Raw genomic sequence first — 104238 nt, forward strand, 5'->3', positions numbered from 1 at the left:
GGCTGCGCGAATGCGTGCAACGTGCACCAGCATGCGCATGCGAGCGCGTGGGGCAGCGCATTGCCGACGTCGGACGCGAAGGGCTTCTGGGGCGCGTTCGGCTGTTCGTGCTGGGCGGTCTGACATGTCGACGACAACCGGTCGGTACAGCCCCGGGTGGATCCGGGTTCTGCTTGCGCAGCCGTGGGTCGGTCCACTGGTACGACTTGCACTCGTCTCCGCGTTTCTGATCGGCGGGATCAACAAGGCGATGCATTTCGACGAAGCGGTGGCCGAGCAGGCGCATTTCGGCCTGCAGCCGGCCGCGCTGTGGGCTGCGCTGGCGGTTGTGGTCGAGATCGCCGGTTCGCTCTGCGTGGTGTTTCGCCGCTTCACGTGGCTCGGCGCCGGCAGCCTCGGCATGCTGACGCTCGTCGCGATGGTCGTGGCGAACGACTTCTGGAACCGCTCGGGCGCGGCGCATTTCATGGCGCTCAACAGCTTCTTCGAGCACCTTGGGCTGATTGCCGCGCTGGTCCTCGTCACGATGCTCGGCGACGCCCGGCGTGCGGAAGGGGACGGTCGCGCCTGAACGCCAGCGCGGCATGGCACATCACGAAGGTCGTTCGATCATGGCGCCCGTTCGCGGCGCCATGACTTTCACTGAAGATCGCGCTCGGTTTCGTCGTCGCCTGCCCCTGCGACCGGGCGGCGACGGCCCTGCTATTTCACCGGCGTGAGGACGGGGGCACCCGTGTTCTTGATCAGGAATACGACGAATTTTGCCGGCTTCGAGTTGCTGGCGTTTCGTCCGACCGTGTGCACGTCTTCCGGGCCTTCGTGGAACGTGTCGCCGGCGTGGAGCGTGACCGTCTTGCCGCCGTTCAGGCCCATCACGATGCTGCCGTCGAGCACATAGACGAATGCGTGTGCGTCGTGGCGATGGACGGGGTCGACGCTGCCGGGCGGATAATCCACGACGATCATCTCGACTTCCTTGCCCGGATACTCGGGCAACGGTTCCGTCGTCAGCTGCGTGACCTTGGCTTGCGGTGCGGCGACGACCGGCTGAACGGGCATCAGCAGCGACAACGCAAGCGGTGCAAGTGCGAGCACGATGCGTTTCATGTCGTTACTCCAGGTTGGCCTTGTCGAGCCCGAACATCTTGTCGAACGAGCCGGGCACGATGCGGAACGCGACGTTCAGCCGGTTCCAGCAGTTGATCGCACCCACGAGGACGGTGAGATCCGACAGTTCCTTCTCCGAATAATGGGCGCGCACGCGCTCGTAGAGATCGTCCGGCACGCCATGCGACGAGAGATGCGTCAGCGCCTCGGTCCATTCGAGCGCGGCGCGCTCGCGCGGCGAAAACAGCGGCGACTCGCGCCAGATCGCGACGTGATGCACGCGCAGTTCGCGCTCGCCGTGGATCTTCGCCATCTTGATGTGCATGTCGACGCAGAACGCGCAGCCGTTGAGCTGCGACGCGCGAATCTCGACGAGCTCGCGGACCGGAACCTCGATCGTCGTCTTCTGAAGCAGCCCGTCGAGTTCGACGAGTTTCCTGGTCAGTTCCGGCGATTGCTGAAAATAATTGATACGTTGGGTCATGATCCGTTCTCCTGATTGGTTGAGGCGGCACGAGTGGCCGTGCGCATGACGATGCATCGCACGACCTGCCTGACAACCATCGTAATTGCGGGTCCCACAGGCCGGTAGAACCGGGAACGTGCGCACTCTGTTGCCGCTTCGGCACCAATCACGCCGACAGGGTGACGACACTGCAGATTCCCTGCCGCACCATCTTCGAATAGGGGCACAGGCGCTCCGTGTCGCGAACGAGTTGCTCCGCGACCTGCCGGTCCACGCCCGGCATGCGGATGGTGATGTTGGCCGTCAGTGCATAGCCGCCGTCGACCGGATCGCGACCGAACGCCACTTCGACAGCGACGGTCGTTTCCCGGATGTCGATCCGATCGCGTTGCGCGAGCAGGCTCAGCGCGCCGTGAAAGCACGCGGCGTAGCTGGCCGCGAACAGTTGCTCGGGATTGGTCCCGTTGCCGGGGCCGCCGAACGCATCGGGCAGGCGCAGGTCGACGGTGAGACTTCCGTCGTCGGAACGCGCGACGCCGGATGCGCGGCCATGTCCCGTCTCGCCGCCGGACACGGTGACGATCGTCGTATAGAGAGGCTGAAAATCGCGGCCTCGATACCGATCGAGGAGGGAAAGCGGAGGGGCCTGCAGCTTCTTGTCGTCCATGATGCATGCTTGAATTCGGCGCGGCTTCGATTCCCGGCCGTTCATGTGTCGAAGTGTGTTGCCACGACGAAAGACGCTTTCATGCTAGAGGAGCGCCAATGACGGCGGTATGGCCGTCCCGGGCGATTCAATGTTGCCCTCCGGACACCAATCGGGACCGGGACACGACGCCGGACGGTTGCGATTCCGCACCGCGCGTCAGCGACCCAGGCACGCGCGCAGCGTTTGGGCGTGACGTTGCGCTTCGTCCGCGTCGGCGATGTTCGCGAACCCGATGATGAGGCCGCGCGGCGTTTGCTGCGTGTGGCTGTTCGTGTACCAGATCGACAGCGGCAGGACCGCGAGCCCGGCTTCGCGGGCGCGCGCGGCGACGGCGACGTCGTCGACCGGCCCGTCGGGCCCCGCCGCGAACTGCACCGCGAACTGGATGCCGCCAGGCGGCAGGTCGACGATCAGCCGCTCGCCGAACGTCTGCCGTAATGCGTGCACGATCAGCGTGCGGCGCTCGCCGTACAGCGTGCGCATGCGCTTCAGGTGCCGGGCGAAGTGGCCCTGTTCGATGAAATCGGCCAAGGCCGCCTGCAGGAGGGGCGGCGAGCCGGCGTTCATGCTGCAGGCCACGCGCTCGACGCGCTCCACCGCACGCTCCGGCACGACCGCGTATGCGAGCCGCAAGCCGGGATACATCGCCTTGCTGAAGGTACTGCAATAGATCACGTGATCGCGCCGGTCGAGACTCTTCAGCGCCTGCAGCGGCCGGCCGAGATAGCGGAACTCGCTGTCGTAGTCGTCCTCGATGATCCACCCGGACGTCTTTTCGGCCCAGTCCAGCAGAGCGATGCGGCGGGACAGCGTCAGCGTATGCCCGAGCGGGCTCTGATGCGACGGCGTCACGACCGCGAAGCGCGCGTGCGCGTCCAGCTGCAGGCCGCGTTCGACGTCGATTCCCTCGGCATCCACCGGCACCGGGACGAGTTGCACGCCCGTCTCGGACAGGAAACTGCGTGCGAGCAGATAGCCGGGGTCCTCGAACCAGACGCGGTCGTTCGGGCGCGCCAGGCTGCGCAGCACGAGTTCCAGCGTGGCGCGGTAGCCGCTGGTGATGAACACCTGTTCGGGCACGCAGGTGACGCCGCGTGACAGCCCCAGATAGGTGGCGATGTGTTCGCGCAGCGGCCGGTAACCGGCCGGATTCGGGTAGCCCAGCAGCGCGCGATCGCCGCTGCGCGCGCGCAGCGACACGAGGCGGTGCCAGACCTTGCGCGGAAAGGCGTCGAGGGCAGGGACCCCGGGCTGCAACGGGCGCGGCTCGCCGCTCAGCGCGACGGCGATCGGTTGCGCGCGCCGTGGAAGCGGGTTGTCGCGCGACGTGCCCGGCGCCTGAAGCACGCCGGCGTTGTTCACGTGCGCTGCCGAGTCGTCGTCACGCGCGGGCGTCGCCCGCGGCAGCGATTTCGGCAGAGACGGCGAGACGAACGTGCCTGCCGCGCCGCGCATTTGCAGATATCCCTCGTCGACCAGGATCGTGTAGGCCTGTTCGACGGTGCCGCGCGCCGTGTTCAATTGCGTCGCCAGACCGCGCAGCGCCGGCACGCGATCGCCCGGACGCAAGTGGCCCGCGGCGATCGCGGTTCTGAACCGCTCGCAGATCTGCAGATAGATCGGCAACTGATGCTGCCGGTCGATTTCGATGGTCAGCGTGGAGGGTTGCGTAGACATGACGGCCTCGTGGGTGACGGAACAGGCACGGCATGGACCAGTCCGATCGACGATTCTTGGCACTGCTGGATAGGACATGATTCTTCCACAATTGCTCCACGCGAGGCGACGGTCATCACCGCCTTTGCAGGATCCGGCACGCGTCATGTCCCTCTCGCATTCACATGAAATCCATTCGTCAGGAGATTTTGCGATGAAGATCGTTGTCATCGGCGGTTCGGGCCTGATCGGCTCGCGTGTCGTCACGCTGCTCGAGCAAGCAGGTCATCAGGCGCTCGCCGCGTCGCCGCGCACCGGCGTCAATACCGTCACGGGCGAGGGCCTGACCGACGCATTGACGGACGCGGACGTCGTCGTGGACGTGGCGAACGCACCATCATGGGAACCGCAGGCGGTCCTGGACTTCTTCCGCACGTCGGCACGCAATCTCGGCAAGGCCGAAGTGGCCGCGGGCGTGCGCCATCACGTCGCGCTGTCGATCGTCGGCTGCGACCGGATGCCGGATAACGGCTATTTCGCGGCCAAGGTGGCGCAGGAGCAGGCGATCGAGGCGGCGGGCGTGCCGTACACGATCGTGCGCGCGACGCAATTCATGGAATTCATCGGCGGCATCGCGGATTTCGCCACGGTAGACGGCACCGTGCGCATCGGCGACGGACTGTTTCAGCCGATCGCAGCGGAAGACGTGTCGGCACTCGTCGCGCAGGCCGCGCTCGCCGGGCCGCAGAACGGCACGATCGAGATCGCGGGCCCGGATCGCGCGCCGTTCGCGGAGATCGTCGCGCGCTACCTGAAGTCGGTCGGCGACACGCGCGCGGTGGTGACGGATCGCGACGCCCGCTACTACGGCGGCCGCGTCGAGGAAACCTCGCTGGTGCCGCTCGGGGCCGCGCGGCTCGGCCGCATCGGTCTCGACCAGTGGCTGGCGAGACGCTGATTCACGTTCGCACGCATGCGATACGCCGGCGCATGCCGGCGACGAGTCGATCCGTTTGAGCAGCACGTCTGGGGGCAGCGGAAATGAATCATTCGGAACCATCGGAACACGGCGCGCGGCGCGACCTGGCCAGTCGCGCCGATGCATTGTCGGCGAGCTTCGGTGCGAGCTACGCAGGCATCCTTGCATTCGTTGCCGTGGCGAACGAGGGGAGTTTCACCAAGGCCGCGGAACTGCTCGGCGTCGGGCGGCCGGCCGTGAGCCGGAACGTCCAGAAGCTGGAGGCGCAGCTGAGCACGCGGCTGTTCCAGCGGACCACGCGCACGACCGAGCTGACCTGCGAGGGCCGGCGCTTCTTCGAGAACTGCCATCAGGGCGTGGCGCAGATCGTCGAAGCCATGAACGACATGCTGGAATTGCGGCAGGGGCCGCCGCGCGGCCTCATCCGCATCAGCTCGGCAGTGGGATTCGGCAGGAAAATCGTGGCGCCGCTGCTGGAAAAGTTCGCGCACGCCTATCCGGACATCGTCATCGATCTGCTGCTCGACGATCGGCCCGTCGATCTGGTGTCCGAACGGATCGACGTGTCGTTCCGAAACGGACGCATCGAGGACTCCAGCATCATCGCCCGGCAATTGATTCCGATGCAGATGGCGCTGTGCGCGGCGCCGTCGTATGTGGCGAGGCACGGTCTTCCGCAGAGCGTCGAGGACCTCGGCCGGCACGAGTGCATCAATTTCCGGTTTGCGAGCGGACGCCTGTTCGAATGGGAATTCAACGTGGACGGCCGCGTGCAGAAGTACCTGCCGACGTCGCGCCTCACGTTCAACGACGCGGATCTGGTGGTGCGTTCAGTGTTGAACGGATCGGGCATCGCACAGATGGCGGCCTATCAGATCCGCGACCATCTCGCGTCGAACCAACTCGTCGTCGCACTCGCGAAGCATGCGCCGGAGGATCGCGGCCACTACATCTGCTATCTGAGCCGGCAACACCTTCCGACGCGCATCCGGGTCTTCGTCGACTTCATGACCGAGCAGATTCGCGCGCTCGATCTGAACTGCATGACGCGGTTCAATCCGGAGGTGCCGGTGTTGGCGTCGGCGGATTTGGCTGCTTGACGAATCCGGGAACGAAGACACCGGAGGCCCGCGGCCGGGGCCGGGGATCCTCGCGGTGCGAGAGGTGCTGCCGGCTACTGCCCGTGTCAGTGCGATTCGGCCAGGCGCGGATCGATATACGCGTCGACGTCCTGCGACTGTTTGTACACGGCATTTCGCACGTTGAACGCATTCGCGTTGCGGGTCGATCCGTAGATCGAGTCGAGCCCGTCGCCCTTGCGGAACGCTTGCTTCGCGGCCGCCGCGTCGAGCAGGTGGGTGCCTTTCAGCAACGGGAGATATTGCGTGGGCGTGAGGCCCACACGCGCCGACATGATCTTCACCGCATCGGCCTGCGTCTTCGGATCGTTGATGTACGCGACGCAGCGATACCAGACCTTGACCACCTTCGCCCAGTCGGCCCGACGCGCGGCGAGGCTCGCCGGCGCGACCGTGATCGCATCGTAGATCAGCCCCGGCGCATCCGCCGACGTGAAGATCGCCCGTGCGCCGGGCGCGCGTTTCAACGCCTCGCCCGCGTTCGGCTGCCATGCGGCCACCGCAGCGATGTCGTTCGACGAACCGAGCACCTGCGGCAGTTCGTTCGTCTTCGCATTCACGAGCGTGACGTCGCCGTCCTTGAGCCCGTGCTTCTGCAGCGCGGTTTCCAGCAGCAGGTGATCGACCAGGCCGAGCTCGACGCCGACCTTCTTGCCTTTCAGGCCTTCGACGGTGCGCAGCGGCGGCTTCGCGACGATCATGTCGTTGCCGGCTGAATAGTCGGTCAGCAGGATCATGACGTTCTTCGCGCCGGCCGCGCCGGTGACGAGCGCATCGCCGTTGGTCGCCGCGACCGCGTCGAGCTTGCCGGCGGAAAACGCGTCGAGCGATGCCGAATAATCGAACCATTCGAAGTCGACGTCGACGCCGGCTTCCTTGAACCAGCCCTTGTCGAGCGCGACCTGGAACGCGACCCAGCCCGGCCAGTCGCTGTAGCCGATTTTCAGGGGCGCCGCCGCGTGCACGGCGGGCGCCGCCAGCAGCGCGGCGGCCGTGACGGCGGCGCTCAACGCATGACGGATGGAACGGAAGGAACGGCGGGACGGCAGGCGGCGGAACGCCAGGGCGGGACGGGTCATCGTAGTTCTCCAGGAGACCGGGATCGGGATCGATTCGGACCGCGCCTGTGCGCGGTCCGGCCGCGTGGCCGGTTCCTGCGGATGCGGAACGAGAAGCGGCCACGGAGAGGCGCGACGGCCGTTGCCATCGCCAATCTCCCGGGCTTTTGTCCCGCCGTGTAGCACGCGTGCATCCGGTCTCGCGATCGGACGCACCCGCGCCGGGCTGCTCTCGGACCAGACGTTCGATGAACCGGAACCCTAGCACCCCTAAGATGCGACGCCGCCGCACCTCTCGGCGTCATACCGAGCGAGAAGCGTGCCAATCACGCGCGGCAACGCGATTCAACGGCGGCGGACGGTGCGCTGAAGTTCGATGAAGCGGGCGGAGAACAGCGCGCTCAATGCGCGCCGGAGCAGGTCGAGCTTGTTCATGACGAGTGGGGTATCGAGTGACGATGCATCCATTCAGCAATGCCCATGCCATCGCGGATCGCGCGGTGCACGCGCGCGCGACGCGCACTGCGCCGGTGCGCGATCGCGTGCGCATGGTGCGTCGCACGCCCGCCGCGAGGGCAAGCGGTCGCCGCCGATTCGTGCATGCCGTGCGTCATCGAGCCGTCGCGCCATGTCGTGCGGTCTGTGCGGTCATTGCACGGCGGCTGGCACGCAACTCGCTTTATCGATGCCCGAGAGGTGCGAAGCAATTTGCATCATCTTCAGGATCGCTAGGGTTCCGGTCGTGCGGCGTTCGCGCCGCGCGATGACTGGTCCGAGAGCAATCCGGTCTTGCCTTCGCCTCGATTCGAGGAAACGGCGAGGCTCCACGGAGGGATAAAAGCCCGGGAGGTCGCGATGTCGTTCGGTCGCCCTCTCACGCCTTTTGTCCAACCGACCACGGAGCCGCCATGTCGCCGAGCCCCCAAGCCGTCCCCGTCCTTGTTCCACCGCCGCACGTCGCGTGGGAAACGCTGATCCCCGCAGGAACCCACTGGTCCGGCATCCTTCGCCGCGGCCTCGCGCTGCGCATCGTCGATGTCGACGGCGGCGCGAACCTGTCCGCCGTCTTTCATCGCCAGGAAGATCCGCTCGAACGCTACAACATGGCCGACACGCTGAAGGCGCAGCACACCGCGCACCTCACGCGCGGCCATGCGCTGTATACGGACATGGGGCGCGTGATCGCGTCGATCACGGCCGACACGCTCGGCTGGCACGACCCGCTCGGCGGCGTCGGCGATGCGCGGTTGTTCGCGCACAAGTACGGCACGACCTCGTACCAGGCCGATCGCAACGCGATGATCCGCAACGGCCGCGACAGCCTCGTGCTCGAGCTTGCGAAATACGGCCTGTCGGCGCGCGATCTCGCCGCGAACGTCAACTTCTTCAGCCGGCTCGACACGCGCGACGACGGCACGCTCGATTTCGTCGCCGGCCATTCGCCGGCCGGCAGCGCGCTCGACCTGCGCTTCGAGATGAACACGCTCGCGGCGTTCTCGACCGCGCCGCATCCGCTCGATCCGCGTGCGGACTATGCGCCGAAGCCCGTAAAGCTGATCGCGTACCGCGCGTATCCGGCGGACGGCGCCGCGCCCGAGGACGACCCGTGCCGCCGCGCGTGCGCGGAGAACGTGCGCGGCTTCGCCAACACCGACCGCCTGTTCGCGTAAGGAGCCCGTCATGCCGATCATCGAAAGCCGTCTCGACCCGCGCGACGCGATTCACGACACCACGCTGAAAGCGGGCGAACCGTGGCTGCACGACCTGAAACGCGGACAGGTCTTCCGCATCCTCGACCTGGAAGGCAACCAGGCGGTCGACACGTTGTTCTACCGGTCCGACGACACCGAGGAGCGCTACAGCGCGCAGGACACGATCCGCGCGCAGCGCAACCTGTACCTGAGCGCGGGCAGCGTGCTGCTGTCCAGCCGGGGCAACCCGATGGTGACGATCGTCGCTGACACCTGCGGCCGCCACGACACGCTCGGCGGCGCATGCGCGGCCGAAAGCAACACCGTGCGCTATGCGCTCGACAAGCGTTACATGCACAACTGCCGCGACAGCTTCCTCAACGCGATCGCGCACTGCACGTGCGGCGCGGGCACGCGGCTCGGCAAGCGCGACCTCGTCGGCAACGTCAACTTCTTCATGAACGTACCCGTCACGCCGCTTGGCGGGCTCACGTTCGAGGACGGCATTTCCGCGCCCGGCAAGTACGTCGAGATGCGCGCGGAGATGGACGTCACCGTGCTGATCTCGAACTGCCCGCAACTCAACAACCCGTGCAACGGCTACAACCCGACGCCCGTGCGCCTCACGATCTGGGAGGCTGAATGAACTACGCCCACGCTCACGATCGTTCGCGGGAGGCAACATGAGATTCGCCAAGGTCCTCGTCGCGAACCGCGGCGAAATCGCGTGCCGCGTGATCCGCACGCTCAAGCGGCTCGGCATCGCGTCGGTTGCGATTTATTCGGACGCCGATCGAGACGCGCGTCACGTGGCGCTCGCCGATGAAGCGGTGCGTGTCGGGCCCGCGCCGGCGGCCGACAGCTACCTGAACGTCGCGGCGATCCTCGCCGCCGCGCGCGCGACCGGCGCGCAGGCCGTGCATCCCGGCTACGGTTTCCTGTCCGAGCATGCCGGCTTCGCCGATGCATGCGAGGCGGCGGGCCTGCGCTTCATCGGGCCGCGCGGCGATCACATGCGCGCGTTCGGCCTGAAGCACACCGCACGCGCGCTCGCCGCCGCGCACGGTGTCGCGCTGCTGCCGGGCACGGGACTGCTCGACGGCGTGGCGACGGCGCTCGCCGAAGCCGACGCAATCGGGTATCCCGTGATGCTGAAAAGCACCGCCGGCGGCGGCGGGATCGGCATGTCGCTCTGCCGCGATGCCGCGCAGCTCGAGGCGGCCTTCGAATCCGTCGTGCGGCTCGGCAACGCGAACTTCGCGCATGCGGGCGTCTATCTCGAGAAGTTCGTCGAACACGCGCGGCACATCGAAGTGCAGATCTTCGGCGACGGCCGGGGCGGCGCGATCGCGCTCGGCGAACGCGATTGCTCCGTGCAGCGCCGCAACCAGAAAGTGATCGAGGAAACGCCCGCGCCCGACCTGACCGGCGCCGAGCGCGACGCGCTGCACGCGAGCGCTGTGCGGCTCGCCCGCGCGGTCGGCTACGCGTCGGCCGGCACCGTCGAATTCGTGTTCGACGCGAACGCGCGGCAGTTCTATTTCCTCGAGGTGAATACGCGGCTGCAGGTCGAACATTGCGTGACCGAAGCGGTGACGGGCGTCGATCTCGTGGAGTGGATGATCCTGCAGGCCGAAGGCGATCTGCCGCCGCTCGACTCGCTGGCCGTCGCGCCGCGCGGCGCGAGCATCCAGGTGCGGCTCTATGCGGAGGATCCGCACAAGCAGTTCCAGCCGAGCGCGGGGCTGCTCACGCACGTCGCGTTTCCGGACGACGTGCGCGTCGACGGCTGGATCGAAGCGGGCACCGAAATCAGCGCGCATTACGATCCGCTGCTCGCGAAGCTGATCGTGCGCGGCGATACGCGGCGCGACGCGCTGGCCGCATTGCAGGCCGCGCTCGCGCGTACCGAGCTGTACGGAATCGAGACCAACCTCGACTACCTGCGCGCCGTCGTCGGCTCGGACACGTTCGCGCGCGGCGCGCCGACGACGGCATTCCTGTCGCGCTTCGCGTTCGCGCCGCACACGATGGACGTGCTCGACGGCGGCGTGCAGACCACCGTGCAGCAGGCCCCCGGGCGCGTCGGCTACTGGAGCGTCGGCGTGCCGCCGTCCGGGCCGATGGACGATCGCGCATTCGACCTCGCGAACGCGCTGCTCGGCAACGCGCGCGACGCGGCGGGGCTCGAATTCACGATGGTCGGCGCGACGCTGCGCTTCAACACGGCGACGCTGTTCGTGCTCGGCGGCGCGCCGCTCGCGGCTACGCTCGACGGCGAGCCCGCGCCGTTCTGGCAAGTGCTGCGCGCGCGGCCCGGCGCGGTGCTGAAGCTCGGCGGCGTGACCGGCGCGGGCGTGCGCGCCTGCCTCGCGGTGAAGGGCGGGCTGCAGGTGCCCGACTATCTCGGCAGCAAGGCGACCTTCACGCTCGGCCAGTTCGGCGGCCACGCGGGGCGCGCGCTGCGCAAGGGCGACGTGCTGCATCTGCACGCGGACGCGGGGCGCGGCGACGCGGGCGCGGCGCTGGCCACGGCCGACGTTCCCGCGCTGACGCATGCGTGGACGCTCGGCGTGCTCGACGGGCCGCACGGCGCGCCGGATTTCTTCACGCCCGACGACATCGCGATGCTCTACGGCACGCAGTGGACGGTCCATTACAACTCCAGCCGCACCGGCGTGCGACTGATCGGCCCGAAGCCGCAATGGGCACGCGTGGACGGCGGCGAGGCCGGCCTGCATCCGTCGAACATCCACGACAACGCGTATGCGATCGGTGCGGTCGATTTCACCGGCGACATGCCGGTGATTCTTGGCCCGGACGGGCCGAGCCTCGGCGGCTTCGTGTGCCCGGTGACGGTCGTGCGCGACGAGTTGTGGAAGCTCGGGCAGTTGCGCCCGGGCGACACCGTGCAATTCGTTCGCGCCCGCGTGTCGCCCGCGCCCGCGGTCGCCGCGATCGCGCCTGTGGCACCCGCGGGCGCGCCGGACGATTGCGTGCTGCATCGCGACCCGTCGGCCGGCGGCGGCATCGGCGTGGTGTACCGACGCTCGGGCGATCGCAACGTGCTGGTCGAATACGGGCCGCTCGTGCTCGACCTCAACCTGCGTTTTCGCGTGCACGCGCTGATGTGCTGGCTCGACGCGCACCGCCTGCCCGGCATGCTCGACCTGACGCCGGGAATTCGCTCGCTGCAGGTGCAGTTCGACGCGCGGACGCTGCCGCTCGCCACGCTGCTCGCGCATCTGCAGGCCGCCGAGCGCGAACTGCCGGACGTGGCCGACATGCGCGTGCCGAACCGCATCGTGCATCTGCCGCTGTCGTGGGACGACCCGTCGACGCGCGTCGCGATCGAGCGCTACATGCAGTCGGTGCGGCCCGATGCGCCGTGGTGCCCGAGCAATATCGAGTTCATCCGGCGCATCAACGGCCTGGCGAGCATCGACGACGTCAGGCGCATCGTGTTCGACGCGCGCTATCTGGTGATGGGGCTCGGCGACGTCTACCTCGGTGCGCCGGTCGCGACACCGATCGATCCTCGGCATCGGCTGGTGACCACGAAATACAACCCCGCGCGCACCTGGACGCCGGAGAACGCGGTCGGCATCGGCGGCGCGTATCTGTGCGTGTACGGGATGGAAGGGCCGGGCGGCTACCAGTTCGTCGGCCGGACCGTGCAGATGTGGAACCGCCACCGCACCACGCGCGAATTCGAGGCCGGCAAGCCCTGGCTGCTGCGCTTCTTCGACGAGATCCGCTTTTACGAAGTCAGCGAGGCGGAGTTGACCGCGCTGCGCGCGGATTTCGTCGCGGGCCGCGCGTCGCTGAGGATCGAGGAATCCGTGTTCGATCTGGGCGCATACAACCGCTTCCTGCGCGACGAGGCGGATTCGATCGCGACGTTCAAGGCCGCGCAGCAAACCGCGTTCGAAGCCGAGCGTGAGCGATGGCGGGCGGCCGGGCATGCGGAATACGTCGGCGACGCGGAGCAGGGCGACGCGCAGGCGGCGCGGGCGGCGGGCGTGCTCGACGACACGCAGCGGGCGATCACCGCGGACGTGTCGGGCAGCGTGTGGAAGGTGCTGGTCGAGGCCGGCGAGCGCGTGACCGAAGGGCAGGTCGTCGCGATCGTCGAGTCGATGAAGATGGAGGTGGCGATGACGGCAACGGAAGACGGCACGATCGAGACGATCGATTGCGCGCCGGGCGCGGCGGTGGTGGCCGGGCAGCGGCTGATGGTGATGAAGGCGGGCGCCGCCGAGGAGGTCGCATGAGCACGACGGAACGTTCCATCCTGCCCGCGCTACGGTCGATTGCCGCGCTGCGCGCGCGCTACGCGGCGGGCGACCTGACGCCGCATGCGCTCGTCGACGCGATCGCCGCGCATTTCGACGCAGGCGATCCGCATCATGCGTGGATCCGTCCGCTGACGCACGCGGAGATGACGCGGTATGCCGACGCGCTCGCCGGGCGCGACGTCGCGTCGTTGCCGCTTTACGGCGTGCCGTTCGCGATCAAGGACAACATCGACCTCGCCGGCATACCGACGACGGCGGCCTGCCCGGCTTATGCATACACGCCGGCGCGCAACGCGCCCGTCGTCGAGCGGTTGATCGCGGCCGGTGCGATTCCGATCGGCAAGACCAATCTCGACCAGTTCGCGACCGGGCTGTCGGGGCAGCGCTCGCCTTACGGCGCGTGCCGCAACGCGCTCGATCCGCGCTATGCGTCGGGCGGATCGAGTTCCGGGTCGGCGGTGGCGGTCGCGCTCGGCGTCGCGACGTTCTCGCTCGGCACCGACACGGCCGGTTCCGGGCGCGTGCCGGCCGCGTTCCATGGCCTCGTCGGGCTCAAGCCGACTCGCGGCGTGGTGAGCACGCTCGGCGTCGTGCCGGCCTGCCGGTCGCTCGATTGCGTGTCGGTGTTCGCGCATTCGCCGGCCGATGCGCGGGCGGTGTTCGACACCGCGCATGGCGTGATCGAAGGCGATCCTTACGGGCGCGCATGGCAGCCGCCGGCGGGCGCGGGCGGACCGCGCGCGCATCCGGCGCGGCCGCTCGCGCAGGTGCGCTTCGGCGCGCCGCGTGCCGATCAGCTCGAATTCTTCGGCGACGAATCGTACCGTGCCGCATGGGGCGCGGCGCTCGAACGCCTGCGCGCGACCGGCGCGGCAGTCGTCGAGATCGATTTCAGCCCGTTCCTGGCGGCCGCGCGGTTGCTGTACGAAGGCCCGTGGGTTGCCGAGCGGCTGGCCGCGATCGGCGCATTCGCCGCGCGGGAACCCGATGCGCTGCATCCGGTGATTCGCGAAATCGTCGGCGGCGCGTCGCGCTTCAGCGCGGCCGACGCGTTCGCGGCATTCGACCGGCTCGCGACGCTGCGCGTCGAGGCGGCGCGCGCGTGGGGCGGGCTCGACGCGATCGTGATGCCGACCTCGGCGACGACCGCGACCGTCGGCGCGCTCGAAGCCGATCCGATCGGCGTCAACTCGCGCTTCGGCTACTACACGAATTTCGTCAACCTGCTCGACCTGTCGGCGATCGCCGTGCCGGCCGGCACGTGCGAAAGCGGACGTCACGCGGGGTTGCCGTTCGGGATCACGTTCGTCGGTCGTGCGCACGACGATGCGCGGCTGCTCGATCTCGCCCAGGCGTGGGTCGACGGCGCGGTCGCTGCCGATGATGGCGGGCCGCTCGCACTGGCGGCCTCCGCGCCCGATGTGTCGTCCGCTGTCGTGCGCGTGGCCGTCGTCGGCGCGCATCTGCGCGGCGAGCCGTTGAACGGGCAGCTCACGCAGCGGGGCGCGCGGTTCGTCGCCGCGACGACGACGGCCGCCGCCTATCGCCTCTACGCGCTGTCCGCGGCGGCCTGCGGCGGCGTCGCCAAGCCGGGCCTCGTGCGCGTGCCGGACGGTGGCGCGCCGATCGCGGTCGAGATCTGGGAGATGCCCGTCGACGCGTACGGCAGCTTCGTCGCCGGGATTGCGGCGCCGCTCGGCATCGGCACGCTGACGCTCGCGGACGGCTCGCAGGTGCAGGGCTTCCTGTGCGAAAGCGCGGCGCTCGACGATGCGCAGGACATCACGCGCTTCGGCGGCTGGCGGGCTTACCGCGCCCAGGCCGCCAGCGGCGCATTGCAATGAACGTCCGGTCGCGCGTTGCTCCGGCATGCGCGCGACCGGCACCTGAAACGATACGGAGATTCCCATGTCAACGACCCGCAACACGACCGGTTGGCTCGCCGTGCGCCGCGAGCTGACGGCGCGCGGCAAATGGACGCTCGGCCTGGCGTCCTTCCTGCTGCCGTTCGCCGTCTGGTGCCTGATCAGCTATGTGCCGTTCGTCTGGCATCCGCAAATGCGCATCACGAATCCGGGAAGCGTCGACTATTTCCAGACCGGCATGCAGATCGACCGCGACGTGTTCGACGACGAGCTCGCGCATGCGCGTGCGACGCACGCGGCCGTGCCCGAGGGCGTGCGCGCGAACCCGGTGTACCTGCCTGCGCCGCACCAGGTGCTGCGCGCGTTCTACACGGCGTTCACGACGCCGCCCGCGTCGCGCGATGGCGTGTGGCTGCACGAAAGCCTGTGGCACAGCATCCGGATCATCTTCTGGGGCTTCGTGATCTCGTCCGCGATCGGCGTGCCGCTCGGCATCGTCTGCGGCACCTTCAGCGCGCTCGCGCGGCTGCAGGAGCCATTCCTGGAGTTCTTCCGCTACCTGCCGGCGCCGGCGTTCGGCGCGCTGATGGTTGCGATCCTCGGCATTTACGACGCGCCGAAGGTCGCGATCATCGTGATCGGCACGCTGTTCCAGCAGGTGCTGATCATCGCGAACACGACGCGCAAGCTCGAATACGGGCTGTTCGAAGCGGCGATGACGCTCGGCACGAAGAAGCTTCAGCTGCTCACGCACGTCGTGATTCCGGGTGTGCTGCCGGACCTGTATCGCGACCAGCGGATCCTGCTCGGCTGGGCGTGGACCTACCTGATCGTCGCCGAACTCGTCGGCACGAGCTCGGGCATCACCTGGTACATCAGCCAGCAGGCGCGCTACCAGCACTTCGACAACGTCTATGCGGCAATCCTGATGATCGGGATCATCGGCCTCGGCACCGACATCGCGCTCGGACTGCTCGGCCGCAAGCTGTTTCCGTGGGATCGCACGCTGAAGGCGTGACGCCCGTTGACGCGCATCCATCGACCGATTTCCGTAGAGGGCATCATGCAGAATCCGCAAGCCGTTCCCGATTACCTGATTCAATCCGACGCGGTGCGCGAGCGCTTCGCGCGGCTCAAGGCCCGCGACGTGATTCTCGACGTGCGGCATGTCGGCAAGCGTTTCGCGACGCCGCAGGGCGAGTGCGTCGCGCTCGACGACATCAGTTTCCGTACCCATCGGCGCGAGTTCGTGTGCGTGATCGGCCCGTCCGGCTGCGGCAAGTCGACGCTGATTCGCATCCTGGCGGGGCTCGAGACGCAGACGAGCGGCGAGGTGCTGCTGGACGGCAAGCCCGTGCAGGGGCCCGGCGCCGATCGCGGGATGGTGTTTCAGGGCTATACGCTGTTTCCGTGGCTCACCGTGAAGAAGAACGTGATGTTCGGCCTCCGAATGAACGGCAGCAGCGGCAGCGAAGCCGAGCGCGAGGCGCTGCAATGGCTCGATCTGGTCGGGCTGACGCGTTTCGCCGACGTGTATCCGCATCAGTTGTCGGGCGGCATGAAGCAGCGCGTGGCGATCGCCCGCGCGCTCGCGAACCGTCCGCGCATCCTGCTGATGGACGAGCCGTTCGGCGCGCTCGACGCGCAGACGCGTGCGCGGATGCAGACACACCTGCTCGACATCTGGCGCAATATCGACGTGACGATCCTGTTCATCACGCACGATCTCGACGAGGCGATCTTCCTCGCGGACCGGATTCTCGTGCTGAAGGCGAACCCGGGCGGCGTGCAGGAACTGATCGAGGTGCCGGTGGCGCGGCCGCGGGATTATTCGCAGGTCAATATGCCCGAATTCGTCGCGACGAAGGCCCGGCTCGAAGCGCTGATCCATCCGAAGGAGGAGGCGGCGGACGACGAAGGCGTGAAGCCGCACATGATCCGGATGACGGACGTTTCGGACAATGTCGAGTAGCGGGAGAGCCGGGCATGCATATGTGCCCGTGATGACGTACGGATCGAGATCGAGTGCGAACTTATCTAGTCAGCGGTCTCGGTTCGGATTTTCCATTAATCGAGCCGAGTGGCGTGCGGGGTGAAATAATGCCGTTAAAAGTGCGTTTAAATAATGTCGGAATTCTGGGCTGGTTGCGTGAGTCTTTTTGTTTCGATTTTGTGTGAGGTATAAGGGTTAATTCACATAATCACGCATCGAGGCCATGGATTCGTGTCGGAGGCGGTGGCATTAATAAAAAATGCTAATAAAACGGTCGAACATTTCACGTTCCCGCGCATCCTTGAGGGGCGTGCTCCTGGTGCGTTGATTTATCCTTGATGAGAATGATGCGAAATACAGGATCAATCATTGGTATTGTTTTGATGAGCCAGGAATTTTATAAAAAATAATCGAGAACTGTCAGCGTTTACAGGTTCATTGGATTAACTGCGCGGTGTAAATTTAAATCGCGGGACAACTTGAGGTTTCAAGGTTTCATGACGAATCGTCACTCGATCGGTGATTGAAGGTCGTCTGAAACAGTCCGCGCACCGGCCGCCCCATTTACCTGAACGGGAGTTCCTATGTCACGCGTTACCGATGTGCTCGTCTCGATCGATACCGAAACGATTCTCCAAAAATATCCGAATCCCAGCCGGGATCCGAAAAACCCGACGCTGATCGACTGGAAGCACGTGTACATGGTCACGAACCAGGACAACGTCGTCTCCGGGCAGGCGGGCGGCGAACTCGACCTGAGGGCCCAGGTCGGCGACCTGATCCGTTGGCGCGAAACGAGCCTGTCCCTGGGCTTCGAGAAGCAGGTGGTCTTCTACGGCTTCATCGCCAACCAGGGCAAGGACCTGATTTCGACGCCGACGCCGCGCAAGGCCACCGCGTCGGTCCCGATTCCGAATCCGAGCTCGCCGTCGACGCCGACCTGCCAGAAGGTGGACAACTACTACTGGTCGTCGGAAACGCTGTCGGAAGGCCGCGTCACCTATCACTTCTACTTCCAGATCATCGACCGCAACTGCCAGTCGCTGGGTTGCTATCAGTGGGATCCGTTCATCTCGATCCACAACTGATCTCGGCAGGCGGGCGGCCGCGTGGCGGTCGCCCGCGTCATATTCCCGTTCCGGAGGACGTGCCATGTCTGGTCTTCGTTGCGATGTGCTTGCGATCGTCGATGCCGTCACGCTGCTGTCGACCTATCCCGATGCGAGCCGGAACGCCGATGCGCCGACGGTGATCGACGGCCGGCACATCTACGTGGTGAGCCCCGGCGACACCGGGACGCTCGGCCGCAACGACAGCCGGCTCTTTGCCGGCCTGTCGCCGGGCGACCAACTCCGCCTGCGCGAAACGGCGCTGGCGCTGCGTGCCGAAGCGAGCGTGCTGTTCATCCGGTTCGCATTGAAGGACGCGGGCATCGTCGCGCCGATCGAACCGGAGGTGCGCGACGCCGCGACGCCGGTGCCGTCCGACGACGACCTGCTCCATCCGCAGTGCCGGCCGATGCCGGATCACTACTGGCGCAGCGACGTGCTGGCCGCGGGCGCCACCACGTGCACGGCCGATTTCGCCGTGCTGGATCGCGATGGTGCCGTGTCCGGTTATTTCCGCTGGGAGACGTCGATCGAGATCGACGACGGCGGGGCGGATTCGTAGCAGTCCGATTTAAGGCCGTCGCCGGGTCGCGACGGCAACGTCAACCTGGCGCCCGATACCGGCGTTCCGGCGATTTTCCGCGCGAATGCCGCGTTCAAGCAGGATTCCGAACCGTTTGGCGCGCGGGCCGCACGCGTTTCAGGGACGGCCCGCCCGGGTCAGTTTCGCTCCTGTTCCAGCCAGCGTCGTTGCGATGCGTAAAGATGCATGCGCACGGCCGCCTGGGCCATCAGCACCTCGCCGTTTTCCAGCGCGTGAAGAATGGACTCGTGTTCGTCGAACGCCTTTGCCCATGTCTGCCTGTTTTCGGTGCGCGCGCTGACGCGCGACGAGATCGGACTGTGGCGTCCGTCGAACAGCTCGCCCACCAGCCTGACCAGCACCGAATTGCCGGTCATCGCTGCGATCGCGACGTGGAATTCGCGATCGTGCGCGAGCGGGGAACGGCCTTCCGCGATGGCGGACCGCATCGCCTCGACCGCGCGGCGCACGGGCGCCAGCCGTTCGGGCGTCGCGTGTGCGCATGCGAGTTCGACGACGCTGCCTTCCAGCGCGGCGCGGGCGCTCATCAGTTCGATCGGATTTTCGCCCAGCGGTGTCGCCGCGGCATTCGACGCCTTCGCGGGAGGGCACACGAACACGCCGGAGCCCATCCGAACTTCGACGATGCCCTCGATCTCCAGCGCAATGAGCGCCTCGCGAACCGACGGGCGTGATACGCCCAACTGCTGAGCCAGATCCCGCTCGGGCGGCAGGCGTTCTCCGTCGGCGAACCGCCCCTCTTCGATGAGCGAACGAATCTGGTCGGCGATGCGCTGATACAGGCGGCGCGTATCCACCTGTTTGAACTGGTCCAGCAATGCTCCCCCCTTGCCGCGTCGCGCGGTTGTCCGATCCGAAGCGATCAGTCTACTGCACTTTGAATGGCCTGACCAATTGGCGCGGCGTCAAGGGCCTCGTTCGACGTCGCAACGAGCCGGATGGGCAAATTGGCCTTACCAAACCTCCGGCCGCTCGGCGTGCCCGTCGATTTCGCTTGCCTTCCAACGGCAGCAAGGAAAAATGGAAATATCCGAACCATGCGACATGCACTTGCCACCGAGCCTTTTTAGGGATTTTCCTGAATATTCTGTCAATTGGCTTGACCAATTAAGGCCAGACCAATAGCCTGTGTCTGGTCAGGCCAATTCGGTGGGGGCACGCGCCGCACCGTCCTGTTTCATCCATTACCGAGATACCGATGAGAACCGTCATTTGTGAAGAACCCGGTCGTCTGGTCGTTGCCGAGCGCCCGGTGCCGGCCGCAGGCCCCGACGATGTCCTGATCCGCGTGAAGCGGGTTGGTGTATGCGGCACCGACATGCATATCTTCACCGGCAACCAGCCGTACCTCGCCTATCCGAGGGTGATGGGGCACGAGCTGGCCGGCGTCGTCGAGACCGCACCGGCGGGCGCGCGCGTCAAGGCCGGCGACCAGGTCTACGTGATGCCGTATCTGTCGTGCGGGACGTGCGTCGCGTGCCGCGCGGGCAAGACCAATTGCTGCACCCGGATCGAGGTGCTGGGCGTGCACGCCGACGGCGGCATGGTCGAATACCTCGCCGTGCCGCAGGCCTTCGTGTTCGCGGCCGACGGCGTCACGCTCGACCAGGCCGCGATGATCGAATTCCTCGCGATCGGCGCGCACGCGGTCGCGCGTGCCGAGGTCCGATCCGGGCAACGCGTGCTGGTCGTCGGGGCGGGCCCGATCGGCATGGCCGCGCTGATCTTCGCCACGCTGCGCGGCGCGCGGGTCTGCGTGCTCGACGGCCGCGCGGACCGGCTGGCGGTCTGCGCGACGGCGCTGGGCGCGCACGCCACCGTGCCGCTCGACACGAGCGGAGCCGACGCCGAGCGCCTCGCGGCGCTGACCGACGGCGAATTCTTCGATGTCGTGTTCGACGCCACCGGCAATCTCGCGGCGATGGAGCGCGGCCTGGACTTCGTCGCGCACGGCGGCAAGTACGTGCTGATCTCGCTCGTGAAGGGCCGCATTTCGTTCTCCGATCCGGAATTCCACAAGCGCGAGACGACGCTGCTCGCGAGCCGCAACGCGACGCCGGCCGATTTCGAAACGGTGCTCGACGCGATGCGTGCGGGGCGGGTGCCGACCGACGCGCTGAAGACGCACGCGCTGACGCTCGCGGACCTGCCCGACCGGTTCGCGGAACTCCTCGAACCGGACGCCGGCGTGATCAAGGCGCTCGTCGAATGCTGAACGCGGAGCGCGAACCGATGGGCAATCCGGTCCTGCAGTTCGGCACCAGCCGCTTTCTCCAGGCGCACGTCGACCTGTTCGTGTCGGAAGCGCTGGCCGCCGGCCGCGCGCTCGGCGCGATTACCGTGGTGCAGACGACGTCGAGCGCGGAAAGCCGTGCGCGCATCGATGCGTTGCGCGCGAGCGGGCGCTACCCGGTGCGGATTCGCGGCCGGCGGCACGGCGAGACGATCGATCGCGAGGTCGAGTGCACGGCGATCACGGAAGCGTTGCATGCGGCGAACGACTGGGCGAGGTTGCGCGAGCACGTCGCAGGCGAGGTCCGGGTCATCGTGTCCAACACCGGCGACAGCGGCTATGCGCTGTTCGACGACGGGGCCGAGCTTCTGGCCGGCCACCGCGCGCCGCGCGGTTTCGCGGCGAAGCTCGCGGTGCTGCTGCACGAGCGCTTCCGCGCGGGCGGGGCGCCCGTCACGCTGCTGCCGTGCGAACTCGTCGCGCGCAATGGCGACACGCTGCGCGATCTCGTCATCGCCGTCGCGCGGGGCTGGCGCGCGGACGCGGCGTTCGTCGATTACCTGATCGGCGGCTGCGTGTGGGTCAACTCGCTCGTCGACCGGATCGTGTCGGAGCCGATTCACCCGGTCGGCGCGATCGCCGAACCGTATGCGTTGTGGGCGGTGCGGCGCACGGCGGGGATGACGCTGCCGTGCGAGCACCCGGACATCGTCGTGACCGACGATCTCGAACGTTACGAGCGCCTGAAGCTGCTGCTGCTCAATCTCGGGCACACGGTGCTCGCGGAGCAATGGCGCACGCGCGGCGGCGCGCCTGACATGACGGTGGGCGCAGCGATGGACGATCCCGCGTACCGCACGCCGCTCGAGGCGGTGTGGAGCGACGAGGTGATGCCGGTGTTCGATGCGCTCGGCGAGCGCGACGCGGCGCTGGCCTACCTCGATGAGGTGCGCGATCGTTTCCTGAACCCGTTCCTCGCGCACCGGCTGGCCGATATCGCGGGCAATCACGACGTGAAGAAGACACGGCGCCTGCGCCCGGTGGTCGACCTGGCGCGCGCGCTGAAGCTATCGGTCGCGCAGCCGTACCTGATCGCGGCGCTCGGGTAGGCGGGCGTGCGGCCCGGCGTCCAGCGAAGTGAAATCGAATGAAATGGAATGGAGACACGCAACGATGACGACACGCATTATCGATGAGCAGGTACGTGACATTCGCTTTCCGACGTCCAGGAGCATGGACGGCTCGGATGCAATGAACGGCAACTCCGACTATTCGGCGACCTACGTGACGCTCGTCACCGATGCCGACGACGGCCTTCGCGGGCACGGGCTGACGTTTACGATCGGCCGCGGCAACGAGCTGTGCGTCGAGGCGGCGCACGCGCTCGCGAAGCTGTTCGTGATCGGCCGGTCGCTCGACGAGATCACGGCCGATTTCGGCGCGTACTGGCACGAAATGGTCGCGGGCGACTGCCAGTTGCGCTGGGTCGGCCCGGAGAAGGGCGTGGTGCATCTCGCAACGGCGGCGCTGATCAACGCGATCTGGGATCTCTGGGCGAAAACGGCGCGCAAGCCGGTCTGGAAATTCCTGGTCGACATGCCGCCCGAGCAACTCGTGAACTGCATCGACTTCACGTACATCGACGACGTGCTGACGCGCGACGAGGCCGTCGCGATGCTGCGCCGGGCCGCACCGGGCAAGGCCCAGCGCGAGCGGGAGATGCGCGAGCACGGCTTCCCCGGATACACGACCGCGGCCGGCTGGCTGGGTTATTCCGAGGAGAAGATGCGCGCGCTCGCACGCGCCGCGGTGGCGGACGGATGGACCCACCTGAAGCAGAAGGTCGGCGCGGATCTCGAACAGGACGTGCGGCGTGCACGCATCCTGCGCGAAGAACTCGGCTGGGAGCGCAAGCTGATGATGGACGCGAACCAGAACTGGGGCGTCGACGAGGCGGTCGCGAACATGCGGGTGCTCGCGCGGTTCGATCCGTGGTGGATCGAGGAGCCCACCAGCCCGGACGACATTCTCGGTCATGCGGCGATCCGGCAGCGGATCGGGCCGATCGGTGTCGCGACCGGCGAGCATGCGCACAACCGCGTGATGTTCAAGCAGTTCTTCCAGGCCGGCGCGCTCGATTTCTGCCAACTCGATCCCGCGCGGCTCGGCGGGCTCAACGAAGTGCTCGCCGTCGTGCTGATGGCCGCGAAGTTCGGCGTGCCTGTGTGCCCGCACGGCGGCGGTGTCGGCCTGTGCCAGTACTCGCAGAACATCGTGATGTTCGACTACATCGCGGTGTCGGGCTCGCTGGAGCGGCGCGTGCTCGAATACGTCGACCATCTTCACGAGCATTTCGAGGCGCCGATCGTGATTCGCCGCGGGCGCTACATGCCACAGGAGGCGCCAGGTTACGGCGTCACGATGAAGCCGGCGTCGCTCGATGCATTCGCGTACCCGGACGGGCCCGAATGGCGAGCGTAATCGAACAGGCATCACGACAAGAACCAAACCGGAGACAACGATGAATCACGATCCGCAGCAATCGCAGCACCTTGCCACGGCGGTCAGGAAGGCCGCCATCCGGCTCCTGCCGTTCCTCACGCTGATGTACGCGCTGGCCTTCATCGATCGCGCGAACGTCGGCTTCGCGAAGCTCGCCTATCAGGCCGACACGGGCCTGAGCGATGCGGCATTCGCATTCGGCGCCGGCATTTTCTTCGTCGGTTATGCATTGTTCGAAGTGCCGAGCAACCTGATCATGAATCGCATCGGTGCGCGCGTGTGGATGAGCCGGATCATGGTGACGTGGGGGCTCGTCTCGGCGTCGATGATGTTCGCGCATACGCCGACGCAGTTCTATGCGATCCGCTTCCTGCTCGGCGCGGCGGAGGCCGGGTTCTTTCCCGGCATCATCCTGTACCTGACCTACTGGTTTCCCGCGAAGGGGCGCGCCCGCGCGCTCGGATTGTTCTATTTCGGCGTGCCCATCGCGATGCTGATCGGCAATCCGCTGTCGGGCTTCCTGCTGCAGATGCATGACATGTTCGGCCTGCGGAACTGGCAATGGATGTATCTGGTCGAGGGGCTGATGGCGACCGTGGTCGGCGTGATCGCGTTCTTCTACCTGACGAGCCGGCCGAAAGACGCGCGCTGGCTGACCGACGACGAGAAGCGCGCATTGTGCAACACGCTCGATGCGGAAGAGCGCGCGAAATCGCGGCACCTGTCCGCGACGGTGTTCGGCGTGCTGAAGGACCGTCGCGTGCTGACCTTCATTGCCGCGTACTTCTGCATCCAGATCGGTAATGCGCCGCTCGCGTTCTACCTGCCGTCGAAATTCGCCGCGACGATGGGCACCCAGATCGATGGAAAGATCGGATTGCTGCTGATGATTCCGTGGCTGTGCACGATTGCGGCGATGATCATCGCGACGCGCTTCGCGGACCGCCATGACAACCATTTGCAGGTCGCGACCGGCATGCTGACGGTCGGGATTCTCGCGTTCGCATCGATATCCGTGATCAACACGCCGGTGCTGGCGCTGCTCGCGTTCTGCATCGCGATCCCGGGGCTGGTCGCGTGCCAGCCGGTGTTCTGGTGCCTGCCGACGCGTTATCTCGGCGGGACGGGTGCCGCGAGCGGCATTGCGTTCATCGTGTCGATCGGCAATCTCGGCGGTTTCGTGTCGCCGCAGATCAAGGCGTTCGCGGATGCGGCGTCGCACGATTCGCGCACCGGCTTCGTGGTGGTGGCCGCGTTGTGTTTCGTCAGCGTGCTGCTGCTGCGCTCGCTGCGCGGCATGGGGCACGCGGGCGCGGAAAGCGCGCCGGGCGGCGCGCGGGCCGGCTCGCATCGATGAAGCGTTCGCCGGCGCGCCGCAAGGCGGCCTGCCGGCGCCGAACCACCCATCTTGAATCCAGGATCACTGTCATGTCCTTTCCCGTCACCGGGCCGGTCGCGATCCGGCTGCATCCGAACGACGACGTCGTGATCGCGACGCGCCAGCTCGTGTCCGGCGACCTGATCGCGTGCGAGGCGCTCGCCGTGTCCGGCCTGATTCCGCCAGGCCACAAGATCGCCACGCGCGACATCGCGAAGGGCGAGCCGGTCAGGCGCTACAACCAGATCATCGGCGTCGCGCGCGAGACGATCGCGCGCGGTCAGCATGTGCACGTGCACAACCTCGGCATGGCCGAGTTCGCGCGCGAGCACGCGTTCGGCGCCGCCGCGAGTCCGACGCGTCTCGACGACACGCCGGCGACCTTCATGGGCATCTGCCGCGACGACGGACGGATCGCGACGCGCAATTACATCGGCATACTGACGAGCGTCAATTGCTCCGCCACGGTGGCGCGTGCGATCGCCGATCATTTCAGACGAGAGGTGAACCCGCATGCGCTGGCCGACTATCCGGACATCGACGGCGTGATCGCGCTCACGCACGGTCTCGGCTGCGGGATCGATTCGCGGGGAGACGGAATCGCGATCCTGCGGCGCACGCTGGCGGGCTACGCCGCGCATCCGAATTTCCACTCGGTGCTGTTCATCGGCCTCGGTTGCGAGACCAACCAGATCGGCGACGTGCTGCGCGAAGGCGGGCATGCGGATGCCGCACGCCTGCGCCACTTCACGATCCAGGAGAGCGGCGGCACGCGCAGGACGATCGAGCGCGGCATCGCGATGGTCACGGACATGCTCGCGGACGCGAACCGCGCGGTGCGGATCGCGATGCCGGCGGCGCATCTCGTGGTGGGGCTGCAGTGCGGTGGCTCGGACGGCTACTCGGGCATCTCGGCGAATCCCGCGCTGGGGGCGGCCGTCGACCGCCTGGTACGGCAGGGCGGCACGGCGATCCTTTCCGAGACGCCCGAAATCTACGGCGCCGAGCATCTGCTCACCCGGCGTGCCGTCAGTCGCGACGTCGGCGAAAAGCTGCTCGCGCGCATCGCGTGGTGGGAGGACTATTGCGCACGCCACGGCGCTGCGCTGGACAACAATCCGTCGGCCGGCAACAAGGCGGGCGGGCTCACGACGATTCTCGAGAAATCGCTCGGCGCGATCGCGAAAGCCGGGACCACGAATCTCGTCGACGTATACGAATACGCGCAGCGTATCGATGCGCGCGGCCTCGTTTTCATGGATTCGCCCGGCTACGATCCGATGTCGGCGACGGGGCAGGTCGCGTCGGGCGCGAACCTGATCTGCTTCACGACGGGGCGGGGTTCGGCGTACGGCTGTGCGCCGGCGCCGTCGTTGAAACTTGCGACGAATACCGCGCTGTGGATGCGTCAGGAAGACGACATCGACATCAATTGCGGCGGCGTGATCGACGGCACGTCGAGTGTCGACCAGCTTGGCGCCACGATCTTCCAGCACATGCTCGACTGCGCGTCCGGCAATCGCTCGAAAAGCGAATTGCACGGCTACGGCCAGAACGAATTCGTGCCCTGGCAGGTTGGGGTGATCACCTAGCCGCGTGTTTGCCCGCTGCAGCCGGGGTTCCCTCTGCCTGTGCCGTGAGATCGAATTCAGGATTTGTCTAGTCATCCTGCCGATTGGATCGTCCGGTATGCACCAACTGCGTGCCTGAATTCCCCGCAACGAGGCACGTCGGAGCCCCTAAATTAGGGGATTTCCCGCGTTTTCACGGTTTTTTTTGATCGCTGCTTGTCTCGCTGTTTTTCTTCTTGCATGCTTGTATAGACAAATTCCTGAGGCGGCTTGCTGCACCGAAGGGATGACGCACTTCAACGCAAGGAGAACTCTCGTGAACGGCAAGCGCATCAAGTGGGCAATCAGGACGATCGGCGTCATCGCGGCAGCAGCGGCAACGCTCGCCGCACCGGTGCAGGCAAAGGAATGGAAGACGGTAACGGTCGCGCTCGAAGGCGGCTACGCACCGTGGAACCTCACGCTGCCGGGCGGCAAGCTGGGCGGTTTCGAACCGGAGCTGCTCGCCAACGTGTGCGAACGGATCAAGGTGCAGTGCAACATGGTCGCGCAGGACTGGGACGGGATGATTCCCGGCTTGCAGGCCGGCAAGTTCGACATCCTGATGGATGCGATTTCGATCACGCCGGAGCGCGAAAAGATCCTGCTGTTCTCGCGTCCGTATGCGGCGACGCCCGCGACGTTCGCCGTCACCGATACCAAGATCCTGCCGAAGGCCGCGCCGGGCGCGCCGATGGTCAAGCTGACGGGTGACGCGAACGCCGACAAGCCCACCGTCGACGCGCTGCGCAAGCAGCTGAAGGGCAAGACGATCGGTATCCAGTCGGGCACCGTCTATACGAAGTTCATCAACGACAGCTTCAAGGACATCGCGTCGATTCGCGTGTACAAGACCTCGCCCGAGCGCGATCTCGACCTCGTCGCCGGGCGCATCGATGCGTCGTTCGACGACGTCACGTATTACGCGGCGAACAACACGAAGAAGGACAACGCGTCGATCGTGCTCGCGGGGCCGAAGCTCGGCGGGCCGATCTGGGGGCCGGGCGAAGGCCTCGCGTTCCGCAAGCAGGATGCCGATCTGAAGACGAAGTTCGACACGGCGATCGGCGCGGCGCTCGCGGACGGCACGGTGAAGAAGCTGGCCGACAAGTGGTTCAAGACCGACGTCACGCCGTAAGCGTGCATTCGGCGGCCGCCGCGTAAGCGATTCGTACGACGCGCGGCGGCACGCATCCCGCAGATTCACTCAACGCTTGCCGGGAGGCACGCATGGCGATTCTTGAAATGCTCGGCTTCGGAACCGAAGGATGGGGCGGTGTGCTGCTGCTCGCGGCGCTGATGACGGTCGCGCTGACGCTCGCCGCGCTCGCGGTGGGCGCCGTGATCGGCGCGGCGATCGCGGCGGCGAAGCTGTCGCGCCACCGCAGCGCCCGCCTGCTCGGCGACCTGTACACGACGGTGTTTCGCGGCGTGCCGGAACTGCTCGTCATCTATCTGTTCTACTTCGGCGGCTCGACGCTCGTCACGGCCGTCGGCCAGTGGTTCGGCGCGGAAGGCTTCATCGGCGTGCCGCCGTTCGTGATCGGCGCGCTCGCGGTCGGGATGATCTCGGGCGCCTATCAGGCCGAGGTGTATCGCGCGGCGGTGCTGGCGGTGTCGAAGGGCGAGCTCGAGGCGGCGCGCGCGATCGGCATGCCGGGCAGCATGGTGCTGCGCCGCATCCTGATTCCGCAGGTGCTGCGCTTCGCGCTGCCCGGCATCGGCAACGTGTGGCAACTGAGCCTCAAGGATTCGGCGCTGATCTCCGTCACCGGCCTCGCCGAGCTGCTGCGCACGAGCCAGATCGCCGCCAATTCGACTCACCAGTACTTCGTGTTCTTCGTTGCGGGCGGGGCGCTGTATCTGCTGATGACGGGCCTGTCGAACCGCGTGTTCAACCGGGCGGAAGCGATCGTCGGCCGGTCGTTCCGCCGCAATTTCGCGCGCAACTGACGGAGAACGTGCATGTCCATCGATTTCGACTTTCTCTTCGATACGCTGCGCCAGCTGCTCGCGGCCGTGCCGACCACGCTCGGCCTGTTCTTCGCGTCGCTCGTGCTCGGCGGCCTGCTGTCGCTCGTGATCGTCACGATGCGCGTGTCGCCGCACTGGCTGCCGAACCGCTTCGCGCGCGGCTACATCCTCGTGTTTCGCGGCTCGCCGCTGCTGATCCAGATGTTCCTCGTGTATTACGGGCTCGGCCAGTTCGGCGTGATCCGCGAAAGCTTCATGTGGCCGCTGCTGCGCGAGCCGTACGTGTGCGCGGTGCTGTCGCTCGCGCTGTGTACGGCAGGCTACACGGCCGAAATCCTGCGTGGCGGATTGATGGCCGTGCCGGTCGGGCAGATCGAGGCCGGTTATTCGATCGGGCTGTCGGGCTTCGCGCTGCTGCGGCGCGTGATTGGCCCGATCGCGCTGCGTCAGTGCCTGCCCGCGTACTCGACCGAAGCCGTGCTGCTCGTCAAGTCGACCGCGCTGGCCAGCCTCGTCACGGTGTGGGAAGTGACGGGCGTCGCGCAGCAGATCATTCAGCAGACCTATCGGACGACCGAGGTCTTCGTCTGCGCCGCCGTCATCTATCTGGCCCTGAACTTCATCGTCGTGCGCCTGCTCGGCGCGCTCGAATGGCGGCTCTCCGGGCACCTGCGCGCGCCCAAGCCGTCCGGCGCGTCGGTCGCGGCGACGCGCAATCCCCGGCGCGTCGCATCCTGAGCGTCCCCATCCTTTCCAGGAGAATCCGATGAACACCGCTGCTCCCGTTGCGCTGTCGGTCAAGAACATCCACAAGTCGTTCGGCGATCATCATGTGCTGAAAGGCATTTCGCTCGACGCGCACGAGGGTGACGTCATCTCGATCCTCGGCGCGAGCGGGTCGGGCAAGAGCACGTTCCTGCGCTGCCTGAACCTGCTCGAGACGCCTGACGACGGCTCCGTCGCGCTCGCCGGGGAAACGCTCGCGATGAAGCGCGCGCGCGACGGTAAGCTGCATCCGAGCGACCGGCGTCAGGTCGATCGGATCCGCTCCCAGCTCGGCATGGTCTTCCAGAACTTCAACCTGTGGTCGCACATGACGGTGCTCGACAACCTCGTCGAGGGGCCGCTGCGCGTGCAGAAGCGCAGCCGCGCGGAAGCGGTCGAGGAAGCCGAGGCGCTGCTGGCGCGCGTCGGTCTCGCCGACAAGCGCGGCTACTATCCGGCGCACCTGTCGGGCGGTCAGCAGCAGCGCGTCGCGATCGCTCGCGCGCTCGCGATGCATCCGAAGGTGATGCTGTTCGACGAACCGACGTCCGCGCTCGATCCGGAGCTGGTCGGCGAAGTGCTGCGCGTGATGCGTTCGCTCGCGGAGGAGGGGCGCACCATGCTGGTCGTCACCCATGAAATGGGCTTCGCACGGCACGTATCGAATCGCGTGATGTTCCTGCATCAGGGCGAAGTCGACTCCGACGGCGCGCCCGACGACCTGTTCGGCGGTCAGTGCTCCGAACGCTTCCGGCAGTTCGTGTCGAGCCACCACGACCGCACATCGAACTGAGGCTGCCATGACCGTATTCCGTGCGGCACGGCCGCTCGACTGGCGACAGGTCGCGGCAGTGGCGGCAGGCGAACCGCTTGCGCTGACCGACGACGCACGCGCGCGTGTCGTCGCCGCGCGCGAACTCGTCGACGAGATCGTCGCGCGCGGGATTCGCGCATACGGCGTCAACACCGGCGTGGGCGCGCTGTGCGACGTGATCGTGTCGCCGGCGCAGCAGAGCACGCTGTCGCGCAACATCCTGATGAGCCATGCGGTCGGCGTCGGCATGCCGCTCGGCGCGGCCGAAACGCGCGCGATCATCGCGGCCGCGATCAACAACTTCGCGCACGGGCATTCGGGCGTGCATGCCGATGTCGTCGAACAGCTCGTCGCGCTGCTCGAGCACGATTGCCTGCCGGAGGTGCCGGCGCACGGCTCGGTCGGTTATCTGACCCACATGGCGCACGTCGCGCTCGTCTGCATCGGGCACGGCCATGCACGCCATCGCGGCGAGCGCATTCGTGGCGACGAGGCGCTGCGGCGCGTCGGCCGCAAACCACTCGTGCTCGGCGCGAAGGAGGGGCTGAGCCTGGTCAACGGCACGCCGTGCGTGACGGGGCTCGCCGCGCTCGCGCTCGCCCGTGCGGAGCGGCTGTTCGACTGGGCAGATTGGATCGCGGCGACGAGTTTCGAGAATCTCGGCGGACAGCTCGCGGCGTTCGATCCGGCCTCGCTCGCGCTGCGGATTTCGCCCGGCATCGGGCACGTCGGCGCGCGCTTGCGGACGATGCTGGCCGACAGCCCGATGCTTGCGGCGGCGAGCGGCCGGCATACGCAGGATCCGCTCAGCCTGCGCACGATTCCGCACGTGCATGGCGCGGCCCGCGACGTGTTCGCGGTAACGGCGGACGTCGTCGATCGCGAGCTCGCGTCCGTCACCGACAATCCGATCGTTGCCGGTACGCGCGACGCGCCGGCCGTTCATTCGCAGGCGCATGCCGTCGGCGCGGGCATCGCACTGGCGATGGACAGCCTCGCGGCCGCGATGGCGCAAGTGGCGGCGATCGCCGAGCGGCGGCTGGACCGTCTCGTCAATCCGCTCGTGAGCGGGCTGCCGGCGTTTCTCGCGGCGCCGGGCGGCACGTGTTCGGGGTTCATGATCGCGCAGTACACGGCGGTCGCGCTGGTCGCGCAGAACCAGCGACTCGCGGCGCCCGCGAGCCTCGACGGCGGCATTACGTCCGGGCTGCAGGAAGACCACCTGTGCCATGCGACGCCGGCCGCGCTGAAGGCGCTCGACATCATCGAGAATGCGACGCGCGTGCTCGCGATCGAGCTGCTTGCCGCCGCGCAGGCATACGACCTGCAGGCCAACGGAGCGGCGCCCGCCCCGTCGACCGATGCGCTCTGGCGATACGTGCGCGAACGCGTGCCGGCCTACCACGACGACCGACCGCTGGCGGACGACATCGCGATCGCGGCCGGTATCGTCGCGGGCGAACCGCCGTCGCTGCGGTAGCGTCGGGCGGCGACTGGCGGATCATCCATCATTCATTCGGTCGAGGGCGCATGAACGAAACGGAACGACAATCTTCCGCACGACCGGCGAGGGCATTGGGCGATGCCGTGCCGGCGCGCGCCTTGCCGGCCTATCAACAGATCAAGCGCTACGTCGTCGAGCGGATCGCGAAGGGCGACTGGAAACCCGGCGGCGCGATCCCGACCGAGGCCGAACTCGTCAAGGAATTCGGCGTGGCCCGGATGACGGTGTCGCGCGCGCTGCGGGAACTGACGGCCGAACGCGTGCTGACCCGCATCCAGGGTGCCGGCACGTTCGTCGAGCGCCGGCATTACGAATCGACGGTGCTCGAAATCCGCAACATCGCGGACGAGATTGCCGAACGCGGTCATCGGCACAGCGCGCGCGTGCTGCTGATCGAGCGCAGCGTCGACCCGGACGCGATCGAGGCGCTCGGGCTGCGGTCCGGGCCCGTGTTTCATTCACGCATCGTGCATTTCGAGGAAGACGAGCCGATTCAGTTCGAGGATCGCTACGTCAATCCGGCCTTGTTTCCCGCCTATCTGGAGCAGGATTTCACGCTCGAGACGCCGAATCACTACATGGTGCGACTGGCGCCGATCCAGCACGCGGAGTTCCGGATCTATGCGGAGAAACCCAATGCGCAGGTGCGCCGGCATCTCGTGATGGAAATCGGCGAGCCGTGTCTTGTGCTGAGGCGCCGCACGTGGGTCGGCGAGCACGTCGCCACGTCGGTCAGGCTGTGGCATCCGGCGTCGCGGTTTCATCTGGCGGGGAAGATGTAGGGGCTGTCCCGCACGTGTCCGCAAGGCGGGCATGAGACCGGCGCGACCGGCTCCCGAATGCTGCAACGCATAGGCGATCGGTTCCTCGGTGAACCTGCGCTTCTTCACGGCATGACCTCTTGGCCTCGACGACAACGTCATGCCGGGTTTTTCCACCGCAGTTTACGCAAAATCCGCGCATCCTCTTGGTCTGATGCGGCCGGTCACATGATCGTCGGGATCGATCGGTCGTGTGACGATATCGAGGTATGGCTTGGTCGGCCACGCGCCTCATCTCATCCCCCGCCAATTGCAACGCACCGACCGTAAGTCGGCTTCCTCTTTTGGGCATACGCATGCCCACTGAACCATTATCGAGAGCGTTGGCGCGCCTCGCCGTATACGGATTTAAGAATTTCCGCGACCGCGTCGCTAGATGGCGGGAGGGCGTCGGAGCCGGCATGCCATCGCGCACGTGCTCCGCGACGCCGCGGCATCGATGCGAACGCAGTCGACCCGTTGTCTGATCGCAGTCCGCGCGGCTGCCGCCAGGTGCCGACCTTATTGAATTGCCCGAGGGGGGAGATCGTGAGTCGCAAAACCGTTGCGGGACGCATGGCGCGCGTTCCGTCGCTGACATCGAAATTGCTGGCGGCGCCAGCCTTGCATGGTCCGCCGCCGTTCGTGAGTGTCGTCTGTCCGACTTGGCAGCGCCGCGCGTTTCTACCGTTTCTCGTCTATATGTTCCAGTATCAGGATTATCCGGCGGAACGCCGCGAACTGGTGATCCTCGACGATTCGCCATGCAGCAGCGCGGACCTGATCGAGCAGTTGGCCGCGGCTGATCCGGCAGGCGCGCGTGTCCGCTATTACCACAGCGCGGAGCGCATGACGATCGGTCGAAAACGGAACCGGCTGAATCAGCTCGCACAAGGCGACTATATCGTCTGCATGGATGACGACGATTACTATCCGCCGGACAAGATCTCGCACACCATTCGTGCGATGCGCGGCGCGCAGGCGACATTTTCCGGCTGCGACCGGATTTACATCTGGTATAGCCATATCGATCGCATCTACCAGACCTTCGCGTTCGGCCCGCAGCATGCGCTGAACGGTTCGTTCGCGTATCACCGAAACTATCTCAGGTATCACCGATACGATGACGCGGCGGCGCTTGCCGAAGAACGGAGCTTTCTTGGCGGCTTCACGGAGCCGGTTCTGCAGATCGATCCGAAACGCGCGCTGTTGTGCATTTCCCACAGTGAGAACACGTTCGACAAGGACTTCATCCTCGCAAGCTGCACGCGTTCCACGCTGACAATCGAAGATTTCGTCACGGACCCGCGCCTGCTCGCGCACTACCGCCGTCTCAGCCATGCACCGGTCAACGCGCGCGTTGATTGGCGCCGCTTCGAGCGCGTCGTGATTCACGCCGGCGACGATGCCCGCCGGCGCGCGGCGTTCCGGTCGACGCTGCTCGAGCTGGGCGTCGATGCCGCGCAACTGGTCGAGCACCGCGCGGCGACGCCGGACGGCCGCGATACGGCAGGACACCTTGCGATCGCGAAGCGCGCGCGCGAACAAGGCTGGCGCAACTATCTGCTGCTCGACGACCGGATCGAATTCGTCCGTCAGGAGAAGGCGGTGGCCAACGCGAACCGCTTCCTGAGCGCACTGGCCAGTATCGACTGGGAGGTCGCGCTGCTCGGCGCGGACGTCGCGAGCGGCGTGCCGCTTCACGCGCTGCCGGGCGCGCAGAAGATCCATCTCGCGAAAGAAGCGGTCGCGTACGCGGTCAACCGACCGTATTACGACGTGTTCGCGACGCATCTCGAACACATGCTCACCGAGCCGGGCGACGACGGCGCATCCGGCGCGCGCATCGACCACGCATGGCTGCCCCTGATGGCGAATGCGCGATGGCTCGGGCTGTATCCGAGTTTCGCGTATCTGTCACAACGCGATGGCGGCCCTGATCTGACCGCCGGATTCTTCCGGAAAATGACGGACGCGTACCACGGCGGCGCGCCGGACCGACCCGTTCCGACGAGTCAACGAACCCACACACCATGAACGAGATCGCCAGCTACATTCCTCAATTCCTCGTGCGCGGGCACGCCCGCATCGATGCCTGCCAGTGCGCGTACTGTCGAGACGCGACGCCTTGTGTCGCGCGCGCGTGGACCAACCATGTCCGTCACAGCGCGGTGCTGCAATGCGACAGCGTCGCGCACGAAGCGCTGTTTGCGCGCGATGCGTTCGAGCTGCATGAACGCATGTCCGAGGCAGGGAAAGCCGATGCGCTCAGCGTCTGGCGGAGCAGCGTCAACCAGGCGTGCATTTACCTCCTCATCGCGCCCGGGCTGACGATCCGGGAGCGCATGCATGCGATCGGCGTGCTGCTGAGCCGCCTCGCCCGACCCGACGTGAACGACGACGACGTGGCGCTGCCGATCGACGTGGCCGGGGAACTGATCGACTTCGCTGCGCAAGACGTGCTGCACGCGCAGTTCCGCCGGTTGCGGGTCCCGGACCTGTACCGGCGGTCGTATCTGCGCCGTCTCGTCAAGGCGTCGATACATCTCGATGTCGGCGCACATGCGGAGCGCACGCTCAATCTGAAGCGTGCCGAGCTGCAGGTACTGTCGGACGGATTTCTGTCCGATGCGTTGCGCGGCCTCGAGCAGTCAAGCGCGGTCGATGCGTTTTTCGAGAAGCACGATCACGTGTGGCCGAACTATTTCCTCTACCGGTGCTACGACGAAGTCTTTCCGGCAGTCGAGCGCAGCGCGTATCCGCAGGCGTTCCTCGATGTGTGTCTCGACTACTTCTGCCTGCGGAACTACTGCGCGTTGCTGGCTGCCAGCGACATCGCGCTCGACGAGCGCGTCGTGTCTCGCCTGTTCGCCGCCTGGCATCGCGGCGGCAAGGCGAGCCTCGCGCGGGACGATCACGCGGACCCGTTGGTGGTGGGCTTCTCGTTGATTGGCGGCGAAGACGATTAAGGCAACAGGCCGCATCCCGCTTCCGGATGAAAATATCGATTCGCACTGTTTAAGGTTTGCCGTGGAACCGACGCCTATAGATGGCGAGGGCGTCGCAAGGCGCCCCGATCCCTGAAAGTCACTTGATAAAGGAATCCGAATGATCAGTCTGCACACCAACCTCGCATCGATGCGCATCCAGGGCGCGCTCGGCAACACGCAACAGAGCCTCACGACGTCGATGACGCGTCTTGGCACGGGTTACCGCATCAACTCCGCGGCTGACGACGCCGCCGGGCTGCAGATCGCGACTCGCCTGCTGTCGCAAAGCCGCGGCATGACGGTTGCGTCCCAGAACACCGAAAACGCAAAGTCGATGCTGCAAACCGCCGAAGGCGCTTTCGGCGAGATCGAGAGCATCCTGCACCGGATGAAGGACCTCACGACGCAGGCAGCGGATTCCGGTTACGCGCAAGCGGATCGGGACGCCCTGCAAAAGGAGTTCGACGCGCTGGGCACCGAGCTCGTGAACATCATGAGCAACACGTCGTACGGCGGCGAAAAGCTGATGGCGACGTCGGGCGCGTCCGGCGCCGCCGCCGGCAAGCTGACGGAAGTGAACAATTTCCAGATCGGCAACACGTCCGGCGAGGTGATGAAGTTCGACGTGTCGAATGCGCTCAAGGCAGTCGATACGGCGCTCAAGGCCGCGTCGCAGGTGTACAAGGGCACGGGCGGCGCCAGCGGTGCCAGCGGCGCAAGCGGTGCATCGAGCGCCGCCACCGACATCTCGACCGTCAAGGGCGCCAACGCGCTGCTCGATCAGTTGACGACCGCGCTCGATGCAGTCGGCAACATTCGCGGCGAGATCGGTGCGGGCCAGAACCGCTTGACCCACATCGGGGCCAACCTGTCGAACATGACCAACAACACGCAGGACGCGGAAGGCCGTATCCGTGACGTGGACTACGCGGCCGAGACCGCGAACATGACCAAGCTGAACATCCTGCAGCAAGCCGGCGGCTCGATGCTGAAGCAGTCGGCGCAGATGAGCCAGCTGGTTCTGTCGCTCCTGCAGTAACCCGAGGAGCGTCGCGTCGCCTTCCGGCGGCGCGGCGGCCGGCGTCGGGTCGTGTCATGACGCCGGCCGCCCCGCCTTGTATCGCGGCGCATTCTCCTGAAAGACGGGAAACACTCTATGCAATTGGCAATTGGGATACTCCTGGTCCTGGGCGGCGTGTTCGGCGGCTTCGTGCTGCATGGCGGCGCGCTGAGCAGCATCTGGCAGCCGACCGAAATCCTGATCATCGTCGGCGCGGCCGCCGGCGCGCTCGTCATGGGCAATCCACGCAGCGTGCTGTTCGAAATGATCGTCCAGATCAGGCACGTGATCGCCCGAAAGGGCAATGGCATCGAGTTCCAGCGCGAACTGCTGCTGATGCTTTACGAACTGCTCGAAACCGTTCGGGACGGTGGGCTCAAGGCGCTCGACCAGCACGTCGAGGAGCCCAGGGAAAGCGACATGTTTCGCAAATATCCGATGATTCTCGCGCAGCCGCACCTGATTGCATTCGTCGTCGACAACTTTCGTCTGATGGCGATGGGGCGCATCACGCAGCACGAGCTCGAAGGCATGCTGGATCAGGAGTTGCAGGCGATCGAGGACGAACTGATGCAGCCGTCGCGGTCGTTGTCGAAGGTCGCGGAGGCGATGCCCGGATTCGGCATTCTCGCCGCCGTGCTCGGGATCGTGACGACGATGGCGAACATCAGCGGCGACGTGTCCGCGATCGGCATACAGGTTGCCGCGGCGATGGTCGGCACATTCTTCGGCATCCTGATGTGCTATGGCGTTCTTGAACCGCTTTCGAGCGCGATGGGACACCGCGTGAAAAGCGCCATGTCGGCATTCGAATGCGTGAAGGTCGTGCTCTGCGCGCAAGTGGCCGCCAAACCGACGCTGCTTGCGGTCGATGCGGGCCGCAAGGTGATTCAGCTCGACGTGAAGCCGAGCTTCGCGCGGCTCGAGACATGGATTGCCGAGACCGGGCGATAGCGGAGCGCACAGCATGAGCAATCACAAGGATGCCGGCCACGGCACGACGATCATCAAGCGCGCGCACCGGCGCCACGAAGCGCATTCGGGGGGCGCATGGAAGGTGGCGTTCGCGGATTTCACCCTCGCGCTGATGGCGCTCTTCATGGTGTTGTGGGTGATGAACGTGACGCCGGAGGAGGAGCGCAAGCGGGTGGCGGTTGCGATCGGCGGCAAGCCCTTGTTCGAAGGCGGGGTCGGCATTTTCGAGCAGGAGGCGCGCAGGCCGATCGTCGCGCCGATGGTGGACATTCGACCGACGCGTCCGGCGCCGCGGTCGAAATCGTCCGGGCAGGGACGCACGATCGATTCGCTGGAAGCGCGCCGGGCGCTCGCGATGCGCATCCTGCATGAAGCGCGGAAGCAGGGGATGGAGACGGATGTCGGCGTGACGATCAACGACCAGGGCGTGCGCATCTCGATTCACGACTCGGACAACAACGGCATGTTCGAGCGTCGCAGCGACAAGCTGAGCGCGTCGTTCGTCAAGCTGTTGGCGGCGTTGGTGCCGGTGCTCGATTCTGTCACGAACAAGATGGTGATCGTCGGCCATACCGATGCGACGCGGTTCGCGGGCGCGTCCGCGTTCAGCAACAACTGGAGCCTGTCGAGCCGGCGCGCGTTGCGGGCGCGGCAACTGCTGCTCGATGGCGGCATCGACGACGCGCGGCTGTTCCAGGTGCTGGGGATGGGCGACAGCATTCCGGCCGTGCAGGACAACCCCGAGCACGGCCGGAACCGGCGCGTCGAGCTGTTTCTCTTGACGATGCGGGCGGAGGATGCGTGGCGGCGCCAGTTCCGTGGCGAAGGCGTCGGCGTGGAGCAAATCAAGGATGGCACCGCGGAGCCGGACGGCACGGCGCCGCGCGCCGCAACGGATTGACGGGTCGGACGCGGCCTTCGGCCGGCCGCGTCGATGAACGACGTCCTGCGCCCTTCTGACATTCGGCGAACGATGCGTAATGGGAACGTATTTCCATACGTATTGCGAAATGAATAAAAATATTCCACGCTCGTTCGAATTTCCGGCGCATTTTGGAATCGATTTCCCTGGAAGCCGAATTACCATGAATGGCCATGGAATACGTTTCCATTCGCAAAGTGTCGGCACCCTCCGCACGCTTGACGGGCATCGATCGAGCGTGACGACCACCACGACGCTGCGAATCATGGGGGCAGCCGTCAACCCGGTTGCGCATGTCGTCGGTGCGGGCACGGTCTCGGTGACCGCCGCTCGAGATCGTCGGGGCCGCGCGATGCCACCGAGCATCGCACGGACGTCGAACGCCACGGAGCCCATGGCGACGCCGCAGTGATTCCCGCAATCGAGTTCGATCGGACCCAAATCCCGTCACTTCCCGGACGAAAATGGAATCATGATCACTCGACGTACGTTACTCAAGACGATCTCGCTCGCGGGATGGACGCTTGTGGTGCCGCCGGTGCATGCCGCACCGATGCTGCCGGCCTCTCGCCCGAACCTGCACGATCCCGACTACGATCCCGTCACCATGTTCAAGACGGTATTGACCACCGGGCTCGGACAAATTCCCGAAGTCGGCTGGCTCGTGTCGGGCCTCGTCAGCCTGCTGTGGCCTTCGGACAAGCCCGACATCTGGGCGCAGATACGCGAGCGCGTCGAGCGCATGATCGACGAGAAAATCGACGACACCGTGTACAGCCTGCTGAAAGCGAAACTCGACGGGCTCGGCGACGTGTTGAAGCAATACTTGTCAGCGGTCAAACTGGGAGACAACGAAGCGATACGCATGCAATTCATCGCGACGAATACCGAGTTTGTCGGCGCCGCCCCTCAGTTCCAGAACGAAAAATTCGCATGGGTGCTTGCGCCGCTGTGCGCGATGTTCACGAATCTGCACATGACGCTGCTGCGCGACGCGGTACTCAACGGCAAGGGATGGGGCTGGCGCAGCGATTACTACGCGGGCATCGTCAAACAGGCGGGCGATACGGCGAGCCGATATGGAAAATATCTCGACAAGGTGATGGCCGACGGGAAGGCGCGGCTCGACACGCATGCGCCAAGCTCCCCGGGGATGCACAACACGGACATCTACGCCTACTACCGGCCTTTCTATACGAAGCGGACACTGCTGATCGACGATTTCCGGACGCTGCTCACCTGTCTCGACCCGACGCAGCATGCCGGCAAGGTGACCGACATACCGTTCAAGGACGTCTACAGTGCGGCCTACGGCACGGCCGACGACTGGGACGTGTCTTGCGCGCAGATGTCGGGCATTGGCGTCGATGTTCCGTATAGCCGGCCTCTGTCGTCGATCGCGAGCATTCATGTCGAATATTTCAACGCAACGCCGCGCGTGGTCGACGTCAGCTATCCGACCGGAAAAGGCCCCGAGATGTGGCGTGGCGAAGGCCGAACCGACCGCTACGGGATCATTGCGGACGACCTGGACGGCGTGGAAAAGCAAACCTTCAGGTTTCCGCCGCCTGCCGACGGCAAGCGATACAACATCGTGGCGGCTCATCTCAGGAGTGGCGATACGCCGCTGGAGCTGGGTCTGGAGTTCGACGACGGCAGCATGCAGACCTTGTGGAACCGGACGGATCTCGGTGGCACGCGATACATCGTGTCGGTGCCGGGCCGCATGCTGACAACCTTGAACATGTGGACCCGAAGCGGGTTCTACGACAGCGATCTGGGATGCATCATTTTCGGCTTCAGTGTCGATACCCGCTACACGCCTCCTGCCGTCAGGGAACTGATGTACGTCAGTGCGGTGGCGCAGCCGAATACCGGGCCCGACTGCCTGCCCCGATCCATTTCGACGCAATTGCAGTCGCGTCGGGACGCGTTCTGGCGAGACGTGACGGCGCACGTACCCGGAAGGGGACGATCGTAGCCGCCCGGGCGCGATTCCGGCGGACCGACGCAGCGCGTTCGGCGCTGCCGTTCATTCGAGCGTGCCGATGACTTCGATCTGCCGTTGTTCCGGAATCTCGTTGTAGGACAACACGTGCAAACCGGGCGCGAACACGCGTGCATAGCGCGCGAGCAGCGGGCGCAGCAGCGGCGGGCCGATCAGGATCGGCGCATGACCGAGCGACCGCATTCGCTCTCGTGCGCCCGGCATTGCACGTTGCAGATTCGTCAGCAGTTCGGGCGCAATCGCGAAATGATCAAGCGCCACCTTGCCGCTTTGCTGTGCCTGAGCGAGCGCCGCGAGCAACGCGCTTTCGATGTCGACCGCGAGACCGAACGCCGGCACGTCGCGACGGTGTCCCACGATGCCCGCGACGATTTCGCGGCGCAGCGCGCACCGCACCTCGGCGGCAAGCAGGATCGAGTCGCCGGCGGTTTCCGCGTGTTCCAGCAAGGTCGTCGCGATCGTGACGACATCCCGAAGCGACACCCGCTCGGCGAGCAGCACGTGGATCACCTGGCGGATGCGGTCGTGCGGCATCGCTTTCTCCAGCGCCTCGAGCAGGCGCGGCGCGATTCGACCGAGGCGCTGCAGCAGCGCGCCCACGTCATCGTGCGTGAACAGGGCACTCAGGTTGTCGCGCAACAGCTTGTCGACGTGTGTCGCGATGACCGACGTGCAGTCGACGACCTGATACCCGAGACCGAGCGCGTGCGCCTTGTCGTCGGGCTTGATCCACGTGACCGGCATGCCGTATGCCGGGTCGCTCGACGGGACGCCGTCCAGCGACCCATAGGTCGTCTGAGATGGAATCGCCATCAGGCAATCCGGATGCAGTTCCGCGCGTTCGATTTCGACGCCGTGGAACAGCACCGCATAGTGGCTGTGCGGCAGCGACAGGTCGTCGCGCACCGCCACGGGCGGAATCAGGAACCCCATCGATTCGGTCAGCGCGCGCCGCATCCCGTCGATGCGCCTGCGCAGCGGCGCGCCGTGCGATGGATCGATCATCTCGACGAGGCGATAGCCGACCCGCACGCCGAGCGGTTCGACGAAGCTGATGCCGTCCCAATCCGGCTCGTGCGCGGCGGATTCCCTGAGCGCGGCTTCGAGCGCATCCATCCGGGCGTCGTCGCGTTGCGCCCGCGGACGTCGTGCGGCGCGCCAGGCGACATACGCGAGCACCAGCGCGAACGTGCTGAACGGCAGCCATGGCATCCCCGGGATGAGGGCGAGAACCAGCATCACGGCCGCCGCGCTGTACAGCACGTTCGGCGACGCCAGCATCTGGCGGCCGACCTGCTCCTCGAAGTCGCCGGAATCGCTGACGCGCGTGACGATCACCGCGGCGGCCGCGGACAGCAGCAGGGAAGGGATCTGGGCGACGAGGCCGTCGCCGATCGTCAACAGCCCGTACTGCGTGAACGCCGCGCCGAAATCGAGGCCGTGCGCCAGCACGCCGATCGCGATCCCGCCGATCATGTTGATCAGCAGGATGAGGATGCCGGCGATGGCGTCGCCGCGCACGAATTTCGACGCGCCGTCCATGGCGCCGTAGAAATCGGCCGCGGCCGCGACGTCGCGCCGGCGCGCCTGGGCCTGATCCTGGTTGATTAGACCGGCATTCAGATCCGCGTCGATCGCCATCTGCTTGCCGGGCAATGCGTCGAGCGTGAATCGGGCCGACACTTCCGAAATGCGTTCCGCGCCCTTCGTAACGACGACAAAGTTGATGATCATCAGGATCACGAAGACAACCAGTCCGACCACGAAGTTGCCGCCGATCACGACCTTGCCGAACGCTTCGATCACCTGGCCGGCCGCATGGGTGCCGTCGTGGCCTTTGAGCAGCACGACGCGCGTCGACGCGACGTTGAGTGTGAGCCGCATGAGCGTCGTCGCGAGAATGATCGTCGGGAACACCGAGAATTCCAGCGGGCGCTGCACGGACACGCTCACGAGGATCACGACGATCGCGAGCACGATGTTGAACGTAAACAGCAGGTCGAGCACGACGGGCGGCAGCGGCAGGATGACCATCGAGAGCACCGCAAGCAGCACTAACGGCGTCGCGTATTGATACTGCCGCAAGTCGTGGAACAGGTTCTTCAGCGGGTTCATGATGATTGCGCGTCGTCGAGAAAATCGGGAATCGGAACGTCCGACGGCCGGACCGGGCGAACGTGTCCACGCCCTTGCCGGAACGCCTTCAGGCGCAGCACGTAGGTCAGCACTTGCGCGACGGCTTGATAGAGCGCGGCGGGAATCTGCTGGTTGACCTGGCTGGTCTGATAGATCGCGCGCGCGAGCGGCGGAAGATGCAGCACCTCGATGCCGTGCTCGCCGGCGATGCGGCGGATCGCGAGCGCCATCTCGTCGACGCCCTTCGCGACGACGAACGGCGCGGCGGCGCGCTGCTCGTCGTATTTCAACGCAACGGCATAGTGCGTCGGATTGACGATCACCACATCGGCGTCGGGCACCGCACGGGCGAGCGCGCGTTGGGCGGCCTGGCGCTGCAGCCGACGGATACGCGATCGCAGTTCGGGGCGTCCTTCGTTGTTGTTGTGCTCTTCCTTGATTTCCTGCCGGGTCATCCGCTGGCCCCGCAGGAACATGAAACGCTGGAATGGCGCGTCGATCAGCGCGAAAACCAGCATCACGAGCGCGAGCGCGAACGCGCCGTCGGTCGTGAGGGCAAGACCGCGCGCAAGTGCGTCGGGCAACGGCAGCCGCCGCAACCGCAGGAATTCGCCGATCGTCGAATGACTGATGAAGGTCAGCACGCCGATGATGGCGAACGCCTTCAGGACCGACAGCGCGAACGCGCCATGATGCCGTGCCGTCACGAGCCGGCCGAGATTCGTCGCCGGATCGAGCCGGCTGAATTTCGGCTTCAGATTGGCGACGGCAAACAGCCAGCCGCCCGGATACAGCGCGCCGACCGCGACGCACAGCGGCACGATGAGGAACGGCGCGACCATCTTTGCGAACATCAGCAGCGACGCCGGCATCGCGATCGACCATCGGTTGGCGAGCGTGTCGTCGCCCGTCATGTCGGCGAACGCGAGCGAGAACAGGCCGCGAAAGGCGTCGAGCCACCATGGCGCGAGCATCGTCATCGCTTTCAAGGCGAGCAGCACGCCGATCGCGGTCGTCAGATCGCGGGAGCGCGCGACTTGCCCGTTCTTGCGCGCGCGGCGCAGCTTCTGAGGGGTCGCCCTCTCGGTCTTGTTTCCCGAATCCTGGCTAGCCACGGCCGGCTCCCAGATGCCGCTCGAGCACGTCCAGCACGTGTGCGGTCATATTCAGGTAGTCGCCGGGCAGGCCCGTCACCACGCCGCCGAGCATCAGCATCCCGAACAGCGTCGTGAGCGCGAAACCGACGGAAAACAGGTTGATGCTCGGTGTCGCACGCGACAGGTAGCTCTTGCCGATCTGCAGCACGATCGTCGCGAATACCAGCGGCGCGGCGAGCAAGGTGGTCGTCGACAGCACCCAGCCGACCTGAAAGACGATCGGCCGAAGCGACACCATATCGATCGACTGCCCGACCGGCCAGACCCGGAAGCTCGCATACAGCACCTGCACGACGATCAGATGCGCGTCGATCGAAAAGAACAGCAGGATGCTGGCGACGAGCATCAGACCGGACACGACATCCGACGTCGCGCCGTTCAGCGGATCGTTCATTACCGCCATCGCGAGCCCCATTTGCGTCGAGACCAGATAGCCCAGCAGCAGAAAGACCGCATGAACGAAATGAAACGCCGCCCCGAACAAGAGACCGATCAGGATCTGCTCGGCACACAGGAGCGCGCCTTGCGCGGAGAACACGCGCACGCCCGCGTCGCCGGCCACGGGCAGCGCAATGGTCGCGAGCAACAGCGCGATCATCGTGCGCATCCGCATCGGCACGGCGTTGTCGCCGGCGAAGGGCGCCGTGCTCAATGCGGCGAGAATTCGGCAAAACGGCCACCAGATTCGCGCCAGCCCATCCGGTGCGGCGGCAAGGAGCGTATCCATACGCCTATCCGACCCATTGCGCCGCGCGCGCGAAGGTCGCGACGGCGTAGTCCATGAGCGTCTGAACCAGCCAGTGCCCGGCGACGATCAACATGCCGAGCGTGACGAGCAGGCGGGGCAGGAAGCTGAGCGTCTGTTCGTTGATCTGCGTCGCGGCCTGGAAGAGCGCGATGACGAGCCCGACGAGCAGGCTCGGGACGATGATCACCGCGGCCATCACGGTGACGAGGCGAATCGCGTTGCCGACGAGTTCGACGGCGAGATCGGAAGTCAGCATCAATAGGCCCGGATACTGGTGGTCAGCGTGTTGACGGTCAGCGTCCAGCCGTCCACGAGCACGAACAGCAGCAGCTTCAACGGCAGCGAGATGACGAGCGGCGACAGCATCATCATCCCCATCGCCATCAGCGTCGAGGCGACGACGAGGTCGATGATCAGGAACGGCAGGAACAACATCGCGCCGATCTGGAAACCGGTCTTGAGTTCGCTCAACATGAACGCGGCGGCCTTGACGACGAACGCGTGATCGTCCGGCCGCGCAATGTCGCGCTCGCCGGACAGCCGCGAAATCTGCGCGAGACTCGCTTTGCTGGTCTGCGCGAGCATGAAGCGGGAAAGCGGCTGTTCGGCGCGCGCGATGGCTTCGCGAAACGTGATTTCGTCGCGGTCGAAGGGTTCGATCGCGACGCGCCACACGTCGATGCCGACCGGACGCATCACGAGCAGCGTCAGTAACAGCGCGACGCTCGTGATGACCCGCGCGGGCAATCCTTGCTGCAGGCCGAGCGCTTGCCGCATCAGCGCGAGCACGATCGCAAAGCGCAGGAAGCTCGTCATTACGATGGCGAGCGCGGGCAGCAAGCCCAGCAGCGTCATGAACAGCAGGATCTGCGTCTTGACGCTGTAATCGCTGCTCAGGCCGAGTTCCGCGGCGGGCAGGGTCAACGTATCGGCGGCGGCCGGCGCGGCGCCGACGGCCGCGAGCATCGGCACGAGCGCGAACGTTGCAGCCGCGCGCAGGGTTGGAGGCAGCGTCGACGTCATGGCGTGAAATCGCCGAGCTGCTCGAGATCGACGATACGCAGACCGTAGTTCTCTCCGCTGACGACGACTTCCGCGTGGCCGACGGTCGTGCCGTTGACCTTCACGACGAGCGGATCGCCCGCCAGCCTGTCGAGTTCGAGCACCGAGCCGGCGTCGATGTTCATCAGCTCGGCGAGCGACACGGTCGCGGCGCCGACTTCGAGCGTGAGTTGTACCGGGATCTTCGTCAGCAGCCGACGCGAATCGCGCCGCGGCGTCGCGGCGGCCTCGTGCGCATCGTCGGGGAGGTCCGGCTGAAGATCGTCCAGAAGCGCATCCAGATCATCGTGTTTTTGCGAATCCATCGACTACTCCATAGCGTCAAAATCGTTGAGACAGAGCTTTCCGTCGTGTTCGGAAATCGTTGCCGAGAAAAGCCGCGCGCCGGCCACCAGCACGCGCGCCGGCGAATGGAGGCGCACCGGCAACAGGCAGCCCGCGCGTAGCCGCAGCACGTCGCCGAACGGCACTTCGACGTCGATCAGTTGAGCGGTCAGCTTCAGTTGCAGGCGCGTCGCGAGCGGCGCGTCTTGGCATCCGGCGGGCGTGGTGCGGCGCATCGCCGTGGCGAGATGGTCGAACAGCCGGCGCTGCCACGCGTCGTCGAGCGCCAGGGCGATCTGGCCGAGCGCGCGTCGAGCCGCATCCGCGACGTCGCACATCACGAACAGACGGGGGCGGGAGGCGTCCGGCGGCGCGGATTCGTCCGGCGCTCGTGCGGATGGAATCGAGCGGGCGCACGCAAGCGCGAGGTCGCGTGCGAATCGCTGCGCCAATCGTCGCTCGGTGGACGTCTCCGGAGCGGGAGGCGAATCCGGTGCGGGCAGGTCGTCGAGCGGCGTCGCCGGCAACGGTGCTGCGTCGTGCGTGTCGGCGGGGTCCGTCGGGTTTTCCGCCACGGACGGCGCGACGGCGACGGGCATGACTGCCGGCCCGTACCGCTGCTCCAGCAACGCCAGCAGCACGGCGCGATCGACATGGATGCCGATCTCGCCTTCGTCGAGCCGTTCGTATCGCCACGGCAACGTCGAGAGGGCGCCCGCGTCGGAACGGAACGAGACGCGACGAATCGTCAGCGCGACGCCTTGCCGACGTTCCGCGTGCGCGTCGAACACGCCTTCGATGCTATGCGCGAGCGTGTCGCCGAACGCGTCGAGCCGGTGCGTGGGACGCCCGAGCATGCGCGGATCAAGGGTTCGGTGAGGGCCGAGCTGGGCCGTCGTTCTATTTGAACAATGTGTCATCGGTTCTCGATCGGATTCAAGTCGTTTTCGGATTGCCTTGTTTTCGCTCGATGAATCTCGTGCGATATCGCAGTGAATGGTCGAAATGTCGTCGCATGAATGCAAGCGGTCTGAATTCGGCGGCGCAATGAATCGGTGTCACGCGGCAGGCTGCTCGTTGAAGCGCCATGGCGCAAATGCCGATCGCGCCGAATTCCGTTTCGTTGAATACAGTGTGCATCGACCAGCGCGATCGATCCGAATGAATAAAAACGTCCGCCGCCGAGAAATTGTGAGTGGTGCTGACCGGCCCTGAATAGCGTCGTCAAGCGCGGTCAGCTCTGCCTGCGGGCGGATGCGATGAATTCCGCGCGCAACATCGTCGGACTCTGGAAATTGACCCTGAATCAGGGCGCAATTCAAGCGCGGTTTCACGGGTGTTCGAGTCGGATGAGGCCCCGTGGAAATCGCATGATCAGACGCATTGCGGTGCGCCTGATGATTATTCAGCCGGATTCTCGGTATATCAGTGGCGCCCCAATCTCGCATCGACAAGAATGAATTACCGAGCTGCCAACCGACATGTGCGGCATCCGGTTTCGATATGTCGAATTGACGCGTGACGTGTTCGTGCCGAATCGGACGCCGTTCAAAACGAGTTTGATCCTCAATCAATGAATGAGCCAGGAACCATGGAAACGATTCAGCAGGCGCGGTCCGGGTTGCACCGCGAAATGACATTGCTCGGCAGTCCGACGGGTTTGCCGGCCGCCGCGCCGGGGCGCGAGCAACACGACGACATCAACTTCTCGCGCGTGATGCGCGGCGTGCTGAACGCCGTCGATCGGAAGCAGGTGGACGCGGCCGACCGGGCGGCGGCCGTCGACAGCGGTCAAAGCGACGATCTGATCGGCGCGATGCTGGCGAGCCAGGAGGCGTCGCTTTCATTCTCGATGCTCACGCAGGTGCGCAACAAGCTGACGACGGCGCTCGACGATCTGCTGAAGATGCAGATCTGAGCGAGACCACGACCACGATCATTCCCAAAGGGCCCGCTTGTGTTTGCAAGACTGAAAACCGCCGTTACCGGCTGGCTGCCGTCCGACCTGTCGTCGCGGTTACCGTCGTCGACCACGTTGACGCGGCTGCTGCCGCTCGTCGTGTTCGCGATTGCGTTGACGGCGCTCGCCACGCTCTACATGCGCTACGACCAGGCGAACTACAAACCGCTGTTCGGCGCGCGGGAGCCCGTGCAGTTCGACGACGTGGTGTCCGTGCTCGACGCCGATGGCATCGGTTATCGCATTCATCCCGACACGGGGCAGGTGCTGGTGTCGAACGGCGATCTGGCGCGTGCCCGGATGATTCTCGCGGCGCGCGGGGTGACGGCGAAACCGGCGCCGGGACTCGACCAGGTGGACCGTGACGACCCGCTCGGCACCAGTCAATTCGTGCAGGACGTACGGTTTCGCCGCGGCCTGGAAGCGGAACTCGCGCAAAGCATCGCGACGCTCGACCCGGTGGAGCGTGCGCGCGTCCATCTGTCGATTGCGAAGTCGTCGTCGTTCGTGATGATGGATGGCGAGAAAAGTGCGGCGTCGGTCGTGCTGACACTCAAGCCGGGGCGTCGGTTGTCGAAGGAGCAGATTGCCGCCGTCATCAATCTGGTGGCCGGCAGCGTGCCCAATCTCGCGCCGGCGCAGGTGGCCATCGTCGATCAGCACGGGGCGTTCCTGTCGGCGCGCGTCGATCTGGACGGCGACCTGTTCGGCGACGATGCGGCGGCCCGCATCCGGGACGAGGTCGCACGGAACGTGCACAGCCTGCTCGCCCCTTCGCTCGGCAGCGGCAGCTTCCGCGTGAGCGTGACGGCCGTCGTGAACAACGACCGCGTCGAGGAGACACGCGAGCAATACGGCGCCGAGCCGAAGGTGCTGAACGAGGCGACGCGTGACGAACAGAATCGCGATCGCGTCGCGCTCGGCGTGCCGGGCTCGCTGAGCAATCGTCCGGTGGACGTTCCCGCGGCGTCTAGCGCGGCGGCGGACGGCGGCACACGGCGCAACGCGACGACCCGCCAGTTCGCGTACGACCGCAGCATTCGGCAGATCAAGCGCGGGCGTGGTCAGCTCGAGAAACTGAGCGTGGCCGTCGTGCTGGACAACGCGGCGTCGCCCACGAAGGGGAAGCCGTGGTCGGCGGATCAGCTCGGGCGGATCGACGGAATTCTTCGCGGCGGCCTGGGCATCGATGCCGCGCGAGGCGACCAGTTGATCGTTTCGTCGCTCGACTTTGCAAAGGCGCCCCCGGAGCAGCCGTGGTGGCTGCGGGCCGACACGCTCGAACAGGGCGGATGGTATCTGACCTACGGATTGGCTGCGCTGTTCGGCTATCTGGTGATCGCGCGTCCGCTGCTGCGCATGATGCAGCAATGGGTTCAGCACACGTACGGCGGCCCCGCCGGCGCCACCCCAACGCCATCGCCGCCGCACGACGAGCATGCGGCGGCGCCCGGGCAAGGCAGTGAAGGGGCAGGGCCGGGCCGGGGCATGCCGCTCCTCGGCGATATCGAATTGCCGCCCGCCGGCTCGGGCCTCGAAGTGCTGATCGACTACCTGCACACGCTGTCCGAGAAGGAGCCGGAGCGGGTTGCCGAAGTCGTCAAACAATGGATCAGGAACGATGGACACGCCAGTCACTGACGCCCGCGTGCGGGGCTCGATCGAGCAGGCCTCGATCATTTTGCTGAGCGTCGGCGAGGCGCGCGCGGCCGACGTGCTGCGCTGCCTGTCGCGCGACGAGCTGCTCAAGATCACGCAGACCATGTCCGGCATGGGCGGCCTCAAGGTCGACACCGTGAAGGCGGCGCTGCAGCTCTTTTTCGACGAATACCGCGAGCAGAGCGGCATTCACGGCGCGTCGCGCATGTATCTGCAGCGCGCGCTCGATCTCGCGCTCGGACACGACATCGCGAACACGGTGCTGGACAGCGTCTACGGCGACCGTATCCGCCCGAAGATGGCGCGGCTGCAGTGGGTGTCGCCGCGCTGGCTCGCCGACCGCATCATGAACGAGCACGTCCGGATGCAGGCGGTATTCGTCGCGTTCCTGCCGTCGGACCAGGCGACGAAAGTGATCGAGGCGCTGCCGCCCGAGACGCGTGACGTCGTGCTGTTCAACATCGCGAAGCTCGATGAGGTCGAGCACGCGTTGATCGCGGAGCTCGAGGAACTGATCGAGCACTGCCTGACCGATCTGGATCGGCGCGGCGCCGTCGTCGAGGGCATCCGTCAGGCCGCCGAGATCATCAATCGCCTGTCGGGCGACCGTCTGCGGATGATCGAGCTGATGCGCGCGCACGACCCGGGTGTCGCAACCGAGATCGAGACCAGCATGTACAGCTTCGACATGCTGGCGCGCCAGAACGATGCGGCGCTCGGTCGAATCATCGAGATCGCGCCGGTCGAGGAATGGGCGGTCGCGCTCAAGGGCGCCGAACCGGGCGTGCTGGCCGCATTGCAACGCGTGATGCCGAGGCGTCAGGTGCAGGTCTTCGATGACGCGATTCGCCGCACCGGGCCGCTGCCCGGGACGCGCGTCGAGCAGGCACGCCGCGACATCATGGCGCGCGTGAGGGCGCTGGCCGACGACAAGGAAATCGAGTTGCGGCTCGTTGATGAGGACGTCGTCGAGTGAAGACCTATCAGCGTTACCGATTTCCGCCGCTCCGATCGCCCGGGACAACGCCGCCGCCGGCCGGCGCGCTCGCGTCCGCGGCAGAGCCGTTGGATCCGCCATTCGACGCGCGCATCGAAGCGGGCTACCGGCAGGGCGTGGCGGACGGCTATCGCGCGGGTTTCGAGCGCGGTGAGGCCGACGGCTTGCGGCAGGGACGCGCGACGGGCGCGCAGGAGGCGAGCGACGCGCTGCGGAGCGAGCATGCGGGCACCGCCGAGGTGCTCGACGCGATGCGGGAGGCGTTCGGCCGGATGCACTCGGAGTATCTCGCCGCGCGCCGCACCGAGCTGGTCGACCTCGTGGCGCGGGTCGCGCGGCAGGTGATCCGCTGCGAACTGACGCTGCAACCCGGCCAGATGGCGGCGCTGATCGACGAAACCCTGGCGTTGATGCCGGCCGCGTCCGGCATACCGGAAGTGCGCCTGCATCCGGACGAATGCGCGCGCCTGTTCGAACTGTTTCCCGAGCGCGCGCAGCAATGGCGGCTGGTCCCGGATGCGCGGCTCGAGGCCGGCGAATGCCGCGTCCTGCTGGGCGGCAATGAAGCCGATGCCGGATGCCGGCACCGGTTCGAGTCGTGCATGGAGCGCGTTGGCGAACAGTTGTTCGCGGCGCCGAACGGCGAAGTGCCGATGGACGCCGTCGCGCCGATGCCGGCATCCGGGGAGGGACGCTCGTGATCTTGTCTGCACTGCGTAATGTCGCGCTCGAACAGGTGCCCGTCGCCCGGCTGACCGGCCGGCTCACCGGCGTGACGGGGCTGCTGCTGAAGGCGTCGGGCTGTCCGCTCGAAACGGGGCGGCGCTGTGTGATCGAGGCAAGCGACGGCGGCTGGATCGACGCGCAGGTGGTCGGATTCAATCGCGACGAGTTGTTGCTGATGCCGTTCAAGAAACCGGTCGGGCTCGTGGCCGGCGCACAGGTGTTCGCCTGTGATCGCCAGGCGGAGCTGCGCATCGGTCGCGCGTGGCTCGGCCGCATCGTCAACGGGCTCGGCGAGCCGATCGACGGGCGCGGCCCGCTGACGGGCAGCGTATTGCTCAAGCCGGGGCAGTCGGTCAATCCGCTGCGCAAGCGTCCGGTGCGCGACGTGCTGGACGTCGGCGTGCGGGCGATCAACGGGATGCTGACGCTCGGGCGCGGCCAGCGCGTCGGGCTGATGGCGGGCAGCGGCGTCGGCAAGAGCATGTTGCTCGGCATGATCACGCGCGCGACTGCCGCCGACGTCGTCGTGGTCGGGCTGATCGGCGAGCGGGGCCGCGAGGTGCGCGAATTCGTCGAGCACGCGCTCGGCGAAGCGGGGCTTGCGAAGGCGGTGCTGGTCGTCGCGCCGGCGGACGAATCGCCGCTGATGCGCGTCAAGGCCGCGGACCTGTGTCACGCGATCGCCGCGCATTACCGGGATACCGGCGCGGACGTGCTGTTGCTCGTCGATTCGTTGACGCGCTATGCGATGGCGCAGCGCGAGATCGCGTTGTCGGTCGGCGAGCCGCCGGCAACGCGCGGGTATCCGGCATCCGTGTTCGGCATGTTGCCCCATCTCGTCGAGACCGCCGGCAACGGCGAGGGCGACGGCAGCATGAGCGCGATCTACACGGTGCTCGCGGAGGGCGACGACCAGAACGACCCGATCGTCGATACCGCGCGCGCGATTCTCGACGGGCACATCGTGCTGACTCGCGAGCTTGCCGAGCGGGGCCATTACCCGGCGATCGACGTCACCCGCTCGGTGAGCCGATGCATGACGCAGGTGGCGGACGGCGCGCACGTCGCGTGTGCGCGCAAGGTCAAGGAAATGATCGGCCGGCATGAACAGGTGAGGGACCTGATTCCGCTGGGAGGCTACGTCAAGGGGGCGGACCCGGCGACGGACGAAGCGGTGGCGAAGGCTGCCCGAATCGACGCGTTCCTTCGGCAGGACCTCGACGAGATCGCGCGCTGCGACGCGACGCTCGCGCTGCTTCAGGCGCTGACCGAATGAACGACGGACGCACGATCGCGAGTCTCGCGGGCCTGGTGCGCGCGCGCGAAGCCGAAATCGACCGGATCGCCGCGGATCTCGCGCGGCAGGAGGCGATACGCCGGCGTCACCAGAGCAGCCTCGGCGCGCTGCGCGCGCTGCTCGACGGCGCGGCCCGGCCATCGGGCACGGCATCGGCGGCGATGGCCGGGAACGACTGGCGATATCGGCAGGCGTTGCGCGACACGATTGCCAGGCAGCGCGAGACGTTGCGCCTGCATGAGGAGGACATGCGGTTGAGCCGTCAGTTGCTGGCCGCGCAAATGGCCCGGTGCGAGATCTGGCGGCGCGAGCTTGCGCGGCGACGGTGCGCGCTGGCCACCGTCCGGCAGCGTGCGGAGCAACGCACGCAGGATGCGCTGGCCGTGCAGGTGTGGTGGTGGGCGTCGGCATGACGGCAGGCGCGGCGAGCGCAGGGCAGTGGATGCCAATTGGATGAATGGAGAGAAACCTATGCTGAAAGTGACGAATCCGAAGGCGACGGCGGAACAGTTCGCGCAGATTTACATGGCGCGTTCGAAGGATCTGCTGACGATGCAGGTGGCGCGAACGAGCGACGACAAGAAGGCGCAGTTGTCGCTGAGAAACACGCTGACGATGTTCCAGAAGGCGCTGGGCGACGCGGTCGCGGGCGGCAGCCTGATGCGGCGCGCGGCGACGCTGTCGAATCCGCAACTCGCAACGGTGACGCTGGCGCCGGACGCGAAGCCGGGTGAGTACCAGTTTCATGTCGAACGGCTCGCCACCGCGAACCAGCAGGCGATCGACCTGCCGCCCGCGATCGACGCACGCGATGCCGGTCGACTGACGATCAAGGTCGGCGACGACGTCGAAGTCGTCGTCGATATCGCGAGCGCGGACAAGGATGCGGACGGCAAGGTGTCTCCGCAAGAACTTGCACGCGCCATCAATACGGACCGGAGCACGAATGGCGCGGTGCGCGCGGCAATCGTCGGCGACAAGCTTGTCTTGACTGCGGCCCGGACGGGCGCACGGAGCCGGATCACGTTCGCCACCGACACCCTGACCGATCCGGCGCTGGCCGTCGCTTTCGAGGGGGCGCGAGAAACCGTGAAGGCGCAGGACGCGCGAATCATCCTCGGCGACAGGCAGAGCGGCCTCGCGATCGAGCAGGCATCGAACACGCTCGATTCGATCGACGGCGTGAGCATCGCGTTTAACCAGGCCGGAGCGTCCGGCTCGGTGTCGGTTGCCGTCGACAACGCCGGCACCGTGGATGGCGTGAAAGCGTTCGCCGATGCGTACAACGCACTGATGCGCTCGATCGCCGATCTGACGCGTGCCGGCGACGCGGCGCGGGGCGACCCGGGCGGGCCGTTCTCGGCCGATGCGGGCGTGCGCGCGCTGGTCGGTCAGATCAAGGCAGCGCTGCGCCAGCGCGTCGAGGGTCTCAATCTTTACGACCTCGGAATCGATACGGATCGCTACGGCATGCTGAACGTCAACGCGTCGTCGCTCGACGCGACACTGAAGACGAACGCCGCCGCACTCGACGAATTCTTCGGCGACGCGACGCGCGGACTGGCCGGCAATCTGACCCGGGTGCTCGATCGATGGCTGGACGCCGCGAGCGGTCAGCTGAAGCGGCGCGATGAATCGATCGACGCGAGCGAGAAAACGATCGTCGCAAGGCAGGCGGACTGGGATCGCCGCCATGCGAGCGTGCTCGAGCGCTACACGAAGGAGTTCACCCAGCTCCAGATCATGCAGCAAAAAATGGAAAGCACGCTCGAGCAGCTGAAGGCCCTGTTCTCGACGAACAAGGATTGACAGCGGGTCGTACCGCTGTAGTCGGCTGGAGGATCAAGCATCTTGGAATACATCGGATATCGCAGCTACCACGCTGCCAACCTGGAATCGCGGATCGCGAACGGATCGCCGATTCAGCTCGTGCTGCTGCTGACCGACGGGCTGCTCGACGAAATGGCGCGCGCGCGGGCGCACATTCTTGCGCGTCGCATCGAGGCGAAAGGCGCGAGCATCGGCAAGTGCATCGAGCTGGTGGACGGCCTGTCGAGCGCACTCGATGTGTCGTCGGGCAGTGAAGTCGCGACGAATCTTGTCGCGCTGTACGACTACTGCGTTCAACGTCTGAACGAGGCGAGCATCGCACTCGACGTCGCCCCGCTCGACGAAGCCGTGCGACTGATCTCGGTGCTCCGGGAGGGATGGCAAGGTGCGGAAGATGCAGCCGGTTGACCATGCGTCGGCCGTGCGTGTGCGTCTGCGCGTCGCGCTGCGCACGCATGCCCGTCTGCTGAGGGCCATCGTGCACGAACACCGCTGGGCCGATCTGCCGGCGCTCGACGCGGACGTCAGCGCACTGGCGAGGCATTGCGCGGGCGATGGCGCGCGAGATCCGGAGCTGGACACGACGTTGCGGGATCTCGCACGGGCATACGCGGTGGCGATTCGCGGTCTCGCCGACGCGCGCGCGGTGACAGGCCACGCGCTGGCCGGGCTGAGCGAGTTCGAGGAACGGGGGACGGCCTACGCGGCGACGAACGGGAGCGACAGATGAACGGAACCATTTCCACGACACCTCACTTGCGCGATCGCGCGGCGGGGAACGCGATCGGCGACCGGGCTATACCGGAGACAGTCATGCCGGATAGTCGGGGCGAAACGAACGAGACCGTCGCGCCTGCCGGCGACGCGGCACTACTTCCGGTGACGTCGCCGATTAATTTCCACACCGAATCATTCCGGAATGTGATGTCGACACTCGACACGCTTGACCTGCCGGCGGCGCCCTTGTCGGCGGACTGTCGAACGGATGGCGCGTCAGCCGACGGCGACGTTCCGGTCGTGCCTGGGTCGGACGTGAAGCCCGGTCCGGGATTCATCCCACGGGAACTGAGCGGGCAGCACGCGTTCCGCGAAAACCAGGTCATCGAATCCGTTCCGATCCGGCGGCCTGTTTCGCAGCGAAGCGGGGGCGATCGATTTGCCGCTGGCGCCGACCGCGAATCGAGTGCGGAGAATCGGTCCGTTCCATCCGCCATGCAGCCGCGCAGCGAGCGTGCGCGGCCGCTGGCGGTACCAGCAGCCGTCGCGATGGTCGTCGACAAACCGCCGATCGGCGCCAGCGGCGCCGTGCCGGATGGGCGCGTGCCGCACGCTGGCATCGCATGGCCGGCGGCGGCCGACGGATCGGGCGCCGGCGTGCGCGTTGCCGCAGGCCAGGCGGGCACCTTGCCATGGGGGCCGCAACTCCTGAAGGCGCTGGGCGAGCAGATCGATGTGAACGTGCAGCGCGGCGTCGGGCACGCGGTCATTCGTCTCGAGCCGCAATCGATGGGCACGTTGCAGATTGCGATTCGTCACGAGGACGGCGCGCTGCAGATCCGGATGGTCGCGTCGCACGAGGACGTCGTACGCCAATTGCAGGCGGTCGGCGATGCGCTTCGACAGGATCTCGCCGCGCGACAGCACGGCGATGTGACCGTCGTGGTGCGGCAAGGGCAAGGGTTCGGCCATCGCGAGCGCGGCGCGCGGGACGGTGACGCCGGGGCATCGCAGGGACGCAAGCGGCCCGGCGCAGCGCTCTCGGCGGTGGACGCCGCGCACGGCGACGCACGGTTTCATCTCGACGGACGAGCAACACGCTAACGACACGGAAGGGAGCGGATTTCGATGAACAGGAAAATGCTGATCTGGGGCGGCGGGGGCACGGTGCTGCTGACCGCGCTGGCCGCCGGTGGCATCTGGTCTTACCAGAACCAGGCGGCGAACACGCCTCACGCGGCGGCGCCCCCCGCAGCGGCCGACACGCACAAGTACATCAGCGTCGACCGGATCGTCGTGATGCTTCGCATGCCTCCGGACGCCGGCTTCGTGCCACCTTACGTCGAGGAAACCCATTATGCGGTGCTCGATCTCGTGCTGAAGACGACGCCCGCCCAGGAAGCGATGGCGCGTGCGCATATCCCGCTGCTGCGCAGTATCGCCGTGCGGGTGGCGGCGCGCTACACGCTGGAAGACGTCCGCCGGAAGAACCTGTCGGAGATCTCCGCGTCGCTCAATCGCGCGTTCATCAGTTCGTACAAGGGGCGGCACGTCGAGATGCCGTTTGAAAAGGCGATGATCAGCCGGCTTCTGGTGGAGTGATCGTCATGACGACCTGTATCGGCAACATCGACGCGCGAACGCGCCACGCGGACGCGAATCCGGCAGTCGAGCTGGCGTGGCTGCTCGAGTACGCGCCGATCGTCAAGCGTGCGGCACGTCAGTTGAGCTGGCAGGCCTGCGGTGCGATCGCGATCGAGGACATGGAGCAGATCGGACTGATGGGATTGCTCGAGGCGCTGCGCCGGTACGGGGCGCCCGACGCGGCGTTTGGCGGCTATGCGTTGAAGCGGGTGCGCGGCGCGATTCTCGACGAGCTGCGTCGCCACGACTGGCGGCCGCGCATGGTGCGGCAGGACGCGCACCGCGTGCGCGATTGCGAGCGCGACCTGCGTCGATCACTCGGACGCGAACCGACCGAGACCGAGGTGAGTGGCGCACTCGGCATCAGTGCGGCCGAGTATCGGCAGCGGGTGATGGCGGGCAACGCGGAGGCGATGGCGAGCCTCGACAGCCTGCTCGACGGAGAGGCGCTTGCCTTCGTAGAGAGTCCGGAGCGGCGAGTCGTGCAGCGCCGCAGCCTCGAACAGGCGCTCATGCGGTTGCGCGATCGCGAGCAGCGCGTGATTCAGCTCTACTACGAATTCGATCTGAGCTTGCGCGAGATCGCCGCGGTGCTCGGGCTGACGGAAGCCCGCGTCTGCCAGATCAACAAGGCGGCGCTCGGGAAGATGCGAGACGCGATCGGTGACGCATGAGCAGACCATCTTCGCTTGATTCGGGCATTTATCTATTCACAGGGCAAACATGAGACTGTCGACTATGAAACCGCGCGCGCCGCAGGAACCGGGCAGCACGGCGCCCCACGTTGCACCGGTCGGCCGGGCCGGCGCCGCCGCGAATGCGCCGGCGGCCCGCACGGACTTCTCGATCGAGGCGGTCCGGTCCGCACAGGCGGCGCTGCGCAGCCTGCCGGATTTCGACGAGGCGCGCGTCGACGCGCTGCGCATCGCGCTCGCGGAAGGTCGCATTCCATTCGACGCGGGCAGGCTGGCCGCGCTGATTCAGCGTTTTCACGGAGGGCGGGAATGACGCGCAACGAAGCGTTCGCGAAGATCCTCGACGGGATCCGCGTCGATGTGGCCCGCTACGCCGAAATGAAGGGGCTGCTCGACCTGCAGTTCGCCGCCGCATTGCGTCGCGACGGCGCATCGCTGATGGCGACGGGCAACGCGATTCTCGCGCTCGCCGATGCGCTTCGCGCAAGTCACGAGATGCGCAGGCGGTGCATGCACGTGCTCGTCAGCCCGTTGGAGCCGGAATCGATGACGCAGGCATGGGCGGCGTTGCCGGGCCGGGTGCGCGAGCGGCTGACGCGTGTGGTGGCGCAGTTCGAATCGCAAATTCAGGAATGCAGAAACCTGAATCAGCGCAATGCGGCGCTGTTGATGTCGCAGTTTGAAATCGCGCAGCGCGCACTGTACGGCGAGGTCGATACCTATGTGGGTCGGTGACGCGTCGAATTGGCTGCCGACCGGCGCGATACGGGCCGAAAGCGATGCGCCGTATTCTCGCGCGTCCGGATTGGCCGTCGGCGCGTTTCGCGCGGCGTTCGCACAACTGCGGCGCGAGATCGAGACGATCGTTTCCGAGGGTTTTCCTCGCATCGGGGACGACGCATGGCGCGGGGCGCCGCCGCTGCGGCATCCGGGCAGCGAGGCGGCTCGACCGGCGGCGGACGTGGCGCCGGCCCGTCCGGCCACCAGCCCGCGTGCGTTTCTCGACGACATCTTGCCGTTCGCTCGCGAGGCGGCGGCCGCGCTGGGTGTGTCGGTGGATCTGGTCGCCGGGCACGCGGCGCTCGAATCGGGCTGGGGGCGGCATCCGGTGACGATGCGCGACGGGGCGGACAGCCACAACCTGTTCGGCCTGAAGGCGGGTGCGGGATGGGCAGGCAGCGTTGTCGACGTGCCGACGACCGAATTCGTCGACGGCACGCCACTGAAAACGGTGGAGCGGTTTCGCGCATATCCGGATTATCGCGCGGCGTTCGCGGACTATGTCGCGATGCTCAAGGGGAATCCGCGGTTTCGCGACGTCGTCGGCGCGGGACGCGATGCGGCCGTGTTTGCGGCGGCGCTGGCGCGGGGCGGCTATGCGACCGATCCCGCTTATGCGTCGAAGCTGCGCCGGGTGGTCGCCGACGTGGCGGCGTTGCGCGCCGGCCGCGACGGCGGGCTCACCGGGACACGTCGGACGTCGGCAGATCGATCGGCTGCGCGCTTGCCTCGCCGGTAACGCGAGCCTGAATCTCGCGTGCGGCGCTGCCGTTGCCGACGCGCAGGCGCACGATGTCGCCCTGTGCGCCAGGCTGCATCGCCACGCCGGTATTGACGACCTGAGCCGATCCGATGCGCGCGACGATGCGCACGGTCTGGCCACGCCGGATCAGCGCCGGCGCCTGCAGGGCGCGATGCGACAGGGGCTGCCCTTGGCGCAGGGCGCGGCGGTTGAGCTTGCCGATCGCATCGTCGGCGCGCGTCACCGTGTCGGTGAGCGACGACAACGTCCGCACGGCCGAATCGAGATCGTCGCGCGTGAGCGGTTGACCCGCGGCGATGTTCCGCGACGCGACGGGGATCGTTGCGGTGATGCTTGCCCGAGCGATGAATTTCGCGGTTTGGCCGGTGCTCGGGCAGTGCGCGGTGAGTACGATGCGGCTCAGCCGGACCGGCTCGCCGACCGAGATGTCGAACGGCGTTGCGCAGCTGGGCGCAGGGCGGCGCGGCGGCGGTATGACGACCGCGATGGCTGCGTCATCCAGCCCCGCACGTTGCGCGCGCGCGGTCAGTTCCGCGAGCGCCGCGTCGTGTGCCCGGGCTTGCAGCGCGGGCGAAGGCGGGGCGGCGTGCGTGCAGGACATCGGCAGCAGGAGAAGGGCAATCGGGAAACGAATCGTGCGCATGATGTGAAATGGAATACGTTCTAGCCGCGACATAAAGACGAGACGGGCCCGGTTTGGAATCGATGAGCGAAGTGTAAATGAAGGAGAACGAAATGGCATTTGATCTGGCGAACGGGCTCGGGCCGCATCCGGTCGCGTTGAGATTGCGGGCGGCGCGCACGGAGATCATCGCGTCGAATCTGGCGAACCTCGATACGCCTGGTTATCAGTCGCGCGACCTGAACTTTCGGCAAAGCATCGCCGACGCGGCCGGCAACGCGTATCCGGGCGTGCCGCTCGCAGGCGCCGCGACGCTCGGCTATCGCGTGCCGTTCCAGGCGTCGCAGGACGGCAACACGGTCGAGCTCGGCGTCGAGCAGGCGGCATTCGCACAGAACGACATGGATTTTCAGACGAGCATCGCGTTTCTCAACCTGCGGATTCGCGGTCTGCATGTCGCGATCACCGGCAACACGTAATGAAACGCGGTGTTTTGCATCTTTCCGAGGAGGTGTCATGAGTTTCAGGGAAATCGCGCAGATCGCCGGCTCCGCCATGTCGGCGCAGACCGTGCGTCTCAACACGATTGCCAGCAATCTGGCCAACGCCGATGCGGCGTCCGCCACCGAGGCCGATGCGTATCGCGCGCGCAGGCCCGTCTTCGCATCGGTGTTTCGCATCGGTGAGGATGGCGAATCGACGGGCGCGCGCGTGCAGGTGCTCGACGTCGTGACGAGCACGGAGCCGCTGCGCAAGGTTCATCAGCCGGGTCATCCGCTCGCCGATGCGCAAGGCAACGTGCTGTATCCGAACGTCAACGCGGTGGAGGAAATGACCGACATGCTGTCCGCGTCGCGCGCGTATTCGACCAACGTCGAGGTGCTCGCGCGCGTGAACGGCATGCAGCGCGAGCTGCTCAGGCTCGGCCAGTAACGAACCCTTATCGCTATGAGGACAACATGTCGAACCCAATCCAGCCTTCATCGGCAAGCATGCCGTTCAACGCCGATGCGACGCGCGCGCCATCGGGGACGGTGACCAGCGGGACGTCGACGGACATCTTCGCGAAGATGCTGAGCGCGCAGATCCAGAACCAGGACCCGCTCGACCCGATGGATTCCGCGCAGTTCGTGTCGCAGATCATGCAGGCGCAACAGACGGCATCGCTCAATACGGTCGTGAATCTGGTGGAGAACAGCATGGGATTGATCGGGAAATTGATCACCGTGGCGCTTGGAACGCACGTCGGCTCGCAGGTGATGGCACAAGCCGATTCGGTCGATGTGAGCGACCACGTGGTCAACGGGCGCATCGCGCTCGATCGCGACGCCTCGGATGTGACCGTCGTGCTCACCGGCGCATCCGGCGGAGTCAAGCACATCGCGCTCGGTGCGCGCCCCAAGGGCGACGCGCTGTTCCGCATCGACCCGACCCAGCTCGGCCTGGCTGCCGGCCGTTATCGGATTCGCGTCGAGACCGGCGACGGCACGCCGCCGCCGGCCAATATCGAAGGCACGCTCGAGAACGTGCGTCTCGGCGCCGACGGCAAGGTGATCCTGCACGTGGCCGGCGTCGGCGACGTCGACACCGCGGCGATCGTCAGTTTTCAGGGCCGCTGACCCACTCACCCATCACGCAAGGAATACACATGAGTTTCAACATCGCCTTATCGGGCATCAATGCCATCAACAATCAGCTGACGACGATCAGCCATAACATCGCCAACACCGGCACCTACGGTTTCAAGTCCGGCCGCGCGAACTTCGCGACGATGATCTCGGGCACGCAGGCGAACGGCGCGTACATCGGCTCCGTCACCCAGAGCATCGGCGTGGGCGGTGGCGTGTTCGCGACCGGGCGCGGGCTCGACGCCGCGATCGACGGTAACGGCTTCTTCGTCACGAAGGACGACGACGGATCGACACTCTTTACGCGCGTCGGCATCTTCCAGCGTGACGCGGACGGTTATCTCGTCGATGCGTTCGGCCGCCGTGCGCAAGGTTATGCGGCAGGCGGCACGTATGGCGACCTGCAGATTCCGGTCGGCGTGGCGCCCGCGAAGGCAAGCGATCGCCTCGACTACGCCGGTAACCTGTCGGCGGACTGGGAGGCGCCTGCGCAAGCGGTGTTCGACAAGGATGACGACACATCCTTCAATCACACGGTGTCGTCGGCCGTCTACGACTCGCTCGGACGGCAGCACATCGTTACGCAGTACTTCGTGAAGGCGCCATCGCCGTCGACGGACGTCACGGTGCATTACGCGATGAACGGCGAACGCATCGACGGTTCGGCGACGCTGAGCTTCGATACGCACGGCCGGCTGACGTCGCCGACGGCGCCGACACCGCTGAACCTCGGCACGCCGGAGGGCGCGGCGCCACTGACCCTTGCCATCCATTACGCGGGCGCGACGCAGGTCGCGGGTGAAGCGTCGACGATGGTCAATCGCGACAACGGCCACGCGGCCGGCGTGCCGGGCGAGCCGACGCTCGACTCGCGCGGCAACGTCGTCGTCCAGTACAGCAACGGCCAGAAGCGCACGCTGGGCACGATCGCGCTTGCAACCTTCCCGAGCCCGGACGGACTGGAGGCGGCAGGCGACACCGCGTGGCGAGCGTCCTCCGCGTCGGGCAACGCGTTGCTCGGCACCGCCGGCGCCGGTGCGCTCGGCAAGCTGGTGACCAGTTCGCTCGAACTGTCGAACGCGGACGTGACGAAGGAGCTGGTCGACATGATGACCGCGCAGCGCAACTATCAGGCGAATTCGAAAGTGCTGTCGACGGAGAATCAGATGATGCAGGCGTTGATGCAGGCGCTTTGATCATGGACGCATTGATCTATACGGCAATGAGCGGTGCCGACCGCGCGTGGCATGGGCTCGAGGTGCATGCCAACAACCTGGCCAACGCGCAGACCGACGGGTTCCGCGCGGAACTGGAGATGGCGCAATCGCGCGCGGTGCGCGGCTACGGCTACGACTCCCGCCATCTGGCGAAGCCCGAGTCCGGCGCCGTGAGCGGTCGCGCGGGCGTGCTGGCGGAAACCGGCCGGGAGCTGGACGCGGCGATTCAGGGGGACGGCTACTTCACCGTCGCCGACGCGAACGGCGTGCGCTACACCCGTGCCGGCAATTTCGAAATCGATGCGGACGGGGCGCTTACCGTCAACGGCCGCGCGGTGATCGGCGAGGGCGGCCCGATCGTGCTGCCGGAGTTCACGAGCCTGCGGATCGGCGAGGACGGCACGATTTCCGTGACCGCGTCCGGCGACGCCGATGTGCAGGCCGTCGATCGCCTTGCGCTCGTCGATGCACCGGCAGCCGACCTGGTCAAGGACCCGGCGGGGCTGCTCGTCGCGCGCGACGGTCAGCCGCTGCCGCCGGCCGAGGACGTGCGCGTGATGGGCGGGCATCTGGAGCGGAGCAACGTGTCGCCGGTCGCCGAGATGATCGCGACGATGTCGTTGAACCGCGCGTTCGAGGTGCAGATGCGGATGTTCGGCGCCGCGGGCGAGATGGCGGACGCCGGCAACCGGTTGATCCGGGGTTGATCGCGACGTCGACGCATAACCGATTGGAGAGAACGATGAATCAGGCAATGTGGATCAGCAAGACCGGGCTGCAGGCGCAGGATGCGAAGCTGCAGGCGATCGCCAACAATCTCGCGAACGTGAACACGATGGGGTTCAAGCGCGACCGCGTGATGTTCGAGGATCTGTTTTACCGGATCGAGCGCCAGCCCGGCGCGCAGCTCGACCAGGACAACGCGTCGCCGTCGGGCATCCAGATGGGCAGCGGCACGCGGCTCGTCGGCACGCAGAAGATCTTCACCGACGGCAGCGTGCAGACGACCGGGCAGTCGCTGGACGTCGCGGTGACGGGAAAGGGTTTCATCCAGGTGCTGCAGGCCAACGGCGAGACGGGCTATACGCGCTCGGGACAACTGAGCGTGAACGCGGAAGGGCAGCTGGTTAACGCGCAGGGCCTGCCGCTGCAGCCGGAGATCAGCATTCCCGACAATGCGATGAACATCGTGATCGGCGAGAACGGCGTGGTCGCCGTGACGGTGCCGGGTTCGGCGACGCCGAATGAAGCGGGGCAGATCATGCTCGCGAACTTCGTCAACCCGGCCGGCCTGCTCGCGCTCGGCGACAACCTGTACATGGAGACCGTCGCGAGCGGCCCGCCGAACGAGGGCGAGCCCGGCACCGACGTGTTCGGCAAGATCAAGCAGGGGGCACTCGAAGGAGCGAACGTGCAGGTCGTCGAGGAAATGGTCGACATGATCGCCGCGCAGCGGACGTACGAGATGAACACGAAAGTGCTGAGCGCGGCCGACAACATGTTGCAGCAACTGTCGCAGGCCGCGCGATGAAGCAACGCCTGCTCCTTTTGCCACCGGTCGCGCTGCTCGGTGCGTGCGCGCTGCTCGACCCGCCGCGTCCGGACTTTGCCGAGGACGATCTGCCGCCGGCCACATGGGCGCTTACCGCCCCGCGCGCCGGAGGCGTGTTCAATGCGGCGACCGCCTGGTCGCTGGCCGCCGACGGCCGGGCCTACCGGCCCGGCGATACGCTCACGGTCACGCTCGACGAGACCACGCAGGCCAGCAAGCGCGCCGATACGCGCTTCGGCAAGAGCAACGACGTGTCAGTGGAGCCGGGCAGGCTGTTCGGCAGTCCGATCGATCTCGATACATCGATCGGCGCGAACCGCAAGTTCGACGGCAGCGGCAGCAGCTCGCAGCAAAACTCGCTGCGCGGCGAAATTACCGTGATCGTCACCGACGTGCTCGCGGGCGGCCTGCTTCAGGTGCGCGGCGAAAAGGTGCTGTCGCTGAATCAGGGCGAGGAGGTGATGCGTCTGACCGGCTATGTCCGGCAGGCCGACATCGACACGAACAACCGCGTGTCGTCGCGTCGAATCGCGAATGCGCGCATCCAGTATGTCGGCAAGGGCGCGCTGTCCGAATCGAATTCGGCCGGCTGGTTGACGCGGTTCCTCAACAGTCCATGGATGCCGTTCTGATGGGAAAGCCTATGCGAACACTTCGGTCGACCATCCTGGCCGGCCCGCGCATGCTCGCGACGACGGTGGCGGCGACGGTTGCGCTGCTCGGCGCGCCGTCCTCGTGCGGCGCGGCGACGCTCGGTGCGCTGGTCAACATCGAGGGCGTTCGCGACAACCAGCTCGTCGGCTACGGCCTCGTCGTCGGCCTGAACGGCACCGGCGACGGCCAGCAGATCCGTTACACCGGCCAGTCCGTCGCGAACGTCCTCAAGCAATTCGGCGTGACGTTGCCGGAAGGCATCCGCCTGCGCTCGCGCAATGTCGCGGCCGTCATGGTCAGCGCCAGTTTTCCGCCGGGCTACAGGCCGGGCCAGAAGATTGACGTGACCGTGTCGTCGATGGGCGACGCCAAGAGCCTGCGGGGCGGGACGCTGCTGCTGACGCCGTTGCGCGCGGCAGACGGCGCAGTCTATGCGCTCGCGCAAGGCAATCTTGTCGTGCCGGGTGTGAGCGCGGAGGGCCGCGGCGGGTCGAGCGTGACGATCAATTCCACCGCGGCGGCGCGCATTCCGCGCGGCGCGACCATCGAGCAGGAAATCCGGACCGGCCTCGACGCGAAGCCGGTGGTCACGCTCAGCCTGAAACGCCCCAATTTCCAGACCGCCGCCAACATCGTCGCCGCGATCAATCGCGTTGTCGGCCATGACGTCGCGACGAGCCGCGACGGCACGAGTGTCGACGTCGGCGCGCCGGTCGATCCGACCGCGCGCGTCGCGTTCGTCGCGAAACTGAGCGCGATCAGCGTCACGCCGCAGAAGGCGCCGCCCCGCGTCGTCTTCAATTCGCGCACCGGCACGGTGGTGATCAGCCAGGGCATGACGGTGTCGCCTGCGGCGGTGTCGCACGGTGCGCTGAAGGTGACGATCTCCGAAGGCGCGCTCGTCAGCCAGCCGAATCCGTTCGGCGGCGGCGAGACCGCCGTCGTGCCGCTGTCGCAAGTCGATGTGCAGCGAGGCGGCAACCGAATGTTTCGCTGGCCAGCGGGCACGAGCCTGCAGGCGATCGTGGACACGATCAATGCAACGGGCGCGGGGCCGGACGACCTGATGGCGATCCTGCAGGCGCTCGATGAGGCCGGGGCGTTGAACGGCGAAATGGTCGTCATCTGAGGAGGGGGCGCGCATGTCGAATCCATCCATGGCCATGTCGTTCCGCGTGGCGCCGCCGGGCTGGCCGGCCGGCACGCCGGCAATGCCGCCCCCGCGTGCCGACGGCGGCCACGATGCCAGGACGCTCGACGCGGCCGAGCAGTTCGAGGCGCTCTTCGTCGCGCAGATCCTGCGGGAGATGCGCAACGCCATTCGCGAGATCAACCCGGCGGGCAGTATTTTCCGCAACCGCGCCGGCAGCGACATGACGGACCTGGCGGACGGACAGGTCGCCCGGTTGCTCGCGTCGCGTCATGCGTTCGGCATCGCGGATTTCATCTTGCGGCAACTGCCCCCGGACGCCGGTACGGCCGCCTCGGCGCAGGCGTGATGCCGGTTGGCCGCGCGGATTTAAGTCGATGCGCGTGCCGGTCGCCGGATACGGCAGGGGGCCGCTTGCGCGGCTGTTTCCGCTCGCCGCCCGTCGTGGGCCGGGCGAGCATCGATCGATGAGGGAGGTAGACGATGAATATGATCGACATCGGCATGTCGGGCATCCTGGCCGCGAACCGGTCGCTCCATGCGACCAGCAGCAATGTCGCCAACATTGCGACACCCGGCTATTCGCGGCGCGGCGTGCTTCTGTCGGGCAACGCGCACGGTGGCGTCGACGCGTCGGCCGCGATGCGCATCAACGAGGGCTACCGGACACAGCAGATGTGGCAAGCGGCGAATGCGTCCGGGCGTGCACGGGCCGCCCAATCGCATCTTGACCAACTTGAAGGAGTGGTGGGCGGCAACCCGGCAAGCGGCGATATCCAGCACCGCGATCTCGGGCTGGGCGCGTTCTTCGGGGCACTGCGCGGCGCGACCGGCGAACCGGGCGATCCGGTGCTGCGCAACGCCGTGCTCGACACCGCAAGCGGAATGACGCGGCAGTTCAACGGCATGCGCGCAGCGTTCGAGGACCAGCTGCGCAGCATCGAACGGCAGCGCGACGTGACGGTCGACCAGGTCAACGGGCTTGCCACGCAGATCGCCGACTTGAACGGGCGAATCGCGGTTGGCCTCGCGAGCGGCGGCGACGTCGCGGCGCTGATGGACCGACGCGACGTTGCGGTCGACCAGATGGCGGGGCTCGCCGGCGTGCGCGTCGTGCAGCAGCGGGACGGCACGGTCGACGTGTCGATGGCGTTCGGCCAACCGCTCGTGGTCGGCAAGCAGGCGGGTCGAATCGACATCCGGCGGGACGAACACGGTCGACAGGCACTGGTGATGTCGTTCGGACAACAGAAGATGCCGCTGCGGTCGACACACGTCGGCGGGGCGCTGCGCGGACTCGCCGAGGTCGAGAACGACGTGCTGCGTCCGCAGCTCGATGCGCTCCGGACGCTCGCGGTCGAGACCGCGAAGCGAGTCAATGCGCAGTTGGCGCAGGGTTACGACATGCACGGCAATCCCGGCAAACCGCTGCTGGCTTTCGACGAAGCGAGCGGTCGACTCGGCGTCGTGCCCGACATGCAGCCCGAGGCGTTGGCCTTTTCGGCCGACCCGGATCATCCCGGCGACAATCGCAACCTGCTCGCGCTGAGCGACCTGGGTTCCACGCGGATCGAGATGCCGGGCCATGGCACGGTGTCGATCGAGAATGCGTTTGCATCGATCATGGGCAAGGTCGGCTCGGCCAGCCAGCAAAACAAGCTGGTGGCCGAAACCGCGCAGGCGGTGCGTACGCAGGCGGAAAACGACTGGCTGTCGCTGAGCGGTGTCGACAACGACGAGGAAGCGATGAATCTCGTCCGTTTCAAGGATATGTACAACGCGAACTTGAAGGTGATCGCAGTCGCCAATGCGCTGTTCGAAACCACGCTGAATGCCATCTGACCCACGGAGCGCCGACATGCGAGTGACCAGCCAATTCCACCACGACGTCATGAAGCAGGTGACGCAGCGCACCAACGCGCAGCTTTCCGATACATTGATTCGGATGACGACAGAACAGCGCATCCTGCGAGCCTCCGACGATCCGATCGGCGCCGTGCGCCTTGCGTTGCTGGCCGAATCCGGCGATCGACTCGCCCGGTATCGCACCAATATCACGACGTTCGAGTTCCGCCTCAAGCGCGGCGAGCAGGCGCTCTCCGAGATCGTCGCGCAGTTTGGCGAAGCGCAGCAGAAGTTGCTGATGGCGCTGGACGGCGCGCGTGCGCCGGGCGATCTCGCGGCAATCGCGGGTGTGCTCGAATCGGTGCGGGACATGCTGTTGCATTCATCCAATACGCGCGACGGCGCCGGCCACTATCTGTTTTCGGGGACGGCGATCACGACAGCGCCCATCGCTTTCGATCCGGTCGCGCCGGCCGGCAGCCGCTATGCATATGGCGGCAATGCCGGGAAGCAGGCGGCGATCGTCGGCGACGGCGTCACCGAGGTGCTGAACGACGATCTCGCGGAGATGGCCGACGCACTCAACGCGCTCGATCGCGCGATCGAGCGGATGCGGGCGCCGGGCGCCAATGCGAACGATTCGACGCTGCGCGACGCACTTGTGCAGGCGATCGACGTGATCGACAGGACGTCGGTGTCGGTCGAATCGAAGATCGGCCGGCTCGGTAACGCGCAGAACATGCTCACGCTGCTTGACGATCTGCATGCGTCGTCCCAGGTCGTCACCACGGAGGCGGCCCAGGATGCAGGCAAGATCGACCGCATCGAGGTCTACGACGCGTACATGAGCTATCGCACCGCGCTGGAGGCGACGCAGAAGGTTTATGCGCAGGTATCGCAGCTGTCGCTCTTCAACGTGCTCTGACGGCGAAGCGGCTCAATGGAAATCAATATTCGCTCCTCGGCGGACAGCGCACTCACCGGAACCGGCGCCGTGCGGCGCGACACACCGCGCGCGGCGGTTTCCGGCAGAATCCGGTCGCGCGACGCGACGTCACATGACATGACGAGTGACGCGCGCGTCACGATACGCGTCGCGGCCGAGCGGCGCGACCGGATCACGACGCATCGGCAGATCAACGAGCAGGCTTCCGGGATGCAACAGGTGCTCGATTACCTGGCCGGCTTCAGCAGTCATTTGAATGCGCTGAAGCAGGCAATCGGCTCCAGTCTCGTCGGCGGCGGTAGTGAGGACGCCGCCCGCACGCAGTTGGCGCGCACGGTGAGCGCCTGGCATCGCCGGGCCGACGCGACCGGCGGCCGATTGAGCGATGCGCTGGACATCGGAGGCGAAGGGAAGGCGAGGCGCGCATTCATGGTGGAAGGACTGAACGCGCAAGATGCGCGTCGGGCTGCCGGAGAAGTCATCACGTTTCACCTTGCCGGCACCGGTGCGAGTCCTGCGACGGCTTATCTCGCGCCGGACCTTTCGGCGCGTCAAATGGTGTACCTGCTCAAGGTTGCCCTTGTGACGCTGCGTGTCGCCTGTGACGAGGATCCGCATGGCCGGATCCGCTTTTCGGTCGAGGAGTCGCGCTGGCCGAGCGTCATGAGTGGACTTCGTGTGAAAGGCGGTGGCGTCCGGTTTCCGGATGGCGAACCGCTGCGCCCGACGCTGACCGATGTGCCTGAACGGATCGACCCGGCCGGGTGGCGAGTGGACGATCCGCTGACGCTGCGTGCGACGTTGCGCGCGGTGGTGCAGACACAGGAACGGGTCGAGCAGGCAGCGACGCGCGCGGAGCAGATGCTGCGTGCTGCGCGACGGACGCTGGAGCTGATTCCCGCGGTGGCCGATGCAGATTGGGCGCGGGCAGTATCCGGGCAGATGGCGACACGGATAGGTTCGGTGCGCGACTACGAGGATGCGATGGCGCTCGCGCCGGCGACCGCGGGCGTCGAACGTACGCGCGTGCACACATTGCTGGCATTGCGTTGACGGCGACGCATCCGTCGATGCGCGTGCGTCAGATGGAGGGGGAGAAGTCGGTCGGAAGCGAACGAACCAGGCGCAGGATGTGAATCATGGCGCGAAGCCGGACGGATGATGGAGGGGGCCGCGAGCGCAACGTGGGGCCGAGAGGTGAGCGGACTTGCGCGCGCGTTTGAGGAGTGTTGCGGGCGCTACGATCATCGCGTCGGCATGCCACGGTGTGATGCACGCGATTCACGGCAGATCCTGCGCGAGATACGTCTTGCAGCGTCCCTGGACCGTGTGGATCGTGCCGGGACAGACGGTGAGCCACTTGTTGCCGCCGCGCGTGATCTGATAAAGGCGCTCGCCGGGCTGCAACTTGACGCCGATCGAAGACAGGAGCGCGAGACTTGCGGCCTTTGCGGGCGCCGGGTGCTGCGCTTCCTGCTTCAATGCGCTGAGCAACCCCGAGAAATGCTTGTTGAGAAGGGTTATCTTCCAGGTGTTGCAGCCGATCCAGACAACGGCACCAATGAGCAGCGCGCGCTCGATTAGCCGGGCAGCACGTTGGCGTTTGGGTACATGTCGAGGCGGGACGGTGTGGTGAGCGGGGTCGTCGAACGACGAGGTTACATCGGCGCACTTCTCGTCGTTGTCATGGGGCTTGGCGGTCTGCGGTGGCTCGGTCGCCGGCACCGCATCGTCGAGTGGCTGCGCGGTGCCGATGAACCGCAGACCGTGACGTGGCAGCGTTTTGATCAGCGTGCCGCTGATGCCATGTTCCTCGAGCCGGGCGCGCACCGCGCGGACGAGTTGATGGTAACTGCTGTCCGTCACGACCAACCCCTTGTCGCCCCACAATTGCTGCATCACCGCTGCCTTGGTGGCGAGCCCCTTGAGCACCATCACCAGTAAGTCGGCTTCATTCGCAGTCAACTCGGTCGTGCGGTCAGCGAGCGTCAGAGTCATGTGATGGCAATTGAAGATAACGCGGTCTTCTATCAGATATTTATCCATCGATGTTCCGGCTACATGTGGTCGCGACAACGTTAGCGTCTGAATTCACAGCGACGGGCGATGAGTCGACCCGTCGTCCGACCGGAACGAAGACCTTTGTGAGATGCTTCCGGTGGCCGAGCTTGCTGCTCGTTGCGTGTGGACCGGGACGGTGTGATGTCAGGCGCGGTGTGCGGGTTCGATGCGAACAATATTGCGATAGATCGCCGCCAATGACTATGAGAAATGTCTGAAAAAATAACGACAAATTGCTTAGTCGATGGATGAGGTGACCGTGACTCGCAAAATCTCTCGGCGTGGCGTCCTATAGCGCTGTAAATCGTGGACGGCAAAAAAGCGTCCGGATCGAGGACATTATGTGGCTGGTGAGGAGCGACCCGCTTCTGCTTTCCGGTGTCGGCACGGGATGGCGCAATTTCTGTTTTACGGGGCCGGATTGGAACGCGTCGGGGCATTGGGCCACGGCAGAAGCGCGATCTGAAGTTAAACGGCCAGTGCCTGCCCGCGTACTCGACCGAAGCCGTGCTGCTCGTCAAGTCCACTGCGCTGGCCAGCCTCGTCACGGCGTGGGAAGTGACGGGTGTCGCGCAGCAGATCATTCAGCAAACCTATCGGACGACCGAGGTCTTCGTCTGCGCCGCCGTCATCTATCTGGCCCTGAACTTCATCGTCGTGCGCGTGCTCGGCGCGCTCGAATGGCGGCTCTCCGGACACCTGCGCGCGCCCAAGCCGTCCGGCGCGTCCGTCGCGGCGACGCGCAATCCCCGGCGCGTCGCATCCTGAGCGTCCCCATCCTCGGCGCGAGCTGGTCGGGCAAGAGCACGTTCCTGCGCTGCCTGAACCTGCTCGAGACGCCTGATGACGGCTCCGTCGCGCTCGCCGGGGAAACGCTCGCGATGAAGCGCGCGCGCGACGGCAAGCTGCATCCGAGCGACTATCGCTGATGCGCGAGATGCGAGCGATCGCGTTCGTCACCGACCTGATCCCGCAAGGCACGATCGACCGCGGCGAGATGAAGGAAATGCCGATCCATTCGATTCGCGCCGACGACGCAATGTGCGCGTTGTGCGTATCGAACAAGTACAACGCGGATTGGGCGTTTCCCAGCGAACTGCACGATCACGGGCGCCTCGAAGCCGCTGCATGGCTCGCGCATCACTACGGAAACATCGGGCAGCGGTCGAGCACCGACATCCGCCGGGAATTTCTGTAACCGCATCGCGGTAATGTCGGCATGGGGCGATCATGTGCAGACGCCCTCGGTCAACGAGCGAACGTGAGCCAGATGCAGGAGCGGTTCGCTGCGTTGTGGCCGTGCAGCGGCGGGACAGATGGCGAAGGTGTCTTTTTCAAGAAGCATTTCGTTGCCGGATCAAATAAAACCGATAATGAGGTGAGTCGAGAAATTTCCCCGCCTGAATTATGTGAATTAACGGAAATGGGGAATCGGTGCGTCTGACCGGCAACTCCTTGCATTCAATCCAGATGGTCCTCATTGCAAAGCAGTCTGACTAGTCGACGAAGTTCCGGGCGCTCGGCTTTCATTCTTGGCACAAATGCGCAATATGGATGGCCGAGTTGAATCGAATGCGTCGAGAGCGCGATGAGCCGCCCGGTTTCCAGATCAGCCTGAGCCAGCAGCTTCTGAGCCAGGGCAATTCCGAGCCCCGACCGCGCCATCGTGATGGCGAGGCTTGAGAGGCCAACCCGTCTGCCATTCGACGGATCGAGATGGCGCTCATTGTCGATTCGCGCGAACCAGTCGTTCCAGGTCGGGTGTGATGCGTAATTTGGCCCCCAGTTCGTATGGATGAACAGGCTTTCGTGGATGTCGTTCAGGCTGAAGTTGCCATTTCCATGTCGATGCCAGAACTCGGGTGCGCAGACCGGGATGACTTCATCATGAACCAGCGGAATCGTCTGGATCGACGGGTAGTGATAATCGCCGTAACTTACCCGTATATCAACGTTCTGGCGTAACAGATCGACGGGGTCTTCCTCTACTCGAATATCAATTGCAATTTGCGGATAAATTTCGAACAGTTGCGTCAATTTCGGTACGAGCCAGGTTTCTGTCAGTGAAGACGGCACGCTAACGACCAGATGCGCCTGCAACTCGCCTTCCAGAATGCGCTCGGTCATTGTCGCGATGTCCCTGAGCGCCCGAGACGTTTGTGGGAAGATCGCCCGTCCCGCATCAGTGAGCGAAATGCGATTGCCATTCCGCACAAACAGTTGCTTGCCGAGGTATGCCTCGAGATTGCGAACCTGCTGGCTGACGGCGGCTGATGAGACGCCGAGATCGGCGGCGGCCAGCGCAAAGCTGCCGGTTCTGGCGGCAACTTCAAAGGCCTTGACGGCATTAAGTGGCGGCAACTCACGCATCACACATTCTCCAAAAGTTTTTCTTTTGAAAGACCAACATTTTCTACTGTTGAAGTCAATTTTTTGTTTCGATAGCTTACGCCTTGTTGAGAAAATTTGCGCAATCTCAACACTTGGTGCCCGCACAGCCGAACCTGCATGGGTGGCGCAATGACGGGCAGATCGAATGATCCGATGAATCGGACAGCAGGAGACAAGCGATGCAAGCACGGAAGCGGCCGGCGAAATTCCTGGCATTGGTGTCGGCGATGGCCTTCAGCCTTGTTCCACACCTTTCTCACGCGAAGGACTGGAAGGAGGTCACGATTGCGCTCGAGGGTGCGTATGAACCGTGGAATGTCACCCGTCCGGACGGGACGCTCGACGGATTCGAGCCCGAACTCGCCGCCAACCTGTGCGCGCGGGCCCAGATCAAGTGCAAGCTGATCGCCCAGGACTGGGACGGCATGATGGCGGCACTCAAGGTGGGCAAATTCGATGTGATCATGGACGGGCTCGCCATCACCGAAGAGCGAAAAAAGGAAATCGCATTCTCCGTACCTTATGCCAATACGCCGGCAACCTTTGCCGTAGCGAAGAACGGCCCCCTTCGCAATCTGCCCGGCACCGGAACGGAGATCGAACTGCCGGGTAACTCGGCTTCGGACAAGCAGCTTCTCGAGCCGTTGCGCCGAGCACTGAAAGGCAAGGTGATCGGCATTCAAACCGGTACGTCCTTCACCTCCTTCATTTACGGCAATTTCGGCGATGTCGCCACGATTCGTGAATACAAGACTGCGGCCGAGCACGATCTGGATTTGAATAGCGGCCGGATCGACGTGGCATTCGACGATGCCACGTACTTCTCGTCTGCTTTCTCCAAGTCCGAGAACAAGAATCTCCAGTTCGCCGGGCCGCGAATGAAGGGGCGAGCGTTCGGGCCTGGTGAGGCACTCGGGTTTCGACCGTCGGACGGCGATCTGAAGAACAAATTCGATGGCGCAATCAAGGCGGCACTCGCAGACGGAACGGTCAAGCGGCTAAGCGAGAAATGGTTCAAGATGAATGTCGCGCCATGACCGGCTCCCCTGCATCATCTGCATGACTAAATGGTACCGGGAAAGGCGGATCGGTTCGACTCGCCTCGCCCCGGAGACCGTCCGAAACCCGCATTGACCGGGAGGAGACGTTGATGTTGTCGGTATTCGAGTTATTGGGCTGGGGGTCCGGCGGATGGGGCGGGACGCTTCTCCGGGCGACGGCGACCACCGTCGAAGTGACTTTCGCCGCACTTGCCGTCGGCGCGGTGGTGGGGGCGGCCGTGGCGTGGTCGAGGCTTTCTCGCTACCCGTTGGCGCGCGCCTTCGGAGACGCGTACACGACGGTGTTCCGCGGCGTCCCCGAGTTGCTCATCATCTACCTGATCTATTTCGGCGGCTCGTCGATCGCGACGCAAATCGGCAAGTACCTGGGCGCGGATGGTTTTTTCGGACTACCGCCTTTTCTGTCCGGGGCGCTGGCAGTCGGTGTCATTTCCGGTTCGTATCAGGCCGAAGTCTATCGCGGCGCGTATCTGGCCGTTTCACGCGGAGAGATCGAGGCCGCGATGTCGATGGGCATGTCGCGCAGCAAGCTGCTGTTCCGGATCGTCGTCCCCCAGGTATTCCGCTTTTCATTGCCGGGATTGGGCAACGTATGGCAGATGACGTTGAAGGACTCGGCGCTGATCTCGATCACGGGTCTCGTCGAATTGATGCGTGCCAGCCAGATCGGCGCCGGATCGACGCACCAGTACTTCTTGTTCTTCATCGCCGGGGGAGCCCTGTACCTTGTCCTGACGGCGCTTTCCGGAAAGATATTCAATCGTCTCGAAGACCGCATGGGAAGAAGTTCCCGGCGAATCGCATAAGGGCCCTGCCATGGATTTCGATTTCTTGCTGGACACCCTGTCGCGGTTGCTCGCCGCGCTGCCCGTCACGCTCGCGCTGTTTCTGCTGGCGATCGCCTTCGGCGGAGTGATTGCATTGGGTTTGACGTGGATGCGATTCTCCGGCGTCAAGTATCTGGAGAAATTCTCGAGCGGGTATGTCTTGGTGTTTCGGGGCACGCCGTTGCTGATCCAACTGTTCCTGCTTTACTACGGAATGGGCCAGTTCGACTTCGTTCGCGACAGCGTCTTCTGGCCGATCATCCGCGAGCCGTTCGGATGCGCCGTGCTGTCGCTGGGATTGTGTACGGCCGGTTACACGACCGAAATTTTCCGTGGCGGGGTGTTGGCGGTGCCCGCGAATCAGCTCGAAGCCGCGCGTGCGATGGGCATGTCGGGCTGGCTGTTGTTTCGCAGGGTGATCGCACCTGTAGCCTTGCGCCACGCGCTGCCGGCCTATTCGACGGAGATCGTTCTGATGGTGAAGGGGACTGCGCTTGCGAGCCTCGTGACGGTCATGGAGATGACCGGTGTCGCTCAACGCATCATTGCGCATACGTACCGCACGACTGAAGTCTTTCTGTGCGCGGCCGCCATCTACCTGCTGCTCAATTTCCTGATCGTTCGCGCGATCGCGCTACTCGAATACTCGTTGACGCCATATCGTCGACCCATGTCGTCGCCCATTGCCAACTGAAAGGCCGATGCTATGAAACTCAATGATCTCGCCGAAGAACTGAAGGTCGTTCCCGCTGTTGCAGTCTCCAATCTTCATAAGCGATATGGAGACAACCATGTATTGAGAGGCGTATCGCTCGCGGCTCGCGAGGGCGACGTCATTTCGATTCTGGGATCAAGCGGATCCGGCAAGAGTACGCTGCTGCGTTGCATCAACCTGCTCGAGACGCCGGATGACGGCGATGTGCTCGTCGCCGGAGAGAAACTCGATTTGCGCGTGAACGGCCGCGGCCGTCGTGAGCCGGCGAATCGCCGTCAGGTGGATCGCATCCGCTCGCAATTGGGGATGGTATTCCAGAGTTTCAACCTGTTCTCTCACATGACGATCCTGGAGAACCTCATCGAGGGGCCCGTGCATGTCCAGAAGCGCAAGCGTGCCGACTGCATCGACGAGGCGATGGTGCTGCTTGAAAAGGTCGGAATTGCAGACAAGTTCAGGCACTATCCCGCCCACCTGTCGGGCGGGCAGCAACAGCGTGCTGCGATCGCGCGGGCACTGGCAATGAAGCCCCGAGTCATGCTGTTCGACGAACCGACCTCGGCTCTGGATCCGGAGCGGGTCGGCGAGGTGCTCAAGGTGATGCGGCAGCTGGCTGAGGAAGGATGCACGATGCTGATCGTGACACACGAAATGAATTTCGCCCGGAGCGTGTCGAGCCGGGTCGTGTTCATGCATCAGGGTGTCGTGGAAAGCGAAGGCGCGCCGGACGAATTGTTCCGTCATAAAAAATCAGAGCGCTTCTGCCGATTCATTTCAAGCCACGAATCGGTGTAGCGACGTCGAAGCGAAGCAGGTCGACATTCATCCCGTGCTTATCAAATTTAATATGCATAACATAACAATTGACGATACGCCGATGACCTGGAGGGCGGTTGCCGAGATCGCCAATGGCGCACGGCTGGCGCTCGGGCGGGAAACGTGGGACAGAATACGCGGCGCGCGCGAGATCGTTGACCGGATCGTCGAGCGTCAGGAGCGCGCCTACGGCATCACGACGGGCCTGGGTGCCTTGTGCGACACGGTGCTGTCGCCGGGAAAGCTCACCGAATTATCGACGAATGCGCTGAAAAGCCACGCGTGCGGTGTCGGCGCACCGCTGTCCGCCGATGGCGTGCGCGCGATTCTTGCGGCGCAGATCCAGAACTTCGCTCACGGCCGCTCCGGCGTTTCACCTGACGTCGTTGAACGATTGCTGGACTTTCTCAATCTCGACATCACGCCCGTTGTGCCATCTGAAGGATCGGTCGGCTACCTCACCCATATGGCCCATGCCGCGCTGCCGATGATCGGCCTGGGGGAAGCCTGGGTGGACAATCAAAGATTGTCCGGCATCGCTGCACTGAAGCGCCGGGTCCTGCGGCCGCTATCGCTTGCCGCGAAAGACGGTCTTTCGTTGATCAACGGGACGCCGTGCTCCACTGGCATGCTGTCCGTGGCGTTGCAGAGGACCGAGCGCCTGATGAAATGGGCCGATATCGTCGCGGCGATGAGCTTCGAGGCGTTGCGCGGGCAACTGGACGCCTTTTCCCCGGAAGCGCTCGCGGCGAAGCCGCATCCTGGTGCGCAGAGAGTCGGAAGGAATTTGCGTCGTTTGCTGGAGAACAGCACCAACCTGCTGGCGAGTCGAGGCATACGAACGCAGGATGCGCTCAGCATCCGGTCGATTCCGCAAATACATGGCGCCAGCCGCGACCAGTTTTCGCACGTCGAGAAACAGGTCGATCTCGAGCTCGCATCGGCGACGGACAATCCGCAAGTCTTCGGCAACAGCGACGAATACCGCGTCATTTCGCAGGCCAACCCGCATGGTCAGAACATGGCCATGGCGGCCGATATCCTGGCGATTGCACTGGCTGAACTGGCGGGCGTGTCCGAGCGGCGCGTCGACCGGCTCGTCAACCCGATGACGAGCGGCCTGCCGCCGTTCCTGCTGCGGGAAAGCGGCGTGAATTCCGGTCTGATGATCGTCCAGTACGTTGCTGCGTCACTGGTCGCCGAGAACAAGACCCTCGCCAGTCCGAGAGTGGTCGACAACTATGTGACGTCGGGCTTGCAGGAGGATCACCTGAGCTTGTCCACGCCAGCTGCTCTCAGGGTGTCGAAGGTGCTCGACAACGCCGAAACCGTTCTTGCGATCGAATACCTCGTTGCCGCCCAGGCGCTGTCTTTCATCAAGTTCGCCGACATCGGCTCGGGTTGTCGCAGCGCGCTCCAGATCCTGCGCGAGGAAATACCGCCCTATACCGAGGATCGGGTCGTGGCGCCCGATATCGCGAAAGCGCTTGCGCTGCTGCGCGAACCGGCAACGCTTGCCCGTATCGAGCGGGAGATCGCCTATTGCTTATAGCGCGCGCGTCGATTCATTGCCCGCACCGTGATGGTCCTCCATAGGCAAGCGGACTGGGTTGATGCGAACGGGGAGATCCGGCCGACAAGCGGATGCAACTGGTTCAGGAGACGGCTCTGCCGTTCCATGCATTGCCGCAGAAAACGACGACAGGGCGTCGGTGTCGAAGAGATGACCTGCGGGACGCCCGACAAGTTTTTCTGAATGAGGAAGAAGAAATTGTCCCGTTGATGGGTTGTTTTTTTGTAAATACCATCTCTTCAATGCGATTCGTTATGCGAAGTATATGCGCGAATTCAAATACGGATCGGATGACATGTGTGGTACGTCTCTTGTGCGGTTCCCGACCGTCCGCAGAAGCGACAGATTTTTCGTTGGGCGCCATATATCTATTGAAAACATCCCATTGGTAAATCATGAAAGACATTCTTGATCTGGATCGGTATCCGCTGGACCGTGAGGGTAGCAGCGAATGGAATGCGCTTGTCGAGAAGGCAGCCGCAGACCTTGGGCGCGACGGCATGTTCAATCTGGAGGATTTCGTCCGGCCCGAGGTTGTGTCCCGGGCGGTCGCCGAGATCTCGCCGGTCATGGACGAGCACTCGCATACGCACAAGCGGGTGCACAACATCTATTTCCTGCCCGAAATCCCGGAGCTGGCGCCTGGCCATCCGGCGCTGCGCAAGGTCGAGACGGTCAATCACACGGTATGTGCCGACCAGATTCCGGACAGCGTCATTGCGAGCATTTACGCGTACGAGCCGTTGGTGAGATTTCTTGCCGCGACGATGCGAAAAGAAAAGCTGTACCTGATGGACGATCCGCTCGCGAAAATCAACGTGATGGCATACCGCGAAGGCGAAGCCCTGAACTGGCATTTCGATCGATCGGAATTCACGACGACGCTCCTGCTGCAAGAACCGCTGCAAGGGGGCGAATTCGAGTATCGGACAGATCTGCGATCCGACTCCGATCCGAACTATGACGGGGTGGCGGCGTTGCTGGAAGGACGGGATCCGCGCGTGCAGAGCATGCGACTGAAAGCGGGGACGTTGAATGTGTTCCGAGGCAAGAACACCGCGCATCGCGTCACACCCGTTCAGGGCGAGCGGGACCGAATGGTGACGGTGTTTTCATATTACGAGAAACCGGGGGTCACGTTCCATGGGGAAGAGCGCATGGGGTTTTACGGCCGTGCGCATTGAGATCGTGCGGGGTGAAGCCTGAATGCCGGGCGGCAGCGTCGCGAGGCACTGCCGTCGGCGGTCATGGATTCCCGCATAAGCACATGTCTGAAGGCAGTGCCGCGACGGCGGTTCGCGCGTGGCGGAGATCGCGTTTGCAAAGGTGAAGAAGTCGACAACACTCAATCGGTACGGAGAAGGGAGACCCTGATGAAGAAAATGCGTGTCGTGGCTGGCGGGCTGGTTCTTGTCTCGTCACTGGTGCATGCCGAGAATTCCGTGACTTTGTACGGGATTATCGATGAAGGTATCAACTACACGACCAACACCGGAGGCAAGCACAGCTACGAAATGCAGAGCGGATACGCGTCAGGTAGCCGGTGGGGGCTCAAGGGGCAGGAGGATTTGGGTGGGGGACTCGCAGCAATTTTCACGCTCGAGAATGGGTTTGACGTCAATTCTGGCCAACTGATGCAAGGCGGCCGGATGTTCGGCCGTCAAGCCTTTGTCGGCGTGCAAAGCGACAAGCTGGGAACCCTGACGTTCGGTCGGCAGTATGACTCGGTGGTCGATTATCTCGCGCCGTTGACCGCGAACGGCTGGTACTCGGGATACCTTTTCTCGCATCCGTACGACAACGACAACACGGACAATTCTTTCCGCGTGAACAATGCGATCAAGTATTCGAGCCCTGGCCTCGGCGGCGTCACGTTCGGCGGGATGTACGGGTTCAGCAACAGCGCGGGCGCATTCTCCGATAACCGCCTGTACAGCTTCGGGGCGGCATACAGCCACGGCCCGTTCTCGATCGGTGCGGCCTATATGGACATCAATCATGTCGGCGGCAATGCTTTGGGTGCCGTTGCCGCGAACGACGCCAGTTTCTATGCGGGGCATCAGCGCATCTATGGTGCAGGTCTCTCGTATGCGATTGGTTCGGCTACGCTCGGATTCGTCTATAGCGATACCTTGCTCGAGAATCCGACCGGTAACGCATACGTTGGTGGAACCTTCGGCGGGACAGGGGCCAGCTCACTTCGATTCGATAATTTCGAATTCAATGCGAAATACGATTTTACGCCGGCGTTTTTCGTGCAGGCGATGTATACGTACGCGCTTGGAAAATACTCGGCGAGCAGCGGCACGGTTCGCCCGAAGTGGCATCAGGCCGGCCTGATGTTCGACTACGCCCTGTCGAAGCGTACCGATGTCTATTTGCAGGGGCAGTTCCAGCAAGTGGCGGGGGGCGAGACGGGAACGTTCCTCGACAACGCGTTCATCACGGGTGCAAGCGGTGCATCGTCGAACAATCGGCAATTCATTGCTCGCGCAGCTCTCCGTCATACGTTCTAGGCGCGGAGATCGTGACCTGAGGTTCGTGAGTCACACGGAGTCCGGATTGCGATGTTAAAAATAAGGAATGCGTATCTAAATCGACTGAACGAAATCGAGCGCTTCGATGGCGAGGAAGGCCGGCGCGCGGGTGTCGGTGGTCGGAGCGGGCCAGGATTCGGTGCTCGCGCCGTCCGCAACCAGGTTGTTTGTGAGGGAGCACTGACGCAATGCACGCACCGGCCTATCAGGTGATCAAGGATTTCGTCCTCGCGTGCATTCACTCGGGCGAATGGGCGGAGGGCGATCAGGTGCCGACCGAATACGAGCTGGCGGGCGCGTTCAAGGTCGGTCGCCTGACGGTCAACCGGGCGCTGCGCGAGTTGAAGGCCGAGCGGGTGATCACGCGTGTGCGAGGCGCGGGCTCCTTCGTCGCGCGGCCGAAGTACGATTCGACCGTGGTGGCGATCCGCGGCATTTCCGAGGAAATCTCGGCCCGTGGGCAGGCCTATCGCGCCAAGGTGCTTGGCGTCGAGCTCGTGACGGCAGACGAGGCGCTTGCAGAGGAGATGCAGGTCGCGGCGCGGGCAAGGCTGTGGCGTTCGCAGTTGCTGCACTTCGAGAACGATCAGCCGGTGCAGTTCGAAGAACGTTGGGTGAATCCCGCGGTTGCGCCGGAATACGCCGAGCAGAGTTTCGCGACCACGACGCCGAACCAGTACCTGATGCGCGTTGCTCCGTTGCAGCGGGTGGAGTACCGGATCGAAGCGGCGTTACCCGCGCCCGAGCACCGCCAGCGACTTCGGATGGACGACGTCGAGCCGTGCCTTGTGCTGCATCGGCGCACGTGGTCAAGGGGCGTGGTCGCCTCGGTGGTGAATCTGTGGCACCCGGGCAGCCGCTATCGCTTTACCGGGGCCTTCTGAATCCTCGAAAATGCGCGGCTGCCGCTATCCCTCGGAGCGTCTATCTCGCGTTCGGGCCGGTCGACATGAATTCTGTTTTAAGGGCCGGATCTGAAAGCATGCGGGCGTCGGCTCATTGGACAAGCGCGATCCAGACTTAAACGATTTGTGACCCCTTCCCGCCGCAAAATTTTGCACAATGGCGGCAAGCGGCGGCATTGCTGCCGCGTTTCGCCCCCGGCCGCGGGTGTTCCGGCCCGGGGCAGACCAGAACCGCCAACCGATTTCCGGGACCGCCACCGTGCCGCCGCCGACCGCCATGGACCACCCCAAACGCATCCTGATCGTCGAGGACGATGCCGACATCGCCGACGTGCTGAGCCTCCACCTGCGCGACGAGCGCTACGAAGTGGTCCACAGCGCGGACGGCACGGAAGGGCTGCGCCTGCTCGAACAGGGCAACTGGGATGCGCTGATCCTCGACCTGATGCTGCCCGGCGTCGACGGCCTGGAAATCTGCCGGCGCGCGCGCGCGATGGCGCGCTACACGCCGATCATCATCACGAGCGCCCGCTCGAGCGAGGTGCACCGGATTCTCGGCCTCGAGCTCGGCGCCGACGACTACCTCGCGAAGCCGTTCTCGGTGCTCGAACTCGTCGCGCGGGTCAAGGCGCTGCTGCGGCGCGTCGACGCGCTCGCGCGCGATTCGCGGATCGACGCGGGCACGCTCGACGTGGCCGGGCTGTCGATCGACCCGATCGCGCGCGAAGCAGCCGTCGACGGCGCGCGCATCGACCTCACGCCGCGCGAGTTCGACCTGCTGTATTTCTTCGCGCGGCATCCGGGCAAGGTGTTCTCGCGGATGGACCTGCTCAATGCCGTGTGGGGCTACCAGCATGAAGGCTACGAACACACGGTGAACACCCACATCAACCGGTTGCGCGCGAAGATCGAGGCCGATCCGGCCGAACCCGTGCGCATCCTCACCGTATGGGGACGCGGCTACAAGCTCGCCGCGCCGGATCAGCGGGACGCGTGATGAAGCTGACCCTCACCCAGAGGCTGTCGCTCGTGTTCTCGATCCTGCTGCTCGCGTGCTCGGGCGCGTCGGCGTGGCTGCAGATCCGCGCGAACGACATGCGGGAGAAGGAAGTCGTGCAGGGCCTGTCGCGCGATCTCGCCGCGCATATCGCGAGCAGCACGCCGCTGATGGACGCGAACGGGCTGCGTCCGGACGCCGTGCGCACGTTGTTCGGCCAACTGATGGGCGTGAATCCGAGTGTCGAGGTGTACCTGCTCGACAATGCGGGGCGCATCCAGGGCGACGATGCGCCGCCGGGCCACGTGAAGCGCGACCGTGTCGATCTTGCGCCCGTGCAGCGCTTCATCGCGGGCGACCCGCTGCCGATCCTCGGCGACGATCCGCGCAGCCCCGACGCGCGCAAGGTGTTCAGCGCCGCGCCGTTGCAGCGCGCGGGACAGCCGCCGTCCGGCTACATCTACGTGGTGCTGCTCGGCGAAGCGCACGACCGGCTGGCCGCGCGCGTCGACGCCGGCAACGTGCTGCGCACGACGCTGTGGTCGATGGCGGTCGTCGCGCTGCTCGGCCTGCTCGCCGGCCTGACGGCGTTCAGTTTCATCACGCGCCCGCTGCGCCGGCTGACCGATGCGATGCGCCGCTTCGACGCGAACGCCGCACCTGACACGCAGCCGCCGGTGCCGCGCTCGCCGCCCGGGCGACGCGGCGACGACATCGCGGTGCTCGAATCCGCATTCGCGCAGATGGCCGACCGGATCGGCGACCAGTGGCGCGCGCTGACGCGTCAGGACCAGCAGCGGCGCGAACTGATCACGAATATTTCGCACGACCTGCGCACGCCGCTGACGTCGCTGCACGGCTATCTGGAAACGCTGTCGCTGAAGTCCGACGCGCTCGCGGAGTCCGAGCGCCGCCGCTACCTGTCGATCGCGCTCGCGCAGAGCACGAAGGTCGGCCGGCTCGCGCAGGCGCTGTTCGAACTCGCGCGGCTCGAATCGGGCGGCGTGCAGGCCGAGCGCGAGCCGTTCTCGCTCGTCGATCTCGTGCAGGATGTATTCGAGAAATTCGAACTTGCCGCGCAGTCGCGCGGCGTCACGCTGCATGCGCGCATCCCGCCGCGCGTGCCGGTCGTGTCGGCCGATCTCGGGATGATTGAGCGCGTGCTGACCAACCTGCTCGACAACGCATTGCGGCACACGCCGCAGCATGGCGAAGTCGAAGTGGCGCTGACGCCGCAGGACGACCGCGTCGTGGTGACCGTGTCGGATACCGGCGAAGGGATTCCGCCGGCGCGGCGCGAAGGGCTGTTTCAGCGGCCGCAGCGGCCGATGAGCGGCGGTGCGGCGACGCGCGGCGGGCTCGGGCTGCTGATCGTGCACCGGATGCTGGCGCTCAACGGCAGCGGGATCCGGCTCGTCGACCGGGACGGGCGCGGCGCGGTGTTCGAGTTTGCGCTGGCGGTGGCGTCGACCGCCGATGGCTCATCGTCGAACAACGCGCGCTGATGCGGCGGCGGAGGCGCTGTGAAGGACTTGAAGATGTGAATTGGCTTTTGCCGCACGCAATTCTCGCGGAGAGTGCGAGGCATCGATTACCTGAAAGAGGCTCGCTGAAATGTTGTATTCATTCGAGTTAATTTGTCCGGGGCGCCAGGACGCCGAACGCTGGACGTACGAGTGCCTTGATCTCGAATCCATGTTGTGAATCGAAAATGATACGGTGACGGGGTCAACTCGACTGCTTCTAAAAATTTATCAAGATCGAGGTCGGCGGACAACAGCGTGGCATGACGGTCAAGCAGTTTCGTGCGGTATTTTTGTACATCAGCATTGGGAGCGAGGTCAGTAAATCCACTGCTGAAAATTTGAAATCCACAAGAGTGAATCAGGAATGCTTCGAGGGCTCTCAATGAAAACGGCATCGCCGAAGATGGATGTGAATTCTGTGTGAAATTCCAGTCTATCCGACCGGTTTGTGGGGGGGCGGATGTAGCAGTGCTGTTGTCGAGGAAGTTGAAAGTGATCTTTATTTATTCCATAAGGATTTCCGGTGAGGAGAGGGCCGGACGAGAAATCCAAATTTCGATGGTGTGTGTCGGAATGATCATGGATCGGTGCTTGGGCGGGGGCGTAACGGCAATACAGTTGCCTTGCCCCCTCCACTGATAACGTTGGTTATGCCCAGCTGGCAGGTGTAGGTGGTTTACCATCGAGGCTCTGGCTGGCCCATTCGGTGGCCTTGATCACCAGCATGCCATCATTGGGTTTAACGAAGCGCTTGAAGTGCTCACGCAATTCCGCCGCCGTTGTGTGGTTTCTTTCGAAGGACCATACCGACTCAAGGACGTTAACCGCCTTGAATTTTTCCAGTTCGCTGTAAAGCTCTTCATAGTTATTCGCTTTGCGAACGTCGTAACTCAAAAAGTAAAGTGCCAAGATGTATTCTCATGATGCTGGTCAAGAAATGGCCACATTACTTGAAAATAATTTCGCATGATTGTGGCCTCCGGATCGGAGAGGTTCACAGGGATTCTCCGAAATTCGATTCAATAGCTTGGAAGGATGGGGCTCCCAAGGTTGTTGTGATTCTATCGACTGACCTGGAAAATCGTCGATGCCCGCTGTCGTTCTTGAGGGAATGAGATCGTGGAATTATCGATTGTATCGCGAGCCATTTATTGTTTATCTCATTAATGGCGGTGGGTGATATTTGCGCGAAATTGGTTCTATTGTCGGTATGGGGAGTCGGTGCGGGCATGGATGGATAGCCGGGCGAAAGGAGTTCGGTGGCGATGGAAGCCTGACCGACCCGGTGTGTTGTGATGTCGCGTTGCCTCAGTTGGAGATGGCCTCGGGATAGTTTTTCTCCCCGTCCGGAAGCGGTATTACAGCGTTATTCTGCCGAAGAGATATTGGCTGGACTACTGGGTCAGCATCGAGAGACGCGCGCGAATGAGGTTGTTATTTAGGAATGGGAATGAGAATGTTTGATTGGAATTTGTCTTTGCGTATCCGATCGCTTTCTCGATAAGCTGTCGCACCGACGGTGCTCATCGTTACCCGCCGCGCTTGCGCCGCACCTCGCTCGGCGTCGTGCCGGTCCAGCGCTTGAACGCGTGGCGGAATCCCACCGCGTCGCTGAAGCCGAGCGTCAGCGCGATGTCTTCGGTGCTGAGCGTGGTGGTGCTCAGGTAGTCGATCGCGAGCGCCTTGCGCACGCTCGTCAGCAACTCGCTGTACGACGTGCCTTCGGCGTCGAGCTTGCGGCGCAGCGTGCGCGACGTCATGCACAGGATGTCGGCGATCGCGTCGATGTCCGGGAATTGTCCGGGCGTGCGCGTGAGTTCCTGGTAAACGCGCCGCGTGACACCGGCCTGGCTGCGCAATTCGTCGAGCAGGCGCGCGCAGTGCGACGACACCTGCGCGGCCGTGATCGGATTCGCTAGCTGCGGCGCGCGCGTGAGCCACGCGGCCGGGTAGCTCAACACATGGTGCGGCTGATCGAACGCGATCGGGCATTCGAGCGCATCGGACAGCAGCGCCGCATGCGGCGGTCGCGGTTGCGCGAACTGCGCGCGGGCCGGCACGCACCACGCGCCCATCACGTCCTTGATGATCGTCACGTGCAGCGCGAATTGCATGTCGATCAGGAAGCGGTAGAGGGCCGGGTCCGGCTCGGGCAGCGCGGCTTCGTGCGGATCCGGGAACAGCCACGACGCGGTGTCGCCCTGTTCGACCCAGCGGATCGCGAGCATCCCGTTCGCGAGCTGGTGATATTTGACTGCCGAATCGAACACATGTGCGAGCGATTCCGAACACAGCATCGCGTAGCCGTACATTCCGTAGCTCGACGCATGCAGCCGGTGGCCGACGCGCACGCCGAGATCGGTGCCGTCATGGCGGCCGATCGCGTTGCGCGCGGCGGTCAGGAACTGCAGCTGCGACGTGAGCGTGAACGGGTCGGTGACGGCGTCCGGCGACAGGCCGGTGCCGTCGAGCACGGCGGCCGGGTCGAGGCCGAGTTCCTGGGCGACGCCGACGAGCACGGCCAGCTTGGCCGGCGAGAAGCGCTTCTCGCGCAACGCGTGAGCGAGCGGGGCGTCCGGCAGCGGGGCGGCGCCGGCGGCCGTCGGGGTCAAGGGCGCACTGCGCGGCATGACTGGTTCTTCGTCCGATTCGATATCGTTCCGGGTTCGCGATTTTGCGCCGGAACGCGCGGGCGCGCCATAGGGTTCACCCTGATGCGCACGGGCTGGCACGGCCCGGCAACGGCAAACCGACGCGCGAGCGCGAGCCGCGGCTGGCGGCGCGCCGCGCGCTCGCGTGTCCGTTTCGATCATCTTTTCGACCGCCCGGATCATTTTCAAAGCACCTTTGGCGGGCGATAGTCGCCGGTCAGGCGACGGCCCATGCGCATCCGGTGCGCGGGCTGCCGTGCGAACGGCGCTGCCCGGCGCCGTCCCCCGAGGAGCAGGACATGACGAAGAGACACTGGATCGGGTCGTACGGCTCGATCCCCGCCGAGATCGATGCCGATCGCCATCCTTCCGTAACCGCGCTGCTGGACGAAGCGATGCGCCGCTTCGCCGATCGCCCCGCATTCCGCGCGTTCGGCCGCACGCTGACCTACGCCGACGTCGACCGCCTGTCGGCCGCGCTCGCCGCCTACCTGCAACAGGTCGTGGGTGTGCGCAAGGGCGACCGCGTGGCCGTGATGCTGCCCAACGTGCTCGCGTTTCCGGTGGTGACGGTCGCGGTTGCGCGGCTCGGCGCGATCCAGGTCAACGTGAACCCGTTCTACACCGCGCACGAGCTCGAGCATCAGCTCAACGACGCCGGCGTCGAAGTGGCCGTGGTGTGCGGCGGATCGATGGGCACGTTCGCCGACGTGGTCGGCAAGACGCGCATGCGAACCGTGCTGAGCGTGGGGCGCGGGGATCTCGGCGTTGTCGATGCGCCGGCCGGCGCGTGCGACGCGCTGCCGCCCGGCTCGATCCCGCTCGCGGGCGCGATCGCCGCCGGCGAATCGCTCGCCTTCGAGCCGGTCGCGCTGGGCGGTGCCGATCTGCTGCTGCTGCAATACACGGGCGGCACGACCGGGCTGTCGAAGGGCGCCGCGCTGTCGCACCGCAACCTGGTCGCGAACATCGAGCAGTTCGCGGCGATCGTGCCGGCCGCGCGCGAGCCGGGCGAGGAGGTCGTCGTCACGGCGATCCCGCTGTATCACATCTTCGCGCTGACGGTGAATTTCCTGTCCTACTTCGCGATCGGCGCGGAAAACTGGCTCGTCGCGAACCCGCGCGACATGGATGGCTTCATCGACGTGCTGAAGGCCGCGCGGCCGTCCGTGTTCGTCGGCGTCAACACGCTGTATGCGGGGCTCGCGGGCCATCCGCGGCTGAAGGAAGTCGACTGGTCGCGGCTGAAGCTGTCGGCCGGCGGCGGCGCGGCGGTGATCGACGTGATCTCCGCGCGCTGGAAGGCGGTGACGGGCAACTTCATCCGCGAAGGCTACGGGCTGTCGGAAACGTCGCCGGTGGTCACGTTCAATCCGCAGTCGATCGACGCGTTCACCGGCACGACGGGCCTGCCGCTGCCGTCGACCGACGTGAAGCTGCTGGACGACCAGGATCGTGAGGTCGGGATCGGCGAGGCGGGCGAGATCTGCGTGCAGGGGCCGCAGGTGATGGGCGGCTACTGGCGCAAGCCGGACGCGAATGCGGCCGCGTTCACCGCGGACGGCTACTTCCGCACCGGCGACATCGGCGTGTTCGACGCGGCCGGCTTCCTGAAGATCGTCGATCGCAAGAAGGACATGATCATCGTGTCGGGCTTCAACGTGTATCCGAACGAGGTGGAAGCCGCGGCCACCTCGCTGCCGGGCGTGGCCGAATGCGCGTGCATCGGCGTGCCGGACGAGCGCACGGGCGAGGCCGTCAAGCTGTTCGTGGTGCTCGCGCCGGACGCGGTCGTAACGGAAGCGGAGATCGTCGCGCACTGCCGCATGAACCTCGCGGGCTACAAGGTGCCGAAGCTGATCCGCCTGGTCGACCGGCTGCCGAAGTCGACGGTCGGCAAGATCCTGCGCCGGGAACTCAGCCGCGCCGACTGATGGCGCCGAAGCGCCGCGCGCCCGACGGCGCGCGGGCCGGCACGCCGCAAGCCCCGAAGGCCCGGTCCGGGCCGCTCAAGTACAATGCGAGCGGTTCGACCGACGGGGACGCGATGACCGGCTCAGACTCACCTTCCGCCCAACCCGGGCGTGCGCTGCCGTCGCCGAGCGCGACGGTGCCGATCTCGCTCGTCAATGGTTTCCTGGCAAGTGCGGGCGCGCAGCGCGACGTGGTCGAACGCTACCTGCGCGGTGCCGGCATTCCGCTCGAGCTGCTCGGCGAGCCGCATGCGCGCGTGACGGAAGAGCAGTTCTCGACGCTGTACCGCACGCTCGCGATCGACCTCGACGACGAGATGCCCGGCATCTTCTCGCGCCCGCTGCGCGGCGGCACGCTGAAGTACCTGTGCCTGAGCCTGCTCGATGCGCGCAACCTCGAAACGGCGCTGTATCGTTTCGGCCAGTTCTTCCATATCCTGCTCGACGACTTCTTCGTCGAATCGAAGCGCGACGGTCTGGTCGCGCAGGTGCTGCTGCGGCCGAACCCGGTCGTCGGCCCGATCGGCGCACTCGGCCAGGAATTGATGCTCAAGCTCGTGCACGGCGTGTGTTCCTGGCTGATCGGGCAGAAGATCCCGTTGCTGAAGATCGAGTTCGCGTGCCCGCGCCCGCGCCATGCGGTCGAGCATCTGTACTTCTTCACCGGCTCCGTGCAGTTCGACTGCGAACGCACGTTGATGCGCTTCAGCGCCGACTACCTCGACGCACCGATCCGGCAAAGCAAGCGCAACCTGCGCAAGTTCCTCGCGCGCGCGCCCGGCGACTGGATCTTCGAATCGTTCAGCGAGCAGCTCGTCTGTCATCGCGTGCGGCAGTATCTGTCGGGGGCGCTGCCCGACCTGCCGGTGATCGACCAGGCGGCCGAGCATCTGCATTGTTCGGTGCGCACGCTGAGCCGCCATCTGGCCTCGGAAGGCACGACGTTTCAGGCGCTCAAGGATGAACTGCGACGCGACATCGCGATCCAGCGGCTCACCGACACGCTCGACACCATCGCGGCGATCGGCGCCGATATCGGCTTCGACGATCCGAGCGCGTTCCATCGCGCGTTCCGCCACTGGACGGGCAGCACGCCGGGCACTTACCGGCGGCGCGCGTAGCGCGTCGCGCGGTGCATTCGAACCCGCTCCCATAACCGGCATCCTTCGTGCGCTCCCATGGACGGCTCCCGTCATCGCGCGTCGTTCGCCGTCACGAATTCGACGGGCAGGGCGAGCGCGTCGGCCTCGCGCTTCATACGCCAGCACCGCGGCCCGGTCAGTTGCTTGAACTCGCCGATGCGCCGGATTGCCTGACGGCCGACGTCGTGTGGAGGATTTTCGGCAGCCAGAAAAACGCGATCGTCACCAGCGTCACGCCGACGACGAGCATCGGCACCACCATCGGCCACGCGCCCAGTTGATAGCGCGGATCGGTGAAAACCGCTGCCGTCTGTCCCACGCTGAAAGCGAAGAACATCATGATGAAGCCGGACCAGGATACCGCGCGGCCCGCAAGATGAGGCAGGCTGCTGACAGCCCCTGCCTGCCCGCATGGCTGATGGATTCCGTGGCCGAGGCAATACACGCCATGCCCCACGAGCAGCGGCCAGATGCTGCCGGGAAGCAGCGCACAGCCCAACGCCTGAATCACCGCGCCGGATAGGCTCAACGTTGCACCTTGTCGCACCGTTCGCAGCATGCTTTGACGTCGCAGCAGCAGGCGGCACCCATACGTGCTCAGCACATAGACGAGCGTACCGCTCGCGGGTATCCAGCCATACCGCTGCGGCGACAGGCCGAGATACCGGATGTAGATTGCGGGAGACAGCAATAGGAAGCAGAACATGCCGGTGTACGTCGACGCGGCCAGCAGCGCCCAGACCCTGAACGTCGCATTGCCGAATATTTCGCGCACGTCCCGGGTCGAGCCACGGCTCGACGCGATTCGGGAGAAACTTTCCTCGAAGCCGTACCAGCACATGACGAGCAGCCCGAACGCATACAGGCTCATCCCTCCGAGCACCCATCGCCATCCGGCCTGCTGCGTGACATACGCACCGAGAATCGGCGCGAAGAACGCCATCATCCCCATGCCCATGAAACCGCGCGCCATCACGTACGGACCCTCGGCCGCCGAATACCGGTCGCGCACCGTCGCGCGCGCGCATACCAGGATCGCGGCCATGGCAAAGCCCTGCATCGCGCGAGCGGCGACCAGCATCGCTGCGCTCGACGCGAGCGCCGCCGCGAGCGCGGCCAGCGCATAGAGCGCAAGGCCGCTCAGCAACACGGGGCGGCGGCCGTATCGGTCGGAAAGACTGCCCATCGGCAATTGGCCGATACCGAATATCAATGCGAAAACCGTGAGGCTGACGCTGGCGGACCCCAGCGTCGCGGCGATTTCAGGCAGCGCCGGCAGGTAACTGTCGGTCGCCACCGGCTGGGCCGCCAGCAGAAGCGGCAACATGAGCGCGAAGTTCAGGCGAGCAGGGCGCGTGGTGTCCGGCATGACGGTTTTCGGTGCGGTATCGGGCATCGGGTGAAGACAGCGGCAACGCAAGTTCGCTCTGCCGGTGAGGGTGGGGCAGCAAGCCGGCAATGCCCGGCGGAAGGGGCGCCGACCGCGACGCCCCGTCGAGCGCCGGCTAGCTGCCCAGGGATTCCGGCACGTGCCCGGGCACGATGCGATGGCGCGCCATCGCAGCGACGCGCAGCCGGTCGTATTCTGCCTTGTCGACCGGTCGAGCGTTCGCTTGCCCCAGGTCGTTCATATGGACACGATGGGTCTCGCGTGCGCTCGCGGCTGCGAGCGACGCAATCACGGTGATGCCGAACGCGATCCCACCGACGATCAGCCAGACGTGGTGCGCGCCGGGCGGCGCGACCGCCGTGAACAGCGCGGGCAGCATCGCCGTGGCCGCGGTGCCGAGGTTCTGCGCGATCGCCATCGCCGAGACGCGCGTGCGGGTCGGGAAGAGTTCCGGGTAAAAGGAGGGAAATACCGCGTTGTAGCCTTGGTACACCACCCCCCACATGAGCATCGACATTGCGAATGCGAGCGGCACGTTGCGGATGCTGATCGCATACAGGTAGGCGAACGCGAGCAGGCCGGCCGCCAGCGCGCCGACGATGATCGGCGGCCGGCGTCCGACCTTGTCGGACAGGTTGCCGACGAACGGAATCACGATCATCGCAACGATATTGCCCACCACCGTGATCCAGAGATAGATGTCTTTCTGGAAGCCGATGCCATACGCCGGCTGGACCGCATAGGCTGCGCCGAAGATCGTGGCGACGACCGGAATCACGTTCATCATCGACATGCAGGCAACGCGCACCATGTCGGGAAAGTGGTGCCGGAAAGCGTCGGCGACGGGCGAGCCGGCTTGCGAACGGTTGCGTACCGCTTCATCGAAGGCCGGCGACTCGTCGACCTGGCGGCGAATGATCAAGCCCGCGACGATGACCAGCGCACTCAGCAGGAACGGAATGCGCCAGCCCCAGCTGTCGAATTGCGCGGACGGCATGTAGTAGGCGAGCGGCAGGAACACGGCGGCGGCCAGCACTTGCCCGGCCTGCACACCCTGCAGCGTGAAGCTGACGAAGTATCCGCGCCGGCCGAACGGCGCATGCTCCAGGATCATCGAGCTCGCGCCGGTGATCTCACCGGCCACGGCGAAACCCTGCAGCAGGCGAAGCGTCACCAGCAAGGCCGGCGCGAGCAGCCCGGCTTGCTGATAGGTCGGCAGCAGGCCGACGCCGACGGTCGAGATGCCCATCAGGAACATGCAGAACAGCAGGACGGTTTTTCGTCCGCGCGTATCGCCGAGATGGCCCAGCACGAACGCGCCGATCGGGCGCGACACGTAGCCGACACCGTAAGTGGCCAGCGACGCGATGATGGCGGTCGTGGGGCTGCCGTGCGGAAAGAATATCTGCGGGAAGATCAGCGCCGATGCCGTGGCGTAGATGAAGAAATCGTAGTATTCGAGCACCGAGCCGATCCAGCCGCTGAAGGCGGCTTTTCTCGATTGGTGCCTGCCGCGGGGCTCGTCTCGCAAGGTCGTGGTCATCGTCGTCTCCAGATATTGATATGTGTGCCGGGCAACGCGGGTGATGCGGGGAGTCGTCACTGCCCGATGTTTCGACTCCGTTGTGTGACCTGACCGAGGCCCATCGATACGACGCACGGCGAACAACCGCGGTGCGCAATGCCGTGCACGCGGGCACGGCTGCGCATGTGCGTCGGGCCCGCATCGGCAGCCGATGCGGGCATCGGCTTATGCCTCGCCGAGCGCCGAGACCGCGGCCCGCAGCGCCAGCAGATAGCTTTGGACACCGAAACCGCAAATCTGCCCGCTGACGATCTCGGCGAAGACGGAGTGATGCCGGAACGGCTCGCGTGCATGAATGTTGGACATGTGCAGTTCGACGATCGGGCACGTGAGGATGGCAAGGGCATCGCGAATGCCGTAGCTGTAGTGCGTCCATGCGCCCGCGTTGATCAGCACCGCATCCTGGCCTTCCTCGAAGGCGCGATGAATGCGCTCGCACATCGCGCCTTCGCTGTTCGTCTGGAACGTGTCCACCTGTACGCCGAGTTCCTCCGCCAGCGCCTGCAGTTGTGCGTCGATCTGCGCGAGCGTGATCGTCCCGTACTGCGCCGGGTCGCGCTTGCCGAACATGTTGTGATTGATGCCGTGCAGCATCAGGATCTTCTTCATGCGAATCTCCATTGCGTGTTCAATCAAAGGGCACGGCCAGCCGATCGATCACGGAACTGGTCTCGGGACGCACGCCGCGCCACCACGCGAACGCTTCGGCCGCCTGTTCGACCAGCATGCCGACGCCGTCCGCAATTCCGTGTACGCCTGCGTTTTTCGCGAGCCGGAGAAACGGCGTCAGACGCTTGCCGTAGGCAAGTTCGTAGGCCGTGCCGGTCGGACTGAACACGCTCGGCGGGACCGGCGGCAGGTCGCCGGTCAGGCTGGCCGACGTCGCATTGACGACCACGTCGAAACGCCCCATTCGTGCGAGGTCTGCGTAGCCGCCGGCAACGAGCGGACCGCGTCCGGCAACCTGCGCGACCAATGCGCGCGCCTTGTCGACGTCGCGATTCGCGATGACCAGTTCGGCCGGTCCGGCTTCGAGGAACGGCAACAGCGCGCCGCGCGCGGCGCCGCCTGCACCGAGCACCAGGACACGCTTGCCGGCCATCGGCAGATTGAGGTTCGTTTCGATATCGCGAACCAGGCCGATGCCGTCGAAGTTGTCGGCCAGGATGCGGCCGCCGTCGAACTTGAGCGCGTTGGCCGCGCCCGCGAGCTGCGCCCGCTCGCTGCGTTCGTCCGACATTGCGAACGCGTCGAGCTTGAACGGCGCCGTGACGTTGATGCCCTTGCCGCCGCCCTCGAAAAACGCACGAACCGCGGCAGCGAAAGCACCTGCCGGCTCGACGGGCCCCTCGATGGCCGTATAGCTGATGTCCTGCCGCGTCTCCTGCGCGAAGAGGCCGTGAATCAGCGGGGATTTCGTGTGTCCGATCGGATTGCCGATCACCGCGTATTGGTCGGTCATCATTGGCTCGCTTTTGAATAAAGGACGCCGTCGGCCTGCATCGCGTCGATTTCGGCCGGATCGAATCCGAGGGCGCGCGCGACTTCCGCGTTGTGCTGCCCGAGATCGGGCGCGACGTCGCGAATCGTCGTATCGCAATCGGAAAACCGGAACGGCAGGTTGGGCAGGCGCAGCGTGCCGTAGCGCGGATGCTGTTGCTCGACGACCATGCCTCTTGCCTGGATCTGCGGATCGTTCAATACCTCGTCGATGCGCTGCACCTTCGCGCACGGAACGTCGATGCCGTCCAGCAGTTCGAGCACCGACGCGACGGAACGCGCGGCCACCCACGGCTCGACCACCGACAGGATCTCCGCGCGATGCGCGTTGCGTCCGGTGCTGTCGTGAAACCGCGTGTCGGCGCCGAAATCCGCCGGGCCGCCGTGCGTCGCGATAAGTTCTGCGAAGCGTTTCCACGCGTCGTCGACTTGCGCGGCAATCACGAGATCGCCGTCCGCGGCACGGAATACGCCGTACAGCGTCGAGGTCGGCATGTCGTGCCCGGTCTGCTCGGGCAGCACGCCCTGCAGCGTGTAGCACTGCACCGCATATTCGTGCATCGATACCAGCGTGTCGTACAGCGCCATGTCGACGTGTTGTCCGCGGCCGCTCTTCACGCGCCCCAGCAGCGCGGCGTTGATGGCCGCGACCGCATGAATGCCGGTGTACATGTCGCCGAGCGAGATGCGCAGCAGCGGCGGCCGCTCGCCCGGCGTGCCCACCATCTGCATGATTCCGCTCTTGGCTTCCGCGATCAGCCCGAAGCCCGCGCGATGCGCATCGGGGCCGGTATGCCCGTACGCCGAAATCGAACAGTAGACGAGGCCCGGATTGCGCGCCGACAGTTCGGCATAGCCGAGCCCGAGCTTGTCCAGCGCGCCCGGCCGATAGTTCTCGATGAACACGTCGGCGGAGTCGCACAGGCGCTGCATGAATGCCTTGCCGCGCGCGTCCTTCATGTTGACGCTCACGCCGCGCTTGCCCATATTGAGCTGCAGGAAGTAGCCGCTTTGCTGATCGTCGAGCACGGTCGCATGCTGGCGTCCGGCGTCGCCCGATCCGGGACGCTCGACCTTGATGACTTCGGCGCCGAGCGCCGCGAGACAGCGCCCGACATACGGCCCGGCGAGGAAGTGGCTGTAGTCGACGACGCGAATGCCTTCGAGTGGGCGAGCCTGCATCACAGTGCCTCCGGGCGGCGCGGTACCATCAGACGATGTTCGCCGTGTTGAACGACCTGACCGTCCTGATTGATCAGCTCCGACGGCAGCACGACGATGCCCCATCCCGGGCGACTCTTGCTGGCCCGCATCGAGCCGACGCGGAACTTCACGTGCAGCACGTCGCCGACCTTGATCGGCAGCAGAAAATCCCACGTCCAGCCGAGCGACATGCCCGGCAGAAAGCGATAGTCGCTCTGTGTCTTCAGGCCGTCGGCGATGGACAAGCCGAACAGCCCGTGCGCGACGAGGCAGCCGAAATGGCTCGCGTTCGCGTATTCCTCGTCCACGTGGACGGGCGTATGGTCGCCGGTGAGGTCGGCGTACGCGAGAATGCGCTCCTTCGTCACGGTGTAGCTCGGGCTCGTGCACGTGTCGCCCTCGCGGGCGTCGTCCCAGTATTTCTCGACGATCGTCATGGTCACGCCTCCGCGCGCGGGTTGATGGCCAGCGCCTGCGCGACGCACGAAGCCGGCCTCGCCTGGATCAGTTCGACGGCAAGCCCGTCGGGCAGGCGCAGCCAGTTGCGCCCTTGCGGCATCTCCGTCACACCGAACCGTTGCGCCGCGGCCAGCGCGGCTTCCAGGTCTTCGCACATCACGCCGAGATGGGCGAGCCGGCCTTCCGGACCATCGTGTTCCGGCGCGTGGATGAACTGCAGGCCGCCGAGCGTCCAGTACTGCCGCGGCGCGTCGAGCGTGCCGTCCACTTCGCGCAGGGTCATGCCGAGCACGTCCTCGAAGAAGCGGATGTGCCAGCGGATGTCCTTCACCCAGATCGCAACGTGTTCGAGATAGGCTTTCGTGGCATTCATGCGGCGGCCTCCTGCCGTTGGCGGTCGGCCATCGCGCGTTCCAGTCCCTTGATGCAGGCGACGAGCGTCGCATTGACCGGGGTCGGTACGCCGTAGCGCTGCCCCCAGCGCACGACCGAACCGTTGATGAAGTCGATCTCGGTGATCGAGCCCTTCTCCAGGCTTTGCAGCATCGACGTCTTGAAGGACGCGGGCAGCCCCTCGGCGGCGAGCGTCCAGGCCTGTTCGGGATCGGTCATCGACAGCTTGACGCCGGCTGCCTGCGCCGCCGCGATTGCCTCGGCCACGGCCGCGAGCGACGTCGCCTTCAGCAGCGGCTCGTCGTACAGCTGCCCGTAGGTGAGGCCGGTCAGCCCCGTCAGCGCGCCGGTCGCGACGTTCACCAGCAGCTTGTCCCACATCGTGCCGACGATGTTGTCGCTGATCGTCGTGGCGAGGCCGGCGGCATCGAACGCCGCGGCGATCGCCTCTACGCGCGGTGTGATGCGGCCGTCGAGTTCACCGATATACGTGTACTTGCCGATCACGCCGGATTCGATATGACCCGCGCCGCGCAGCACGCCGCCGACGTAGGTCTTGCCCGCGAGGACGCGCTCGCGGCCGACGACGTCGATCAGGATGTCCTCGTGCCCGAGGCCGTTCTGCAGCGACAGCACCGTGGTATCCGGCCCCACCAGCGATTGGGCGCCGCGGATGGCCGCATCGGTATGGAACGACTTGACCAGCACCACCACCAGGTCGGCCACGCCGACATCGGCAGCCTGGGTCGTCGCGTGGACGCGTACGTGGCGGGTGCCGGCCGCGTCGTCGACGCGCAGGCCGTCACGGCGCATCGCATCGACGTGTGCCGGCGAGCGGTCGATCAGCCAGGTCTCGTGGCCGCCTTGGGTAAGGGTGGCGCCGATCGCGCAGCCCAGTGCGCCCGCGCCCAGAATTGCTATTTTCAATGGTGTCTCCTTGACGTATGGCATCACGATAGGAGTCGCCGCTCATGCCGACAATGCAATGGATACAATGGCGTCATTGCCATGGACAATAACGCCACGATGCCTGCCGACCTGCCCGACCTGAAGCTGCTTCAGCTTTTCGATCTCCTGTACGACGTGCGCAGCGTCACGCGCGTCGCAGAGCAACTGGGCCAGAGCCAGCCGACGGTCAGCATCTGGCTCGGGCACTTGCGGGAACACCTGCACGATCCGCTCTTCATCCGGACGCCCGGCGGCATGGCGCCGACACCGCAAGCCGACGCGCTGATCGGGCCTTGCCGGGAAATTCTCGAATCCCTGCGGCGCTTCACGGCTTGGGAGATCGCGTTCGATCCCGCGACGGCCCAGCGACGGTTTCGCATCTGCATGACCGACGCGAGCCACATCACGCTGCTTCCGCGGCTGCTGGCCCATGTCCGCGCGCAGGCGCCCGGCGTCCGGCTGGAAGCCGCACGGATCGACGGCAATACGGAGCGCGCGCTCGAATCCGGCGAAGCCGATCTTGCGATCGGATATGTGCCGTGGCTAGGCGGCGGCATTTATCAGCAGAAGCTGTACGACCAGGACTGGGTCTGTCTGGCCAATCGGCATCACCCGAGGATTCGCGGTCGCCTCGGGGCAAAGCAGTATCGTTCGGAAGGGCATGTCGCCATTACGGCGGGAACGGGCGCGCAGCTCCTCGAACAGGCGCTGCGGCAGGCGCGCATCGAGCGCGACGTGGTGCTGGAGTTGCCGGGTTTTCTGGGTTTGGGGGCGATCGTCCAGACGACCGACCTGATCACGACGCTACCCCGTCATATCGGCCAGACACTGGCTCAGGCGAACGATCTGGCGGTTCATGCGTGCCCGATCCCGGTCGACGGGTTTGCGGTGCGGCAGCATTGGCATGCGCGATATCACCACGAGGCGGGCAACCGGTGGCTGCGCGGCGTCGTGATTCAACTGTTCGGCGCGTCGCATTGATCTGCGGATTTGGCGTTCGCGCTGGACGGCGTGCAAGACATGACGACCAGTTTCGTGCTCGACTCCGTCGTCCACAAGCGGTGACCAAACCGGCGCAACGGGAAAAGGGCAGGAGGGGGGAGGCTGCGCGTCGTCCGGTTTCGGCGTCCGTGACGGCGTATCGAGGCCACGCGGCGCCGGAGCGGCGTGCTGCCCGCTCCGCGCGCGTGGCCGTACTCAGGCTTTCAGTGCACCGAAGATCTCATTGAGCATGGACTTCGCATCGCCGAACAACATGCGGTTGTTGTCCTTGTAGAACAGCGGATTGTCGACGCCCGCATAGCCCGAAGCCATGCTGCGCTTCATCACGATCGACGTCTTCGCCTTCCACACTTCCAGCACCGGCATGCCGGCGATCGGGCTCGACGGGTCGTCCTGCGCCGCCGGGTTCACGATGTCGTTCGCGCCGATCACCATCGACACGTCGGCCTCGGGGAAGTCGCCGTTGATCTCGTCCATTTCCAGCACGATGTCGTACGGCACCTTCGCTTCGGCCAGCAGCACGTTCATGTGCCCCGGCATGCGGCCCGCGACCGGGTGGATCGCGAAACGCACGTCGACGCCCTTTTCGCGCAGCAGCTTCGTCAGTTCGAACACCGTGTGCTGGGCCTGTGCGACAGCCATCCCATAGCCGGGTACGATGATCACGCGCTTGGCCTCGCGCAGCAGCTCGGCCGTCTCCGCCGCGCTCACCGCGACCGCCTCGCCGGCCGGCTGTGCCGCGCCGCCGCCGGCTGCCGCCGGTGCGCCCGCGCCGCTGCCGAAGCCGCCCGCGATCACGCTGATGAAGTTGCGGTTCATCGCGCGGCACATGATGTACGACAGGATCGCACCGGACGAGCCCACCAGCGCGCCGATCACGATCAGCAGGTCGTTGCCGAGCATGAAGCCGGTGGCCGCCGCCGCCCAACCCGAGTAGCTGTTGAGCATCGACACCACGACCGGCATGTCCGCGCCGCCGATCGCCATCACCATGTGCACGCCGAACAGCAGCGAGATCACCGTCATCACGACGAGCGGCAGCATGCCGTCCTGGATCGTTTCCGCATGCAGGAACGCGCGGCCGTAGTAGATCACGATCAGCAGCGCGGCCAGGTTCAGCCAGTGCCGTGCGGGCAGCAGCAGCGGCTTGCCGCCGATCTTGCCCGACAGCTTGCCGAACGCGATGATCGAGCCCGCGAAGGTGATGGCACCGATCAGGATGCCGACATAAATTTCCACTTCGTGGATCGCCTTCTCGGCACCGGTGAACTGCAGCGACGTGTCGATATAGCTCGCGAAACCGACCAGGCAGGCCGCGAGGCCGACCAGGCTGTGCATCAGCGCGACCAGTTCCGGCATCTGCGTCATCTGCACCTTCTTCGCGGCGTACAGGCCGACGGCGCCGCCGACGACGAGCGCCGCGATCACGTACGGAATGCCCGCGGCCGACACGCGCGGACCGGCGACGGTGGCCAGCACGGCGATCAGCATCCCGATCATGCCGAGCAGGTTGCCGCGGCGCGCGGTCTCGGGATTGGCCAGCCCGCCGAGGCTGAGGATGAACAGGATCGCGGCGCCGATATAGGAGACGGTAGTCAGGTTGGAAGTCATTGTTGTCGTCCCCTTATTTGCGGAACATCGCCAGCATGCGGCGCGTGACCGCGAAGCCGCCGAACATGTTGACGGCCGTGAGCGTGAGCGCGCCCACCGCCAGGCCCAGGATCAGCCCGGACGGGCGGTCGCCGGCATTGGCCAGTTCGCCCAGCGGCGGCGCGACCTGCACGAGCGCGCCGATCGCGATGATCGACGAGATCGCGTTGGTCACGCTCATCAGCGGCGTGTGCAGCGACGGCGTGACGTTCCAGATCACCATGTAGCCGACGAAGCACGCGAGCACGAACACCGTGAAATGCGACAGGAAGCTGGACGGCGCGAACTGGCCGACCAGCAGGAACGCCAGCGCGCCGATCGCGAACACGATCGCGAGCGCCTTGGCCGACATCGGCTCGCCGCTGTGGCCGTGGCCTTTCGACTTCGCCGGCGCGGCCGCCGCGGGGGCGGCTGCCGGGGGCTTGGGCGCGACGGCCGCCTGCTTGATCGGCGGCGGCGGCCAGGTGACGTTGCCTTCCTTGATCACGGTGAGGCCGCGGATCGCATCGTCGTCGAAGTCGACGTTGATCGTGCCGTCCTTGGCCTTGCACAGCTCCTCGATGACGCGCAGCAGGTTCGTTGCATACAACGTGGACGACTGCCGCGACAGGCGCGATGCGAGATCGGTATAGCCGACGATCGTCACGCCGTGGCGCACGACCGCCTCGCCGGGCACCGTGAGCTCGCAGTTGCCGCCCTGCTCGGCGGCCATGTCGACGATCACGCTGCCGGGCTTCATCGACTGCACCATCTCGGCGGTGATGAGCTTCGGCGCCGGCTTGCCGGGGATCAGCGCGGTGGTGATGATGATGTCGGCGTCCTTGGCCTGCTGCGCGTACATCGCGCGTTGCGCCTGCTGGAAGCCTTCGCTCATCACCTTCGCGTAGCCGCCGCCGCCCGAGCCTTCCTCTTCGTAGTCGACCTTGACGAACTCGCCACCCAGCGACTTGACCTGGTCGGCCACCTCGGCGCGCGTGTCGTTCGCGCGCACGATTGCGCCGAGACTCGCGGCCGTGCCGATCGCGGCCAGACCGGCCACGCCGGCGCCGGCGATGAACACCTTGGCCGGCGGGATCTTGCCGGCTGCCGTGACCTGGCCGTTCAGGAAGCGGCCGAACGCATGCGCGGCCTCGATCACCGCGCGATAGCCGCTGATGCCGGCCATCGACGTGAGCGCGTCCATCTTCTGCGCGCGCGACAGCGTGCGCGGCAGCGAATCGATCGCGAGCACCGTGGCGCGCTTCGCGGCCAGTTGCTGCATCAGCTCGGGGTTCTGCGCGGGCCACACGAAGCCGATCAGCGTGCCACCCTCGCGCATCAGCGCGACTTCGTCGGCGCTCGGCGGGCGGACCTTGAACACGATGTCGCTGCCGGACCAGAGCTCGCCGGCGCTGGCGGCGATGCTCGCACCGGCCGCGCGGTACGCGTCGTCGTCAAAGTTCGCGCCGGCCCCGGCGCCGCTTTGGACGGCCACCGTAAAACCCAGCTTGATCAGTTTCTCGACCACTTCGGGGACGGTCGCAACGCGCCGTTCCTGAGTGGCTGTCTCCAGAGGAATCCCAATCTGTAATGTCATAGTGTTGAAAGATGGGTGATAGATCGGTGAGGGCCATCGCGAAGCGCGCGGGCCGGTGCGTCAAGGTACCAGAATCATGTGCGTGTTTAGTGGCGCGTGCGAGGGTTCGCGTCAAGAATAGAACGACCGTTCGCTGAATGCGGATAAAGTATGCCGCATAACGACGGGGCTATCGAGGGCACAAATGCGTCGAACGCGTCTTCCGATGTTCTGTTGCGTTTTATCCACGCGCGGGCGAAATCGCGTCGGCCGAATGGATGTTGACGATGCGATCGGGCCACCGCTGCCACGGTGCGGCGCTGCCGCGCGGCGGAGCTGCATGGGCTTCCCATAACCGGCTTCCTGCGCGGGTTCCCATGGCCGGCTCCCCATTGGCGATTCCGACCGACCGGTAGGGCAATGGCGCGCTGGGTGTCGCAGGCGCATCCGTCGGATCAATTCAGCAGACACCATATCGCGAGGAACGGCGCGTTGCCTGACCGCATCGCACGCAATGCGCCAGGCGCGTTGTGGATGCCGCCGCCGATCCCGGGATCGAACCACGCGCCGTTTTGTTGCCGGACGAAATCCGCGATGTCTTTCGGGCGTTCACTCATTCTGGTCTCTGCTCCCGCGCTCGCATGGCTTGATGACACGAAAGTCTACGCAGAAACGTGCCGGCCCGGACAGCGAAAAAGGACGGCCGATTTGGCGCCGGCCGCCATGTGCTCGCCGTTGTTGCCGTCCGCCGCGAGGCAGCTTCGGCGACTTTCCATTATCAACACCCGGTCTGCGGCTTCGCCGGCCAACCCGTCCGGCCGGCACGCCGATTGCGCATCGCTTGTGCCGAAATCGGCATCCGAACCCGCCGCCCGGACGCCCGTTTCCGCCATCGCCTCGCGCATCGCGTGGCCGGTTTTGTCACCATGTGGGCCGGATATGACAATGGAAAACCGTCGGCGCAGCATTACGATGGTTCACGACGTCGCCTGGCGCTGGCCGGTTTTGCCGCAGCCGCCCGGGCCGCGCGCCTCATTCACCGCCTGATTTGGAACATCGACCATGAGCTATAACGCCCCTGTCAAGGACATGCTGTTCGTGCTGAAGGAACTCGCGGGCATCGACACCGTCGCGCAGTTGCCCGGCTTCGAGGAAGCCGGCTACGACACCGCGCAGGCCGTGCTCGACGAATCCGCGAAATTCTGCGGTGAAGTGCTGGCGCCGCTGAACGTCGAGGGCGACCGCAACCCGAGCAGCTGGAAGGACGGCGTCGTAACGGCGACGCCCGGCTTCGGCGCCGCGTTCCGCCAGTTCGTCGAAGGCGGCTGGCAAGGCTTGCAGCACCCGGCCGAATACGACGGCCAGGGGCTGCCGAAGCTGATCGCGACGCCGTGCATCGAGATGCTGAACGCGTCGAACCTGTCGTTCGCGCTGTGCCCGCTGCTCACCGACGGCGCGATCGAGGCGCTGCTGACGGCCGGCACCGACGAACAGAAGCAGCGCTACGTGCCGAAGCTGATCTCGGGCGAATGGACCGGCACGATGAACCTGACCGAACCGCAGGCCGGTTCGGACCTGGCGCTGGTGCGCTCGCGCGCCGAGCCGCAGGGCGACGGCACGTACAAGGTATTCGGCACGAAGATCTTCATCACGTGGGGCGAGCACGACATGGCGGACAACATCGTCCACCTGGTGCTGGCGCGCACGCCGAACGCGCCGGAAGGCGTGAAGGGCATTTCGCTGTTCATCGTGCCGAAGTTCCTGGTCAACGAAGACGGCACGCTCGGCGCACGCAACGACGTGCACTGCGTGTCGATCGAGCACAAGCTCGGGATCAAGGCGAGCCCGACCGCGGTGCTGCAATACGGCGACCACGGCGGCGCGATCGGCTACCTGGTCGGCGAGGAGAATCGCGGCCTCGAATACATGTTCATCATGATGAACGCCGCGCGCTTCGGCGTCGGGATGCAGGGGATCGGCGTGGCCGACCGCGCATACCAGAAGGCCGCGGCATTCGCGAAGGAGCGTGTGCAGAGCCGCCCGGTCGACGGGTCGGCCAAGCAGTCGGTGACGATCATTCATCACCCGGACGTGCGCCGCATGCTCGGCACGATGCGTGCGCTGACCGAAGGCGCGCGGGCGCTCGCGTATGTCGCAGCGGCGCACAGCGACATTGCCCACCGCCATTCGGACGAGGCGACGCGCACGCGTCATCAGGCAATCTACGAATATCTGGTGCCGGTCGTGAAGGGCTGGAGCACGGAGATGGTGAACGACGTGGCGAGCCTCGGCGTGCAGGTGCACGGCGGGATGGGCTTCATCGAGGAAACCGGCGCCGCGCAGTACTACCGCGATGCGCGGATCCTCGCGATCTACGAAGGCACGACCGCGATCCAGGCGAACGACCTGGTCGGCCGCAAGACGATGCGCGACGGCGGTGCGGTGGCGAAGGCGCTGATCGCGGAGATCGGCGACACCGTCGCGGCGCTCGGCAAGGTCGACGGCGCGGCGGCCGCGTCGATGAAGGCGCAGCTCGAGAAGGGCGCACGCGCGCTGTCGACGGTGGTCGACTACGTGGTCGCGAACGTGAAGCAGGACCCGAACGCGGTGTTCGCGGGCAGCGTGCCGTACCTGAAGCTGGCGGGCGTGGTGTTGTGCGGATGGCAGATGGCGCGCGCGCTGCTGGCGGCGCACGCGAATCGCGCGAGCGACACGGCGTTCTTCGATGCGAAGATCGCGATCGCACAATGCTATGCGGAACACGTCCTCGTGCAGGCAGGCGGGCTCGAGGCGTCGATCGTCGGCGCGAAGGGCAACGAGAGCGTGCTCGCGTTGACGGAAGACCAGTTCTGACCGTAACGGTCGGGGCGCAGGAGGAGACAGGATTTTGACCACACAGGACTTGCTCGCGCAATACGGCCCGCGCGAATCGATGGAATACGACGTCGTGATCGTCGGCGGCGGCCCCGCCGGGCTGTCGGCGGCGATCCGGCTCAAGCAGCTGGCCGCCGAGAAAGGCACCGAGATCGGCGTGTGCGTGCTCGAGAAGGGTTCCGAGAT

101 protein-coding genes, 4 pseudogenes and 2 riboswitches are annotated in these 104238 nt (G+C 65.6%); of the genes and pseudogenes, 76 read left to right on the forward strand and 29 right to left on the reverse strand.

Annotated elements, in window-relative coordinates; genetic code table 11:
* Window positions 1-124 precede the first annotated feature (124 nt).
* Window positions 125-571 carry a DoxX family protein gene (locus tag WS46_RS27955; protein WP_059692404.1) on the forward strand — a complete coding sequence of 149 codons (447 nt, stop codon included), beginning with the start codon at window positions 125-127 and terminating at the stop codon, window positions 569-571.
* 131 nt (window positions 572-702) lie between these two features.
* Here WS46_RS27955 and WS46_RS27960 read toward each other — a convergent pair whose 3' ends face one another.
* The 4 genes from WS46_RS27960 to WS46_RS27975 all read right to left on the reverse strand — a co-directional run bounded on the left by WS46_RS27960 (window position 703) and on the right by WS46_RS27975 (window position 3959).
* The gene (locus WS46_RS27960) at window positions 703-1107 is read right to left on the reverse strand and encodes a cupin domain-containing protein (RefSeq protein WP_059525748.1); all 405 of its coding nucleotides are present in this window, start codon (window positions 1105-1107) and stop codon (window positions 703-705) included.
* A 4-nt stretch (window positions 1108-1111) separates the two neighbouring features.
* Complete coding sequence (locus tag WS46_RS27965; protein ID WP_059692405.1) at window positions 1112-1591, reverse strand: carboxymuconolactone decarboxylase family protein; 480 nt, start codon at window positions 1589-1591, stop codon at window positions 1112-1114.
* Window positions 1592-1739: 148 nt separating this feature from the next.
* Window positions 1740-2240 carry an Ohr family peroxiredoxin gene (locus WS46_RS27970; protein ID WP_059692406.1) on the reverse strand — a complete coding sequence of 167 codons (501 nt, stop codon included), beginning with the start codon at window positions 2238-2240 and terminating at the stop codon, window positions 1740-1742.
* Between the two features lie 198 nt (window positions 2241-2438).
* Window positions 2439-3959 (reverse strand): PLP-dependent aminotransferase family protein, encoded by a 1521-nt coding sequence (locus WS46_RS27975; protein WP_059692407.1) that lies wholly within the window; start codon window positions 3957-3959, stop codon window positions 2439-2441.
* A 193-nt stretch (window positions 3960-4152) separates the two neighbouring features.
* Between WS46_RS27975 and WS46_RS27980 the strand changes: the two genes are divergently transcribed.
* Both WS46_RS27980 and WS46_RS27985 read left to right on the forward strand, forming a co-directional pair.
* A complete protein-coding gene (locus WS46_RS27980; RefSeq protein WP_059692408.1) occupies window positions 4153-4896 on the forward strand; it encodes an SDR family oxidoreductase in 744 nt (247 codons plus the stop codon).
* Between the two features lie 83 nt (window positions 4897-4979).
* On the forward strand, window positions 4980-6017 hold the full coding sequence (locus WS46_RS27985; RefSeq protein WP_059692409.1) for a LysR family transcriptional regulator: 1038 nt from the start codon (window positions 4980-4982) through the stop codon (window positions 6015-6017).
* A gap of 86 nt (window positions 6018-6103) precedes the next feature.
* Here the strand turns inward: WS46_RS27985 and WS46_RS27990 are convergent, their stop codons facing one another.
* Window positions 6104-7135, reverse strand: a complete 1032-nt coding sequence (locus WS46_RS27990; RefSeq protein ID WP_059692410.1) for an ABC transporter substrate-binding protein — start codon at window positions 7133-7135, stop codon at window positions 6104-6106.
* Between the two features lie 133 nt (window positions 7136-7268).
* Window positions 7269-7390: riboswitch (guanidine-I (ykkC/yxkD leader) on the reverse strand.
* 441 nt (window positions 7391-7831) lie between these two features.
* Window positions 7832-7965, forward strand: a riboswitch (guanidine-I (ykkC/yxkD leader).
* Between the two features lie 57 nt (window positions 7966-8022).
* On the opposite strand from WS46_RS27990, the gene WS46_RS27995 reads away from it, so the two are divergent.
* The 8 genes from WS46_RS27995 (at window position 8023) to WS46_RS28030 (ending at window position 18632) form a co-directional block, all read left to right on the forward strand.
* Complete coding sequence (locus tag WS46_RS27995) at window positions 8023-8784, forward strand: urea amidolyase associated protein UAAP1 (RefSeq protein ID WP_059692411.1); 762 nt, start codon at window positions 8023-8025, stop codon at window positions 8782-8784.
* 10 nt (window positions 8785-8794) lie between these two features.
* Window positions 8795-9451 (forward strand): urea amidolyase associated protein UAAP2, encoded by a 657-nt coding sequence (locus WS46_RS28000; protein ID WP_059692412.1) that lies wholly within the window; start codon window positions 8795-8797, stop codon window positions 9449-9451.
* A 37-nt stretch (window positions 9452-9488) separates the two neighbouring features.
* Complete coding sequence (uca, locus tag WS46_RS28005) at window positions 9489-13079, forward strand: urea carboxylase (protein ID WP_059692413.1); 3591 nt, start codon at window positions 9489-9491, stop codon at window positions 13077-13079.
* Window positions 13076-14947 carry an allophanate hydrolase gene (gene atzF, locus WS46_RS28010; protein ID WP_059692414.1) on the forward strand — a complete coding sequence of 624 codons (1872 nt, stop codon included), beginning with the start codon at window positions 13076-13078 and terminating at the stop codon, window positions 14945-14947. The genes uca and atzF overlap by 4 nt, the downstream gene beginning before the upstream one ends.
* Before the next feature lie 64 nt (window positions 14948-15011).
* Window positions 15012-15986: an ABC transporter permease gene (locus WS46_RS28015; RefSeq protein ID WP_059692415.1), complete on the forward strand. Its 975-nt coding sequence runs from the start codon at window positions 15012-15014 to the stop codon at window positions 15984-15986.
* A 45-nt stretch (window positions 15987-16031) separates the two neighbouring features.
* Complete coding sequence (locus WS46_RS28020; RefSeq protein ID WP_059692416.1) at window positions 16032-16940, forward strand: ABC transporter ATP-binding protein; 909 nt, start codon at window positions 16032-16034, stop codon at window positions 16938-16940.
* Between the two features lie 605 nt (window positions 16941-17545).
* Complete coding sequence (locus WS46_RS28025; protein WP_059525772.1) at window positions 17546-18049, forward strand: inclusion body family protein; 504 nt, start codon at window positions 17546-17548, stop codon at window positions 18047-18049.
* Between the two features lie 64 nt (window positions 18050-18113).
* Window positions 18114-18632: an AidA/PixA family protein gene (locus tag WS46_RS28030; RefSeq protein ID WP_059692417.1), complete on the forward strand. Its 519-nt coding sequence runs from the start codon at window positions 18114-18116 to the stop codon at window positions 18630-18632.
* Window positions 18633-18790: 158 nt separating this feature from the next.
* On the opposite strand, the gene WS46_RS28035 is transcribed toward WS46_RS28030, so the two are convergent.
* A complete protein-coding gene (locus WS46_RS28035) occupies window positions 18791-19492 on the reverse strand; it encodes a FadR/GntR family transcriptional regulator (RefSeq protein ID WP_059692418.1) in 702 nt (233 codons plus the stop codon).
* 380 nt (window positions 19493-19872) lie between these two features.
* On the opposite strand from WS46_RS28035, the gene WS46_RS28040 reads away from it, so the two are divergent.
* The 18 genes from WS46_RS28040 to WS46_RS28120 all read left to right on the forward strand — a co-directional run bounded on the left by WS46_RS28040 (window position 19873) and on the right by WS46_RS28120 (window position 40182).
* Window positions 19873-20889 (forward strand): zinc-binding alcohol dehydrogenase family protein, encoded by a 1017-nt coding sequence (locus tag WS46_RS28040; protein ID WP_059692419.1) that lies wholly within the window; start codon window positions 19873-19875, stop codon window positions 20887-20889.
* A 17-nt stretch (window positions 20890-20906) separates the two neighbouring features.
* Window positions 20907-22016 (forward strand): D-mannonate oxidoreductase, encoded by a 1110-nt coding sequence (locus WS46_RS28045; RefSeq protein WP_059692476.1) that lies wholly within the window; start codon window positions 20907-20909, stop codon window positions 22014-22016.
* 64 nt (window positions 22017-22080) lie between these two features.
* Window positions 22081-23388 carry an enolase C-terminal domain-like protein gene (locus WS46_RS28050; protein ID WP_059692420.1) on the forward strand — a complete coding sequence of 436 codons (1308 nt, stop codon included), beginning with the start codon at window positions 22081-22083 and terminating at the stop codon, window positions 23386-23388.
* 40 nt (window positions 23389-23428) lie between these two features.
* Window positions 23429-24766 (forward strand): MFS transporter, encoded by a 1338-nt coding sequence (locus WS46_RS28055; protein ID WP_059692421.1) that lies wholly within the window; start codon window positions 23429-23431, stop codon window positions 24764-24766.
* A 71-nt stretch (window positions 24767-24837) separates the two neighbouring features.
* Window positions 24838-26379 (forward strand): UxaA family hydrolase, encoded by a 1542-nt coding sequence (locus WS46_RS28060; RefSeq protein ID WP_059692422.1) that lies wholly within the window; start codon window positions 24838-24840, stop codon window positions 26377-26379.
* Between the two features lie 295 nt (window positions 26380-26674).
* Window positions 26675-27535: a transporter substrate-binding domain-containing protein gene (locus WS46_RS28065; RefSeq protein ID WP_059525785.1), complete on the forward strand. Its 861-nt coding sequence runs from the start codon at window positions 26675-26677 to the stop codon at window positions 27533-27535.
* Between the two features lie 92 nt (window positions 27536-27627).
* Window positions 27628-28350 carry an ABC transporter permease gene (locus WS46_RS28070; protein ID WP_059525787.1) on the forward strand — a complete coding sequence of 241 codons (723 nt, stop codon included), beginning with the start codon at window positions 27628-27630 and terminating at the stop codon, window positions 28348-28350.
* Between the two features lie 12 nt (window positions 28351-28362).
* Entirely contained in the window at window positions 28363-29109 is a 747-nt protein-coding gene (locus WS46_RS28075) for an ABC transporter permease (protein WP_059525789.1), read from the forward strand.
* Window positions 29110-29137: 28 nt separating this feature from the next.
* Window positions 29138-29929, forward strand: a complete 792-nt coding sequence (locus tag WS46_RS28080; protein ID WP_059525791.1) for an ABC transporter ATP-binding protein — start codon at window positions 29138-29140, stop codon at window positions 29927-29929.
* A gap of 7 nt (window positions 29930-29936) precedes the next feature.
* The gene (hutH, locus tag WS46_RS28085; protein ID WP_059692423.1) at window positions 29937-31430 is read left to right on the forward strand and encodes a histidine ammonia-lyase; all 1494 of its coding nucleotides are present in this window, start codon (window positions 29937-29939) and stop codon (window positions 31428-31430) included.
* Window positions 31431-31480: 50 nt separating this feature from the next.
* Window positions 31481-32236 carry a histidine utilization repressor gene (hutC, locus tag WS46_RS28090; protein ID WP_059692424.1) on the forward strand — a complete coding sequence of 252 codons (756 nt, stop codon included), beginning with the start codon at window positions 31481-31483 and terminating at the stop codon, window positions 32234-32236.
* A gap of 663 nt (window positions 32237-32899) precedes the next feature.
* Window positions 32900-34291, forward strand: coding sequence for a glycosyltransferase (locus WS46_RS28095; protein WP_257130059.1), 1392 nt, complete (start codon window positions 32900-32902; stop codon window positions 34289-34291).
* Window positions 34288-35223, forward strand: a complete 936-nt coding sequence (locus tag WS46_RS28100) for a hypothetical protein (RefSeq protein ID WP_059692425.1) — start codon at window positions 34288-34290, stop codon at window positions 35221-35223. The genes WS46_RS28095 and WS46_RS28100 overlap by 4 nt, the downstream gene beginning before the upstream one ends.
* A 139-nt stretch (window positions 35224-35362) precedes the next feature.
* Entirely contained in the window at window positions 35363-36283 is a 921-nt protein-coding gene (locus WS46_RS28105) for a flagellin (protein WP_059525800.1), read from the forward strand.
* Between the two features lie 117 nt (window positions 36284-36400).
* Window positions 36401-37258, forward strand: a complete 858-nt coding sequence (gene motA, locus WS46_RS28110; RefSeq protein ID WP_059525802.1) for a flagellar motor stator protein MotA — start codon at window positions 36401-36403, stop codon at window positions 37256-37258.
* A 13-nt stretch (window positions 37259-37271) separates the two neighbouring features.
* On the forward strand, window positions 37272-38180 hold the full coding sequence (locus WS46_RS28115) for a flagellar motor protein MotB (protein ID WP_059692426.1): 909 nt from the start codon (window positions 37272-37274) through the stop codon (window positions 38178-38180).
* A 79-nt stretch (window positions 38181-38259) separates the two neighbouring features.
* On the forward strand, window positions 38260-38613 hold the full coding sequence (locus WS46_RS35675; RefSeq protein ID WP_156443197.1) for a hypothetical protein: 354 nt from the start codon (window positions 38260-38262) through the stop codon (window positions 38611-38613).
* A 60-nt stretch (window positions 38614-38673) separates the two neighbouring features.
* The gene (locus WS46_RS28120; protein WP_059692427.1) at window positions 38674-40182 is read left to right on the forward strand and encodes an insecticidal delta-endotoxin Cry8Ea1 family protein; all 1509 of its coding nucleotides are present in this window, start codon (window positions 38674-38676) and stop codon (window positions 40180-40182) included.
* 51 nt (window positions 40183-40233) lie between these two features.
* On the opposite strand, the gene WS46_RS28125 is transcribed toward WS46_RS28120, so the two are convergent.
* The 7 genes from WS46_RS28125 to WS46_RS28155 are packed head-to-tail and all read right to left on the reverse strand — an operon-like array spanning window position 40234 to window position 46427.
* Window positions 40234-42324: a flagellar biosynthesis protein FlhA gene (locus WS46_RS28125; protein WP_059692428.1), complete on the reverse strand. Its 2091-nt coding sequence runs from the start codon at window positions 42322-42324 to the stop codon at window positions 40234-40236.
* Window positions 42321-43460 carry a flagellar type III secretion system protein FlhB gene (gene flhB, locus WS46_RS28130; RefSeq protein ID WP_059525810.1) on the reverse strand — a complete coding sequence of 380 codons (1140 nt, stop codon included), beginning with the start codon at window positions 43458-43460 and terminating at the stop codon, window positions 42321-42323. The genes WS46_RS28125 and flhB overlap by 4 nt, the downstream gene beginning before the upstream one ends.
* On the reverse strand, window positions 43453-44229 hold the full coding sequence (locus tag WS46_RS28135; RefSeq protein ID WP_059692429.1) for a flagellar biosynthetic protein FliR: 777 nt from the start codon (window positions 44227-44229) through the stop codon (window positions 43453-43455). Before WS46_RS28135 ends, flhB begins: the two co-directional genes overlap by 8 nt.
* A 4-nt stretch (window positions 44230-44233) precedes the next feature.
* Window positions 44234-44506: a flagellar biosynthesis protein FliQ gene (gene fliQ / locus WS46_RS28140; protein ID WP_059525814.1), complete on the reverse strand. Its 273-nt coding sequence runs from the start codon at window positions 44504-44506 to the stop codon at window positions 44234-44236.
* Window positions 44506-45216: a flagellar type III secretion system pore protein FliP gene (locus WS46_RS28145; protein WP_373558372.1), complete on the reverse strand. Its 711-nt coding sequence runs from the start codon at window positions 45214-45216 to the stop codon at window positions 44506-44508. Before WS46_RS28145 ends, fliQ begins: the two co-directional genes overlap by 1 nt.
* A 53-nt stretch (window positions 45217-45269) precedes the next feature.
* Window positions 45270-45617, reverse strand: coding sequence for a flagellar motor switch protein FliN (gene fliN / locus WS46_RS28150; protein ID WP_059692431.1), 348 nt, complete (start codon window positions 45615-45617; stop codon window positions 45270-45272).
* A gap of 3 nt (window positions 45618-45620) precedes the next feature.
* Entirely contained in the window at window positions 45621-46427 is an 807-nt protein-coding gene (locus tag WS46_RS28155; protein WP_257130060.1) for a FliM/FliN family flagellar motor switch protein, read from the reverse strand.
* 800 nt (window positions 46428-47227) lie between these two features.
* On the opposite strand from WS46_RS28155, the gene WS46_RS28160 reads away from it, so the two are divergent.
* From WS46_RS28160 to WS46_RS28230, 15 genes are all read left to right on the forward strand, one after another.
* Window positions 47228-47554 (forward strand): flagellar hook-basal body complex protein FliE, encoded by a 327-nt coding sequence (locus WS46_RS28160; protein WP_059692433.1) that lies wholly within the window; start codon window positions 47228-47230, stop codon window positions 47552-47554.
* 39 nt (window positions 47555-47593) lie between these two features.
* Window positions 47594-49237 (forward strand): flagellar basal-body MS-ring/collar protein FliF, encoded by a 1644-nt coding sequence (gene fliF, locus WS46_RS28165; protein ID WP_059692434.1) that lies wholly within the window; start codon window positions 47594-47596, stop codon window positions 49235-49237.
* The gene (locus tag WS46_RS28170) at window positions 49218-50231 is read left to right on the forward strand and encodes a FliG C-terminal domain-containing protein (protein ID WP_059525826.1); all 1014 of its coding nucleotides are present in this window, start codon (window positions 49218-49220) and stop codon (window positions 50229-50231) included. Before fliF ends, WS46_RS28170 begins: the two co-directional genes overlap by 20 nt.
* Window positions 50228-50953 carry a flagellar assembly protein FliH gene (gene fliH / locus WS46_RS28175; RefSeq protein ID WP_059692435.1) on the forward strand — a complete coding sequence of 242 codons (726 nt, stop codon included), beginning with the start codon at window positions 50228-50230 and terminating at the stop codon, window positions 50951-50953. The genes WS46_RS28170 and fliH overlap by 4 nt, the downstream gene beginning before the upstream one ends.
* A complete protein-coding gene (gene fliI / locus WS46_RS28180) occupies window positions 50950-52254 on the forward strand; it encodes a flagellar protein export ATPase FliI (RefSeq protein ID WP_059692436.1) in 1305 nt (434 codons plus the stop codon). Before fliH ends, fliI begins: the two co-directional genes overlap by 4 nt.
* Window positions 52251-52688, forward strand: a complete 438-nt coding sequence (locus tag WS46_RS28185) for a FliJ family protein (RefSeq protein WP_059692437.1) — start codon at window positions 52251-52253, stop codon at window positions 52686-52688. Before fliI ends, WS46_RS28185 begins: the two co-directional genes overlap by 4 nt.
* Before the next feature lie 58 nt (window positions 52689-52746).
* Window positions 52747-54084 carry a flagellar filament capping protein FliD gene (fliD, locus tag WS46_RS28190; RefSeq protein WP_059692438.1) on the forward strand — a complete coding sequence of 446 codons (1338 nt, stop codon included), beginning with the start codon at window positions 52747-52749 and terminating at the stop codon, window positions 54082-54084.
* 42 nt (window positions 54085-54126) lie between these two features.
* Window positions 54127-54513: a flagellar export chaperone FliS gene (gene fliS / locus WS46_RS28195; RefSeq protein WP_059525835.1), complete on the forward strand. Its 387-nt coding sequence runs from the start codon at window positions 54127-54129 to the stop codon at window positions 54511-54513.
* Window positions 54500-54835, forward strand: a complete 336-nt coding sequence (locus tag WS46_RS28200; protein ID WP_059692439.1) for a hypothetical protein — start codon at window positions 54500-54502, stop codon at window positions 54833-54835. The genes fliS and WS46_RS28200 overlap by 14 nt, the downstream gene beginning before the upstream one ends.
* The gene (locus tag WS46_RS34660; RefSeq protein ID WP_082725411.1) at window positions 54832-55926 is read left to right on the forward strand and encodes a flagellar hook-length control protein FliK; all 1095 of its coding nucleotides are present in this window, start codon (window positions 54832-54834) and stop codon (window positions 55924-55926) included. Before WS46_RS28200 ends, WS46_RS34660 begins: the two co-directional genes overlap by 4 nt.
* Before the next feature lie 24 nt (window positions 55927-55950).
* Window positions 55951-56424: a hypothetical protein gene (locus WS46_RS28210; protein ID WP_063892214.1), complete on the forward strand. Its 474-nt coding sequence runs from the start codon at window positions 55951-55953 to the stop codon at window positions 56422-56424.
* Window positions 56425-56429: 5 nt separating this feature from the next.
* Window positions 56430-57140 carry an RNA polymerase sigma factor FliA gene (gene fliA, locus WS46_RS28215; RefSeq protein WP_059525917.1) on the forward strand — a complete coding sequence of 237 codons (711 nt, stop codon included), beginning with the start codon at window positions 56430-56432 and terminating at the stop codon, window positions 57138-57140.
* Between the two features lie 64 nt (window positions 57141-57204).
* Complete coding sequence (flgM, locus tag WS46_RS28220; protein ID WP_156437226.1) at window positions 57205-57474, forward strand: flagellar biosynthesis anti-sigma factor FlgM; 270 nt, start codon at window positions 57205-57207, stop codon at window positions 57472-57474.
* Window positions 57471-57896 (forward strand): flagellar export chaperone FlgN, encoded by a 426-nt coding sequence (flgN, locus tag WS46_RS28225; RefSeq protein WP_059692442.1) that lies wholly within the window; start codon window positions 57471-57473, stop codon window positions 57894-57896. Before flgM ends, flgN begins: the two co-directional genes overlap by 4 nt.
* Complete coding sequence (locus tag WS46_RS28230; RefSeq protein ID WP_059692443.1) at window positions 57883-58680, forward strand: glycoside hydrolase family 73 protein; 798 nt, start codon at window positions 57883-57885, stop codon at window positions 58678-58680. Before flgN ends, WS46_RS28230 begins: the two co-directional genes overlap by 14 nt.
* Here the strand turns inward: WS46_RS28230 and flgA are convergent.
* On the reverse strand, window positions 58622-59347 hold the full coding sequence (flgA, locus tag WS46_RS28235; protein ID WP_257130062.1) for a flagellar basal body P-ring formation chaperone FlgA: 726 nt from the start codon (window positions 59345-59347) through the stop codon (window positions 58622-58624). The two genes, WS46_RS28230 and flgA, sit on opposite strands and share 59 nt — an antisense overlap.
* A gap of 92 nt (window positions 59348-59439) precedes the next feature.
* On the opposite strand from flgA, the gene flgB reads away from it, so the two are divergent.
* The 12 genes from flgB to WS46_RS28295 all read left to right on the forward strand — a co-directional run bounded on the left by flgB (window position 59440) and on the right by WS46_RS28295 (window position 69371).
* The gene (flgB, locus tag WS46_RS28240) at window positions 59440-59805 is read left to right on the forward strand and encodes a flagellar basal body rod protein FlgB (RefSeq protein ID WP_059692479.1); all 366 of its coding nucleotides are present in this window, start codon (window positions 59440-59442) and stop codon (window positions 59803-59805) included.
* 37 nt (window positions 59806-59842) lie between these two features.
* A complete protein-coding gene (gene flgC, locus WS46_RS28245; protein WP_059692444.1) occupies window positions 59843-60259 on the forward strand; it encodes a flagellar basal body rod protein FlgC in 417 nt (138 codons plus the stop codon).
* A gap of 26 nt (window positions 60260-60285) precedes the next feature.
* Window positions 60286-60945 carry a flagellar hook capping FlgD N-terminal domain-containing protein gene (locus tag WS46_RS28250; protein WP_059692445.1) on the forward strand — a complete coding sequence of 220 codons (660 nt, stop codon included), beginning with the start codon at window positions 60286-60288 and terminating at the stop codon, window positions 60943-60945.
* A 29-nt stretch (window positions 60946-60974) separates the two neighbouring features.
* Entirely contained in the window at window positions 60975-62150 is a 1176-nt protein-coding gene (locus WS46_RS28255; protein ID WP_059692446.1) for a flagellar hook protein FlgE, read from the forward strand.
* A gap of 2 nt (window positions 62151-62152) precedes the next feature.
* The gene (locus tag WS46_RS28260; RefSeq protein ID WP_059692447.1) at window positions 62153-62878 is read left to right on the forward strand and encodes a flagellar basal body rod protein FlgF; all 726 of its coding nucleotides are present in this window, start codon (window positions 62153-62155) and stop codon (window positions 62876-62878) included.
* 35 nt (window positions 62879-62913) lie between these two features.
* The gene (gene flgG / locus WS46_RS28265) at window positions 62914-63702 is read left to right on the forward strand and encodes a flagellar basal-body rod protein FlgG (protein ID WP_179949191.1); all 789 of its coding nucleotides are present in this window, start codon (window positions 62914-62916) and stop codon (window positions 63700-63702) included.
* The gene (gene flgH / locus WS46_RS28270) at window positions 63699-64355 is read left to right on the forward strand and encodes a flagellar basal body L-ring protein FlgH (protein ID WP_059525856.1); all 657 of its coding nucleotides are present in this window, start codon (window positions 63699-63701) and stop codon (window positions 64353-64355) included. Before flgG ends, flgH begins: the two co-directional genes overlap by 4 nt.
* A 50-nt stretch (window positions 64356-64405) precedes the next feature.
* Window positions 64406-65506, forward strand: coding sequence for a flagellar basal body P-ring protein FlgI (locus tag WS46_RS28275; RefSeq protein ID WP_059692449.1), 1101 nt, complete (start codon window positions 64406-64408; stop codon window positions 65504-65506).
* Between the two features lie 28 nt (window positions 65507-65534).
* Window positions 65535-65876 carry a rod-binding protein gene (locus WS46_RS28280; RefSeq protein WP_082725413.1) on the forward strand — a complete coding sequence of 114 codons (342 nt, stop codon included), beginning with the start codon at window positions 65535-65537 and terminating at the stop codon, window positions 65874-65876.
* 134 nt (window positions 65877-66010) lie between these two features.
* Window positions 66011-67369 carry a flagellar hook-associated protein FlgK gene (flgK, locus tag WS46_RS28285; protein ID WP_059692451.1) on the forward strand — a complete coding sequence of 453 codons (1359 nt, stop codon included), beginning with the start codon at window positions 66011-66013 and terminating at the stop codon, window positions 67367-67369.
* Between the two features lie 16 nt (window positions 67370-67385).
* Window positions 67386-68297: a flagellar biosynthesis protein FlgL gene (locus WS46_RS28290; RefSeq protein WP_059692452.1), complete on the forward strand. Its 912-nt coding sequence runs from the start codon at window positions 67386-67388 to the stop codon at window positions 68295-68297.
* Between the two features lie 15 nt (window positions 68298-68312).
* Window positions 68313-69371 (forward strand): hypothetical protein, encoded by a 1059-nt coding sequence (locus tag WS46_RS28295; protein ID WP_059692453.1) that lies wholly within the window; start codon window positions 68313-68315, stop codon window positions 69369-69371.
* A 228-nt stretch (window positions 69372-69599) separates the two neighbouring features.
* Here WS46_RS28295 and WS46_RS28300 read toward each other — a convergent pair whose 3' ends face one another.
* Window positions 69600-70364 (reverse strand): hypothetical protein, encoded by a 765-nt coding sequence (locus WS46_RS28300; RefSeq protein ID WP_059692454.1) that lies wholly within the window; start codon window positions 70362-70364, stop codon window positions 69600-69602.
* 444 nt (window positions 70365-70808) lie between these two features.
* On the opposite strand from WS46_RS28300, the pseudogene WS46_RS28305 reads away from it, so the two are divergent.
* The 4 genes and pseudogenes from WS46_RS28305 to WS46_RS35685 form a co-directional block, all read left to right on the forward strand.
* Window positions 70809-71147 (forward strand): annotated as a pseudogene (locus WS46_RS28305) (ABC transporter permease); the annotation flags it as partial.
* 2 nt (window positions 71148-71149) lie between these two features.
* A pseudogene (locus WS46_RS36950) lies at window positions 71150-71305 on the forward strand (ATP-binding cassette domain-containing protein); the annotation flags it as partial.
* A pseudogene (locus WS46_RS28315) lies at window positions 71302-71577 on the forward strand (patatin-like phospholipase family protein); the annotation flags it as partial. The pseudogenes WS46_RS36950 and WS46_RS28315, both read left to right, overlap by 4 nt.
* Window positions 71578-71640: 63 nt before the next feature.
* Entirely contained in the window at window positions 71641-71823 is a 183-nt protein-coding gene (locus tag WS46_RS35685) for a hypothetical protein (RefSeq protein WP_179949193.1), read from the forward strand.
* Window positions 71824-71840: 17 nt separating this feature from the next.
* Here WS46_RS35685 and WS46_RS28320 read toward each other — a convergent pair whose 3' ends face one another.
* A complete protein-coding gene (locus WS46_RS28320; protein ID WP_059692457.1) occupies window positions 71841-72749 on the reverse strand; it encodes a LysR substrate-binding domain-containing protein in 909 nt (302 codons plus the stop codon).
* A gap of 200 nt (window positions 72750-72949) precedes the next feature.
* Here WS46_RS28320 and WS46_RS28325 point away from each other — a divergent pair, with 200 nt between their 5' ends.
* From WS46_RS28325 to WS46_RS28370, 10 genes are all read left to right on the forward strand, one after another.
* Window positions 72950-73807, forward strand: coding sequence for a transporter substrate-binding domain-containing protein (locus WS46_RS28325; RefSeq protein ID WP_082725414.1), 858 nt, complete (start codon window positions 72950-72952; stop codon window positions 73805-73807).
* A 113-nt stretch (window positions 73808-73920) separates the two neighbouring features.
* Window positions 73921-74637: an ABC transporter permease gene (locus tag WS46_RS28330; RefSeq protein ID WP_373558371.1), complete on the forward strand. Its 717-nt coding sequence runs from the start codon at window positions 73921-73923 to the stop codon at window positions 74635-74637.
* Between the two features lie 10 nt (window positions 74638-74647).
* Complete coding sequence (locus WS46_RS28335; protein ID WP_059692458.1) at window positions 74648-75352, forward strand: ABC transporter permease; 705 nt, start codon at window positions 74648-74650, stop codon at window positions 75350-75352.
* 12 nt (window positions 75353-75364) lie between these two features.
* The gene (locus WS46_RS28340) at window positions 75365-76168 is read left to right on the forward strand and encodes an ABC transporter ATP-binding protein (RefSeq protein ID WP_059692459.1); all 804 of its coding nucleotides are present in this window, start codon (window positions 75365-75367) and stop codon (window positions 76166-76168) included.
* Between the two features lie 82 nt (window positions 76169-76250).
* A complete protein-coding gene (hutH, locus tag WS46_RS28345; protein ID WP_257130063.1) occupies window positions 76251-77741 on the forward strand; it encodes a histidine ammonia-lyase in 1491 nt (496 codons plus the stop codon).
* Between the two features lie 416 nt (window positions 77742-78157).
* Window positions 78158-78946, forward strand: a complete 789-nt coding sequence (locus WS46_RS28350) for a 2OG-Fe(II) oxygenase (RefSeq protein ID WP_059692461.1) — start codon at window positions 78158-78160, stop codon at window positions 78944-78946.
* Between the two features lie 189 nt (window positions 78947-79135).
* Window positions 79136-80278, forward strand: coding sequence for a porin (locus WS46_RS28355; RefSeq protein ID WP_059692462.1), 1143 nt, complete (start codon window positions 79136-79138; stop codon window positions 80276-80278).
* Between the two features lie 209 nt (window positions 80279-80487).
* Complete coding sequence (gene hutC, locus WS46_RS28360) at window positions 80488-81183, forward strand: histidine utilization repressor (RefSeq protein ID WP_059692463.1); 696 nt, start codon at window positions 80488-80490, stop codon at window positions 81181-81183.
* Window positions 81184-81481: 298 nt separating this feature from the next.
* The gene (locus WS46_RS28365; RefSeq protein WP_059525868.1) at window positions 81482-82201 is read left to right on the forward strand and encodes a response regulator transcription factor; all 720 of its coding nucleotides are present in this window, start codon (window positions 81482-81484) and stop codon (window positions 82199-82201) included.
* Complete coding sequence (locus WS46_RS28370; protein WP_059692464.1) at window positions 82201-83706, forward strand: HAMP domain-containing sensor histidine kinase; 1506 nt, start codon at window positions 82201-82203, stop codon at window positions 83704-83706. Before WS46_RS28365 ends, WS46_RS28370 begins: the two co-directional genes overlap by 1 nt.
* Before the next feature lie 669 nt (window positions 83707-84375).
* On the opposite strand, the gene WS46_RS34665 is transcribed toward WS46_RS28370, so the two are convergent.
* Both WS46_RS34665 and WS46_RS28375 read right to left on the reverse strand, forming a co-directional pair.
* On the reverse strand, window positions 84376-84636 hold the full coding sequence (locus tag WS46_RS34665; RefSeq protein ID WP_179949194.1) for a CRISPR-associated endonuclease Cas2: 261 nt from the start codon (window positions 84634-84636) through the stop codon (window positions 84376-84378).
* 620 nt (window positions 84637-85256) lie between these two features.
* On the reverse strand, window positions 85257-86357 hold the full coding sequence (locus tag WS46_RS28375; protein ID WP_059692465.1) for an AraC family transcriptional regulator: 1101 nt from the start codon (window positions 86355-86357) through the stop codon (window positions 85257-85259).
* Between the two features lie 320 nt (window positions 86358-86677).
* Between WS46_RS28375 and WS46_RS28380 the strand changes: the two genes are divergently transcribed.
* Together WS46_RS28380 and WS46_RS28385 are read left to right on the forward strand one after the other, a co-directional pair.
* Entirely contained in the window at window positions 86678-88312 is a 1635-nt protein-coding gene (locus WS46_RS28380) for an AMP-binding protein (protein ID WP_059692482.1), read from the forward strand.
* Window positions 88312-89472 carry an AraC family transcriptional regulator gene (locus tag WS46_RS28385; protein WP_059692466.1) on the forward strand — a complete coding sequence of 387 codons (1161 nt, stop codon included), beginning with the start codon at window positions 88312-88314 and terminating at the stop codon, window positions 89470-89472. Before WS46_RS28380 ends, WS46_RS28385 begins: the two co-directional genes overlap by 1 nt.
* Window positions 89473-89629: 157 nt before the next feature.
* Here the strand turns inward: WS46_RS28385 and WS46_RS28390 are convergent, their stop codons facing one another.
* The 8 genes from WS46_RS28390 to WS46_RS28425 all read right to left on the reverse strand — a co-directional run bounded on the left by WS46_RS28390 (window position 89630) and on the right by WS46_RS28425 (window position 96950).
* Window positions 89630-90862, reverse strand: a complete 1233-nt coding sequence (locus WS46_RS28390) for an MFS transporter (protein WP_059692483.1) — start codon at window positions 90860-90862, stop codon at window positions 89630-89632.
* 136 nt (window positions 90863-90998) lie between these two features.
* The gene (locus WS46_RS28395) at window positions 90999-92426 is read right to left on the reverse strand and encodes an MFS transporter (protein ID WP_059692467.1); all 1428 of its coding nucleotides are present in this window, start codon (window positions 92424-92426) and stop codon (window positions 90999-91001) included.
* 207 nt (window positions 92427-92633) lie between these two features.
* Window positions 92634-93077, reverse strand: a complete 444-nt coding sequence (gene aroQ, locus WS46_RS28400) for a type II 3-dehydroquinate dehydratase (protein WP_059525932.1) — start codon at window positions 93075-93077, stop codon at window positions 92634-92636.
* A 19-nt stretch (window positions 93078-93096) separates the two neighbouring features.
* Entirely contained in the window at window positions 93097-93930 is an 834-nt protein-coding gene (gene aroE, locus WS46_RS28405) for a shikimate dehydrogenase (protein ID WP_059525931.1), read from the reverse strand.
* Window positions 93930-95150: a CaiB/BaiF CoA-transferase family protein gene (locus WS46_RS28410; RefSeq protein ID WP_059692468.1), complete on the reverse strand. Its 1221-nt coding sequence runs from the start codon at window positions 95148-95150 to the stop codon at window positions 93930-93932. The genes aroE and WS46_RS28410 overlap by 1 nt, the downstream gene beginning before the upstream one ends.
* A complete protein-coding gene (locus WS46_RS28415; RefSeq protein ID WP_059692469.1) occupies window positions 95150-95608 on the reverse strand; it encodes a MaoC family dehydratase in 459 nt (152 codons plus the stop codon). Before WS46_RS28415 ends, WS46_RS28410 begins: the two co-directional genes overlap by 1 nt.
* Window positions 95609-95610: 2 nt before the next feature.
* Complete coding sequence (locus tag WS46_RS28420) at window positions 95611-96003, reverse strand: VOC family protein (RefSeq protein WP_044848449.1); 393 nt, start codon at window positions 96001-96003, stop codon at window positions 95611-95613.
* Window positions 96000-96950, reverse strand: a complete 951-nt coding sequence (locus WS46_RS28425) for a ketopantoate reductase family protein (protein ID WP_059692470.1) — start codon at window positions 96948-96950, stop codon at window positions 96000-96002. The genes WS46_RS28420 and WS46_RS28425 overlap by 4 nt, the downstream gene beginning before the upstream one ends.
* An 81-nt stretch (window positions 96951-97031) precedes the next feature.
* Here WS46_RS28425 and WS46_RS28430 point away from each other — a divergent pair, with 81 nt between their 5' ends.
* Entirely contained in the window at window positions 97032-97952 is a 921-nt protein-coding gene (locus WS46_RS28430; RefSeq protein WP_059692471.1) for a LysR family transcriptional regulator, read from the forward strand.
* Window positions 97953-98168: 216 nt separating this feature from the next.
* Here the strand turns inward: WS46_RS28430 and pntB are convergent, their stop codons facing one another.
* From pntB to WS46_RS34670, 3 genes and pseudogenes are all read right to left on the reverse strand, one after another.
* Window positions 98169-99584, reverse strand: a complete 1416-nt coding sequence (gene pntB / locus WS46_RS28435; RefSeq protein WP_059692472.1) for a Re/Si-specific NAD(P)(+) transhydrogenase subunit beta — start codon at window positions 99582-99584, stop codon at window positions 98169-98171.
* A 13-nt stretch (window positions 99585-99597) separates the two neighbouring features.
* Window positions 99598-101199 carry a Re/Si-specific NAD(P)(+) transhydrogenase subunit alpha gene (locus WS46_RS28440; RefSeq protein WP_059692473.1) on the reverse strand — a complete coding sequence of 534 codons (1602 nt, stop codon included), beginning with the start codon at window positions 101197-101199 and terminating at the stop codon, window positions 99598-99600.
* Between the two features lie 434 nt (window positions 101200-101633).
* Window positions 101634-101759: pseudogene (locus WS46_RS34670) on the reverse strand (dimethylsulfonioproprionate lyase family protein); the annotation flags it as partial.
* Window positions 101760-101852: 93 nt separating this feature from the next.
* Between WS46_RS34670 and WS46_RS35690 the strand changes: the two are divergent.
* The 3 genes from WS46_RS35690 to WS46_RS35695 form a co-directional block, all read left to right on the forward strand.
* On the forward strand, window positions 101853-102251 hold the full coding sequence (locus tag WS46_RS35690; protein WP_156443199.1) for a hypothetical protein: 399 nt from the start codon (window positions 101853-101855) through the stop codon (window positions 102249-102251).
* Window positions 102241-104031 carry an acyl-CoA dehydrogenase gene (locus WS46_RS28450; RefSeq protein WP_059692475.1) on the forward strand — a complete coding sequence of 597 codons (1791 nt, stop codon included), beginning with the start codon at window positions 102241-102243 and terminating at the stop codon, window positions 104029-104031. Before WS46_RS35690 ends, WS46_RS28450 begins: the two co-directional genes overlap by 11 nt.
* 34 nt (window positions 104032-104065) lie before the next feature.
* Window positions 104066-104238 (forward strand): FAD-dependent oxidoreductase (locus tag WS46_RS35695; protein ID WP_124631911.1); only part of this gene is annotated, 173 nt, incomplete at its 3' end.

It is taken from the genome of Burkholderia sp. RF4-BP95 (genome assembly GCF_001521985.1).
GTDB classification, from domain to species: domain Bacteria; phylum Pseudomonadota; class Gammaproteobacteria; order Burkholderiales; family Burkholderiaceae; genus Burkholderia; species Burkholderia diffusa.

Coding starts and splice junctions, on each gene's coding strand:
- WS46_RS27955 (WP_059692404.1), top strand. CDS start 125: ATGTCGACGACAACCGGTCGGTACAGCCCCGGGTGGATCCGGGTTCTG.
- WS46_RS27960 (WP_059525748.1), bottom strand. CDS start 1,107: ATGAAACGCATCGTGCTCGCACTTGCACCGCTTGCGTTGTCGCTGCTG.
- WS46_RS27965 (WP_059692405.1), bottom strand. CDS start 1,591: ATGACCCAACGTATCAATTATTTTCAGCAATCGCCGGAACTGACCAGG.
- WS46_RS27970 (WP_059692406.1), bottom strand. CDS start 2,240: ATGGACGACAAGAAGCTGCAGGCCCCTCCGCTTTCCCTCCTCGATCGG.
- WS46_RS27975 (WP_059692407.1), bottom strand. CDS start 3,959: ATGTCTACGCAACCCTCCACGCTGACCATCGAAATCGACCGGCAGCAT.
- WS46_RS27980 (WP_059692408.1), top strand. CDS start 4,153: ATGAAGATCGTTGTCATCGGCGGTTCGGGCCTGATCGGCTCGCGTGTC.
- WS46_RS27985 (WP_059692409.1), top strand. CDS start 4,980: ATGAATCATTCGGAACCATCGGAACACGGCGCGCGGCGCGACCTGGCC.
- WS46_RS27990 (WP_059692410.1), bottom strand. CDS start 7,135: ATGACCCGTCCCGCCCTGGCGTTCCGCCGCCTGCCGTCCCGCCGTTCC.
- WS46_RS27995 (WP_059692411.1), top strand. CDS start 8,023: ATGTCGCCGAGCCCCCAAGCCGTCCCCGTCCTTGTTCCACCGCCGCAC.
- WS46_RS28000 (WP_059692412.1), top strand. CDS start 8,795: ATGCCGATCATCGAAAGCCGTCTCGACCCGCGCGACGCGATTCACGAC.
- uca (WP_059692413.1), top strand. CDS start 9,489: ATGAGATTCGCCAAGGTCCTCGTCGCGAACCGCGGCGAAATCGCGTGC.
- atzF (WP_059692414.1), top strand. CDS start 13,076: ATGAGCACGACGGAACGTTCCATCCTGCCCGCGCTACGGTCGATTGCC.
- WS46_RS28015 (WP_059692415.1), top strand. CDS start 15,012: ATGTCAACGACCCGCAACACGACCGGTTGGCTCGCCGTGCGCCGCGAG.
- WS46_RS28020 (WP_059692416.1), top strand. CDS start 16,032: ATGCAGAATCCGCAAGCCGTTCCCGATTACCTGATTCAATCCGACGCG.
- WS46_RS28025 (WP_059525772.1), top strand. CDS start 17,546: ATGTCACGCGTTACCGATGTGCTCGTCTCGATCGATACCGAAACGATT.
- WS46_RS28030 (WP_059692417.1), top strand. CDS start 18,114: ATGTCTGGTCTTCGTTGCGATGTGCTTGCGATCGTCGATGCCGTCACG.
- WS46_RS28040 (WP_059692419.1), top strand. CDS start 19,873: ATGAGAACCGTCATTTGTGAAGAACCCGGTCGTCTGGTCGTTGCCGAG.
- WS46_RS28045 (WP_059692476.1), top strand. CDS start 20,907: ATGGGCAATCCGGTCCTGCAGTTCGGCACCAGCCGCTTTCTCCAGGCG.
- WS46_RS28050 (WP_059692420.1), top strand. CDS start 22,081: ATGACGACACGCATTATCGATGAGCAGGTACGTGACATTCGCTTTCCG.
- WS46_RS28055 (WP_059692421.1), top strand. CDS start 23,429: ATGAATCACGATCCGCAGCAATCGCAGCACCTTGCCACGGCGGTCAGG.
- WS46_RS28060 (WP_059692422.1), top strand. CDS start 24,838: ATGTCCTTTCCCGTCACCGGGCCGGTCGCGATCCGGCTGCATCCGAAC.
- WS46_RS28070 (WP_059525787.1), top strand. CDS start 27,628: ATGGCGATTCTTGAAATGCTCGGCTTCGGAACCGAAGGATGGGGCGGT.
- WS46_RS28075 (WP_059525789.1), top strand. CDS start 28,363: ATGTCCATCGATTTCGACTTTCTCTTCGATACGCTGCGCCAGCTGCTC.
- WS46_RS28080 (WP_059525791.1), top strand. CDS start 29,138: ATGAACACCGCTGCTCCCGTTGCGCTGTCGGTCAAGAACATCCACAAG.
- hutH (WP_059692423.1), top strand. CDS start 29,937: ATGACCGTATTCCGTGCGGCACGGCCGCTCGACTGGCGACAGGTCGCG.
- hutC (WP_059692424.1), top strand. CDS start 31,481: ATGAACGAAACGGAACGACAATCTTCCGCACGACCGGCGAGGGCATTG.
- WS46_RS28100 (WP_059692425.1), top strand. CDS start 34,288: ATGAACGAGATCGCCAGCTACATTCCTCAATTCCTCGTGCGCGGGCAC.
- WS46_RS28105 (WP_059525800.1), top strand. CDS start 35,363: ATGATCAGTCTGCACACCAACCTCGCATCGATGCGCATCCAGGGCGCG.
- motA (WP_059525802.1), top strand. CDS start 36,401: ATGCAATTGGCAATTGGGATACTCCTGGTCCTGGGCGGCGTGTTCGGC.
- WS46_RS28115 (WP_059692426.1), top strand. CDS start 37,272: ATGAGCAATCACAAGGATGCCGGCCACGGCACGACGATCATCAAGCGC.
- WS46_RS35675 (WP_156443197.1), top strand. CDS start 38,260: ATGGGAACGTATTTCCATACGTATTGCGAAATGAATAAAAATATTCCA.
- WS46_RS28120 (WP_059692427.1), top strand. CDS start 38,674: ATGATCACTCGACGTACGTTACTCAAGACGATCTCGCTCGCGGGATGG.
- WS46_RS28125 (WP_059692428.1), bottom strand. CDS start 42,324: ATGAACCCGCTGAAGAACCTGTTCCACGACTTGCGGCAGTATCAATAC.
- WS46_RS28135 (WP_059692429.1), bottom strand. CDS start 44,229: ATGGATACGCTCCTTGCCGCCGCACCGGATGGGCTGGCGCGAATCTGG.
- fliQ (WP_059525814.1), bottom strand. CDS start 44,506: ATGCTGACTTCCGATCTCGCCGTCGAACTCGTCGGCAACGCGATTCGC.
- WS46_RS28145 (WP_373558372.1), bottom strand. CDS start 45,216: ATGCTCGCGGCCGTCGGCGCCGCGCCGGCCGCCGCCGATACGTTGACC.
- fliN (WP_059692431.1), bottom strand. CDS start 45,617: ATGGATTCGCAAAAACACGATGATCTGGATGCGCTTCTGGACGATCTT.
- WS46_RS28160 (WP_059692433.1), top strand. CDS start 47,228: ATGGAAACGATTCAGCAGGCGCGGTCCGGGTTGCACCGCGAAATGACA.
- WS46_RS28170 (WP_059525826.1), top strand. CDS start 49,218: ATGGACACGCCAGTCACTGACGCCCGCGTGCGGGGCTCGATCGAGCAG.
- WS46_RS28185 (WP_059692437.1), top strand. CDS start 52,251: ATGAACGACGGACGCACGATCGCGAGTCTCGCGGGCCTGGTGCGCGCG.
- fliD (WP_059692438.1), top strand. CDS start 52,747: ATGCTGAAAGTGACGAATCCGAAGGCGACGGCGGAACAGTTCGCGCAG.
- WS46_RS28200 (WP_059692439.1), top strand. CDS start 54,500: ATGCAGCCGGTTGACCATGCGTCGGCCGTGCGTGTGCGTCTGCGCGTC.
- WS46_RS34660 (WP_082725411.1), top strand. CDS start 54,832: ATGAACGGAACCATTTCCACGACACCTCACTTGCGCGATCGCGCGGCG.
- WS46_RS28210 (WP_063892214.1), top strand. CDS start 55,951: ATGAACAGGAAAATGCTGATCTGGGGCGGCGGGGGCACGGTGCTGCTG.
- fliA (WP_059525917.1), top strand. CDS start 56,430: ATGACGACCTGTATCGGCAACATCGACGCGCGAACGCGCCACGCGGAC.
- flgM (WP_156437226.1), top strand. CDS start 57,205: ATGAAACCGCGCGCGCCGCAGGAACCGGGCAGCACGGCGCCCCACGTT.
- flgN (WP_059692442.1), top strand. CDS start 57,471: ATGACGCGCAACGAAGCGTTCGCGAAGATCCTCGACGGGATCCGCGTC.
- WS46_RS28230 (WP_059692443.1), top strand. CDS start 57,883: ATGTGGGTCGGTGACGCGTCGAATTGGCTGCCGACCGGCGCGATACGG.
- flgA (WP_257130062.1), bottom strand. CDS start 59,347: ATGCGCACGATTCGTTTCCCGATTGCCCTTCTCCTGCTGCCGATGTCC.
- flgB (WP_059692479.1), top strand. CDS start 59,440: ATGGCATTTGATCTGGCGAACGGGCTCGGGCCGCATCCGGTCGCGTTG.
- flgC (WP_059692444.1), top strand. CDS start 59,843: ATGAGTTTCAGGGAAATCGCGCAGATCGCCGGCTCCGCCATGTCGGCG.
- WS46_RS28250 (WP_059692445.1), top strand. CDS start 60,286: ATGTCGAACCCAATCCAGCCTTCATCGGCAAGCATGCCGTTCAACGCC.
- WS46_RS28255 (WP_059692446.1), top strand. CDS start 60,975: ATGAGTTTCAACATCGCCTTATCGGGCATCAATGCCATCAACAATCAG.
- WS46_RS28260 (WP_059692447.1), top strand. CDS start 62,153: ATGGACGCATTGATCTATACGGCAATGAGCGGTGCCGACCGCGCGTGG.
- flgG (WP_179949191.1), top strand. CDS start 62,914: ATGAATCAGGCAATGTGGATCAGCAAGACCGGGCTGCAGGCGCAGGAT.
- flgH (WP_059525856.1), top strand. CDS start 63,699: ATGAAGCAACGCCTGCTCCTTTTGCCACCGGTCGCGCTGCTCGGTGCG.
- WS46_RS28275 (WP_059692449.1), top strand. CDS start 64,406: ATGCTCGCGACGACGGTGGCGGCGACGGTTGCGCTGCTCGGCGCGCCG.
- WS46_RS28280 (WP_082725413.1), top strand. CDS start 65,535: ATGGCCATGTCGTTCCGCGTGGCGCCGCCGGGCTGGCCGGCCGGCACG.
- flgK (WP_059692451.1), top strand. CDS start 66,011: ATGAATATGATCGACATCGGCATGTCGGGCATCCTGGCCGCGAACCGG.
- WS46_RS28290 (WP_059692452.1), top strand. CDS start 67,386: ATGCGAGTGACCAGCCAATTCCACCACGACGTCATGAAGCAGGTGACG.
- WS46_RS28295 (WP_059692453.1), top strand. CDS start 68,313: ATGGAAATCAATATTCGCTCCTCGGCGGACAGCGCACTCACCGGAACC.
- WS46_RS28300 (WP_059692454.1), bottom strand. CDS start 70,364: ATGGATAAATATCTGATAGAAGACCGCGTTATCTTCAATTGCCATCAC.
- WS46_RS28320 (WP_059692457.1), bottom strand. CDS start 72,749: ATGCGTGAGTTGCCGCCACTTAATGCCGTCAAGGCCTTTGAAGTTGCC.
- WS46_RS28325 (WP_082725414.1), top strand. CDS start 72,950: ATGCAAGCACGGAAGCGGCCGGCGAAATTCCTGGCATTGGTGTCGGCG.
- WS46_RS28330 (WP_373558371.1), top strand. CDS start 73,921: ATGTTGTCGGTATTCGAGTTATTGGGCTGGGGGTCCGGCGGATGGGGC.
- WS46_RS28335 (WP_059692458.1), top strand. CDS start 74,648: ATGGATTTCGATTTCTTGCTGGACACCCTGTCGCGGTTGCTCGCCGCG.
- WS46_RS28340 (WP_059692459.1), top strand. CDS start 75,365: ATGAAACTCAATGATCTCGCCGAAGAACTGAAGGTCGTTCCCGCTGTT.
- hutH (WP_257130063.1), top strand. CDS start 76,251: ATGACCTGGAGGGCGGTTGCCGAGATCGCCAATGGCGCACGGCTGGCG.
- WS46_RS28350 (WP_059692461.1), top strand. CDS start 78,158: ATGAAAGACATTCTTGATCTGGATCGGTATCCGCTGGACCGTGAGGGT.
- WS46_RS28355 (WP_059692462.1), top strand. CDS start 79,136: ATGAAGAAAATGCGTGTCGTGGCTGGCGGGCTGGTTCTTGTCTCGTCA.
- hutC (WP_059692463.1), top strand. CDS start 80,488: ATGCACGCACCGGCCTATCAGGTGATCAAGGATTTCGTCCTCGCGTGC.
- WS46_RS28365 (WP_059525868.1), top strand. CDS start 81,482: ATGGACCACCCCAAACGCATCCTGATCGTCGAGGACGATGCCGACATC.
- WS46_RS28370 (WP_059692464.1), top strand. CDS start 82,201: ATGAAGCTGACCCTCACCCAGAGGCTGTCGCTCGTGTTCTCGATCCTG.
- WS46_RS28375 (WP_059692465.1), bottom strand. CDS start 86,357: ATGCCGCGCAGTGCGCCCTTGACCCCGACGGCCGCCGGCGCCGCCCCG.
- WS46_RS28380 (WP_059692482.1), top strand. CDS start 86,678: ATGACGAAGAGACACTGGATCGGGTCGTACGGCTCGATCCCCGCCGAG.
- WS46_RS28385 (WP_059692466.1), top strand. CDS start 88,312: ATGGCGCCGAAGCGCCGCGCGCCCGACGGCGCGCGGGCCGGCACGCCG.
- WS46_RS28390 (WP_059692483.1), bottom strand. CDS start 90,862: ATGCCGGACACCACGCGCCCTGCTCGCCTGAACTTCGCGCTCATGTTG.
- WS46_RS28395 (WP_059692467.1), bottom strand. CDS start 92,426: ATGACCACGACCTTGCGAGACGAGCCCCGCGGCAGGCACCAATCGAGA.
- aroQ (WP_059525932.1), bottom strand. CDS start 93,077: ATGAAGAAGATCCTGATGCTGCACGGCATCAATCACAACATGTTCGGC.
- aroE (WP_059525931.1), bottom strand. CDS start 93,930: ATGACCGACCAATACGCGGTGATCGGCAATCCGATCGGACACACGAAA.
- WS46_RS28410 (WP_059692468.1), bottom strand. CDS start 95,150: ATGCAGGCTCGCCCACTCGAAGGCATTCGCGTCGTCGACTACAGCCAC.
- WS46_RS28415 (WP_059692469.1), bottom strand. CDS start 95,608: ATGACGATCGTCGAGAAATACTGGGACGACGCCCGCGAGGGCGACACG.
- WS46_RS28420 (WP_044848449.1), bottom strand. CDS start 96,003: ATGAATGCCACGAAAGCCTATCTCGAACACGTTGCGATCTGGGTGAAG.
- WS46_RS28430 (WP_059692471.1), top strand. CDS start 97,032: ATGGACAATAACGCCACGATGCCTGCCGACCTGCCCGACCTGAAGCTG.
- pntB (WP_059692472.1), bottom strand. CDS start 99,584: ATGACTTCCAACCTGACTACCGTCTCCTATATCGGCGCCGCGATCCTG.
- WS46_RS28440 (WP_059692473.1), bottom strand. CDS start 101,199: ATGACATTACAGATTGGGATTCCTCTGGAGACAGCCACTCAGGAACGG.
- WS46_RS28450 (WP_059692475.1), top strand. CDS start 102,241: ATGAGCTATAACGCCCCTGTCAAGGACATGCTGTTCGTGCTGAAGGAA.